Annotated in this window: 98 protein-coding genes, 2 tRNA genes, 1 riboswitch and 1 other annotated feature (2 of these 102 running past the window's edge); of the genes, 17 read left to right on the top strand and 83 right to left on the bottom strand. The window is 47.7% G+C overall.

Going from position 1 to position 115,343, the window contains the following annotated elements:
- Both E6W40_RS02765 and E6W40_RS02760 read left to right on the top strand, forming a co-directional pair.
- On the top strand, positions 1-9 hold the final stretch of the coding sequence (locus tag E6W40_RS02765) for a hypothetical protein (RefSeq protein ID WP_136604078.1). The gene continues 399 nt to the left of window position 1, outside the view; 9 of the gene's 408 nt are visible here — the last part of the coding sequence; its start codon lies beyond the left edge, outside the window; it ends in the stop codon at positions 7-9.
- The gene (locus tag E6W40_RS02760; RefSeq protein ID WP_136604077.1) at positions 6-1,073 is read left to right on the top strand and encodes a phosphodiester glycosidase family protein; all 1,068 of its coding nucleotides are present in this window, start codon (positions 6-8) and stop codon (positions 1,071-1,073) included. Before E6W40_RS02765 ends, E6W40_RS02760 begins: the two co-directional genes overlap by 4 nt.
- 298 nt (positions 1,074-1,371) lie before the next feature.
- Here the strand turns inward: E6W40_RS02760 and E6W40_RS02755 are convergent, their stop codons facing one another.
- From E6W40_RS02755 to metA, 21 genes are all read right to left on the bottom strand, one after another.
- The gene (locus E6W40_RS02755; RefSeq protein WP_136604076.1) at positions 1,372-1,626 is read right to left on the bottom strand and encodes an AbrB/MazE/SpoVT family DNA-binding domain-containing protein; all 255 of its coding nucleotides are present in this window, start codon (positions 1,624-1,626) and stop codon (positions 1,372-1,374) included.
- Positions 1,627-1,799: 173 nt separating this feature from the next.
- Positions 1,800-2,264 carry a tRNA (uridine(34)/cytosine(34)/5-carboxymethylaminomethyluridine(34)-2'-O)-methyltransferase TrmL gene (gene trmL / locus E6W40_RS02750; RefSeq protein WP_136606801.1) on the bottom strand — a complete coding sequence of 155 codons (465 nt, stop codon included), beginning with the start codon at positions 2,262-2,264 and terminating at the stop codon, positions 1,800-1,802.
- 124 nt (positions 2,265-2,388) lie between these two features.
- Positions 2,389-3,477 carry a 3-phosphoserine/phosphohydroxythreonine transaminase gene (serC, locus tag E6W40_RS02745; protein WP_136604075.1) on the bottom strand — a complete coding sequence of 363 codons (1,089 nt, stop codon included), beginning with the start codon at positions 3,475-3,477 and terminating at the stop codon, positions 2,389-2,391.
- A gap of 292 nt (positions 3,478-3,769) precedes the next feature.
- Positions 3,770-5,359 (bottom strand): catalase, encoded by a 1,590-nt coding sequence (locus tag E6W40_RS02740; RefSeq protein WP_136606800.1) that lies wholly within the window; start codon positions 5,357-5,359, stop codon positions 3,770-3,772.
- Positions 5,360-5,914: 555 nt separating this feature from the next.
- A complete protein-coding gene (glnA, locus tag E6W40_RS02735) occupies positions 5,915-7,339 on the bottom strand; it encodes a type I glutamate--ammonia ligase (RefSeq protein WP_136604074.1) in 1,425 nt (474 codons plus the stop codon).
- Positions 7,340-7,590: 251 nt separating this feature from the next.
- The gene (gene aroF, locus E6W40_RS02730) at positions 7,591-8,643 is read right to left on the bottom strand and encodes a 3-deoxy-7-phosphoheptulonate synthase (RefSeq protein ID WP_136604073.1); all 1,053 of its coding nucleotides are present in this window, start codon (positions 8,641-8,643) and stop codon (positions 7,591-7,593) included.
- Positions 8,644-8,919: 276 nt separating this feature from the next.
- Entirely contained in the window at positions 8,920-9,864 is a 945-nt protein-coding gene (locus tag E6W40_RS02725) for a 4-hydroxy-3-methylbut-2-enyl diphosphate reductase (protein ID WP_136604072.1), read from the bottom strand.
- A 54-nt stretch (positions 9,865-9,918) separates the two neighbouring features.
- Complete coding sequence (locus tag E6W40_RS02720; RefSeq protein ID WP_136604071.1) at positions 9,919-11,379, bottom strand: sensor histidine kinase; 1,461 nt, start codon at positions 11,377-11,379, stop codon at positions 9,919-9,921.
- Positions 11,380-11,381: 2 nt separating this feature from the next.
- Entirely contained in the window at positions 11,382-12,071 is a 690-nt protein-coding gene (locus E6W40_RS02715; protein WP_136604070.1) for a response regulator transcription factor, read from the bottom strand.
- Between the two features lie 151 nt (positions 12,072-12,222).
- Positions 12,223-13,860: a S1C family serine protease gene (locus E6W40_RS02710; RefSeq protein WP_136604069.1), complete on the bottom strand. Its 1,638-nt coding sequence runs from the start codon at positions 13,858-13,860 to the stop codon at positions 12,223-12,225.
- A 280-nt stretch (positions 13,861-14,140) separates the two neighbouring features.
- On the bottom strand, positions 14,141-14,800 hold the full coding sequence (locus tag E6W40_RS02705) for a response regulator (RefSeq protein ID WP_136604068.1): 660 nt from the start codon (positions 14,798-14,800) through the stop codon (positions 14,141-14,143).
- Complete coding sequence (locus tag E6W40_RS02700) at positions 14,800-15,858, bottom strand: HAMP domain-containing sensor histidine kinase (protein WP_136604067.1); 1,059 nt, start codon at positions 15,856-15,858, stop codon at positions 14,800-14,802. The genes E6W40_RS02705 and E6W40_RS02700 overlap by 1 nt, the downstream gene beginning before the upstream one ends.
- Positions 15,859-15,862: 4 nt before the next feature.
- Positions 15,863-16,939: a cell wall-active antibiotics response protein LiaF gene (gene liaF, locus E6W40_RS02695; RefSeq protein ID WP_136604066.1), complete on the bottom strand. Its 1,077-nt coding sequence runs from the start codon at positions 16,937-16,939 to the stop codon at positions 15,863-15,865.
- A gap of 218 nt (positions 16,940-17,157) precedes the next feature.
- Positions 17,158-17,319, bottom strand: coding sequence for a hypothetical protein (locus E6W40_RS29360; protein WP_168928806.1), 162 nt, complete (start codon positions 17,317-17,319; stop codon positions 17,158-17,160).
- A gap of 178 nt (positions 17,320-17,497) precedes the next feature.
- On the bottom strand, positions 17,498-18,301 hold the full coding sequence (locus tag E6W40_RS02690) for a 3D domain-containing protein (RefSeq protein ID WP_136604065.1): 804 nt from the start codon (positions 18,299-18,301) through the stop codon (positions 17,498-17,500).
- 137 nt (positions 18,302-18,438) lie between these two features.
- Complete coding sequence (thrS, locus tag E6W40_RS02685) at positions 18,439-20,379, bottom strand: threonine--tRNA ligase (protein ID WP_136604064.1); 1,941 nt, start codon at positions 20,377-20,379, stop codon at positions 18,439-18,441.
- A 399-nt stretch (positions 20,380-20,778) separates the two neighbouring features.
- Positions 20,779-21,681: a putative sporulation protein YtxC gene (locus E6W40_RS02680; RefSeq protein WP_168928805.1), complete on the bottom strand. Its 903-nt coding sequence runs from the start codon at positions 21,679-21,681 to the stop codon at positions 20,779-20,781.
- 204 nt (positions 21,682-21,885) lie between these two features.
- Positions 21,886-23,019, bottom strand: a complete 1,134-nt coding sequence (gene mqnC / locus E6W40_RS02675; RefSeq protein ID WP_136604062.1) for a cyclic dehypoxanthinyl futalosine synthase — start codon at positions 23,017-23,019, stop codon at positions 21,886-21,888.
- A gap of 227 nt (positions 23,020-23,246) precedes the next feature.
- Positions 23,247-24,425 (bottom strand): aminotransferase class I/II-fold pyridoxal phosphate-dependent enzyme, encoded by a 1,179-nt coding sequence (locus E6W40_RS02670; RefSeq protein WP_136604061.1) that lies wholly within the window; start codon positions 24,423-24,425, stop codon positions 23,247-23,249.
- Complete coding sequence (locus E6W40_RS02665) at positions 24,418-25,605, bottom strand: PLP-dependent transferase (RefSeq protein ID WP_136604060.1); 1,188 nt, start codon at positions 25,603-25,605, stop codon at positions 24,418-24,420. Before E6W40_RS02665 ends, E6W40_RS02670 begins: the two co-directional genes overlap by 8 nt.
- A gap of 42 nt (positions 25,606-25,647) precedes the next feature.
- The gene (metA, locus tag E6W40_RS02660) at positions 25,648-26,583 is read right to left on the bottom strand and encodes a homoserine O-acetyltransferase MetA (protein ID WP_136604059.1); all 936 of its coding nucleotides are present in this window, start codon (positions 26,581-26,583) and stop codon (positions 25,648-25,650) included.
- Between the two features lie 117 nt (positions 26,584-26,700).
- Positions 26,701-26,823, bottom strand: a riboswitch (SAM riboswitch).
- Positions 26,824-27,279: 456 nt separating this feature from the next.
- Between metA and corA the strand changes: the two genes are divergently transcribed.
- A complete protein-coding gene (gene corA / locus E6W40_RS02655; protein ID WP_136604058.1) occupies positions 27,280-28,215 on the top strand; it encodes a magnesium/cobalt transporter CorA in 936 nt (311 codons plus the stop codon).
- A gap of 113 nt (positions 28,216-28,328) precedes the next feature.
- Here the strand turns inward: corA and E6W40_RS02650 are convergent, their stop codons facing one another.
- Positions 28,329-29,333 carry an HRDC domain-containing protein gene (locus E6W40_RS02650; RefSeq protein WP_136604057.1) on the bottom strand — a complete coding sequence of 335 codons (1,005 nt, stop codon included), beginning with the start codon at positions 29,331-29,333 and terminating at the stop codon, positions 28,329-28,331.
- A 200-nt stretch (positions 29,334-29,533) separates the two neighbouring features.
- On the opposite strand from E6W40_RS02650, the gene E6W40_RS02645 reads away from it, so the two are divergent.
- A complete protein-coding gene (locus E6W40_RS02645) occupies positions 29,534-29,833 on the top strand; it encodes a DUF3055 domain-containing protein (RefSeq protein WP_136606799.1) in 300 nt (99 codons plus the stop codon).
- A gap of 69 nt (positions 29,834-29,902) precedes the next feature.
- On the opposite strand, the gene E6W40_RS02640 is transcribed toward E6W40_RS02645, so the two are convergent.
- From E6W40_RS02640 to E6W40_RS02585, 13 genes are all read right to left on the bottom strand, one after another.
- A complete protein-coding gene (locus tag E6W40_RS02640; RefSeq protein ID WP_136604056.1) occupies positions 29,903-30,790 on the bottom strand; it encodes an ROK family protein in 888 nt (295 codons plus the stop codon).
- 231 nt (positions 30,791-31,021) lie between these two features.
- Positions 31,022-31,906: a 5'-3' exonuclease gene (locus tag E6W40_RS02635; RefSeq protein WP_425464933.1), complete on the bottom strand. Its 885-nt coding sequence runs from the start codon at positions 31,904-31,906 to the stop codon at positions 31,022-31,024.
- 102 nt (positions 31,907-32,008) lie between these two features.
- Positions 32,009-32,368, bottom strand: coding sequence for an arsenate reductase family protein (locus E6W40_RS02630; RefSeq protein WP_136604054.1), 360 nt, complete (start codon positions 32,366-32,368; stop codon positions 32,009-32,011).
- 45 nt (positions 32,369-32,413) lie between these two features.
- Positions 32,414-33,418: an RluA family pseudouridine synthase gene (locus tag E6W40_RS02625; RefSeq protein ID WP_136604053.1), complete on the bottom strand. Its 1,005-nt coding sequence runs from the start codon at positions 33,416-33,418 to the stop codon at positions 32,414-32,416.
- Positions 33,415-33,984, bottom strand: coding sequence for a cob(I)yrinic acid a,c-diamide adenosyltransferase (locus E6W40_RS02620; protein WP_136604052.1), 570 nt, complete (start codon positions 33,982-33,984; stop codon positions 33,415-33,417). Before E6W40_RS02620 ends, E6W40_RS02625 begins: the two co-directional genes overlap by 4 nt.
- A gap of 34 nt (positions 33,985-34,018) precedes the next feature.
- Complete coding sequence (locus E6W40_RS02615; protein WP_246072817.1) at positions 34,019-34,558, bottom strand: hypothetical protein; 540 nt, start codon at positions 34,556-34,558, stop codon at positions 34,019-34,021.
- Positions 34,559-34,677: 119 nt separating this feature from the next.
- Complete coding sequence (locus E6W40_RS29885) at positions 34,678-34,863, bottom strand: hypothetical protein (protein ID WP_246073045.1); 186 nt, start codon at positions 34,861-34,863, stop codon at positions 34,678-34,680.
- 65 nt (positions 34,864-34,928) lie between these two features.
- A complete protein-coding gene (locus E6W40_RS29880) occupies positions 34,929-35,207 on the bottom strand; it encodes a hypothetical protein (protein WP_246072815.1) in 279 nt (92 codons plus the stop codon).
- 197 nt (positions 35,208-35,404) lie between these two features.
- Positions 35,405-35,671, bottom strand: a complete 267-nt coding sequence (locus E6W40_RS02605; protein WP_136604051.1) for an aspartyl-phosphate phosphatase Spo0E family protein — start codon at positions 35,669-35,671, stop codon at positions 35,405-35,407.
- Positions 35,672-35,837: 166 nt separating this feature from the next.
- Positions 35,838-37,049, bottom strand: a complete 1,212-nt coding sequence (locus E6W40_RS02600) for an aminotransferase class I/II-fold pyridoxal phosphate-dependent enzyme (protein WP_136604050.1) — start codon at positions 37,047-37,049, stop codon at positions 35,838-35,840.
- A gap of 14 nt (positions 37,050-37,063) precedes the next feature.
- The gene (locus E6W40_RS02595) at positions 37,064-37,564 is read right to left on the bottom strand and encodes an Lrp/AsnC family transcriptional regulator (protein WP_136604049.1); all 501 of its coding nucleotides are present in this window, start codon (positions 37,562-37,564) and stop codon (positions 37,064-37,066) included.
- Between the two features lie 227 nt (positions 37,565-37,791).
- The gene (locus E6W40_RS02590; protein WP_136604048.1) at positions 37,792-38,190 is read right to left on the bottom strand and encodes a spore coat protein; all 399 of its coding nucleotides are present in this window, start codon (positions 38,188-38,190) and stop codon (positions 37,792-37,794) included.
- Between the two features lie 26 nt (positions 38,191-38,216).
- Positions 38,217-38,453, bottom strand: a complete 237-nt coding sequence (locus E6W40_RS02585; protein ID WP_136604047.1) for a hypothetical protein — start codon at positions 38,451-38,453, stop codon at positions 38,217-38,219.
- A gap of 134 nt (positions 38,454-38,587) precedes the next feature.
- Here E6W40_RS02585 and E6W40_RS02580 point away from each other — a divergent pair, with 134 nt between their 5' ends.
- A complete protein-coding gene (locus E6W40_RS02580; RefSeq protein ID WP_136604046.1) occupies positions 38,588-39,829 on the top strand; it encodes an NAD(P)/FAD-dependent oxidoreductase in 1,242 nt (413 codons plus the stop codon).
- A gap of 19 nt (positions 39,830-39,848) precedes the next feature.
- Here the strand turns inward: E6W40_RS02580 and E6W40_RS02575 are convergent, their stop codons facing one another.
- The 10 genes from E6W40_RS02575 to E6W40_RS02530 all read right to left on the bottom strand — a co-directional run bounded on the left by E6W40_RS02575 (position 39,849) and on the right by E6W40_RS02530 (position 52,564).
- On the bottom strand, positions 39,849-41,291 hold the full coding sequence (locus E6W40_RS02575) for a sensor histidine kinase (protein ID WP_136604045.1): 1,443 nt from the start codon (positions 41,289-41,291) through the stop codon (positions 39,849-39,851).
- Positions 41,292-41,294: 3 nt separating this feature from the next.
- Positions 41,295-42,032 (bottom strand): response regulator transcription factor, encoded by a 738-nt coding sequence (locus E6W40_RS02570; protein WP_136604044.1) that lies wholly within the window; start codon positions 42,030-42,032, stop codon positions 41,295-41,297.
- A 101-nt stretch (positions 42,033-42,133) separates the two neighbouring features.
- Positions 42,134-44,332 carry a M1 family metallopeptidase gene (locus E6W40_RS02565; RefSeq protein ID WP_136604043.1) on the bottom strand — a complete coding sequence of 733 codons (2,199 nt, stop codon included), beginning with the start codon at positions 44,330-44,332 and terminating at the stop codon, positions 42,134-42,136.
- A 104-nt stretch (positions 44,333-44,436) separates the two neighbouring features.
- Entirely contained in the window at positions 44,437-44,802 is a 366-nt protein-coding gene (locus E6W40_RS02560; protein ID WP_136604042.1) for a YxeA family protein, read from the bottom strand.
- 22 nt (positions 44,803-44,824) lie between these two features.
- Positions 44,825-46,756: an ABC transporter permease gene (locus E6W40_RS02555; protein WP_136604041.1), complete on the bottom strand. Its 1,932-nt coding sequence runs from the start codon at positions 46,754-46,756 to the stop codon at positions 44,825-44,827.
- The gene (locus E6W40_RS02550; RefSeq protein ID WP_136604040.1) at positions 46,743-47,510 is read right to left on the bottom strand and encodes an ABC transporter ATP-binding protein; all 768 of its coding nucleotides are present in this window, start codon (positions 47,508-47,510) and stop codon (positions 46,743-46,745) included. The genes E6W40_RS02555 and E6W40_RS02550 overlap by 14 nt, the downstream gene beginning before the upstream one ends.
- Before the next feature lie 228 nt (positions 47,511-47,738).
- Positions 47,739-48,947 carry an MFS transporter gene (locus E6W40_RS02545; RefSeq protein ID WP_136604039.1) on the bottom strand — a complete coding sequence of 403 codons (1,209 nt, stop codon included), beginning with the start codon at positions 48,945-48,947 and terminating at the stop codon, positions 47,739-47,741.
- Between the two features lie 93 nt (positions 48,948-49,040).
- Complete coding sequence (locus E6W40_RS02540) at positions 49,041-49,604, bottom strand: hypothetical protein (RefSeq protein ID WP_136604038.1); 564 nt, start codon at positions 49,602-49,604, stop codon at positions 49,041-49,043.
- A gap of 131 nt (positions 49,605-49,735) precedes the next feature.
- Positions 49,736-50,155 carry a DUF350 domain-containing protein gene (locus E6W40_RS02535; RefSeq protein WP_136604037.1) on the bottom strand — a complete coding sequence of 140 codons (420 nt, stop codon included), beginning with the start codon at positions 50,153-50,155 and terminating at the stop codon, positions 49,736-49,738.
- A gap of 42 nt (positions 50,156-50,197) precedes the next feature.
- Positions 50,198-52,564: an endonuclease MutS2 gene (locus E6W40_RS02530; RefSeq protein ID WP_136604036.1), complete on the bottom strand. Its 2,367-nt coding sequence runs from the start codon at positions 52,562-52,564 to the stop codon at positions 50,198-50,200.
- Positions 52,565-52,844: 280 nt separating this feature from the next.
- Here E6W40_RS02530 and E6W40_RS02525 point away from each other — a divergent pair, with 280 nt between their 5' ends.
- Complete coding sequence (locus E6W40_RS02525; protein ID WP_136604035.1) at positions 52,845-53,198, top strand: phage holin family protein; 354 nt, start codon at positions 52,845-52,847, stop codon at positions 53,196-53,198.
- A gap of 109 nt (positions 53,199-53,307) precedes the next feature.
- On the opposite strand, the gene E6W40_RS02520 is transcribed toward E6W40_RS02525, so the two are convergent.
- Positions 53,308-54,450 carry a GGDEF domain-containing protein gene (locus E6W40_RS02520; RefSeq protein WP_136604034.1) on the bottom strand — a complete coding sequence of 381 codons (1,143 nt, stop codon included), beginning with the start codon at positions 54,448-54,450 and terminating at the stop codon, positions 53,308-53,310.
- Between the two features lie 269 nt (positions 54,451-54,719).
- Here E6W40_RS02520 and E6W40_RS02515 point away from each other — a divergent pair, with 269 nt between their 5' ends.
- Positions 54,720-55,109 carry a cupredoxin domain-containing protein gene (locus tag E6W40_RS02515; protein ID WP_136604033.1) on the top strand — a complete coding sequence of 130 codons (390 nt, stop codon included), beginning with the start codon at positions 54,720-54,722 and terminating at the stop codon, positions 55,107-55,109.
- A gap of 117 nt (positions 55,110-55,226) precedes the next feature.
- On the opposite strand, the gene zapA is transcribed toward E6W40_RS02515, so the two are convergent.
- From zapA to xylA, 14 genes are all read right to left on the bottom strand, one after another.
- Positions 55,227-58,091: a cell division protein ZapA gene (gene zapA, locus E6W40_RS30225; RefSeq protein WP_168928804.1), complete on the bottom strand. Its 2,865-nt coding sequence runs from the start codon at positions 58,089-58,091 to the stop codon at positions 55,227-55,229.
- Positions 58,092-58,204: 113 nt separating this feature from the next.
- Entirely contained in the window at positions 58,205-60,655 is a 2,451-nt protein-coding gene (gene pheT, locus E6W40_RS02505) for a phenylalanine--tRNA ligase subunit beta (protein ID WP_136604031.1), read from the bottom strand.
- A 49-nt stretch (positions 60,656-60,704) separates the two neighbouring features.
- Positions 60,705-61,739, bottom strand: a complete 1,035-nt coding sequence (gene pheS / locus E6W40_RS02500) for a phenylalanine--tRNA ligase subunit alpha (protein ID WP_136604030.1) — start codon at positions 61,737-61,739, stop codon at positions 60,705-60,707.
- A gap of 123 nt (positions 61,740-61,862) precedes the next feature.
- Positions 61,863-62,129 (bottom strand) — a binding site (T-box leader).
- A gap of 115 nt (positions 62,130-62,244) precedes the next feature.
- A complete protein-coding gene (gene abc-f / locus E6W40_RS02495) occupies positions 62,245-64,089 on the bottom strand; it encodes a ribosomal protection-like ABC-F family protein (protein ID WP_136604029.1) in 1,845 nt (614 codons plus the stop codon).
- A gap of 471 nt (positions 64,090-64,560) precedes the next feature.
- On the bottom strand, positions 64,561-66,594 hold the full coding sequence (locus E6W40_RS02490; RefSeq protein ID WP_136604028.1) for a beta-galactosidase: 2,034 nt from the start codon (positions 66,592-66,594) through the stop codon (positions 64,561-64,563).
- A gap of 103 nt (positions 66,595-66,697) precedes the next feature.
- Complete coding sequence (locus tag E6W40_RS02485; protein ID WP_136604027.1) at positions 66,698-69,085, bottom strand: glycoside hydrolase family 95 protein; 2,388 nt, start codon at positions 69,083-69,085, stop codon at positions 66,698-66,700.
- 127 nt (positions 69,086-69,212) lie between these two features.
- Positions 69,213-71,537 (bottom strand): alpha-xylosidase, encoded by a 2,325-nt coding sequence (gene yicI, locus E6W40_RS02480; protein ID WP_136604026.1) that lies wholly within the window; start codon positions 71,535-71,537, stop codon positions 69,213-69,215.
- 99 nt (positions 71,538-71,636) lie between these two features.
- Positions 71,637-73,364, bottom strand: coding sequence for an ABC transporter substrate-binding protein (locus E6W40_RS02475; protein ID WP_136604025.1), 1,728 nt, complete (start codon positions 73,362-73,364; stop codon positions 71,637-71,639).
- 97 nt (positions 73,365-73,461) lie between these two features.
- Complete coding sequence (locus tag E6W40_RS02470; protein WP_211146958.1) at positions 73,462-74,370, bottom strand: carbohydrate ABC transporter permease; 909 nt, start codon at positions 74,368-74,370, stop codon at positions 73,462-73,464.
- A 67-nt stretch (positions 74,371-74,437) separates the two neighbouring features.
- Positions 74,438-75,406 (bottom strand): ABC transporter permease, encoded by a 969-nt coding sequence (locus E6W40_RS02465; protein ID WP_425464932.1) that lies wholly within the window; start codon positions 75,404-75,406, stop codon positions 74,438-74,440.
- Between the two features lie 163 nt (positions 75,407-75,569).
- Positions 75,570-77,117 (bottom strand): response regulator transcription factor, encoded by a 1,548-nt coding sequence (locus tag E6W40_RS02460; RefSeq protein ID WP_136604024.1) that lies wholly within the window; start codon positions 77,115-77,117, stop codon positions 75,570-75,572.
- 6 nt (positions 77,118-77,123) lie between these two features.
- Positions 77,124-78,902, bottom strand: a complete 1,779-nt coding sequence (locus E6W40_RS02455) for a sensor histidine kinase (RefSeq protein WP_136604023.1) — start codon at positions 78,900-78,902, stop codon at positions 77,124-77,126.
- Between the two features lie 84 nt (positions 78,903-78,986).
- Positions 78,987-80,483, bottom strand: coding sequence for a xylulokinase (xylB, locus tag E6W40_RS02450; RefSeq protein WP_136604022.1), 1,497 nt, complete (start codon positions 80,481-80,483; stop codon positions 78,987-78,989).
- A gap of 130 nt (positions 80,484-80,613) precedes the next feature.
- Complete coding sequence (gene xylA, locus E6W40_RS02445) at positions 80,614-81,930, bottom strand: xylose isomerase (protein ID WP_136604021.1); 1,317 nt, start codon at positions 81,928-81,930, stop codon at positions 80,614-80,616.
- A 247-nt stretch (positions 81,931-82,177) separates the two neighbouring features.
- Here xylA and E6W40_RS02440 point away from each other — a divergent pair, with 247 nt between their 5' ends.
- The gene (locus E6W40_RS02440; protein ID WP_136604020.1) at positions 82,178-83,338 is read left to right on the top strand and encodes an ROK family transcriptional regulator; all 1,161 of its coding nucleotides are present in this window, start codon (positions 82,178-82,180) and stop codon (positions 83,336-83,338) included.
- A 512-nt stretch (positions 83,339-83,850) separates the two neighbouring features.
- Here E6W40_RS02440 and E6W40_RS02435 read toward each other — a convergent pair.
- The 3 genes from E6W40_RS02435 to E6W40_RS02425 all read right to left on the bottom strand — a co-directional run bounded on the left by E6W40_RS02435 (position 83,851) and on the right by E6W40_RS02425 (position 86,215).
- Positions 83,851-83,924: transfer RNA gene (locus tag E6W40_RS02435), tRNA-Gly, on the bottom strand.
- A 15-nt stretch (positions 83,925-83,939) separates the two neighbouring features.
- Positions 83,940-84,013 (bottom strand) — tRNA-Pro (locus E6W40_RS02430).
- Between the two features lie 99 nt (positions 84,014-84,112).
- Positions 84,113-86,215: a bifunctional diguanylate cyclase/phosphodiesterase gene (locus E6W40_RS02425; protein ID WP_136604019.1), complete on the bottom strand. Its 2,103-nt coding sequence runs from the start codon at positions 86,213-86,215 to the stop codon at positions 84,113-84,115.
- Positions 86,216-86,424: 209 nt separating this feature from the next.
- Between E6W40_RS02425 and E6W40_RS02420 the strand changes: the two genes are divergently transcribed.
- Together E6W40_RS02420 and E6W40_RS02415 are read left to right on the top strand one after the other, a co-directional pair.
- Positions 86,425-86,748 carry a YbjQ family protein gene (locus tag E6W40_RS02420; protein ID WP_136604018.1) on the top strand — a complete coding sequence of 108 codons (324 nt, stop codon included), beginning with the start codon at positions 86,425-86,427 and terminating at the stop codon, positions 86,746-86,748.
- A gap of 13 nt (positions 86,749-86,761) precedes the next feature.
- On the top strand, positions 86,762-87,013 hold the full coding sequence (locus E6W40_RS02415) for an HD family phosphohydrolase (RefSeq protein WP_136604017.1): 252 nt from the start codon (positions 86,762-86,764) through the stop codon (positions 87,011-87,013).
- A gap of 64 nt (positions 87,014-87,077) precedes the next feature.
- Here the strand turns inward: E6W40_RS02415 and E6W40_RS02410 are convergent, their stop codons facing one another.
- A complete protein-coding gene (locus E6W40_RS02410; protein WP_211146957.1) occupies positions 87,078-88,037 on the bottom strand; it encodes an aldolase catalytic domain-containing protein in 960 nt (319 codons plus the stop codon).
- Positions 88,038-88,253: 216 nt separating this feature from the next.
- Here E6W40_RS02410 and E6W40_RS02405 point away from each other — a divergent pair, with 216 nt between their 5' ends.
- The 3 genes from E6W40_RS02405 to E6W40_RS02395 are packed head-to-tail and all read left to right on the top strand — an operon-like array spanning position 88,254 to position 90,743.
- Positions 88,254-88,493, top strand: a complete 240-nt coding sequence (locus E6W40_RS02405) for a FeoA family protein (protein ID WP_136604015.1) — start codon at positions 88,254-88,256, stop codon at positions 88,491-88,493.
- Positions 88,490-90,499 (top strand): ferrous iron transport protein B, encoded by a 2,010-nt coding sequence (gene feoB / locus E6W40_RS02400; protein ID WP_136604014.1) that lies wholly within the window; start codon positions 88,490-88,492, stop codon positions 90,497-90,499. The genes E6W40_RS02405 and feoB overlap by 4 nt, the downstream gene beginning before the upstream one ends.
- Before the next feature lie 37 nt (positions 90,500-90,536).
- Positions 90,537-90,743, top strand: coding sequence for a FeoB-associated Cys-rich membrane protein (locus E6W40_RS02395; protein ID WP_425464906.1), 207 nt, complete (start codon positions 90,537-90,539; stop codon positions 90,741-90,743).
- A gap of 99 nt (positions 90,744-90,842) precedes the next feature.
- Here E6W40_RS02395 and E6W40_RS02390 read toward each other — a convergent pair whose 3' ends face one another.
- From E6W40_RS02390 to leuB, 5 genes are all read right to left on the bottom strand, one after another.
- A complete protein-coding gene (locus tag E6W40_RS02390; protein ID WP_246072813.1) occupies positions 90,843-92,390 on the bottom strand; it encodes a leucyl aminopeptidase in 1,548 nt (515 codons plus the stop codon).
- 107 nt (positions 92,391-92,497) lie between these two features.
- Positions 92,498-93,610 (bottom strand): ATP-binding protein, encoded by a 1,113-nt coding sequence (locus tag E6W40_RS02385; RefSeq protein ID WP_136604012.1) that lies wholly within the window; start codon positions 93,608-93,610, stop codon positions 92,498-92,500.
- 335 nt (positions 93,611-93,945) lie between these two features.
- The gene (locus E6W40_RS02380) at positions 93,946-94,353 is read right to left on the bottom strand and encodes a hypothetical protein (RefSeq protein WP_136604011.1); all 408 of its coding nucleotides are present in this window, start codon (positions 94,351-94,353) and stop codon (positions 93,946-93,948) included.
- Positions 94,354-94,582: 229 nt separating this feature from the next.
- Positions 94,583-95,128 carry a peroxiredoxin gene (locus E6W40_RS02375; RefSeq protein WP_136604010.1) on the bottom strand — a complete coding sequence of 182 codons (546 nt, stop codon included), beginning with the start codon at positions 95,126-95,128 and terminating at the stop codon, positions 94,583-94,585.
- Positions 95,129-95,494: 366 nt separating this feature from the next.
- Positions 95,495-96,574 carry a 3-isopropylmalate dehydrogenase gene (gene leuB, locus E6W40_RS02370; protein ID WP_136604009.1) on the bottom strand — a complete coding sequence of 360 codons (1,080 nt, stop codon included), beginning with the start codon at positions 96,572-96,574 and terminating at the stop codon, positions 95,495-95,497.
- Positions 96,575-96,860: 286 nt separating this feature from the next.
- Between leuB and E6W40_RS02365 the strand changes: the two genes are divergently transcribed.
- Positions 96,861-97,841, top strand: a complete 981-nt coding sequence (locus tag E6W40_RS02365; RefSeq protein ID WP_136604008.1) for an aldo/keto reductase — start codon at positions 96,861-96,863, stop codon at positions 97,839-97,841.
- Between the two features lie 117 nt (positions 97,842-97,958).
- On the opposite strand, the gene E6W40_RS02360 is transcribed toward E6W40_RS02365, so the two are convergent.
- The 4 genes from E6W40_RS02360 to ilvB all read right to left on the bottom strand — a co-directional run bounded on the left by E6W40_RS02360 (position 97,959) and on the right by ilvB (position 103,052).
- Positions 97,959-99,500, bottom strand: coding sequence for a 2-isopropylmalate synthase (locus E6W40_RS02360; protein WP_136604007.1), 1,542 nt, complete (start codon positions 99,498-99,500; stop codon positions 97,959-97,961).
- A 183-nt stretch (positions 99,501-99,683) separates the two neighbouring features.
- On the bottom strand, positions 99,684-100,676 hold the full coding sequence (gene ilvC, locus E6W40_RS02355; protein WP_136604006.1) for a ketol-acid reductoisomerase: 993 nt from the start codon (positions 100,674-100,676) through the stop codon (positions 99,684-99,686).
- A gap of 142 nt (positions 100,677-100,818) precedes the next feature.
- The gene (ilvN, locus tag E6W40_RS02350) at positions 100,819-101,304 is read right to left on the bottom strand and encodes an acetolactate synthase small subunit (RefSeq protein ID WP_136604005.1); all 486 of its coding nucleotides are present in this window, start codon (positions 101,302-101,304) and stop codon (positions 100,819-100,821) included.
- A gap of 2 nt (positions 101,305-101,306) precedes the next feature.
- Positions 101,307-103,052, bottom strand: a complete 1,746-nt coding sequence (gene ilvB / locus E6W40_RS02345) for a biosynthetic-type acetolactate synthase large subunit (protein ID WP_136604004.1) — start codon at positions 103,050-103,052, stop codon at positions 101,307-101,309.
- A 562-nt stretch (positions 103,053-103,614) separates the two neighbouring features.
- On the opposite strand from ilvB, the gene E6W40_RS02340 reads away from it, so the two are divergent.
- Positions 103,615-104,058, top strand: a complete 444-nt coding sequence (locus tag E6W40_RS02340) for a GNAT family N-acetyltransferase (RefSeq protein WP_136604003.1) — start codon at positions 103,615-103,617, stop codon at positions 104,056-104,058.
- A gap of 109 nt (positions 104,059-104,167) precedes the next feature.
- On the opposite strand, the gene E6W40_RS02335 is transcribed toward E6W40_RS02340, so the two are convergent.
- From E6W40_RS02335 to E6W40_RS02295, 9 genes are all read right to left on the bottom strand, one after another.
- The gene (locus E6W40_RS02335) at positions 104,168-104,533 is read right to left on the bottom strand and encodes a hypothetical protein (protein ID WP_136604002.1); all 366 of its coding nucleotides are present in this window, start codon (positions 104,531-104,533) and stop codon (positions 104,168-104,170) included.
- Between the two features lie 190 nt (positions 104,534-104,723).
- A complete protein-coding gene (locus E6W40_RS02330) occupies positions 104,724-105,686 on the bottom strand; it encodes an ABC transporter permease (protein WP_136604001.1) in 963 nt (320 codons plus the stop codon).
- Entirely contained in the window at positions 105,687-106,766 is a 1,080-nt protein-coding gene (locus E6W40_RS02325) for an ABC transporter permease (RefSeq protein ID WP_136604000.1), read from the bottom strand.
- Positions 106,766-108,301 (bottom strand): ABC transporter ATP-binding protein, encoded by a 1,536-nt coding sequence (locus E6W40_RS02320; protein ID WP_136603999.1) that lies wholly within the window; start codon positions 108,299-108,301, stop codon positions 106,766-106,768. Before E6W40_RS02320 ends, E6W40_RS02325 begins: the two co-directional genes overlap by 1 nt.
- A 116-nt stretch (positions 108,302-108,417) precedes the next feature.
- Positions 108,418-109,452, bottom strand: coding sequence for a BMP family ABC transporter substrate-binding protein (locus tag E6W40_RS02315; protein WP_136603998.1), 1,035 nt, complete (start codon positions 109,450-109,452; stop codon positions 108,418-108,420).
- 431 nt (positions 109,453-109,883) lie between these two features.
- Complete coding sequence (rplT, locus tag E6W40_RS02310) at positions 109,884-110,243, bottom strand: 50S ribosomal protein L20 (protein WP_136603997.1); 360 nt, start codon at positions 110,241-110,243, stop codon at positions 109,884-109,886.
- Positions 110,244-110,274: 31 nt separating this feature from the next.
- Complete coding sequence (gene rpmI, locus E6W40_RS02305; RefSeq protein ID WP_136603996.1) at positions 110,275-110,475, bottom strand: 50S ribosomal protein L35; 201 nt, start codon at positions 110,473-110,475, stop codon at positions 110,275-110,277.
- Between the two features lie 18 nt (positions 110,476-110,493).
- Positions 110,494-110,991, bottom strand: coding sequence for a translation initiation factor IF-3 (gene infC, locus E6W40_RS02300; protein ID WP_136603995.1), 498 nt, complete (start codon positions 110,989-110,991; stop codon positions 110,494-110,496).
- A gap of 267 nt (positions 110,992-111,258) precedes the next feature.
- Positions 111,259-112,497, bottom strand: a complete 1,239-nt coding sequence (locus tag E6W40_RS02295; RefSeq protein WP_136603994.1) for a glycosyltransferase family 2 protein — start codon at positions 112,495-112,497, stop codon at positions 111,259-111,261.
- 726 nt (positions 112,498-113,223) lie between these two features.
- Here E6W40_RS02295 and E6W40_RS02290 point away from each other — a divergent pair.
- Together E6W40_RS02290 and E6W40_RS02285 are read left to right on the top strand one after the other, a co-directional pair.
- The gene (locus tag E6W40_RS02290) at positions 113,224-113,751 is read left to right on the top strand and encodes a phosphatase PAP2 family protein (RefSeq protein ID WP_136603993.1); all 528 of its coding nucleotides are present in this window, start codon (positions 113,224-113,226) and stop codon (positions 113,749-113,751) included.
- 52 nt (positions 113,752-113,803) lie between these two features.
- Positions 113,804-114,937: an MGDG synthase family glycosyltransferase gene (locus E6W40_RS02285; protein ID WP_136603992.1), complete on the top strand. Its 1,134-nt coding sequence runs from the start codon at positions 113,804-113,806 to the stop codon at positions 114,935-114,937.
- A 53-nt stretch (positions 114,938-114,990) separates the two neighbouring features.
- On the opposite strand, the gene trmB is transcribed toward E6W40_RS02285, so the two are convergent.
- A protein-coding gene (gene trmB, locus E6W40_RS02280) for a tRNA (guanosine(46)-N7)-methyltransferase TrmB (protein WP_136603991.1) crosses the window boundary here: on the bottom strand, positions 114,991-115,343 show its 3' end. The gene runs 403 nt beyond the window's last position; 353 of the gene's 756 nt are visible here — the last part of the coding sequence; its start codon lies beyond the right edge, outside the window; its stop codon occupies positions 114,991-114,993.

Below are 115,343 nucleotides of genomic sequence, written 5' to 3'. Positions count from 1 at the left end.
CTCAAATGAACTTAGAAATGAAACAGATCAACCGTTTTTTCCTGCTCGCGACTGCACCCTTTTTAGGACTTTTTCTATTTCTATTATTCAGCTTTAAGCCCGTACATGTTGAGGTCGATACCGCAGCCTATGTTCCTGATGTTACATTAAAGGATCGGACTGCAATACTTAAGCAGGATTTGGACAAAGCTGACCAGTCTGTAAAGGTGACCATCTCTTCCATACGCAAGACATCGGCACTTTACAAGCAAACGACCACAACCATGAATTCGATCGTCACGAATGCAAAAACACAGGCGGTTCGCCCAGAGTACTTATACAACCGGCGGATTACTGCCAAGCTTGGCGTTCCTTTTGAACGGGTGGAAAGCGACCGCATCCGTATCGAGTTGTATAAGGTGAATCCGGGTGTTTACAAAGGTTACGCCATGAAGGTAAAACTCAAGGATCCTGCCGCTATGCAGATGAGTCTGGGGCGTGATAACATAGGCAGCTCTGAAACCACGATGCAGGCCGTGAGTAGACACGGAGCCGTAGCAGGCATCAATGCCGGGGGCTTTGCCGACAACGGTGGTAAACGCTATCCGCTCAGCACCACGGTCATGAACGGAGAATACTTGACCGGTTTTGAATCAAGCTTCAAGGATCTGTTCTTCGTGGGTATGGACAATTCCGGCAAGCTAATCGGAGGAAAGTTCAGCAACAAAACAGAGCTCGACAGCCTGAAGCCAAAATTCGGAGCCACATTCGTACCCGTGCTTCTTAAAAATGGACAACCTATGCCGATTCCGGAAAAGTGGCAGGTTTCGCCGAAGCGTGCCCCTCGTACCGTCATTGGTAATTATAAAGATGATCAACTGCTCATCATCGTGGTTGACGGGTATAGTGAAAGCGGAAGCTCAGGCGCTACGCTCCAAGAGCTGCAGAACAAGATGTATGGACTGGGCATAAAGGATGCTTATAATTTGGATGGCGGTGGTTCTTCATCCCTTATTGTAAACGGAAGAGTGGTTAATAATCCGTCAGATGGAAGTCTGCGGCCGGTTCCAACACATTTTTTATTCTACAAATAAAACAATACTCATTTATTTTTTGTGAAAGTCTGGGTATAATATTCTTAATGAGCATGGTAGTATAGCGGGAGGTGGCCTTCATGTCGTTCTCATTAACTTTTTGGATTATTGCATTGGTGCTTGTTATGTTCCTGGCTGGCATCTTAACCGCAGGTTTTAACGAGGATAAAACCAAAGGTCTGTAATTTTAGGCCAAGAAGGCTTCCTGAACAAGGAAGCCTTTTTTTCTTGTCTTTTGTACAGGTCATCCGATACAAAAAAGAAACACCACGAATCATCGTGATGCCTGAAATGATGGTTATGCGTGTTTTTGAAGCTGCGCCATATCGACTTGGCATTGACCGCAGATATAACGTTCTTTAAATTCGCTCACATCATCCATGGAGCCGCAGAATACACATTTGGGACGATAACGTTCCAGGATGATATGATCTCCCTGTACTAAAATCTCGACAGGGTCCCCCTCATTCATCTGATACCGTTTTCGCAACGATTTGGGCAAGACAATTCTTCCCAGCTGATCGACTTTGCGAACTACACCAGCAGGTTTCATAGACCAACTACACCTCTCCTATTAACTAGTCAACTTCTTTTATGATTAGAAAGTACTCCCTGGCATGTTAAAACGTCTTTCCAACCAAAAAAAATGGGTCTTTCTTAATAGTTCTATATGAGGATGTCGAATCCTGCTAACATTTTGAATTTTTATTTCTTTCTTTTAGAAGCTTACTTCATACCAGGAAAATCCAGCTGGCGCAGTGCCTCAAAAGCGATAATGGCTGCCGAGTTGGACAGGTTCAAGGAGCGGACCTTATCGGTCATCGGCATACGGATACAAGTCTCGGGATTCGCAGCCAGCAGCTCAGGAGGCAGTCCTTTTGTTTCTTTTCCGAACACAAGAAAATCCCCGTCCTGGAACTTTATATCATTGTATCTTTTGTCGGCTTTTGTCGTTGCGTAGAAGAAGCGTCCTTCCGGATATTTCTCCTGAACCTCCGCGAAGGAATCATGATATTCAAGATTAACCGCGTACCAGTAATCAAGTCCTGCTCTCTTCAGCTTCGAATCATCCGTACTGAAGCCCAGCGGCCGGACCAAATGCAAATGGATCCCTGTTGCCGCGCAGGTTCTTGAGATATTGCCGGTGTTTGCCGGAATTTCAGGTTCTACAAGCACAATATGCAGTGCCATATCATTCACTCCATCCTTAAGTTGTAATTCAAATAAGTTTTTGCTTCTTATCGTAACGAAAAAGCCTTTCACCCATAAGGCGAAAGGCTTTGCGTTCAACATGCTGATTTTTCGTCAGCTTGCATTATCCATGACTTTTTTGGAAATCGGCCATGAAATCCACCAGAGCTTTGCAGCTGTCATAAGGTACCGCATTGTAAATGGAAGCGCGTAACCCGCCCACACTGCGATGACCCTTCAGACCTACGAATCCTGCCTGCTCCGTTTCCTTGATGAACTGCTTCTCGAGTTCTTCAGATGCCAACTTAAATGTAACGTTCATTATAGAACGGCTGCCGGCATCGACAGGACCGCGATAGAAGCCTTCGCTGCTATCGATTATATCATAAATCAGGCCAGCTTTCTTGCGGTTAGCCTGCTCAACCCCCGCAAGTCCGCCCTGCTCTTCAATCCATTTCAATACCTCGTTCACCATATAAACAGAGAAGGAAGGAGGGGTGTTATACAGAGAGTCATTCTTTAAATGCGTACTGTAACGCAGCATCGTTGGAATATGCTTCGGAGAATCGGCCAGCATCTCTTCACGGGCAATGACAACCGTTACCCCGGAAGGACCAAGATTCTTCTGAGCCCCTGCATAGATGAAATCGAACTGATTTACATCCAATTGACGGCAGAGAATATCGCTCGACATATCAGCAATAAGCGGAACGTTGCCCGTTTGGGGATACTGCTGGTACTGGGTACCCTCGATGGTCTCGTTGGAAGTCACATGCAGGTACGCAGCGTTCTCTGGAATCTCAATGCTGCTGAGATCAGGGATGGACATAAACTTATCTGCCTCCGATGTGGCAGCAATATGCGTTTCACCGATCAGCTTCGCTTCTTTGACCGCTTTGTCAGCCCAACTGCCTGACAGAACATAACTTGCCGTTTTGCCTGCGGACAGAAAATTCATCGGGATCATGGCAAACTGCGTGCTTGCCCCACCCTGTAAAAACAGCACCTTGTACCCTTCAGGATTGCCTAGAAGAGATAAAAGACGGCTCTCTGCTTCATGATGAACTTCCTCATAGACTTTGCCCCGATGCGACATTTCCATAATGGACATGCCTGTTTCCCGAAAATCAACAAATTCTGCCTGTGCGCGCGTCAGAACTTCAAGCGGCAGTGCCGCCGGCCCCGCATTGAAATTATAAGCTCTCTTGCTCACGATAACTCCCCATCCTCTCTCTGTAACCGATTTTTATAAAATGATAGCAGGTATCTCGCGGAGCAGCAAGTACCAAAATGCACAAGCGCTTGTCCCGGAAATGTATTCCCTTTCCATCCACTTTAGCATATTTCTTTTACTCAAATAAAGCTTTACAGAAATAAAATATATAGTTTATCCGGCTCAAAAAAGAGCTCAATATGTATTTTCCAAATGAGATGATATTAATCCGCTGATACACGAAAAAATACCCGTCCGCCAGGGCGGACAGGCAATAGTCATCATATTGACATTAATAGGGATCCGCTTCATGGCCCATGCGCTCTGCGTCATGCACCGCTTCCTCCCGCTGATCACCGGAAGACTCTTTCCGTGCTTTTTCCAGCCCCTCCGCAACACGGCGTCCGTACTCTTCATCCGCTTGCTTGAAATTCCGAATCATCTGTTCCTGAATGGACGGATCGCATTGTTTGAGGGCATTCACGAGATTGTTAATGAGATCCTCCCTTTCCCAGTCTTCAAACGAGCGGTACGTATGTCCTGCCTGTTTAAAATCATTGGTACGCTCGATTCTCTGACGCTGGAGCTTGGTATGATACTCTGGCTCGTGAGGCGCCGCGTTCTGCTCAGCTTCGACCAGACCATCCGTCATCGATGGCTCATAATCCACATGCGGACTCTGCTCGGGCGCCATATCTACAAAATACTGCATCTGACCCCCACGCTGATTGGTCGCCACACGCTTCTTAGGGGCGTTTATCGGCAGTTGGAGATAGTTGGTCCCTACCCGGTAGCGTTTGGTGTCTGAGTAGGAGAATGTGCGTCCCTGGAGCAGCTTATCATCCGAGAAGTCGAGTCCGTCGACAAGCACTCCGGTACCGAAGGCTGACTGCTCTACCTCGTTATAGTAGTTTTCCGGGTTTCGATCTAGCACCATTTTGCCCACTTTCAGAAAAGGAAACTGATCTTCCGGCCATAGCTTGGTTGGATCCAGCGGATCAAAATCAAGCTCGGGATGATCATCATCGCTCATGATCTGCACGCAAAGCTCCCACTCCGGATAATCCCCGCGTTTGATCGCTTCATAAAGATCCTGAGTCGCATGGCTGTCATTCATCCCTTGAATGGTATTGGCTTCATTCTGCGTCAAATTTTTGATGCCCTGCCGAATCGGCTCCCAATGATACTTCACGAGTACCGCTTCGCCTTCCGAGTTAACCCACTTATACGTATTCACGCCCGAACCCTGCATCTGCCGGTAATTGGCTGGAATGCCCCATGGTGAGAAGATAAACGTAATCATATGGGTCGCTTCAGGTGATTTGGATACAAAATCGAACATCCCCACAGGTCCAGGCACGTTGGAAACCGGATCCGGCTTAAACGCATGTACCATATCAGGGAATTTCAACGGATCGCGGATAAAAAAGATTTTGAGGTTGTTGCCGACGAGATCCCAGTTTCCTTCCTCGGTGTAAAACTTCACGGCGAAGCCGCGCGGGTCACGAAGCGTCTCAGGAGATCCCGTTCCATGTATCACAGTGGAAAACCGCACAAACACGGGGGTACGCTTACCTTTGATCTGAAATAGCTTGGCGCGGGTATATTGGGATACTGACTCTTCCCCTACTGTTCCATAGCTTTCAAAATAACCGTGCGCTCCTGCTCCCCGAGCATGAACGACACGCTCTGGTGTACGCTCACGATCGAAGTGGGTGATCTTCTCCAGGAAGTGATAGTTCTCCAGCGTGATCGGCCCACGGCTGCCCACCGTCCGCACATTCTGATTATCCGATATCGGATGACCCTGGCGGTCGGTAAGAGTTTTATCCCGTTCCACTTCCCCCGCTGTGCTGCCGGCATTTGCACTCGCCTGATCCACCGCGCTGTGGTCGTGTTTATTGTCATTATGCTCTATCACTGTTCACATCTCCTAATTATGTATTATTCATTTGGCTAATGTGCCCATTGAGAAAGGGAGGTATGCAGGATAATAGGGATGATGTGAGCCTATCGGAATAATTCGTTAATAACACGGCGTTTAGGCGGACACTCCGAGAATGAACGTTGCTTGGGTGCAATTCCTTACATTAGGCTATCGTAGAGACCATAAAATATTCGAATACTCTTGAACATAACCTGCATTCTTTAATGGTGCACCTTAAATAAGATGGAGAGACATACAAAATCTCCTGCTGTAAGAGCGAAGTAGCAATCAATGCAAAACTAGCGGAGAGGACGAAGCAATTCCGAAAAAGCGGCAGTGGTCGCCTTTGTCCCCTAGTTTCTTCCACTAAGGAATATTCCGGAAACTCGGGGACAACAGCGATTGGAGGAATGCTTCGTAATCGTAGCGTCCACCAAAGCTCATGTGTCAGATGCCCCTCCGTACACAAAAAGACTGCCCCATATTTCGGGACAGTCTCTAGAAGTGGAATTAGCAGTCGAAGTACAAACCGTATTCATGCGGATGAATGCGGATCGCAACGGCTTTCGCTTCGCCACGTTTCAATTCGATGAAGTTATCGATAAAGTCTTTTGTGAATACGTCGCCTTCGAGCAGGAACTCGTAATCGGCTTTCAGTGCGTCAAGTGCTTCGTCCAGCGTACCAGGCACGCTGCGGATTTGCGATTTTTGATCATCGCTGAGCTCATAGATGTTTTTATCCATTGGACCATATCCGAGCTCGACCGGATTGATTTTGCGCTTGATGCCGTCCAGACCGGCCATCAGCATGGCAGAGAATGCCAGGTAAGGATTCGCTGTGGAGTCCGGTGTACGGAACTCGATGCGGCAGCCTTTTGGCGTTACAGCAGCTACCGGAATACGGATTGCCGCAGAACGGTTGCCTTTGGAGAATACCAGGTTCACTGGCGCTTCATAGCCTGGAACCAGACGTTTGAACGAGTTCGTCGACGGGTTAGTCAGTGCCAGAAGTGCCGGAGCATGGTACAGGATTCCGCCAATGTAATGAAGGGCCATCTCACTCAGGTTGGCATAAGCGCCTTTTTCATAGAACAGAGGCGTATCGCCGTCAAAGATGGATTGGTGAACGTGCATACCGCTTCCGTTGTCCCCAAAGAGAGGTTTCGGCATGAAGGTTGCCACTTTACCGTATTGGCGAGCTGTATTATGCACGATATATTTGTAGACAAGCAGGTTATCTGCTGTTTTCTTCAAGGTATCGAAACGGAAGTTGATCTCTGCTTGACCTGCAGTTGCCACTTCATGGTGATGGCGTTCCACACGCAGTCCAGCTTCTTCGAGCAAACGGCACATTTCACTGCGGATGTCTTGCTGGGTGTCGACAGGAGCTACTGGAACATATCCGCCTTTAACGCCCACTTTAAAGCCAAGGTTGCCGCCTTCTTCCTTGCGGTTCGTATTCCATGCGGCCTCTTCGGAATCCACATAGAAGGAAGAGCTGTTCATGGAGCTTTCGTAACGCACATCATCGAAAATAAAGAATTCGGACTCTGGTGCGAAAAATGCTGTTGTACCCACGCCGCTAGCTTGCAGGAACTCTTCTGCTTTCGCTGCTATGCCGCGCGGATCGCGCTCATAACGCTCGCCGTCCGGTGTATATATGTTGCACATAATGTTTAATGTGGGATGTGCAGTGAAAGGATCTACGTATGCCGCATTAGGATCAGGCATCATAACCATGTCGGATTCTTCGATGCCTCGGAAACCGGGGATCGAGGAGCCATCAAACGCTACTCCGTTCACAAACGTTTCTTCATCCACCTCTTTAGCAGGCAAAGAAATGTGATGGGCGCGCCCAGACAAATCTACAAAGCGAAAATCTACCCACTCAATTGCATTATCCTTGATTGTTTTCAACACGTTTTCAACCGACATGATCTCTTCCTCCCAATATCCGAACATTAACCCACATATTCAACGTGAACGTTCAGTATCTAATATTTATGTCGTCATTATAAAACGGAAAACCTGACATCGTCAATATCCATGTCAGGTATTTTTTTAATTTGTGTTAGGTATCCTCACACATCGGGTGTTTGCCTATGAAAACAAAAAAACAAATAGCCCGCTAACGGTTGTGGAACCGTCAGGCAGGCTAATATATGGTTTGGTTATGAATAAACGGTTTAGACTACAAATGCCCCTGCAGGCGCCTTTTCCGTATTGAATGAACGACCGACAATCGGAGCAAGTTTTTCCAGATCCTTCAGCAGAGCGGCAAATTGATCCGGGAAAAGGGATTGTACGCCGTCCCCCGTCATCGAGTTGTCAGGATCGGTATGCATTTCGATAATAAGACCATTGGCTCCGGCAGCGACAGATGCCTTGGACATCGGCTCCACCAGTTCGCGGCGTCCCGTACCGTGACTCGGATCGGAGATGACAGGCAAATGGCTCAACTGCTGCAGCACAGGAATAGCCGACAGATCGAGCGTATTGCGAGTGTAGCTCTCAAAGGTACGAATACCACGCTCACAAAGCATCACATTCGGGTTGCCTCCAGCTAAAATGTACTCTGCTGCATTGAGCAGCTCATCATATGTCGCGCTGAAGCCGCGCTTGAGTAGAACGGGTTTGCCGCAGGTACCCAGCTTGCGGAGCAAATCGAAGTTTTGCATATTACGTGTGCCCACCTGCAAAATATCCGCGTACTCCGCACAGATATCAACATATTCCGGCGTCATGACTTCGGTGATCGTCAGAAGCCCATGCTTTTGACCAGCTTCCGCCATCATAATCAGACCTTCCACGCCAACGCCTTGGAAGCTGTAGGGGCCTGTACGCGGTTTAAATGCACCGCCGCGAAGCACCTGTCCGCCTGCCGCTTTTACCAGCGCTGCGATCTCATCAATTTGGGCTGGAGATTCCACTGCACAAGGACCACCCATAACAACGAGCTCTTCACCGCCGATTTTCACACCTTTAATATCAATAACCGTATCTTCCGGATGGAAGTCCCGGCTTGCCAGTTTGTATGATTTTGTAATCTTCACTACATTTTCAACGCCTTTCATCTGCCGCAAATGCTCTGCTATTGTTGGATCCACCGCGCCGACGAGTCCGATAACCGTGCGATCCGAACCTCTGGAGATGGAAGCTTGCAAACCGTTTTTCTCAATGACGCGGACGATATCTTGAATTTGTTCCTCCGGTGTCGTGTTGGATGTAATAACGATCATGATTACCATTCCTTTCTGTATCCAAGCGCAGAGTCTGCTGCGCAGCTTTATATTTTCATTTTTAATGAAAGCTTGCGGAAAGAATATAATATTTGTCTCTTACCCATTTACTTAAACGCGTTTTAGCTTTTATGCTTTTAATCACTAAAGTAACTATATATCATTTGCCTCCATGCGTCAAGACCAAGTCCTTATTTTTCTTATGGCAGTCTCCGATTCGTCTCTTTCTTAAATAAAAAAACAGGCCTTCCATTAGCGGAAAGCCTGTTCTACGTTTTATCTTTTTGTTTTTACCGGAGGCAGCAGCTTATTCATGTTCACGGTCCGCTGGAGATCCCAGGTTTCCGGATTATTCGGATCATACTGCTCCAGATAGTTAATGACCTCTTTGGTAATCGGTGTAGGGGTGGACGCCCCCGAAGTAACGGCAACCTTCGATATGCCCTCCAGCCATTCGCGTTTGAGCTCGGTAATATCGGCAATCCGGTATGCTGTGACATGGGCAATCTCTTCGGATACCTGGGCGAGACGGTTAGAGTTATTGCTTCTGGGGTCTCCGACCACGATGACCAGATCAGCCTGCCCAGCCTGCTCCGCTACTGCCTCTTGGCGAACCTGCGTTGCAAGACAGATTTCATTATGCACCTCAGCCGAAGGAAACAGCTCCAAAAGTCGCTTCACGATATGCTTGATATCCCACTGGCTCATCGTTGTCTGATTCGTAATGATGATTCGGGAAGAAGATATTTTGAGTTCGGCGATTTCCTCTTCCTTCTCGATAAGATGTACATGATTCGGCGCGATACCAATGGCGCCTTCCGGCTCCGGATGGCCTTTCTTTCCGATATAAATGACTTCATACCCATCGGCCACTTTGTCACGGATCAGATCATGCGTCTTCGTCACATCAGGACAGGTCGCATCGACTGTAGTAAGCCCCTTATCTCGGGCAATCTTACGTACTTCAGGCGAAACACCGTGAGCCGTGAAAATAACGGTTCCCTTCTCCACTTGATCCAGTATATCCAGACGGTTCGCTCCATCCAGAGTAATAATACCTTCATCCTCAAAAGAGTTCGTGACATGGCTGTTATGAACAATCATGCCCAGTATATATATAGGCCGCGGGAGATCCAGATTCTGTGCAGCCTGGCGCGCAAGCACCATGGCATCCACAACACCGTAACAGTATCCGCGCGGTGATATTTTAATGACTTCCATGCTTTGACTCCACCTGCTTTCCTCATGCTTAAGCTATCAATTATTCATTATAACCTATTCGAGAGGTGTCGGAAAGACGATCGGCAGCCAGATGACGAAGGTGGTTCCCTCTCCTTGACGGGTTACAACCTCAACCGAGCCTTCCAGTTCATCGATGATCCATTTGGCGATGGATAAGCCAAGCCCGATACCTTCGGTAACACCGCGGGATTGATCCGCACGGTAAAAACGATCGAAGATATAGGGTACTTCCTCCTTATCCATACCAATTCCGGTGTCTGCAATCCTTATTCCCACCTGGTTTTTGAATATGAAGGCATCAAACACCACTTCACCTGCAGGCGTGTATTTGAACGCGTTCTCAATAAAAATGAACAGCATCTGCTGCATATAATCTTTGTTACCGTTAATATATATACCATTCAGTACGGAAAAATCTCCGGTGATCCACTCTGCTTGACGCGGCAGCATTTGGGCCCGGCGGGCCACTTCCTCAACAAGAATTTCTAGCGGGACCGGCTCTTTTTCAAAGGTTCGTCCGGTATCCGCTCGGGCCAAGGACAGCATGTCGCTCACCAGCCTGCTCATCCGCTTGGACTCATCCGCTATATCGCTGACTGCTTCCAGAGACATCGTATGAAGGGTAGCCTCATCAATATTAGGGCGGTCCGAATCATCCTTGGACCACATCTTTTGCAGCAAATCCACATTGCCGCGGATCGTGGTCAGCGGTGTGCGCAGTTCATGAGATGCGTCGGATACAAACCTGCGCTGCGCGGCATAGGAATCTTCCAGGTTTTTATAAAAGCCTTCCATCCGTCCCAGCATATTATTGACCGTATTGATCAGTTGGCCGACCTCATCCTGAGGACCGTCATAAGCAATCCGTACGCTTAGATCCGAACCGTTTTGGATTTGGTCTGCAGCTTCAATGACTTTGCCAATCGGAGCTATGGATTTGCGTGCCAGGAAGAGGCCGAAGGTTGTTGCCATGAGCAACATAATGGTGGCACTCATAATTAAAATACTTCGGAGCAGCCTCAGCAATTCTTCCTCATGTCCGGTCCAAACGGCTAGTTGCAGAAAACCAATCAGCTGATCTTTATAAATCAACGGCTCTTGATATACCAAGAATGGATTGCCGTTCAGCTTATATCTTTCAAACTGCTTCACCTTAGTTGCATTTGTTGTCGCAGGTACGGGAAAAAGCTTTTTCAAATCCGCCAGATTATTCGTGACAAGGTTTTGGTTGTTTTGATAGTTATGAAGCTGTCCGAAAATTTGCGAAGACTGAAAATCAGTTGTCGTCTCAAGTCCGAGATCAAATTTCAGCTGTCCTTGAGATATTCCTACGATAATATTTGTTTGCATTTGTTTGCGCTGATCCGTAATTTTCTTCTTGATTTCGGAGTACGTATTATAATGAACCACACCGTATACAGCAGACCCAAACAAAATAAGAGTTACAGCCAAAATGCATGTATACCATGCGGTTAGCCGCCAACGTATGGACATGTTTATGAGTCACCTCTCAAAATGTAGCCCGCTCCACGGATGGTTTGGATAAGCCGTTTACCTCCATGCTCTTCGATTTTTTGACGCAGCATGGCTATATATACTTCAAGGACGTTAGATTCGCCGCTATAATCATAACCCCAGATCTTGTCCATAATGAGATCCCGCGACAGTACTCGCTTCGGATTCTGCATAAATAGGTGCAGCAGCTCAAATTCTTTGGCTGTCAGCTCCAGACGTTTGCCTCCACGCAGCACCTCTCTGGAATCGACATCCAGAATAATATCCTCAAACGCTAAACGGTGATCCTCAGCATCCTCTTGTCCCGGTTTCCGGCGTAAGAGCGCCCGGACCCGTGCCAGCAGTTCTTCCAGCGCAAACGGCTTAACGAGATAGTCATCCGCTCCCAGGTCCAGTCCTTTGACCCGATGCTCGATTTCATCCTTGGCTGTCAGCATGAGCACCGGCACACGGATTCCACCTTCGCGCAAGCGGCGGCATACCTCAAAACCATCAACCTGAGGCATCATGACATCCAGAATCACCAGATCCGGTTCATTGTTCAGGACACTCTTCAGGCCTTCCGCCCCATTATTGGCTGTTATAATATCGTAGCCTTCAAAAGCCAGCCCTCTGCGCAGCATGGAAATAATTTTTTCGTCATCATCAATAATTAATACTTTCGATCGCATATACGGATGGCTCCTTCGTTCCTGTACTCTATACTTTCACAAAATAAGATGTTACTTCTATTGTAACAGTGAATATTTACCTTTGCATCTTTGTACAGCAACAGCGGAAGGGAGCTTCCCTTCCGCTGTCAAAGTGGGCGCAGCCTTCTGATTATTCTTGATCGGTACTTTCAGAAGGAATATTATATTTGTTCTTGTCGCCAACGGTAACTTGCAGGTCCATTTTTTTACCATTACGGACTACATTCAGCGTGACGTTGGAACCAACCTTTTGCTTCTGGATAAATGATACGAGATCCGAATTAGTCTTGTAGCTCGTGCCGTTCACACCGGTGATGATGTCATACGGACGAAGATCCGCTTCATATGCCGGGGATTTGAAGACAACCTCTGCCACAACACAACCTTCGGTAATCGTAGTTCCCATTTGCTTGGCAACCTCATCGGTCAAAGTCATCAACGTTGCACCAATGAATGGTACGGGATCCTTTGGAATCGATTGATTGGTTTCCAGCTTTTGAACAACATTCTTGATCGTGCTGGTAGGGATCGCAAAGCCGATGCCTTGGGAATCCGCACTCACGGCAACGTTCATGCCGATGACTTCGCCATTCATGTTCAATAATGGTCCACCAGAGTTACCAGGGTTAATGGATGCGTCGGTTTGCAGCAAATGCTGGTATTTACGTGTGCCGGAACCTGTTTCTTCCTTGATATCGATGGAGCGTTCGCGGGCACTCAGCACACCGCTGGTTACGGTATGGTCAAAGCCTTGAGGGTTACCGATAGCAACCACCGGTTGACCGACTTTCAGGCTATTGGAATCACCAAGTGGAACCACTGGGAAGTTATTTTTGCCTTCGATTTTCAGTACGGCCAAGTCTAGATCCTTGGATTTACCTAGAAGCTTAGCTTCGTATGTCTTGCTGTCATTCTCGATTGTGACCTGAATAACATCTGCATTCTCGACCACATGCTCATTCGTTAGGATGTAGCCATCTTTATTGTAGATAAATCCGGATCCAATTCCGTATGGCACCAGCTTCGATTGGTTTTGTGACTGGGATTGGGAATCACTGTTTGATTGCGAATCGCCAAAGTCACTTCCGCTTCCGGATTGGTCACCGAAGAAGTAAGAGAATGGATCGTTCGAAAATGGATTCGTTTGCGATTGGGAGCTGCGGCTGCTTTGCTTCACGAGTGTTTCAATCTTAACGACTGCTGGTCCTGCTTCCTGAACAACACCGGATACATCTGTCGGCTTGCTCAGAGGAAGTGAAGTCGTTGATGTATTTCCACCGTTGCCGCTGCTTTCCGGTGCGGCGGATACTGTTGTACTAGGCTGCTCTGCCGATGACATTGCCGCATTTGGAGTAAACAGGTTCATCCGGTCCGAAGTAAACATCAGAGCGGATATTACGACTACACCGGCAAGAAAGGAAATCAATACGGTTTTGACCGATGTCTTGGGCTTCTGGTTGAACTGCCAATTACTGTTGCCGCCATTTCCTCCTGTTCCGCCACCGTTTCTGCCGGCATTGCCGGGATCCGTGGAGGATAGATAAGGACTTACGGTCGGGAGCGGCCGGACCGGATTCGGAGGTGTGATTTCGACATCCTCCTGATTATGACTCTCCACTCCATGCTGCTCGGCATTATCTTTTCCAAGCGATTGGAACGGTCCGTAGGAATAGTAATATGAGGAACCCGATTCAGAAGAATCTTGACGCTTCATTGTGTCGTTTTCAAATTCATCTTCAGGCTGACCGGATCTGTTTCTTTCGTCCATGTTTTATGCCTCCTGTACCTTTATATCAATTTCCGTGTGGGAATTGTTTAACTGTTTATATCATGTACTATAAACCTTAATAGCAGATTAAAAACAATTAAAAAGGAGATAAGAAAACACAAAAGTCGATGTAAATCACAGAAGACAGACCGCTTTTAGTGGTATGTTTTCTTGCGAATACAGAATTGATCAGCTATGCTGATAACTTTTAAATTCTGTATTCTAATGAAAAACACCTATTGACGTAATTCGCAGGAGACAGACCGATCACCATCAAACCTTACTCGGTCTGCACCCATCCTTTGCGATGTGCATATATAGCAAGCTGCGTCCGATCCTCCAGATCACATTTCATCAGCAGGTTACTCACATGGGTTTTAACAGTCTTGATGCTGATGTGAAGCTCTTCTCCGATATCCTTATTGCTCTTGCCTTCAGCAATTAACAGCAGTACTTCCTTCTCACGCTCCGTCATTCCGGTGGAATCTCCTTGAACGGTACGCTGGCGAATCCCGCGCGTAAGTGCCTGCGACACATCACCGGTCATGACAGGCATACCACGGTTTGCCCCCTGTAGAGCATAAATCAGCTCATCTGCCGATACCGTTTTAAGCACATAACTGACAGCGCCTGCTTCCACGGCATCCACGACTAAGTCATCCTCTAAGAAGCTCGTCAGAATAACGATTTTCATGGATGGGAACTCGCCAAGCACAGCCCTGGTTGTTTCTACCCCATTCATGATCGGCATCATCAAATCCATCAGGATCAGATCAGGGAACTGCTCAGGAGCAGCATTTTTGAGCCAGTCTACAACCTTTGAACCGTTATCAGCTTCACCAACGACTTCAATGGACGACTCCAGCATTAGATATGTTTTAAGTCCCATCCGGACCATTTCATGATCATCCACAATCAACACTTTAATGATGTCTGTCATTATTCCTCTTCCTCTCCCATCTTATGAACCTTACCGGTTATTTCTTCTTCAAACTTAGGTATATGTACGCGAATCGTTGTTCCGGAACCCTGACGGCTGATGATTTCCGCTTTACCGCCTAGTTTTTCGGCACGCTCCTGCATCGTTGACAATCCATAAGATCCCGTTTTATGTGGCACTTCATTAAATCCCTGTCCGTCATCACTGATGCTCAGGACGACCTGTCTCTGCTCCTCCCGCAGCGACATACTGACAAGACGTGCATGGGCATGCTTCACAATATTGGCCATAGCCTCCTGGATAATCAAAAATAATTGATGCTCGATCGCTTCAGACAAATTCCCCTGCAGCTCCACTTCCTTCATACCCTTCAGCCCGTTCTGCCGGCAGTAGTCCGGGAACCACATTTCAAGTGCTTCCGCCAGATTCTTGCCTTCTAGCTCCACCGGCCGCAGTTGCGCGATCAAGGCCCGCATTTGCTTCTGAGCCATTTGCGACATCGAAATTAGCTGCGCCATGACGACTTGCCCCTGCTCAGCATTGCGCTCCAGCACTTTAGGCAGAGAGGAGGCGGACATATGAATGGCAAACAGCTGCTGGCTTACGGTATCATGCAAATCACGAGCCATGCGGCGGCGTTCTTCCAGAACTGCACGCTCCGCTGCCTTCTCCTTCTCTACAACCTCCTGCTCGCCCATCCGCTGCAGCAGCATCATTTTCTTTTCCATGGCTTCCATTAAATTATTGAACTCATGATACAGCCGTGTAAAGGTCGGGTCATCGGACTCCTCAATCCGAACGGACAGATTGCCCTTCGCCACCTGCAGCATATTGTATTCCAGGATATCTATTCTACGCTGAATCCGCTGGCCGGCCATGTAGCCAATGACGATAGATAACAGCAGGAAGCCCAGGCTTGTGTAGACCCAAACCCAGGTTCCTTTGACGACCAGATATCCACTGTCCGCCCCGATATATAGAACCGCGCTCATCAGGAGACCGGTCAGAAGAAAATACAATAACAGCACCCATTTGGTATTCTTCAAAATATTCCGCATGCCATCAACCTACTTTATTCACTTTGATGTCGCCAATAAATGCGCTGACATTAATGCGTATTTTCTTGCGGGCATCCTTATAATGTGGAGTCTTCATTTGACAGCTGCTCATAAACCCGCTCCGCGATTCATTCAGGACGAACATATCCCCGATAAATGAGCTTGAATTTACCGAAATACCGAGATCCGTATCCTCAGGAACATACACCTTGATGTCACCGATAAAAGCGGAGATGTTAATCTTGGTTTCACCGTAGGGAATGTGGGCATTCGTCAGATCCAGCACGGTATCCCCGATAAACTGCGACAGATTGGTTGGTTTGAGCTCGAAGTAATCACGGCCCAAGTGAATGTCTCCGATAAAAGCAGATCTGTTGATCTTACCACCATCATAATGTGTCTCCCCATGCTCTTCCCACTCTGGTCTGCCATGACGCCGATCATGTCGCATCTGATGCTTCATGTGCTGATGATGCTTTCTCTGCTGCTTGTATTTCTTTTTATATTGCTTGTAGCGATCCTTAACATCATCATCCATATCATCGAACTCCATATCCTCGTCATCTTCATCGACTTCAATATGGAAGCCTTTGCGCTCGGCTTCTTTCCGCTCGGTATAAGGGATTCCGAATTTCTCCTCAAACTGCTGGTCCAGGGTTGACTTTGCGGTCAGATCCTCCGGTTCAGGCGGTTCCGGGGTAAACGCGGGTGGTTCATGATCCCTATTCGGACGCGGGGGAGGCGTATGATCATGCGGCTTAAATATGACATACAGGCCAGCCATGATCAAAATTGCCGGAATAATGATTTTGAAGAAGCTACCTGGCGTCAGCCAATCCCAGCCTTCATTTCTTCCCAGAAAATATGTCCCGATGAGTAAAAGCACCATCGCACCAACAAAGGATTTTCTTCCCTTTAACAGCTCCTTGATTCCCAAAACGATGAGAATCACCGGCCAGTAATGTCCGATTACATAACCGAGACTGACATCGATTACCTCCAGCTGATTCAGAAGGAATATCATGCCGATGCCAATCAGCACAACGCCTCCGAAAAGCCTGTCTAACCATCGCTTTTTCATGATTTTATCTCCTTTAAAAATAAACTTTGCCTTTTAGAAATGTCCACGTATCTGTGGATTTGATATTAGTGTACAACAATATGGCATTTTACGGATAGCGGCGCGGGAATGATGTTGTACTCCGTCTCGAGACCGAGTCTTATGGATAACATTTACAAAACAAAAAACACCCGCTCTTTAGAGCGGATGCTTTTGTCAATCATATGATGTTTCAGAGATTAATTTTTTTCTTTGAATTCCTCGTTAAATTTCTCATTTGGTGTCTTGTAATTGCTGTTTTGAGCGTTTGTGCTCTTTTGCGAAGAATTCTCTTCAGCAAATTCAGCATTGAACTTCTCGTTTGGTGTTTTATAGTTGCCTTGATTTTTTTGCTTTTTCATCTGGTTTCACCTCCCTGGGTTCTTCTCAATACGCGAGCCTAACGCTTGCCTGGGGAGACGTTGTTCTTTGCCCCAGTCCGTAGTATGTGAAAAGACATAAAATTTATGCAGCTCAATCTTTCTGCTTAGCATACAAAAAAAGCCCATCCCCAAATAAAGGGAAAGGCTTATATAGGTGTTAAATGGCTTCTTCCAGTAACGAGGCAGGTACGGACTTGTACGTCTGGATCGCCTTGCCCAGTGTATTTATCAGCTTCTCATTGCATTTTCCGTTACCGCGCTTGATGACCTGGACCTCAACTTCTTTTTTGCCCCATTCCTTGTAAACCTGTTTGGTTGTGGCAAAATAAAGATCGATTTTCCGGCCCTTAATTGCGGAACCGACATCGGCTACAACAGCATATCCGTATTCTGGAATATACAGAATGGTGCCGAGTGGAAATACACGCGGATCAGCGGCAATGGTTGAGATCGTGTTCTTATCCCTGCGTACTTTTACACCTGAATACGTAATCCCATATTGCGGATGTGTAGGCCGCTTCCCCGTCGATTCATAGCCGGCAGTATATCCGGTCGCCATCACTTTTACGGTATGGATAATCTGGTCCTGCTTGGGAGCCGTAACTGCAACCACTCCCTGCTTTTTAACCGTTGGACTGACCTTGGTTTCCGGTTTGACCAGTGTCGGTAATGCCTTGGAAGTGAATTTGGGCATAAATTCATTTTGAGTTGCAGCAGCAAACTGATCCGCTTTCTTTTTGTTGATATCAACGATTTGGAACATTTCCGGTTTCGACGCATATTTTAATGGTTTGAGATAGTAATCGTTCGTTGAAGTGATCATCGAGTTCGTACTTTTATTTCCCGCCGTATTATCCGGTGTCATTGAAAATGCAGCTGCATACAGGTTTGGTGAATCCGCAAGCAGCCCAAACAAAAGCATACATAATAAAATCCTCTGCCATGTTTTTACCTTTACCATTTGAAATCCTCCCCCTTACTAGCGAGGATGTCCAGATGATTTAGGAATTATACATGTTTTATGAACACAGGTTCATAGCAGAGGATTGAATAGGGGTTCAAAATAATCAAATTATCATGTTGAGCCCACTTTATTTTTTAGAAAATTACGCGATTTACGATTTGCTCTTTCAGCATAGAAACCGCTTCGCCCAAAGGCATTGCCCCTAGATCTCCCTCACCGCGTTTACGGATGGAAACGGAGCCAGCATTCATTTCATTTTCGCCGATGATGAACATATACGGGATTTTCTCGAGCTGTCCCTCACGGATCTTGTAACCCAGTTTTTCGTTGCGAAGATCGGCTTCCACGGCAACACCACTAAGCTGAAGCTGTTCAGCGACTTGCTTCGCATAGCTTTCAAAAGCAGTAGATACCGGAATCACTTTAACTTGCACCGGAGACAGCCAAACCGGAAGTGCACCCGCAAAATTCTCGAGCAGGAAGGCAGTGAAGCGTTCCATAGTACCAAGAATGCCACGGTGAATGACGACCGGACGGTGCTTCTGACCATCATCGCCTACATATTCAAGCTCAAAGCGCTCAGGCAGCAGGAAGTCCAGCTGTACAGTCGATAAGGTTTCTTCCTTACCAAGAGCCGTACGGATCTGCACGTCAAGCTTCGGTCCGTAGAAGGCTGCTTCTCCTTCCGCTTCGAAGAACGGAATTCCCGTTTCCTCAACAACCTCACGCAGCATGCGTTGGGACATTTCCCACATTTCATCATTCGGGAAGTACTTCTCAGTATCCTCCGGATCACGGTAAGACAGGCGGAAACGGAAATCGTGAATGCCGAAATCCTCATATACCTTCGTAATCAGCTGGATCACGCGCAGGAACTCTTCCTTGATCTGGTCCGGACGGCAGAAGATATGGGAATCGTTCAGCGTCATTGCGCGCACGCGGTGCAGACCGGTTAATGCGCCCGACATTTCGTAACGATGCTGCATGCCAAGCTCGGCGATACGGATCGGCAGATCGCGGTAGCTATGCATGGAGCTCTTATATACCATCATGTGATGCGGACAGTTCATCGGACGAAGTACGAGTTCTTCATTGTCGAGCTCCATCTTAGGGAACATGTCTTCTTGATAGTGCTCCCAGTGACCAGAGGTTTTATACAGCTCCACGTTACCGAGTACAGGAGTATATACATGCTGATAACCGAGGCTTTCTTCCAGATCCACAATATAACGCTCCAGCGTGCGGCGAAGCTTGGCGCCTTTTGGCAGCCACATCGGCAGGCCTTGTCCCACAAGCTGGGAGAAGGTGAAGATTTCGAGTTCCTTGCCTAGCTTACGGTGGTCGCGTTTCTTGGCTTCTTCAAGCATATGGAGATGCTCATCGAGCTGAGCCCTTTTAGCAAAAGCTGTTCCGTAAATGCGCTGCAGCATTTTATTCTTGCTGTCTCCGCGCCAGTATGCGCCGGCTACGTTCATCAGTTTGAATACTTTGATTTTACCGGTGGAAGGCAGATGCGGTCCGCGGCAAAGGTCAAAGAACTCACCCTGCTCATAAATAGTAATGATACTGTCTTCCGGCAGTGCATTGATCAGTTCCAGCTTGTAAGGATCCCCTAGCTCGCCGAATACGTTCAGCGCTTCCTGGCGGCTTACTTCCTTACGCACGATTGGCAGGTTCTCGCCTACGATGCGTTCCATTTCCTTCTCGATCTTTTGCAGATCTTCCGGATTGAGTGGATGCTCAAGGTCCATATCATAATAAAATCCGCCTTCAATGACCGGGCCTACACCAAGCTTCACTTCTTTGGCTCCAAACAGGCGTTTTACCGCTTGAGCCATCAAGTGCGCTGTGCTGTGACGCATCACTTCCAGACCATCCTCCGAATCCAGCGTTACAATCTCAATCAGGGCTCCGTCTTTGAGCGTAGTGGACAAATCTACCACAATGCCGTTCAATTTGCCGGCAGCCGCATTCTTCTTCAGACCACTGCTTATGGAAGCAGCCACATCCTCAATTGTACTTCCTTCTGCGTATTCCCGGACCGATCCGTCCGGAAGCTTGATACTTACTGACACGTGAATTCCTCCTTCAATTTTCCAAACCACACTCATACAGCATTTTCCAAAAGAAGCATACAAAAAAACACTCATCCCTCATACTATAGGGACGAGTGTTTGCACCCGTGGTTCCACCCAAATTTGATACATGCCTCACCTAAAATCCAGGAAAAAAGAAGCAGCTATCCTTCATCAGCATCTCATAACGGAATGACCCGGCGGTTCATTGGTTATCCACGAATGGAGAACGTTCCTAACCACAGCTACAAAGGGGTAGACCAAAGGCGGAATAACGTGAGGAAATTTCAGCCAGCGTTCCCTCTCTCTGCACCGTCCATCTCTTGGGTCCATATCTTTGTCGAAGCTTTTATCGAATTATGAGTTATTATATAGTCCCTGTTCATCCGCCGTCAAGTTTTATATCTTCCCTGTTTCCCGGAAATAGGCGTGACAATCAGGGCAGTACCTGCATATCTCGATCCTTTGCTCAAAAATCTGTGTAAGCGTCCGGATCACCGTCATATGAGGCTCCCTGGTATGGATCACGATTTTAGCCGGAGAAACGGAAATCAAGGTTGTGACAACGGCATCCTCCATCTGCAAATCCTGCTGGTCCAGCCGCTCCACGACGACGCCTTCATCATAACGGTATTCAAGTGGATTCAGATCTTCATCCAGCAGCAGCAAATCCTGCCCGCCCTTATGAATCACATGTACAAGCGGAACCTGTGGCTGTTGAAAATAGACGAAATATTTCAGCATCCCCACAAATTCCTCATACTGTCGGTCCATTAAAAATTCATCCACCGCATATTCCACAATTTCCTTCAGCTCTTTGACGTACTGACCGGAACGGAAGGTGAGAAACCCATCGATATGCAGCAGCGGTCTTTCGGTCAAGCACTGCTTGACGCCCTGCATCAGCATGTCGAAGCGGCGGTTCCAGGATTCGCTCAATTCAGGATCTCTCTCCAGAATCATCCTGCAGTGCTTCAGTATCTGCTCATGCTCCTCCGGCTCCGGGAAGTCAAAATCCTCCTGCAGTATATGTTCAACCAGCTTCTGCTCTTTCTCCTGCAAAATGTATTCTGCCACCGTGTTGGCGGCAGTTTCGTATACCTGTTGTAGTTGGTTCCCTTTGAAAAAACGCGGGTCATCCTCACGGCAGCTCCAAAGCATGATGCCTTCATGGACCGTACAGCTGATGGCTAAAGATTTGTATTTTTTATGTAAAACCTGATTCGCCTTCGAAACCATGCGGCTATATTGCTCCGCTTCCTGCGGAGTGGAGGTTTGGGCTGCAATGCTGAACAGTTCCATGGAGTTCACTCCTTTCAAAATCCTTCTTACAAAGTATATGTCTATGCAGAGGGGATATACGGGAGTGATCAATGGAAAACAGACTAACATTTCTCAGGTTAAATCGACATGTTGTACATGGCAGATTCAGAAATAAGATGGGTTTAAAAAAATCCCGCTTCATCATAGAAGCGGGATTGTAAAAACGAATTATTAGTAAATAGATTAGTTCTGCATGACAAAATCGCGTTCAATCTCAGTTCCCTCTTCGAACACCTTCAAAATATCGTAGCGGGTATTACGCTGTGCCGGAATTTTGCCTGCTTCGCGGATTAATTGCAGAATCGAAGCGATATTGACTTTATGCACCGCGCCTGCGGAAGAAACAACATTCTCCTCCATCATCGTGCTGCCAAAGTCGTTACAGCCGTAGCTAAGCGACAACTTTCCGACTTCAGGTCCCATAGTTACCCAAGAGGATTGAAGATTCGGTACATTATCAAGCACAAGGCGGCCGATCGCGACCGTTTTCAGATAAGCTTCCGGTGTTTCACGCTCACGCTTCAGGCTCGTATTGTCCGGCTGGAACGTAAACGGAATGAAGGCAAGGAAACCTTTAGAGTCATAGCCGTTAGCCACGCACTCATCCTGCGCCTCACGAACACGAAGCATATGCAGGGCACGCTCTTCCATCGATTCACCAAAGCCGATAACCATCGTTGCGGTTGTATTCATGCCGACTTTATGAGCCATCTGCATGACATCCATCCAATCGCGCCAGGTGCCTTTATGACGGCTGATTTTTTTGCGAATGCGGTCATCCAGAATCTCGGCTCCTCCGCCAGGCAGCGAATCAAGACCCGCCGCTTTAAGCTCTCTCATAACCTCTTCCAAAGGCAGCCCGGATACTTCCTGCATTTTGCGAATTTCCGCCGGAGAGAAGGAGTGCATGGTAATATTCGGGAACCGCTGCTTGATACCACGAAGCAGATCCGTATAATAACTGAATGGCAAGTCCGGATTCGTACCTCCCTGCATCAGGATTTCGGTTCCGTCCACATCCTCGGTTTCTTTGATTTTCTGAAAGATAACCTCGTCGTTCAGCAGGTACCCTTCGTTATGCCCCGGTCTGCGGTAAAATGCACAAAAGGTACAAAAGGTATCGCATACGTTCGTATAGTTGACATTCCGTCCAATCACAAATGTCGTAATCGGATCCGGATGTGTTCTTTTCATCATGATATCGGCGGCATGGCCCATTTTTTCAATTTCGTCACTCTCAAACAGGGTCACGCTGTCTTCCAAATTCAGACGTTCACCCCGCAGCGCTTTGTCCAAGATCTGATTTACTGTGCTCATCTCCGGCAGCCTCCTTATCATATGGCAATTCCAAAAATTATATAGAACTTATTTCCTTAAACCATCCATACCATCTTATCATAATTTCCCTATGAGAAAAACTTCACTTTCTTTTTTCTCTTTCCTATTTTAGCCTAAATCCCGTCAGTTCAAGGATGTTCTATCCTCTTTTTCACAAAATAGACACAAAAAGAGAGCCCGTAAGAAAACGGTGCTCTCAACATACATTACCCTTGCAAAGCCTGGTCCAGATCTGCGATCAAATCATCGATATCTTCAAGTCCAACGGAGAAGCGAAGCAAACCGTCCGTAATGCCGCGTTCGAGTCGAACCTCGGCAGGCATCGCTGCATGGGACATCATGGCCGGATAAGAAAGAATGCTCTCCACCGCACCCAAGCTCACAGCCACGAGCGGAATGCTTACCTTGTTCAGCACCTGTTTGGCGCGTTCGCCGGAGCCTACGTCGAAGGACACGACAGCTCCATAACCGGTAGACTGCTTCTCATGAACCTCACGGCCAGGATGATCCAGCAGGCCAGGATAGTACACTTGATCAATGTCCGGGCGTCCCTTCAACCACGCGGCCAGTACAGCCGCACTTTGCTCACTATGGTTCATTCGTGCCTGCAAAGTTTTCATCCCCCGTATGAGCAGCCAGGAATCCTGCACCCCCAGCACAGTGCCCAGTCCATTCTGAAGCTGCTTGAGCTGTGTGCCAATGGAGTGAGTTCGCGCTACGGCCAGTCCTGCCAGCACATCACTGTGTCCCCCTAAAAACTTGGTGGCACTATGCAGCACAATATCAACCCCAAGCTCAATCGGCCGTTGGTAATATGGCGTCATAAACGTGTTATCCAGCATCGTCAGGAGATCATGTTCCTGTGCCCAGGAGGTAACCGCCGCAATGTCGGTAATTTTCAGGGTAGGATTCGATGGTGTTTCCATATAAACAGCTTTGGTGTTCGGCTTCAAAGCTGCTTTAACCTGATCCAGATCCGTCATATCCACAAAGGTGCTTTCAATGCCAAGACGGCTCAGAATGCTGGTGAGCAAACGATATGTACCGCCGTATACATCTTCCGTCACAATCATATGGTCGCCTGCGGACAGCATCATGAAAGTGCTGGAGATGGCGGCCATGCCGGAGGAATAGGCAAACCCGCGGACTCCGCCTTCGAGCAGAGCGATGTAATCCTCAAGCGCCTGCCGCGTCGGGTTGCCGGAACGGCTGTAGTCATGAACCGGAGGATTGAACACATCCTCATGGTGAAAGGTTGAAGCCTGGTAGATCGGTACGCTTGATGCTCCGGTGGTACTGTCAATTTCGGAACCAAAATGCAAAAGCTTGGTTGCAAACTTTAATTTATTTTCATGGTTGTTTTGCTCTTTACCGTTATCACTCATGATGCTTTCCCCCTTCAATTTCCTCTATAGCAGCGTCCAGCGCCCCTCCGAGATCTGCAATCAAATCATCGATATGTTCAATACCGACCGAGAATCGCAGCAATCTGTCGTCCACGCCAACCGCTTTACGAATTTCTTCTGGAATATCCGCATGGGTTTGAACGGCCGGATAGGTCATCAGAGATTCCACTCCACCCAGACTTTCGGCAAATGCGATCAGCTGAATGTGGCGAAGAACGGGCTCCACATAGCGGGCATCCTTCACTTTAAAGGAGAAAATCCCTGTATTCCCGCTGGACTGCTTGTTTTGAATATCATGTCCCGGGTGATCCGGGAAGGCCGGATGAAACACTTCGTCAACTGCAGGATGTGTCTTCAGGAATTCAGCAATCACCTTGGCGTTACTCTCATGCCGCTCCATCCGCAGCGCAAGGGTCTTCATCCCTCTCATCAGCTGATAAGAATCACTGGCTCCCAGTACAGCGCCGATGGAGTTATGCAGAAAGAACATTTCTTCCGACAGCTCTTTCCCTTTGGTCACAATCAGACCTGCCAGCACATCATTATGTCCGCCCAAATACTTGGTTGCGCTATGGATGACAATGTCGGCTCCAAGCTCGATCGGACGCTGGAAGAACGGCGTAAGCAGCGTATTGTCCACAATGGTCAGCAGCTGGTGTCGCTTGGCCCAGGCTGCAACCTTTTCAATATCCGTGATCATCATCAATGGATTCGTTGGCGTCTCAATAAATACGGCCTTCGTTTCCGGACGTCTGCATTTCTCAAGTTCATCCAGGCTATTCGTGTCGATGTATGTCGCAGCAACACCGAATTTTGAAAAGATTCTTTCGAGCATGCGATATGTACCACCATACAAATCCAGGGATACGATCAGATGGTCACCTTGCCCGAACAATGAAAAGATGGTTTGCAGCGCAGCCATACCGGAGCTGCACGCAAAACCGGCGTCTCCAGATTCCAGCTGCGCGGAGGCATCTTCCAGAACCTTACGGGTCGGGCTCTTCGTTCTTGCATAATCAAACCCCGTGCTTTGACCAAGCTTGGGATGACGGAACGCTGTCGCCTGATAAATCGGAAAATTCACTGCTCCAGTCGCCGGATCTTCGAGCGAGCCAATCTGTGCAAGTCTACTTTCAATATTTAATGGTTTCTTCTCCATAACGGTTTCTCCCCCATATTCTCTTTTAGATGGATGCTTTGATCAGATCTGCGGCCAAACTTCTGCAGCCTCTTCAATGTCATAAGGTGTTTCCTGATATACATAGTAATTCAACCAATTAGAGAATAATAAGTTTGCATGGGCCCGCCATACCGTAGGAGGAATCCGGCTCGGATCATCATTCGGGTAATAATGCTTTGGAATTTCCATCTCCATGCCCTTGGCAATATCGCGTTCATACTCCCATTTCAGGGAATACGGATCATATTCTGAATGGCCCGTCACGAAAATCTGTTTGCCATCGTTGGTAGCCACCAGATAAATTCCGGCTTCCTCGGATTCGGACAAAATTTCCAGCTCATCAATGATCTCGATGTCCTCGCGCCGTACCTCTGTATGACGGGACTGAGGTACATAAAAGACTTCATCAAATCCGCGCAGAAGCTTGACGTTTTGCTGATTAATTGTGTGTGGAAATACGCCGAAGCATTTTTTCGCCAGATCCCATTTCGGCACACCAAAATGATGATACAATCCTGCCTGCGAGGCCCAACAGATATGCAGCGTCGAGGTGACATTGGATTTGGACCAGTCCATAATTTCCTGAAGCTCATCCCAGTAGTTCACATCTTCAAAATCCATCTGCTCCACAGGGGCTCCGGTAATAATCATGCCGTCAAAACGGCGGTGGCGTACCTCGTCAAACGTCTTATAAAAAGCTTCAAGATGCTCCTGAGAAGTATTTTTGGATGTATGCGAGCTTGGATGCAGCAGTGTGATCTCGACTTGGAGCGGTGAGTTGCCCAGAAGGCGCAGCAGCTGCGTTTCAGTCGTTTCCTTGGTCGGCATAATGTTCAGGATCGCGATCCGCAGGGGACGGATATCCTGATGATAAGCCTTGCTGTCATCCATCACGAAAATATTTTCTCCGCTTAGAATCTCTTTGGCCGGCAGGGTATCCGGAATTTTAATCGGCATGATTCAACACTCCTTTTTTGTTAAGGTGGCGAAAATCATTCGGGGAGCAAGGTGTATATAACAAAAAATGACCTTCTCATTGCATAGAGAAAGGTCATCACGTTAATTCATACGCCTCTCTCATCTGTCAGGAATCAGCTGCTAGCTGCATCATGTTCCTGCAAGAATTAGCACCGTGCGTAACATACGCCGGTTGCCGGGTTTCATCGGGCTAGTCCCTCCACCTGCTCTTGATAAGATTTCGCAATATTAAATTTTGATTTAAATATTGATCTTGTTCCTTACTTTAATTCATATTCCTATCCTTCGTCAAGATGCTCACGGTCTGACCTTAAACTTATTTTTTCTTCACCGATTTCCAGCCTTTGTCATACGCTGTAAGCGGGATCGCCGGGCGAGCCATTTTCTTCTTGAAAGGTCCATGGCCCGGCGTTATACTAGACAAGTGTTTAAACCTATATGACAGAGGTGACATGTAAGATGGAAGGCGACCCGAGCCCGAAGCTGAATGCAAATGAACACAACTGCATAGAACTGATATCAGCTTGCCGGCATAGGGAAGTTTTCGTTGCTTTTGTCAATGTACCCCTTCTCTAACCCTCTATTTCTGACCGGTAATGCTGATTTCTTTCCTATGCTCTAAACAAGCGTTCCCCTGATCATGCATCGCGTGAGGGGATGGAGGAGTGAAATCATATGAAAATCCGGTTGGTGAACGACGGCGTTTTCAGCCCGATCGACGACATTCAAACCGCACTAACAGCCCCACCCGCAGGATTCTACTGGATCGATGCGGATGTTGACGACCTTACCCTTTTGCAGCCTTTGTTTTCCCTCCATGATTTAGCGGTGGAAGACTGTCTGAGTGAGGAAGAACAGCGTCCCAAGATCGAAATTTATGAAAGCCACTATTTTATCGTTGTAAGCTCTATACGTTTTGATGACGAGGAAATTTTCATGCGTGCACTCAACGTCTTTTTGGGCCGCCATTTTATCATTACGGTGACCAAGCAAAAGATCAATGAGCTGCGTTCCCTGAAGCCGATTTTGTGGGAACAGGAAGTCAGCACTCCGGACCGCTTTTTATATCTGCTGATCGACTTGGTTGTAGACAATTACTTTACAGTCGGCGACCGGATCGAAGCCAAGATTGAGAAGCTGGAAGAAGACATTCTGATGCATACGAAAAAATCCCATCTGAATGAAATTATCGGTCTGCGCAGCGAGATTTTATGGCTGAAAAAGGTACTGGTCCCTCAGAAGGAAGTCATCAATACGCTGAATAAAAGAGATCTCCGGCTGATTGATGATCAGCTGCAAAAATATTTCAGCGACATTTACGAAAATGCCGTGAAGATTTCCGAAAACTTTGATACATTCCGCGATCTGATGGGCAACCTTCGTGAAGCCTACCAATCCAGTATCGCCAATCGCGCCAACGAAATCATGCGTGTTTTTACTGCCATTACGACGATATTCATGCCGTTGACCGTCATTACCGGGATTTACGGGATGAACTTTGATTATATACCTGAAATACATTGGAAGTACGGCTATTACTCCATCATCGGCGTCATGGTTTTACTTGGTATCAGCATGGTGCTCATATTCCGGAAAAAGGACTGGATCTGAAAGAATTCGGATTCCCACATACAAAGGACGAAGTTATGCTTTTAACAATAAAAGCTACTTCGTCCTTTTTGCGTTCCAAGATGCTTGGACTTCAATGACCCTCTGCTGATTGATTATCCCGCGTTTCTTCTGCTCTCGCCTTCTCTGCGGAAACGCATCCGGATCAGACGCAAACGTTCATAACGCAGCTCCATCACAGAACCTGCCGCTGTTTCCTGACCGTATACCCGCTGCAGGATTGGCTTCAGAAGCGCATCACCCAGTTCTTCGAAGGCGTTCCAGATCTCTGACTGTTCTGACTGCGGCATCTCCTGCAGTTCTCCTGCGATCAAAGTGTCCACATCATAGCCTTCCTTCTCCAACTGTTCCAGCGACTCCACCAGCTCACGTCTTGTCAGACTGCTTTCCTGCTCCATCTGCTCCAGACGTTTGCCTTCACTAATGCCTCTTAGCAGCATTTGCTTGGTCCGGTATTTATCCAGGTCCTGTTTGTATTTCAGCTCCTTCTGCTTGTAAACCCAGGATTCATAGGTATGCTCATCCAGCATGTCCTGAACCCAGTCCAGCGGGAAGTTATGGCTGCGTTCCTGGCCTAAAGTCAAGTTCAGAATATCCGCACCATATTCCACAGCCTTGTTCTCTCCCACACCCGGAAGCTGCAGCAATTCCTCCACAGTCACCGGTACAAAAGAACTGATGAGCCTTAAAAGCCTGTTGGTAGCAATAAAATAGGGTGCCTTTCGTTCTGCCGCTGCTTTTTTGCGTCTCCAGGCACATAGCTCATTGTATAGCGCCTCTTGGTAGTTCAGTTCACTATAGCAGTAGAGCTTCTGGATGGACTGGCTTCTCCCCTTCTGACCCTCCTCATCAAGCAGCATGCCATCGATTAATGGCCTGAATCCTTGGCCGAGCTTAACGGCGAGCTCATGCCGGTAAATGTATAGCATTTCATTCCACGAGCTGCCTTCATACCAAATGCTTTCCTGAACCCCACCGCTGTCATGCATATCCCTCCATCCCAGTTTCCAGGCACCTTCTGCCTCTTCAATCCATACTTCTGCCCTGCTTTCGTCGCTCCCGCTTTCTTTAACCAAACGATTCATAAAAACAATCTGCATTCTTATGACCTCCACGATTAAAAATCAGCACAACAAAAAACACCTCTCTTAAAATGCAAGAGAGGTGCTTCCCCGAAATGAGATTATGCTGTTATTCAAGATCATACCACATCATCATAAATGGTCAATGAAAAACTGTGCTTTTTGCTTTATAATAACAGGAAGATGAAACCCTAGATTCAAGGAGTGATATGAACAACATGCCTCAGCATGGAGAACTGGATTTTTTAGCGGACAACACGGAGCAGACCTCTACAAGGTTTGTCACTTTTTTGGGCCCATCCCTCAAACGTTTCGATCTCGCCGTAACCAATACAGCGTTATTCTATGGTAAAAGCCTTGTGGCTGATTTACAGCAGGGAATCAGTGCCGTTATTGGTGCGGATGATGTGGAGGAGCCTGGATATCTCGAATCCGTCTTCAAGCTTTCTGAAGCGGAGGCAGCGGAGCTCCGGGAGTTTCTGAGCATGGTCGTCGGCATACCGTATTTTACGGATTAGGACAGATATAAAAAGGACAAGGCCCCCTTTGAAGGGATCTTGTCCTTTTTTTGTTTGCTTTTTATCAGCTTATACAGAAACGGCTGCCAAGGCCTTTTTGGCCAGTGCGAGCGCTCCGCATAATCCCGCATTGTCTCCAAGCTGCGGAGAAACAATGTAATCAGCAATTTGATCATGAATCGCAGGAAGCTGGACATAACCGTTCAGCAGCTCCTGAAGTTTGGAATGAATCAGCGGGAACAGCTGCTGCTGCTTCATCACGCCGCCGCCCATAACAATTTTTTGCGGGGACAGGATCAGGATATAATTCATCAGAGCCTGCGCGAGATAGTAGGCTTCCATTTCCCATGCAGGATGATCTGGGGTTAGTTCCACGCCTTGAACTCCCCATCTTTTCGACAAAGAAGGACCCGCAGCCACACCTTCAAGGCAGTCGCCATGATACGGGCAAAAGCCTTCGAACTTATCGTCCGGATGACGGCGCACCAGAATATGTCCCATTTCAGGATGAGAAAGCCCGTGAACCAGCTCGCCGCCGACCACAGCTCCAGCTCCAATGCCGGTTCCTACTGTAATATAGAGACAACTGTCATATCCTTGCGCTGCGCCCCATGTATATTCACCAAGCGCTGCTCCATTCACATCGGTATCAAATTCGATAGGCACCTCAAAATAGGATCCCAAATGCCCTACAATATCAAAATTGCTCCAATGTGGTTTGGGTGTTGTTGTAATCCGTCCGTATGTAGGACTTCCTTTGACGGGATCGATCGGTCCGAACGAGCCGACACCAATGGCTTCCACGCCTTTATTTTGAAAGAACGCGACCACCTGTGCCATCGTTTCTTCCGGTATTGTCGTTGGAAAACTTACCCGTTCAAGCACAGTTCCGTCTTCCTTGCCGATTCCGCATACAAATTTAGTTCCTCCAGCTTCAATTGCTCCCAGAATACTCATCGTTTGTAAACCCTCCTGCACCATTCTCATTGTCTGTTTTTTATGAGGTATCAAGTATGAATCCTATCCATAACCACGGGCATTATAGCCCAGTTTATCAAAAAAAGTCAATTCAACCGCGCACATCTTAGGTACTTAACCATTCGAATGATACCACAGAAAAATACAAATGGAGATGCCGGCGTTGATGCCAGCATCCCCAGCGCATGGTTTTGTACCGCAATATTCTGCTTAGACAACAACTCCGAGAAGATGGCAAAGGCTCTTCATCTCGAGTTCCTCGAATTTATCCGCTACCATTTGCTCGTCAAGTGATAGCTCGCAGATATCCAGCTCGCATGCCACAGGCACACAGCAATGAATTTCCGCCAGTTTACGTGACAGATGCAGCATTTCGAGATCCGTTTCAATTTTGACGCGGACACTCTTCGTTACCTGATCCAGATTGTCCAGAATACCTTCAACAGATCCATATTCCTGAACCAGCTTATGGGCTATCTTCTCGCCGATGCCGCGGACGCCCGGATAATTGTCGCTGGCATCCCCCATCAGGGCTTTTACATCTATAATTTGGCGCGGCTGAAGCTGTTTCTCTTCATACAAGGATTCCGGTGTGTATACCTTATAATTGCCATGGCCTTTTTTCATGATAATAACCGTCGTACGGTCACTAACAAGCTGCAGCAGATCGTGGTCGCCTGTTAAAATCATGACATCCATTTCTTCACTGAACTTCGTAGCCAGCGTACCGATGCAATCATCGGCTTCGTATCCTTCGGCGCTGATATTCGGTACCCCCATGCTATCCATGACATCACGGATGATGGAAAACTGCGGCACCAGATCATTCGGCGCTTCCGGACGGTTTCCCTTATATGCGGAAAACTGCTGACCGCGGAAGGTCGAGCCTCCAAGATCCCAACAGCAGATGACATGACTTGGGTCAAAATTCTGAACAGCATCCCAAAAATACCGTATAAATCCGTAAATCGCATTCGTCGGGATTCCTGATTTGGTACGGCGGATATATCCGCTTGTGGCGGTCGCATAATAAGCTCTGAATAATAAGGCCATCCCATCAACGAGCAAGACGGATTGGCGTTTAGCATTAGGTATCAATCTTCGTTTCTCCCCTTGTCTGCCCTATTCCCTTTACAGGGTCCGGCAATTCTGCCTCTAGTATAACACAACTACGGGGAGCATTTGGGCTCTTTCCTGTTATCTCCAAGTGGATTCGTATTGGTCTTCTTTATACCCAACCGTCACTTTGCTGCCATCCGTTACGATCGGACGTTTGATCAATCTGCCGTTCGATGACAGAAGCTCAATCTGTTCCTTTTCGTCCATTCCGGCAAGCTTGTCTTTCAGACCCAGCTCCTTGTAAACCTCGCCGCTCGTATTAAAGAACTTCTTGAGCGGAAGTCCGCTCAGCTTAATCAGCTCAGCCAGCACTTCCGGTTTGGGCGGCTCATCGAATATATGATGAAGTTCCAGCTCATGTCCGTGAGCCTGAAGCCATTTCACAGCGCTGCGGCATGTACCGCATTTCGGGTATTGATAAACTTCTAGTTTGCTCATCGTAGTCAACTCTCTCTGTCATATTTATACGGGTGGACAGCTCTTTTACCTGGAATCCAGCCTGCGCTGCAGCTCTTTCATGTCCTCAGGTAACGGTGCCTGAAAAGTCATCATCTCATGCGTTACCGGATGCTCAAAAGAAAGCTCGAAAGCATGCAGAGCCTGCCGCGGCATGGATTGATCAAGCCGGACAATTTCCTGGGCGGATTCAGTCAATGAGTCCAGGAAAGCTTCATCCGGGAGAATCGGATCAACGGTTCCTTCAATCTCCTCATAAACGGAGTGACGATACAGTTTATCACCGATTAAAGGGCAGCCGATGCTAGTCATATGTACACGGATTTGATGCGTTCTTCCCGTCTCCAGCTTGAGCTGAACAAGCGATCCCTTGCTCCAGCTTTCCAGCACCATATATTTCGTTAGCGAAGGATATCCGTCAGATGTGACAATCCGGCGGTGAGGCTGTTCCGGATCCCGGTCAATCGGGCCGTCAATCTCTCCCTGCTCCGGATTCGGCGTACCATGCACCAGTGCCAGGTACTTCTTGTCCACGCGATTATCAATCATCTGCTCGGAAATATGCTGATGCACATAAGGATTTTTGGCAATCGCAAGCACGCCGGTTGTCTCTTGATCCAGGCGGTGAACTGCGCGAAAACGGAATGCTTCCTCTTTTTTAAGCCAATAGTCCACGACTCCATTCGCGAGCGTGCCTGTATAGTGGCCATGTGTAGGATGGACAATGATTCCCGCTTCTTTATTTACAATTAAGATATGCTCGTCTTCATATATAATCTCAAAAGGGATTGGCTGCGGCAGAATATCCTCGGAGGTTTCCTTCTCCATCCTGATTTCCACCACATCTCCGGCCTGAACATGCACACTGATGTATACCCTCTGGCCATTCAATGTAATGCCTTGTTCTGTCAGCTTCAGCCGGGACTGCAGCTTGCGTGACACATGCATGCGCCGAAACAGGATGGTCTTGAGGAGCCAGCCATCCTCAGCCTCGGGAATGATATAAGTAATGGGCGGATAGTAGGATGTCATTTCTTGTTGCCAAACACCTTTTTACTACGGATATATTCGATATCCGGGACGTTGCTGCGGACATTGGCCGTACGGGCAATCACAAAGAAGTAGTCCGACAGACGGTTCAGATAACGGAGAACCTCCGGATTAATGTCCTTCACTTGACCCAAGGTTACAACTCCGCGCTCAGCGCGGCGGCACACGGTTCTGCACACATGCAGAGTAGACGATAACAGAGTTCCTCCCGGTAAAATAAAACGTTCCAGCTCCGGATTCTCTTCCTCATAAGCATCCAACCATTGTTCCAGTCGCTCCACCATTTCAGCGCTTACCTTATATTTGCTTTCACTTAATTTAACAAAGGCAAGATCCGATCCGCAATCAAATAATTCATGCTGTATCTCCAGCAGATTCTGGCGCAAATCTTCGAACGTTTCCCCCTCCATAAGACTGACAGCCTGTCCGACATAGCTGTTCAGCTCATCGATCGTGCCATAGGTCTCTACCTGCTGATCATCCTTGGATACACATCCGCCAATTACGGATGTCTGGCCTTCATCGCCTGTTCTTGTATACACTTTCATTTTTCAGAACCCCCTATGCAAAAGATACCGTTATTTATTCCGTCATAGCCTGAATTGCCTTCAATGCGTCGTCCACATGTTTTGAAGAGACAGGAATGGTGACATACAGTTTTTCAGGCGTATATTTCAAATCCTGAAAAACTTTCAATTGTTTTACGGGGATGCCATACAGATGCTTTGTATTATCGATGGTCTTATCGTCCTTTTCTTCCTGGCTAGCAAAAACGCCTTCCGGATACTTTTTGGCATCGAAATGGTCATCCAGTGCGACATGGCCGCCAAGTTTACCATAATTTTTCATGTCATCTTCAGGCAAAATCATAATATCATGTCCGCCCGCAGCATATTCAACCATCAGCTTCTGCGGATTATACAAAGGACTTGCAACCACTTCAACCTTGATGTCAGGACCGAGTTTATCCTGAAGAGTCTTCTGCAGCTGCTCAGACACCTCCGTTGGGTCGGAATTCTGATCAATCATGAATACCGAAACACCTGGTTTGTCATCTTTCCCACAACCTGCAAGCATAAAAACAGCAAGTATAACCAGCATCAATTTACCGTATGCCTTCAATCTCTGCTCCCCCTCTTTTCTCCAATAGGTTCAATATATCACACCTGGCAGAGACAAAAAAGAAGAGCCCGGATCGATTGCATCCGGACTCTGTTATTATATATCGTATTGCTGCAAAATTACTGGTTTGCCTCACGTATGCGCTGGAGCTGACGGATATGAGTTGTCTCATGAATCGCGATAAAATGCGCCCACTGCGATGCGTTCAATTCAAAACCGAACGGGTGGGGATAAAGAAGCTCATCTGTATTCCGCTCGGCCAGTTTAGGAATCAGTGCTTTTGTTGCTGAGCGTACCTCATTCAGCTTTTCAATAGCATCCTCATAACTGAGTGTTCCGCTCGGGCGGGTTGGAGTAGGGGCTTCGATCTTTACACCAATAATGCCGCTGCTTTCACGATATCCATGACATCCGTCTTCTTCTCATCCAGCGGCTCAGAAGGAAGAACCGGTTCCTTAGCCAACAATTGCTTGATTTGATATTGAATGACACCTTCAAGCTTTCCGAGATGCTCAACCACTTCTGTTACACTCCAGCCCTCCGGCTTCTCGCGTAATTGCTTTTCTTCCGGTCCGAAGGCGTTCAATACTTGCATGAATTGTGCTCGAACTTGATCCATATAGGGGATAATATCTTGATACTTTACCATGGCCAATCCCTCCGGGTTGTATTTGTATATATATTTGCTCTTTCTTATTTTTGAGACAGATTAATATTGTATCATGAAACTTATCCCCAAACCAAATGTGGATGAACACAAAAATCCCCACCGGCCAGCAGTGCCGAATTCATCACATGAACTCTTTGCTTACTGCCAAACCGGGGGGATTGTAACCCTATATGTATTTAAGCTTTACTCTTCTTAGGACATAATTTCATATATTCATTAATCTTCAAATCCAGCAAGCTGCTAATTTCAATGACGATTTCCGAAGTGAAGGATTGTTCCTGCAAAAATATCTGTTCCATCTTTTTGCGAAGCATCAGAATTTCATCTTCCAAGGATATATTCTTGATAGAATCCGTCGTTTTGGTTGACCAATCACCGCGTTGATCGCCTTCGGCAGTGTAGTCACCGCGATATGAGGGCATATCATATTCAGCACAAAACAAAGGTAATCCCTCCCTGGTAAGTCTTTTCTTGCTCCTAAAGCAAAATTATAACATACAAATCCATAAAATAAAGTGAATTTTTTGTTAAATTATACAAAAAACAGATTAAAACGTTATAAAGAATGAATAAACTGGAGCTCTTAATAGGCTCCAGTTCATTCTTAAATCATGATTCCTGTTTAAGCTTGTGAAGAAATGTTCCGATCCGATCCAGAGCTTCAGTTAATTGGGCAACGGAAGTCGCATAGGAACAACGTAAAAATCCTTCGCCCCCTGCTCCGAAAGCCGTACCCGGTACAGCGGCCACCTTGGCTTCAAGCAGCAGCCTCTGGGCAAATTCATCCGAGCTGAGTCCTGTTGAAACAATACTTGGGAAAGCATAAAATGCTCCCTGAGGCTCGTGGCATTGAAGTCCGATATCCTGGAACCCTTGAACGATCAGCCGTCTGCGCTGGTTATAGGATTCAACCATACGGTCCTTCTCCCCCATACCGTTCTTCAGTGCCTCCAGTGCGGCAACCTGCCCCATCACCGGCGCACACATTACAGTATACTGGTGAATTTTGAGCATCGCGGCAATGATATCTGGATGGGCACATACATATCCCATCCGCCAGCCGGTCATAGCGAATGCTTTGGAGAATCCGCTGACCAGAACGGTACGATCCATCATGCCAGGAATCGCCGCAAAGCTGACATGCTTTTGGTTATAGGTCAGTTCTGCGTAGATTTCATCGGAGATGACGATCAGATCATGCTTTTCCACTACCTTGGCAATGGGGAGCCAATCTTCATAGGTCATAGTCGCGCCAGTCGGATTACTTGGATAACAGAGAATTAGCACTTTGGATTTCGGTGTAATTTGAGCTTCAAGCGCTTCCGCTGTCAGCTTAAAATTATCCTCTGCATAGGTTTCAATGCCTACAGGCACCCCGCCGCCAATCGAAGTGATCGGAGAATAGGATACGTAGCAAGGCTCAGGAATCAAGATTTCGTCGCCTGGCTCTATGAGTGCGCGCAGCGCAAGATCAATAGCCTCACTGCCGCCGACCGTTACGATAATCTGATTCTGCGGATCATATCCAACCTCAAAGCTTTCATGCAAATATTGCGAGATAGCTTCACGAAGTTCAATCATTCCGGCATTCGAGGTATAGGCGGTTACTCCCCGTTCCAGGGAATATACACAGGCCTCCCTCACATGCCAAGGAGTCGTGAAATCGGGCTCACCTACCCCGAGTGTAATGATATCCTTGCTGCCATTGGCCAGATCAAAAAATTTGCGGATCCCGGATGGAGGGATATCCCTGACGAGTGGGGCAAGATAAGAATTCATCGATTTGACTTGCTGCTGTTTGGTATCTTCATTCACGATCATGACAACATCTTCCTTTACGGTGAGACCATGAGACGGTTATCTTCTTCACGGTCTTCAAAAATAATTCCGTCTTGTTTATATTTTTTCAAAATAAAGTTTGTTTTCGTGGACAGCACAGAATCAATCGGGGAAAGCTTCTCGGAAACAAAGTTCGCTACTTCCCGCAAATTACGGCCTTCTACTTCGACCAGCAGATCATATGCTCCGGACATCAAATATACGGATTTGACCTGTGGATACAAATAAATGCGTTCGGCAATTCCTTCAAAACCGCGGCCGCGTTCTGGGGTAATCTGCACCTCAATGAGCGCTGTAACCGTTTCTTCTTCGATCTTGCTCCAGTTGACCACGGCCGCGTATTTTACAATGACATGGTCCGCCTCAAGCTCGGCAATCGCCTCTTTTACCGCTTCCTCCTCAACACCAATCAGCGTTGAGAGAAGTTGGGGAGACCGTCTCGCGTCTTCATTCAACAGGTCGAGAACCTTTAATTTCAATTCAGTCAGTGCTTTCATACAGTATCCTCCAGCATTCATTTCACGGGTTGCTTACAGATCATGTCACACCCGGGAAAGAGATTAATACTAATATTACAATACTTTATGAAGCATGCAAAGAAAAACCGTCTCTACGGCGTGGGCCGAAATAGAGACGGTTAAAAAGTGCCATGCTTCACCGCAGGTACCTGAGGGTTACATATATTATAGCTATTTTGCTTTTTGGGCTGCCCGCAGAACGGCGGTTACATATAGTACGGATTGTGAATATTTGGCTGATGAAGCGGGACATTTGGAGTTTGGGCGTATTGACCCATGCCCCCCGTTTTTTGTTGGACAAACTGCCTTGCCTTTTGCTGCGTATTACGCGCATCCTGGATCTGCTTGTCCACGTCCTGGCGCAGCGCCTTGGAAGAAGTAGAGTACATGTTCATCTGCTTCATTAAATTATAGAGCTCCCCTTGCATCCGTAGCGTATCGTTGGTCAATTGTGTAAATAATTGGCGTACTGTCGGACAGGATGATTCCGTGGTAGCTGTCGTATATTCTCTGACGGTTCGTTTCAAATCCGCGAGGATGGTATATAGCAGGTCTTCATCCTGCATGAATGCAGAGTTATTTTGATTTTGATTTTGATAATACATGATTTACGCGTACCTCCCGTAATGGATTATTGTTGAGGCTGGTTCGGAGCCAGCGACTGATGCTGCTGCAGAGCCTGAACCAGCATCTCCAGATGATGGTCCATAGAACGGATATATTGCTGGCATGCCTGCTGGATGGCTGGATTTTGACTGGTTGCAGCCGTTGCCGCACACTGCTTAATCAGCAAATCTTCATTGGAAATCGAATCGACAATATACTCGAGCTCTTTGCCCGTAATTGCCTGCATTTGACCGGATTGCATATATGTTTGCCTCCTTCTTGGGGATATTTAACTCATCCATATTATGTCCCGGGCTTTTTTTTCTATGTGCCTACCAATAAACAGCTTTTAAATAGCAAATACTGAAGATGAATGAAGAAAAGGAGCGAAGTACGATGATCTTGAATAGTGGAAAACTGGCTTGGCCCCATACGCTGAACCCCGTTCCTGAATACCCTTCACTGAACCAAGATCTGGACTGCGATGTTCTCGTCGTTGGCGGCGGCATGAGCGGAGCAATTTTGAGCTATGAACTAACCCATCGGAAACTGAACACGGTAATGATCGACAAAAGAAGCATTGGAGGCGGCAGCTCTTCAGCGAATACAGGCCTACTGCAGTTTTCCAATGACAAAACGCTCACCTCCATTATGAACACATTCGGCGAAGAGATCGGTGTTGCTTTTTACAAGCTGTGTGAACGCGCAATGCAAAAGCTGATTGATACAGGCAGCCGTTTATATACGGATCCTCATCTCATCCCCCGCAGCAGCTTCTACTATGCCAGTCATGAAGATGATGTGGCTATGCTGCAGGAGGAGTATGAGAATTTCAGAAAATACGGGTTTCATGTTGATTACTGGGATCAGGCCAAGATTGAACAATATATGCCTTTTTCGAAGCCTGCAGCGCTTTATACCCACGGAGATGCAGAGGTTAATCCGTTTCGAATGGTACATGCGTTGGTTGAAGCGGCTGCCCGGCATGGAGCACATGTATTCGAGCATACAGAAGCCGTTCACTTTGATTATGATGAGAACGGCGTTACATGCCATACCCAAACCCATAAGATCTGTGCCAAAAAGGTCATTTATACGACGGGGTATGAAACCCAGGAAATCAAAAAGGACAGAAATGCTGTGCTTAAGGTATCCTATGCCGTACTTACCAACCCTGTAGAGGATCTTTCCGACTGGCATGAGCGCTGCATGATCTGGGAAACAGCCAGGCCTTATTTGTATATGCGAACTACACCGGATAATCGTATCGTTGTGGGTGGACTGGACGAGCATCCTCCAGCTCCCGAGGAGCGTGATGGCCGCGCTCTGCATAAAAGCGAGGCTCTGCTGGACGAGGTAAGAACGCTGTTTCCCCGTTATAAGGAACTTAAGGCTGACTACGCCTGGGCCTCTATCTTCGGCTCAACACATGATGGACTGCCGATGATCGGCACACATCCAGGTTACCCAAACAGCTATTTTATCGAGGCGTACGGCGGAAACGGGACGGTATACTGTATGATTGCTGCGGATATTTTGAGTGATGTGCTGACCGGAAAAGATCGGCCTGAGCTGGAGATGTTCTCTTTGCAGCGGACCAGCAAACCATCGCCTCACAAGCCGCTGACTTTGATATAACCCAAGCAAAAAGGCAATGTCATCCGCTGACATTGCCCTTTTGTGATATTGAAAGCCGTATTTCAATTTCTGTTCCTTGACTCAGCTCGCTGTGGACTGTAATCTCTCCACCATGGGCCTCGATAATATCATGCGTAATGGCCATGCCGAGTCCTGATCCCTTATGCACCTCACCAGTGTTGGTGCCTCTGTAATAACGGTCAAAGATTCGTGCAAGCTCTTCCTGTCTGATTCCCTTCCCGCTATCCACGACACGCACATAGACGATGTGCCCGCTCTTCACCACACTGACTTTAATAACAACAGCTTCGTCATTATGAACGATCGCATTATAGATCAAATTACTGACCGCTCTACGGATCAGGAGTTCATCCACATCCATTCTAATGATCTCATCGCTGCATTGAAAGTCAATGTTCCGGTTGGCATAACGGGAGTCATTCAGCGTGTCGATGACAGCATTCCGGACCAGACTCACAAGGTTTACATTCTTTTTATTGAGCATCATTTCTTTGTTTTTCAAACGGGTGGACAGGTTCAAGTCTTCGATCAAATCCGTCAAATACAGTGACTTGCGTTCAATAATCTCAGCATAGTCCCTCATTTCATCGATAGAGAAATGATAATCCTTATCCTTCATCATTTCTGCATAACCCTGAATCGAAGCTAATGGTGTTTTAATATCATGCGATATATTGCCGATCCATTCTTCCTTCATCCGGTCCAGCTTCTTTCTTTCCATTTCGCCGGCCCTAAGCTCCTCCGACAATAAATTAACATTATGAAAAACATCTTTATAAACACCCGCAGGCTTGTAATGTTTATTGTATTTTTTGTTGGCCAGCTGTTTGATCCCGTCAATTAATGTATGAATCGGCTTCGTCAGTATTTTACTGAAGATGTAGCCGATGCAAAGCGCGATGAGTCCATCAATAATGATCAGGATTATACTCCCCATCTTAAGTGCCTGTCCGACTTTCCGATAGTCGAAGGTTAGCACCTGCCTCTGTATATATCGACTTTTGAACCCTACCAAATAACTGTATTGGTGATTCTGCGCTATTTTCCCTCCAACAAACACAGTCGAAAGTAACTCTTTTTCGAAATACTTATACGTCTGAATCATGTCCAGGGGGGTGTATTTTACTTTCGCTCCTTTAGGGACAAGATAGCCGTACGCCTGCTTGCCGTCCTCATCCAAAACTTGAATCCATGCTTGGTTCTCCTCAAGCACCTTCTTACCTTTTTCCGTAATGCTTATCCCATCCGGATTGATGACGATGTCGTTTTGAAAAGAGCGTGTTATCGTATCAGCAGAGGTTTCTTGGCTGGGAATCTGGAGATCTTTGTTTACCATTTGCAAGATATACAATCCCAGTATAACCATGATATTGATGACAATGACGATCACGACAATAACTACAACGGATACCAGATACCTCCCGGTTAGCCTCCATTTCATCCATTACTCATCCTCTACAGCAAGCTTATAACCAAGTCCCTTCACCGTAACCAGATACCGCGGATTTGAAGGGTCTCTCTCGATCTTTTCCCTAAGCCTCCGGATATGTACCATCACCGTATTGTCAAATCCAAAAAACTCTTCGCCCCAAACATGGTCATATAAGCTTTCCTTGCTGATGATTTGGTTGGGATGCTTCAATAAATGGGTGAGTAAGCCAAGCTCCTTTGGTTTTAATTCAATGATACTTCCGTTCTTTTTCAGCTCGATTTTTTGTTCATCCAATTCGAAAGGTCCAGCCTTGATGATATGATCCATTTTCTCCCCACCTTGGGGAATATCATTTCTTCTGAAACGGGCTTTGATCCGGTAAGCCACCTCTTTTGGGCTAAAAGGCTTCGTGATATAGTCATCCCCGCCAATGGCAAAGCCTAGAATTTTATCAATCTCTTCTGTCTTTGCGGATAAAAAGAAAATAGGAACATTGGAAACACTGCGAATTTTTTTACATACATCATAGCCTTCTCCATCCGGAAGCATGATATCCAGTACGACAATGTCGGGCTGCCTCTTCTGAAACTCGATCCATCCTTCTTCCGCCGTAGCGGCTGCGTACACCTGCTCGATGCCTTCCTTGATGAGTACGGTTTGCAGCAGTCTCACAATATCCGCCTCATCATCCACAATGAGTACCTTTTGATTGAACGTCAAAACTATAACCCCCTTACTGTGGGTGATCATCCGCGATTAACTGCCTTAACCGGAGCAGCATAAACAATACTCAGATTCCCCACCACCAAAATTACTATACAAACTCTTATCGTAACACGAGCCCTGCTTGTTTACTCCTCAGCGAAAAATTTGGACATCGGGTTAGCCGTCTTCTGATCTGAAGTTACTTTCCCTGTCTTATTCATCTCATAATATTGATAGAAATCAGTGGTAAAACTGAGTGCATTCAGCACTTGCTTCCCAAACGGCTCAACCGTTCCGTCCGCAAGGGTATCCCCGTTCCAATAGAAATGGAGCAATAAACGGTTATGGTTAAACGGATGCTTGATGATATAAGCGCCCGCTGCGCCTTTTTTATTCATCCTACTCTTCCAGTCAAAACCTATATCCTTGGATTTTTGAATGATGCCGGGCTTCAGCGCCTGGATCAGCCCATTCGTTTGAGCGCTGCCGATCACGATCAGATTACTGCTTCCAATTTCCTTTTCCAATTTCTTTTTCAATACCTGACGCTCCGTAATAATGACAGGCTTAATGCCCGCAACCTCAAATGTTCCTTTCAGCTGATTGAGAATGATCTCCTGCTGCTTTTTCGCCTTGCTACTCACCTGGTCGCTCAGTACAATGGTCAGCGGTTCGCCCTGAAGCGCTTTATCCTCAATCCGGCTCATCGTCTCGAACGGAAGTTCCGGGATCTGTGCGAGAGAAGAACGGTATATCTCTTTGAACTGCTCATGAAAATAGGCGGCTGTTTCTTGCTTGCTCAGGCGGTATTCAGGCTTCAGGACAAAATTCGGCTGATGCAGCGACTTGTCCATCTCATTTCGGGCTTCTTTCCCCAGTGTATCCCCGATGGTTTGGAGGAGTCCATCAATCGTTGCATTTTTAAATGCATACCGCTTGAAATATTCTCTCATGAAAGCATCAAATTTCTCTTCGCCAACCATCCGATACAGCTGGTAAATAGCCTGGCGGCCCTTATCATAAAAGACAGGACTGGCATTGTCGCCAACCTCCTGATTGGTCGAAGCGATGGGCGCATCGAAGGAAGTGTCGTCAAACTGGAGCGCTTTGAACCCGTTCAGCATGTCGCCTTGTTTCTCGGAGAAATAGATTTTTGAGAAGTCGGCAAAGCCTTCATCCAGAAACGATTCCTTCTCCGAGTTGTTGCCGATCAGGGCATGGAACCATTGATGAGCGATTTCATGCACGAATACCGAATCATGCACCGGATCCGCGTTATTACCGATCATGCCCATCTGAATCACGCGGGCAAATTCCACCGCCAATCCCTCCACATACGATTCAGCGAGGCGAAATTCAGGATACGGATATTTTCCGTATTTGTCATTGAAGAATTCGATCGCCTTGAAGGCCTGATCCACGTATTCGTCAACGATCTTTTTCTTGTTCGGCATGCTGTCAAAATAATAGTATTCGACGGTCAGGCCATTTCGGGTCACGCTATCTACTTTATAGTTCGGGCTTGCGAAAAAGACAAATTCCCGCGTGTTGTTGGCTACCGTGGAGACGATTTTGCGACCGGCTTCCTTATCTTCCTGTGTGGTGATCGTCCCTGGCATCAATACTTGATACGCTGCGGGGACATTAAAGTGAACCTCAAAGTCCGAGGAGGTGTAATAGTCGGTTTCAAAAGAAGTGCTATAAGGCGTTTTATCCCACATATGCTTGGTTTCGTCATACACGGACATGACCGGAAACCAGTGAGCGCCGTTGATGATGTCTTTATAATAGGATAATCGTTCGGAGCCATATGGAATTTTTACATCAAATTCTACTTGGAGCGTTACCGCTTCACCGGGCTTTAGTCCCTGCAGAAGCTGAACGGTCAGCGCCTGGTTGGTATTAGTGAATGCTAAGGATTGCCCACCTGCCTTCACAGCCTGGATATCAATGCCGCCAAGAAAGGCCTCCGGCTTGAGGCCGGGATTGTTCTTCAGGATTTCTGCATTGGTTCTCTGGAACATGCTGGCCTGGGTAGATTTAGAGCGGTTAGCATCGGCAAAGGTATGGAACACCAACTCCCTAAGCGTGTCGCTCGAGGTGTTGCGGTACGTGACCGTTTCGCTTCCCTGAATATGCATATTTTTCTCGTCCAGGCGAGCATTGATCCGATATTGAATTGGCGTATGCGTCTCGGCGCTGTCTGCAGACTGCTGGGAAGCAGAGAATGGATCTGCCGCCAGTGCATGTCCTGTGCCAGCTACCATAGGACAAGCTGCCAGCGTGAATGCCAGCGAGTATGTCATTGCTTTTTTGGATATGGATGTCCATTTCAGATTGTTCATTTGGTTCTCTCCCTTTGCCATGTAATTCAACTCAACAAACTTCCTCTTACTTCCGCTGCGATGCCGGTTTCCGATCGCTGGTTACACCGTGATGACAGGCCGCACTACTTCCCTAGCTCTTCCAGCTTCTGCTTCGCTTGGTCCGGCAGTTCGCTTGTTTGCACCTCTTGGTAGGAACCCGCTTTATCGCCCTTCATGTAAACACTCAGGTACGCTTCCTTGCGCAGCTCCTTGTTTGCTGTAAAGGTTACGGTCTTTTCCTTCCCGTTTTTGTCGAACCCTTCCAGAGTGTATTCGTAGTAGATATACTTTTTGCCGTCATTCGTTTTGTCTTCCATTTTCTTGCCGTCCTGAATTTGTACATAATATTGATCCGCGCCTAAACGGTTGAGATTCACATTTTGTATGAATACAACACCTCCGATAAGAATAACTAAGATTACGACACCAACAATAAGTCCTTGTTTCATCGTTCTACTCCTTATGTTTAAGTTATTTTGTATTCGTTACGATTTTGTAGTAAGCATTCACGGTTATGAAGTAATAGATCAGATAAATGCAAGTGTAGATTCCCATGCAAACAACCACCGGGATGACCAGGTTCGTTTGCATCAGTCTGGATAGTGCAGATAAGGCTACCGCGCAGTGGGCGATCCCGGCTATCAGAGGCAGTGCAAAGATAAATAGAACCTGCTTAGCAACCGTTTTACGGATTTCTCTTTTCTTCACGCCGATCTTATATAAAATCTGATATCTCTCTTTATCGGAATTGGCTTCGGTTAACTGTTTAAAGTATATGATGCTGCCTGTCGCAGCCAGAAAGACAAGTCCAAGGAATCCGCCCATAAAAATCATCAATCCGGATGATTCCATCCCCCGGGCGTAATCACCGTAAAAGCTTGAGAATTCAGCTTTCTCGGGTAAAATGCCTTTCAGCTCCTTCGTTAATTGCTTGGCTTTGTCCTGATGTGTGATTCCGTAAGCCTCAATGGCCATCATTTGGGACTTGGGCTTCAGTTTGGCAAACAGTTCATCACTAACAACAATGGTGGAATATACGGTGCCTTGGTTCAGAACACTGTATTTTTTCAGTTCCTTAAACTTGATCTTTTCATGGACCGGGTTTCCGCTTAGCGTAATCGCCGAACCTACATACTGTGGTGAAATCCCTTCGATATACACGGGATCCAGTGCAGCGGCTTCGTCCGCCTGTAGGCTCAATGAATCATCCTTTCCCTGGAGCTTAGCCAGTTCGTTGAAGTCATGATTGGACAGGACGGTGAAGGTTTGTTCATCCGAGCTGCTGTTTTGATCCAGTCCGGAAGTGTTGGCATCTACCCCAAGCAGATGAAGCGAAGCATGGTAAAGAACCTTGTGATCCGGAGAATCCTGGATGACTTTATCGGCTTGGCTCGCTGCCTTACGATCTGTATTAATAAACATCATGCTGTTCGGGTTGACCTGTGAGACAGCGTTTCGGTTGCTGTAATACAAGCTGTAGGCTGTTCCAACAGCGGTTAGTGTCGTTGCACTTAGTACGGCGATGATCGTTAACGTACGTGCATTGCCTTTAATCCGGTACAAAAGCTGGGAGGTCCCGATGATATTGAGACCTTTCCAATAACTTTTCTTGTTTTTTCTGGACAGCTTCAGTAGAGTCACTGTTAACGTATTGAACAGCAAATACGTACCAAGAATCACGGTGATCAGAATAACGAGCGGTGTGATCATCAAACCAAGTGCCGCCCATGCTTTCGAATTCATAAGATTTTGCAGAGCCAGCCAGTAACCTAGGCCTACGAAAACCAGAGATAATAAGGCGGTCAGCAAGGAAGCCTTCGGCTCCTTCTCATGCTGCTGGTCTGCATGGAAGAGTTCAATTAATTTGAAACGGTAGATCAGCCGGTAGCCCTGAAGCGAAGTTATGAGTGTAATGACCATGAATACAAGGAAAGTGTTCACGATCGCTGCCGCAGAAATAGAGAAATGGCTTATGGCATCGTACCCCATTACCTTCATCAGGATCGATACGAAAAACCGGCTTAGCAGGGAGCCAAGAGCAATCCCCACAATAAGCGCAAGTACGCCCATCAGGAAATTTTCATAAAATAACATGCGTCCGATCTGCTTTTTCCGAACCCCCAGCAGGGAATACAGTCCGACCTCTTTCTTGCGCTTTCGTGTAAAAAAGGAATTCGAGTACCAGATGAAAATCGCAACGAAAATAATAAGCACAACGGCAGCGCCGCTAAAGGCTGAGCTGATTTTAGGCGATCCGTCCGATGCTGATTGGATGGTGCTGTCATACTTCAGTGAAACAAAGGTGAAGTAGATCACAATACTAAAGATCATGGATGCAAAATAAAGGAAATAGTTAGTAAAATTCTTCCGGATATTCTTCCCGGCAATACTAAACAGCGTCATGCTGCCCACCTCCGAGTGACGCCAGAACCTCTAGGATCTGCTGAAAGAACTCTTTCCGCGTCAAATGCTGCTTATGCAGCTCCTTGAAGAGCTGACCATCGTTGATAAAGATGACACGTTTGCAGTAACTGGCGGCATACGCATCATGAGTAACCATCATAATAGTCGATTGGTTAGAGTCATTGAGCTTGCTCAGACTCTCCAGCAGGCTAGTTGCCGATTTCGAATCAAGTGCACCGGTCGGCTCGTCTGCCAGGATCAGACTGGGATTGGCGACAATCGCCCTTGAAGCCGCTGCCCGTTGCTTTTGGCCACCCGAGATATGGTACGGGTATTTATCAAGGATTTGACGAATACCAAACGTGTCGGCGATTTCGTTTACCCGAGCCTCGATTTCTGCAGGTGGCACTTTGGACAAGGCAAGCGGGAGCAGAATATTCTCTTTGACCGTCAATGTATCAAGCAGGTTATAATCCTGAAATATAAAACCCAGCTTATTCCTGCGGAAATCCGACAGCTTCTCTTCACTCATAGTTACAATATTTTGACCGTCGATTGTGATCTCACCGGATGTTGGTGTATCAATGGTTGAAAATATGTTTAGTAGCGTGGATTTCCCCGCCCCGGATGGGCCCATGATGCCTACAAACTCGCCTTCCTGAATTTGCAGGTTAATATGCTGCAGAGCCGTATATATATTTCCTCTTGTACCAAATGTTTTGTTAACGTTGATTGCTTGCAAAATGTTTTTCATATGAGAATCTCCTTAAATGGCATGTATTAACGAACACAGATGTAATCATAACGTCTGTACCTTACAGCATTTTAATGCAAACCTTACATAAACCTTAAATATGAAAAATATGAACAACATGATATCAATGCCCCTTATTCGGCAGCACAAAAAAACCCTCAGGGCCACTTTAAAGTGCCACCCTGAGGGTTCATATTTCCCGTTATTTAAAATGGTTGCCGGCCAAGCTTATGCTGATCGTCCGCTCTGCAGTAGTTTTCTTATGAAAACCCAGCTTAAAATCGGCGATGCTCCAAGGATCAGCATGAGTATCGTAATCGTCAGAGGTGTTTTGCTTACCATTAATACGATAATAAAAATGAAGGTGCCTGCCAAACGCCCAACCATCAAGCTAAGCTCCCTCAGCACGACAAGCTCGACGCGCTTATCCACAGTTTCATCGCTGGTTCCCATCAGATCAAAGCCGGATGAGATCATTGGCAAAATATATAGCGGCATAAACAACGAAGAACCGATCCCGAGAATAAGCAGTGTTCCATAGGTTGTTTTCCAGAGCAACGGAATGATCACAATCCACAAAAGCAATGCACCGACAAGCATTCCCGGGCTTCTGAATTTAGGTTTGTACCATTTTCCTGCTAACCAGTAAGTCAGCAGTGATATGGCGGATGTGATCAGCGTAAATTGCCCTAGTCTAGCCTCTTGCTTGGTAGCGACAAACACCAACAGACCGATCAGAAAAGCAAATACCCCTTCACGAATCCCTTGCGCCACAAGCCCTAGAGACATAAGACGCCATGGGCTCCCCTTGCTCCGCAGCTGCGTGATTGGTTCCATCCAGTGATAGCTGCTGCCTTTCTCCCTTTTTTTAAGAAAAAAGCTGAATACCACACATATCGCATAAATGACCAATGAGATCGTAAATATGAGCCTGTACCCCTTGTCACCCTTCAACCATGTGATCAAGGTTCCTGAGAACCATGGACCCACAATTCCGGTGAATGAGCCCAGCAGGCCTACCCAGCCATTAAATAAATCACGGTTCTCACGGTCTGTCACTTCAAAATAAACGACATTGAACGCGACCCAAAACAGACCGATCGATATGCCGAGTAATATCCCCAGCGGCCAAATAAAGCGAACCACATCCGAACCGACCCATAATACAAGTAAATAAAACAATCCCGAGAGAACAATCCCTGCACGCAAGGTGTTCATTTTGTTGTATTCCTTTACCCACTTGCCACCCAGCCAAAAAGTAAGTCCTACGGCAACCTGTTGGGCTACCGTAAACCAGCCGATCATGGTATAGTCCTGTTTGCTTTTCCATAAGTACACATTCAAAAAGGTACCGGAAAGGGCCCCCGCCAGAACAATCAACCCATTAACAGCCAGCAGCAGCTGCGATTGGCGGTCCAAATGTGCCGTCGTTTTCATAAGTCCCCCCTTGCTTACCGAACATGTTCTGTCTTAACATGCCCCAAAGTAAGGGATATCATTTTTAGGCAGCTTAATTCCCGTTACATCTGCTCAGGATTTTTGACGGCTCAGATGATCGACCATACGCAAACGGTCTTCTTCCATCAAATTGGTTTCCACATGAAAACAACCTGTGCAGATATACACATTGACACGGAAAGGAGGCTGAATAACCGGCGCTTTAAGGGCGCTGAACTGAGTTGGGACAAAGCCTTGACCCGAGATTTCCTGCGCTCCTGCAAGAACCATGAAGTCGCGGCATTTTGGACATTCGGGAACCTCTTCCTGTTCATCCAAAATCTTTTCCACGCTCTCTTCATAATTCATCAGGTCATGGCTTTCTTCAAATTTATCCAGTGTTCGGATGGATGGCGGAAGCTGGTGCTGCATATCCTCTTGTGCCCAGAATGATGAAGACTCATCTCCTTCTTCGGCATCTTCTTCCCAATCCATGCTTTCTTCCATGCCCTCTTCATCTTCCTCGTCACCGATTTGAACACTCAAGGTGCGGTATCCCTTCAGCTCATTGTGACAGTAAGGGCAATTCTCTTCAGGTCCAATTTCTTCATCCCAGACAATCTCTGTCTGGCACCATGGGCAAACGGTCGTTTCCATTGCCATTCATCTCCTCAATGTTTCATTAAATAAACGATGCCGACTGCAAAAAAGATTACAGCTACGACAAACAGAATTCTCGTCAGATTTTTCATGCCTTCCTCCCAGAAAAAACGAGCTCAATGATATTCCTAAAAAATACAAGCTCCTATGACATAGGACAGCGATACGGAAATCAGCAGGGAGATGATCCCTACCGCCCGGTTATCCTTCCGAATTTCCTCATCAACCGAAAAGACTGGAGTTAAAAACTCAAACAGTACATACGCCGCAAAAAGAAGAATAAAGCCGAAAAATGCCCATTTCATCGTGTCGTAAATGGAGGTTTTCGCCTCTATACTATACCTGAGCACATTGCAAATGGCGAAAATTTTGCCGCCGGTAGCCAGAGAAGCCGCGACGTTTCCGCGGCCGATCTCATTCCAGCAATTATACCTGGCCACGAGCTCAAACAGGTACAAAAATACAATCAAGCCCAATATGGCCACCGAGAAATAACCGATCAGCGTTCCCAGGGGATGAGCCAGCAGCTGATCAACCCAATTCTTCATGTTCCTGCCCCCTTCATATCTGCCCTGAGCATATTCGCAGCTTTACTTCAGTTCTGCTACGGTTACACCTGTGCCGCCTTCGCCATAATTGCCTAGACGGAAGCTTTTTATATGCTTATGCTTACGAAGGTAATCTGTAATACCGTTTCGGAGTATGCCTGTTCCTTTTCCGTGGATCAAATATACCTGGCCTAAATTGCCAAGGAAGGCTTCGTCTATAAAGCGATCCACCTCAATTAATGCTTCCTCCAAATTCGCTCCGCGCAAATCCAGTTCACTCCGGATGTTCTCGTCTCGTGTACGTTTCACGATCGTAGCCTGCTTCTGTTCTTGCTTGGCTATAGCTTCATGAGATTGGACGAGTTCCAGATCATCCAGTCTGACCTTCATTTTCATAATGCCTAGCTGCACGACTGCTTCCTTCGAGCCTGCGAGCTCTACAACATTACCTTTCTGGTTCAGGCTGTAGACCATGACTTCATCCCCTGCTTCAATCTTGCGAGGCGTCTTGGCCTTGTTCCGTGCAGGTGTTTTCTTTCGCTGCTGCGGCTCGGCTTCATCCAGCATTCTGCGCGCAGCAATCAGCTTATGCTCCTTGACGGAAGCTCCTTCTTCTTTTGCCAGCTGCCGTAGGTCACTGATGATCTCCTCAGCTTCACGCTTCGCTTTGGCAATGACCTCTTTCGCCTCTGCCGATGCCTTTTCAATCATACGCTCTCGCTGCTGCTCGAGTTTCTCCAGCTCCTGCTGGTGCCGGGTGCGCAGTTGTTCCATTTCTTGACGCAGTTTTTCCGCCTGCCCGCGCTCCACTTCAGCACCCAGGCGGTTTTCTTCGAGGGAAGCAATCATATGCTCAACGCGCTGATCCTCTTCATTGACTTCTCCGCGCGCATAATCCAGGATTTGGTTCGGCAATCCGAGCCGCTCGGCAATCGCGAACGCATTGCTTCGGCCTGGTACCCCTACAAGCAGCCGGTAAGTGGGGCTTAAGGTATTGACGTCAAACTCCATGCTTGCATTAATGACCGCTTTCCGCTCATAAGCATAGGCCTTCAGCTCACTGTAATGGGTCGTAGCGATCATGCGGCAGCCTGTCTGATGAATATGCTCCAGAATAGAGATGGCAAGCGCGGAACCTTCAGCAGGATCCGTACCTGCACCAACCTCATCCAGAAGAACAAGGCTTTTAGGCGTCATATTTTTCAGAATACGGATGATGTTGGTCATATGGCTGGAGAATGTACTCAAGCTCTGCTCGATACTTTGCTCATCCCCAATATCGGCATAAATGGCATCAAATACACAGAGCTGGCTGCCTTCTTCGGCCGGTACAAACAATCCTGACATCGCCATTAAGCTCAGCAGACCGATTGTCTTCAGCGTTACCGTTTTACCACCTGTATTTGGACCTGTTACGATAATAGAAGTATACGAATTTCCAAGCTCCACATCGATCGGAACAACCTTGTCCATCTCAATGAGGGGATGCCGCCCCTTACGCAGCTTTAAATATCCGCGGTCATTCATTCTTGGCATTGTTGCTTTCATCACATGAGCCAAACGGGCTTTGGCAAATATAAAGTCAAGCTGTCCCACAAGATCCAGATCAAATACAATCAGATCAGCCTCGTCGCCAACTAATGCCGTCAGCTTCTGCAAAATAATTTCAATTTCGCGTTCTTCCTTCATCCGGGTCTCGCGCAGCTTGTTATTCATGGCCACAATGGATTCAGGCTCGATAAACAAGGTTGCGCCGGAGCCGGACTGGTCATGCACAATTCCGCCAAAATAAGAACGGTACTCTGCCTTTACAGGAATAACGAACCGGTCGCCACGAATGGTTACAAGCTGATCCTGCAGCATTTTGGCCACAGAGGATGAGCGAATCATGTTGTCAAGCTTTTCACGAATACGCACTTCACCGGAGTGCAGCTCACGCCGGACTTGAGCAAGACCAGGGCTCGCCGAATCGAGCACCTCAGCTTCATCCGATATACATGCTTTAATGGCATCCTCAAGCGCTTTTTGTTCCGATATATTTTCGCTGATGTCTATAAGCAGCTTTAGTGGCTCATCTTCATTCATTTGGGTAATAAAACGTTTAATACGTCTTGACCCATTCGTCGTGTTACCAACTGCCAGCAATTCATGAGGGTTTAATGTGCCGCCAATCTTTGCCCGTTTCAAGGCAGCTGATATATCACTGATCCCACCGAAGGAAGGCGTTCCCTTCAGCCGATCCACAGTATAAGCTTCATCGGTTGCCTGCAGCAGCAATTTTACCGATTCTAGATCCGTATCAGGTTTCAGACTTTCCGTTATTTGTTTACCCATGGAAGTTTGGGCATAACTGACACATTTATTTAAAATCTTGCGGTATTCCAGCGTATGCAAAATCTTATCGTCCAAGAATTTCACTACTCCTCTCATACATTGCCTTTATTATATACGAAACTTCTGTGGCTTCGCTATTTACGAAAGCCAGTCTTATCAAATTCCAGCAAAATCCATCATTCTGATACATAAGATTTCACGATTTGAATACAATAAACCTTGCATATAGAATCATTTCATAATGATAAAAGCGGGCGCATTATGACATGATATTAGAATCATTCCATAATGAATGTAGCGACGCATTGTGAAATGATTTATCAACGTATCTTTTACACAAAAGGAGGCCAATTGCATGCATTTTCTAGGGCATGTTGTACGATTTATCGTTTCCGCGATCGTGCTTATGATTGTCGGCTGGATCGTTCCGCAATTCTCCGTGGGCGGATTCTGGAGCGCTTTACTGTTGGCTCTGGTCATTGCTTTGCTCGGTTGGGTTGTGGAAGGAATCTTCGGAAAAAGGGTATCACCATTCGGTCGAGGCATTGTCGGCTTTATCGTAAGTGCAGTGGTCATATACATCGCCCAGTTTATCGTTGGAGGCGTTAGCGTCACCATCCTAGGTGCCGTTCTCGCTGCCCTCGTTATCGGGATCATCGACCTGTTCATTCCGGTAACTCCTTTCAATGCAGCCAAAGACCATAAATAACCAGCCCGGCTGTATGGAATGGGTATCACCATCTAACGAAGCTGATATCCGCTCCAAAAACCCCCTGTTCCCACGGAACAGGGGGTTTTCATGGTTAGCCTGTCATGGATCAGATAGAAGCAACCTTGCCCTCAAGCGAGTCCGAAAGTATCGAATCAGAAGCTGTCACCACTTTATTTTTTCCTGTTCGCTTTGCTTGATAAAGAGCGCTGTCCGCCTTGCGGAAAAGGGATTCCTTATCATCTCCAGGCTGGTAATCACATAAACCGATGCTTACCGTAACCGGCCTGCCTTTCATATTCGAATGTTCTACAATGGAAATCCCCTTACGCAGCTCTTCTGTTATCGACTGTGCTTCCGCCAAAGTTTTATCTGCAAAAATAACCGCGAATTCTTCTCCGCCATAACGTGAGGCAAAATCATTCGGCATCATAATCAAAGTAATGGTAGAGGCCACTTGCTTGAGCACCAGATCTCCCACCCAATGTCCATATGTATCGTTTACCTTTTTAAAGCCATCGATATCAATTATCGCCAGCTGCAGAGGCAGATGATATTTTTCTGAGTGCTCCAGCAGAGCATCAAGGTATTCATGAAATGTTTTATGGTTATAGAGTCCGGTCAAAGCATCCATCTTCAGGAGCTTGTCCGATATGGTTTTCTCCACAAGCAGCTGCTGCTCGGATTTCATTACAGACTTCAGATAACTAATAAATTCCTTTACCCTGACCAAAATAGTACGTCCGATAATCAGACTAACTATAAATACACTTTCTATTTGAATAAATTCCTGAATAGGCTTGTGATACCATGGACGCTCCATCAGAAAATATAAAAATCCATAGCTCAGAATCGTAAACGCACCGAATCCGTACAGCATCTTCCGATCAAAATAAACAATAGAAATCAACACAGGAAGCAGCAGGGCCATTTGTGCACCGTCTGCTGACGGTTCTATAATAAAATAGAACATGTAAGACAACAAAAAACCGCAACCCACAATAGCTTTTTTATGATGCTTCGGCCAATATCTCAACCACACTTCAGTTGCAACCAGAATCAGCATGGTACAACCATTGGATCCTGCCAGTCGGGTCCATGAGCTTGCATCCTTTCCTACTGTATCAGGAAAGACTCCGCCCGACAGCAAAAAAACGGCTTGTGCCGTAAGGAACATTAGCATGACGATCCAGTAGGCATTTAGAATTTTACGGTGCCACCGGTCCTCCAAAATAACATTTTTCCTGTCCATTGAAAAGTCAATCCCCTACTCTAGGAAAGAATAAATTTAAATGACAACAATCAATATAAACTGTGATTATAATTATATCTTAATGGAAAAACAAATACATCATTAGATCTGTAAGGAATTTGAAATATCCCCCTGTTATGACTGGTTTGGTTGAACGTTACCCGGCAAGTTCACCAATTATTCAAAACAGTTATGTTCCGGAATTCCATTTTTGGGGTATGATGACTACTAGAATTGTCACAAAAAATTAAGGTTTGAGGAGGATCACATTGAAGAAGACCCTAGCTTTTGTTCTCTCCTGCATGCTTCTTCTGGTACTTTCCGCTTGTGGGGCAGCAAAGGAAGACGCTTCGACTGCAAGCAGCGGTGTCAGCGACACGGGCGTTGCCCCTAGCGAAGAATTAGTCATCAAAGCGAAGAACTTTGCGTTTGATAAACAAGAATATCATCTTAAAAAGGGAGTTCCCGTAAAAATTTCGCTCGACAACGAGCAAGGTACCCACGGCGTATTGATTCCCGCCCTTGAATTACAGCTCGACAACAAACATAAATCCATGGTCGTTACGCCCGAAAAAGCCGGCACTTTCGAAATGACCTGCTCCGTCATGTGCGGCGCGGGACATACGGCCATGCTCGCCAAAGTCATTGTGGACGAATAGTCTCCTTGCCTAGCAACACAGCAAATCCCCTCCAGCTCCGTCAAAAGGAACGATTGCCTTCATGTTCCTGCCTTTCGGTCTGTGAGGGGATTTTTTTAGTCTGTTCTGCAACAGCAATCAGCTTTGATCCTGCTCAATAAGCTCGATCCATTCGTTATACTCCGTTTGTAGCTTGCCGTATTCATCCTGTAGCAGGCTGTGTTCTTCCTGCAGCTTATCTGTCTTTTCCTGCTGAAGCTCGAGCTCCGCCTGAAGCAGTCGGTACTGATTGGCCATCAATTCAAAGTTCTCGCCAACCTCTCGAAGCTGGGCAGATGTCTGTTCCTTCTCATTTTGCAGATTATCCAGCTGATCTTCGCCGGCTGCAATTTGACGTCTCCATTCCTCCAGCTCATCCTGCAGCTCCTGTTCCCTGCTGTTCCAGTTTTGCTGACGGTTCATCATATCCTCCAGCTTTTCCTGGTAGGACTGCATCGAATGCTCCGCATTTCGCATCAGCTCACGCTGTTCATTTTCCCTGCTCGCAGCATCATCCAGCATCCGGGCAAGCTCATTCACCTTCTGCTGTGCCTGATCCTTCTCCTCCAGTACCATCAGGTACTCGAGTTCGGCATCCTCCTGCTGGCGTTTCATATCGCTGCCCTTCTGTTGAAGCTCGTCATACTGCTTTTGCAAGCCATGATACTGCTGCTTCAAATGTTCGTACTGTTTCAGATGCTCCTGATAGAGCCGGTCCATATTCACATGGTTTTGTTCAGCTTCCTTAAGTTGGCGTTTGGCCTCCTGATAAGCCGATTCCCGCTCTGCGAGCTCTTCGCCGAGCTGTTCGTATTTCCGTTTGTTCTCTGCAATGCCCTCCTGCAGTTCTTCATGTTCGAGCATATGCAGCTCATATTGATCTGTCAGTACCTCATGCTGCTGCAAAATTTCGCCATGCTGCCGCTGCAGTTTCCGGTACTGTTCTTCCTTTTCTTCCATGGACCTCTGCAGCTTCAGAAGCTGGACTTCTTTCTGTTCTGCTGTCTCCTGCGCCTCTAGATACTGTTCCTCTGCAGCCTCTAGCGCCTGCTGCAGCTCCAGAGTTTGTAATTCGCTTGCTTCCAGCGTCTGCTGCAGCTCCAAAGATTGCGTTTCGCCTGCTTCCAGCGTCTGCTGCAGCTCCAGGGTTTGCGCTCTGTTTGCCTCCAGCGCCTGCTGCAGCTCCAGCGTTTGCAATTCGCTTGCCTCCAGCGTCTGCTGCAACTCCAAAGATTGCAATTCGCTTGCTTCCAGCGTCTGCTGCATTTCCAGGATTTGCGCTCTGCTTGCCTTCAGCGCCTGCTGCAGCTCCAGCGTTTTCAATTCGCTTGCTTCCAGCGTCTGCTGCAGCTCCAAAGATTGCGTTTCGCTTGCTTCCAGCGTCTGCTGCAGTTTGAGATACTGCTCTTCTCTATCCTCGAGCGCCTGCTCTAGCTGCTGTAAATGGTTTTCTTTCTCCTTCAAGGACTGCTGCAACTGTTGTACCATTGCCTCATTCGACTCGAGTTTGGCCTGATTCTCCTGAAGCTGCTTCTCCTTCTCAACCAGAAGTTCCTTCTGTTCTTCAATCGAAAGCTCCTGCAGTTGCAGCGTTTCATCCAGATCTTCAAGCTTCTTGTTCTGCGAATGGATCAGCTGCTGCTGTTCATCAAGTCTGCCTTGATATTCCGAGGCTTGCTGGTCTGCGGATGCGAGCTTCTGCGAATCTTCATCCGCCTTTTCCTTCAATACGCTGAGCTCGTCATGAAGCGACTTCATACCGGCTTCAAGTGCATCGTTCTGTTCTCCCGCTTCCAGAACGCGAAGCTCCAGCTCACCGATCTCTTCCTTCTGCTTGTCGACTTGAGTCCGCCAGGAAGCCGCTTCGGTGTGTAGCTTCTCAAGCTCAGACTTTTGTTTATTGGAAGAAGTACTGTATTCTTCAAGCAGCTTCTGCATCCGGCGCTGCTCTTCTTCCGAATGTACAGCTTCCTCCTTCAAACGGCCAACCTGCCCATTCAGACGGATCTGCTGCTCTCTGAGCGTCTTCAGTTCGGTCTGGGAGACCTCCTCTTTCTTCAGTGCAGCCTGATGCTGCTCCTGAAGCTTGGCATATGCATTTTTCGCCTGCTGCAGCTCCTCTTGCAAACTCCGAAGCTTGCCTTGCAGTTGGGAGCTTCCTCCCCTTAGTTCATCAAGCTGCTTGTTCAGTCCGTCAACAGCTGCCTTATGTCTATTCTCCGATTCCTGCAGAGAAGACTCGTACTTCTGCTGGGATTCTCTCAATACGGTTTGATGCTTCTCCTCCGTACTCTTCAGAAGCTCTTGATGCTTCTGCTGTGCTGACTGAAGTGTCGCGGCATGCCCGCGTTCAAGCTCTTGCACGGCCGATTTATGCTTGGCTTCCAGGGACTGCCTGTCCCGCTGCTGCTGTTCTGCGGCTTGCTTCTCCTTGCGCTGCAGGGACTCCTTTAATTCCGTTTCCTTTTTCAATAAAACGCGGGTATCCTCGAGTTCTTTACTCAGCGTTGTCCGGGTTTTCTGAAGCTCTCCCGTCAACGATGCCTTCGTGTCCTCGAGCTGCTTCTCAAGTCCCGCTTTCTCGAATTCCCACCGTTTGCGGAGCTCTTCCTTCTCCTTCATGCCCGTCGAATGCTCTTCCTCAAGCTTCGCATACAACTCCTGCTGTTCTGTCCGCGCAGCCTGAAGCTGAGCCAGCTCACTCCGGAGCTCACTTCTTTCTCCGGTCAGCATTTTGACTTCGTTGCGAATATCCTGTATCTGGATCGCTTCCTCAGCCATATGTACTGCAGCCAATACGGCCAATTTCGGCGTATCCAACCGGGAATGACTCTTGGATATAAGGTTCATTCGCTCATCGACATAAGTGGCAACCTTTTTCATATAGTCGGCACTGCTGCCTACCAGTTTATAAGAAGTCCCGTAGATTTCTACGGAGACGCGTGTACGATCAGGTGTAGTCACAGTTGTGCCCTCCTTCATATGTGTGTGTTGACTCTGAGATGTCTGTTATTCTGCAAAAAAGCCACATCGAATCTTTATGTACATGGATTCGATGTGACTTCATTCAATTCCTGCTATTTTCTCAATTCTGCATGAAAAGTTTGCTCAAGCTGGCTGACTACGGCTGCATGCGCGGATGAAACCTCTTCATCCGTAAGCGTGCGCTCGTTATGGCGGTACACAAGAGCGATGGCTACACTCTTTTTGCCTTCACCCAGCTTGCTGCCTGTGAATACATCGAATACCTGTACAGATTGCAGTAATTCCCCGGCAGCTTCACGAATGACGGATAACATCGCACCCGCTTCAACGCTGTCCTCAACGACCACGGCGATATCACGCTCGGAGGCCGGGAAGCGAGGTAGTTCACGGTACCGGATATCTTTGCTCGCATAGTCGTAGAGCGGCTGAAGTAGAATTTCCGCCGTATACATATCGCTCAGTCCACGGTCCTGCTGAAGCTGAGGATGGACTTGACCGAGTGTACCAATCAACAGCTGCTCACCGCCATCATTGGTCAGATATACAGATGCTGACCGGCCTGGATGATAGCCCTGCGGCTTGTTGGCCACATAGCTGACCGAATTCTGGAGTCCCAAATATTCAAACAATGTTTCCAGCGCACCCTTCAGATCGAAGAAGTCCACTTTTTCCGGTGTTTGATTCCACTGCTTTTGCCCACGGCTGCCGCAAAGAAGAAGGGTCAGCACTGAGATCTCCTTCGGCTGTGCAGTCAGCTGCTCCTCTTGACTGTAGAATACATTTCCCATCTCGAACATCGCAAGATCATGCTGCTTGCGGTTTGCGTTATAAGCAGCTACATCCAGAAGCTGAGGGATAACGCTGGTTCGAAGCACACTCCGCTCCTCGCTCATTGGCATCGCAAGCTTGACCGCATGGCTTCCTTCTGTCAAAGCAGGGAAAAGAGCTGTCAAATCCGGATGCGTAAAGGAATAGCTGATCACTTCCTGCCATCCCCCATGCGTGAACAATTTACGGACATCACGGCGCAGAGCCTGCGGTTTCGTGTAAGCGCCTGGCGTCGTCGGTCCTTCGATCGCTGTTGTCGGGATATTGTCATATCCGTACAAACGGGCAATCTCTTCAATGAGATCCACATCACTGGTGATATCCCCGCGGCGTGTTGGCACCCTAACCTCCAGAATACCTTGCGCTGTATCCGCACAGCTGAAGTGCAGACGGCTGAAGATGGTTTTCACTTCAAGCATCGAAAGCTCCGTGCCGAGGAAGCGGTTCAGCTTGTCAAAGGAAAGTACAATCACCTTTTCTTCCACAGAAACCGGCTCGGATTCCACGATGCCTTTATGAACGGTTCCCGCTGCATAACGTGATATTAATGCAGCTGCACGGTTCAAAGCAGGTATAACAGCCCCCGGATCTACTTCTTTCTCAAAACGAAGGCTCGCTTCGGAACGGAGACCCAGCTGTCTTGAGGTCTTGCGTACGGTACCGCCATCAAATTTGGCTGATTCCAGTAAAATATTCACCGTATTATCCGTCACTTCGGAATTCAAACCGCCCATGACACCGGCAAGAGCAACGGGCTTCACGCCGTCGGTAATCAGCAGCATATGCGGCTCGAGCTTACGTTCCTGGTTGTCTAGTGTAACCATCGTTTCGCCTTCCTTGGCAAGACGGACATCGATGGCTCCGTTCGTCAGCTGGTCCGCGTCAAATGCATGCAGCGGCTGACCGTATTCCAGCATTACATAGTTGGTAATATCAACGATGTTATTAATCGGACGTACTCCTGCGGCCATTAAACGGTTCTGCATCCAGAGCGGCGATGAACCGATCTTTACGCCGGTGATATATCTGGCCGCATAATGGCTGCAATGTTCCGGGGAGCTGATTTTCACAGAAATATGGTCTCCAGCTGCATCGCTGACTTCCACGAGCTCCTTCTCAATATCCGGCAGCTTGACATCGCGGCCCAGGATCGCTCCGACCTCGTAAGCCGCACCAATCATGCTCAAGCAGTCCGAACGGTTCGGTGTCAGATCGAATTCCAGCACCTCATCATCCAGTCCCAGCACCTGGCTGATTGGCGTTCCGATTTGAACCGATTCAGGCAGCACCAAAATGCCCTCCTGCTGTTCCTTTGGCAGCAGCTTATCATTCATTCCAAGCTCTTTGGCCGAGCAAATCATGCCTTGGGAAAGAGCACCGCGAAGTTTGGCTTTTTTAATTTCCAATCCACCCGGAAGCTTCGCTCCCACAAGTGCTACAGGCACCTTTTGGCCGGCATCCACGTTTTTGGCACCGCATACGATCTGGAGCTCTTCTTCCTGACCGGCATCAACGATGCAAATATTAAGCTTATCTGCATCCGGATGCTTTTCTTTGCTTTTCACATAGCCGACAACGACCTTGGTTACCCCTTTATTGCGGTTTTCAATCTCGTCGATTTCGATCCCCGCACGCGTAATTTTCTCAGCCAGATCCTCGGCTGCCACATTTTCAAGCGAAACATAATCCGCTAACCACTCTGTTGATACTTTCATGCCGATCCCTTCCTTCTTTCCTTATTCGCTTGCCTTTTCGAGGTCCGCTTTACATGCGGGCAAACTGCTTCAAAAATGCCAAATCACTGCTATAGAAATGACGGATATCGTCAATGCCGTATTTCAAGATTGCGATCCGCTCCACACCCATACCGAATGCAAATCCGCTGTATTTCTCCGGATCATAGCCGCCCATTTCGAGCACTTTCGGATGCACCATGCCGCAGCCCAAAATCTCCAGCCATCCGGTTTGCTTGCACATCCGGCAGCCATTGCCGCCACATTTTACGCAAGTGACATCCACTTCCGCGCTTGGTTCGGTGAATGGGAAGAAGCTGGGACGAAGGCGAATTTGCGTATTAGGTCCAAACATTTCCTGTACGAACTGAAGCAGCGTGCCTTTCAGATCGCTCATGCGGATGTTTTCGCCGATAACCAGACCTTCAATTTGATTGAACTGGAAGGAATGCGTGGCATCATCATCATCGCGGCGGTAAACCTTGCCCGGACAGATGATTTTCACAGGCACTTCGCCCTCCATTTTTTCCATGGTACGGATTTGCACAGGGGAAGTCTGCGTGCGCATCAGGAGCTCTTCCGTAATATAGAACGTGTCCTGCATATCGCGCGCAGGATGGTTTTTCGGAAGATTCAGTGCTTCAAAGTTATAATAGTCTGTTTCCACCTCGGGACCCTCGGCAATGTGATAGCCCATCCCAATGAAGATTTCTTCGATCTCTTCGATAACCTTATTCAGCGGATGAACGCCGCCTTGAGCCATTTTGCGTCCTGGCAATGTAACGTCGACCTTTTCCGCCTGCAGGCGCTGCTCGGTCTCAGCCTTCTGAAATGCATCCTGTTTGGATTCAATCAATGCTTCAATTGCTCCGCGCACCTCGTTGCCTACTTGGCCGATCACAGGACGTTCTTCTGCGCTCAGCGCGCCCATGCCACGCAAAATTTCAGTCAATGCGCCCTTTTTACCCAAATATTTAACGCGCAGATCATTCAGCTTCTGTACATCCTCTACTCCTTGCAGCTGATCGAGGGCCTCCTGCCGCAGCGCTTCGAGTTTTTCCTTCATCTCTTCCTGCCTCCTTCTCAAAGTAAAACGTACCGCATATTCAGAGCTTCAAGAAAGCGAATCAACAAGTGAACACTTTAGCTCCAAAGCTTTGCAGAAAACAAAAAAGGCCTTTTCTCCCGAAAAAGGGACGAAAAGACCGTGGTACCACCCTTGTTAGACCAGCATGATTCCCTTAGTCGGTAAATATGCATGTTCTCACTTTAATCGTTGTAACGGTTCGAGGACCGGTATCCCCTACTGCATTTAAACCGATTATGTCGGTCAAAGGGTTCAAGGAACTGCTCCGGAGGGAATTTCAGCAGCCTGTTACTGTAGAAACGCTCTCAATCTGCGGCGTCTCCTCCCTGTAAAGTGGTACTGCTTACTTGTCTCCATCATGGCATTTATATTGTTGTTAAAACTCTTCCTACTTGCGTTATATTCATGCGACACACTATAGTCAACTATTATAAGTAAAAAAGGCGGCTCTGGCAAGTCATCCTGTGTACCTGCTGCTGGATACTTACAAGCCCTCCAATTCCTTTCTTAGCTCACGGATTTCCAGTATGCGCTCTTGGCTGCCTTCCGGTTCCTCTACGCCAAGCAGCCTCGTAATTTCCCACTCCAGCGCAAGTCTCCGGTTCTCCTTCTCCGTATCTTCCTTTAAACCGCCGCGATGCCGTATCAACCGTTCCTCCTCTTCCTCCACCGTGCCTTCAAACAGCTCCGGCTCTTTTTTTCGGGGCGCTAGCGTCAAAAGACGGTTGGCCAGCTTGCGGACGAGCATACGGTCATGCGACACAACGAGAAGTGCCCCTGGATATGCAGCCAGCGCTTCCTCCACTACCTCACGTGTCGAAATGTCCAAGTAGTTCGTCGGCTCATCCAGTACGAGCAGGTTGGCGCCGCTGAAATATAACTGTACGAAAGCAGCCCGGCATTTCTCACCCATGCTGAGGTCACCAATCTTTTTAAACACATCTTCCCTGGAAAAGAGAAAGCAGCCCAGAATTGTACGTGCATGTGTCTCCGTCATATCAGGCAGGCGAAGCAAACTGTCCAGCAGCGTCTCGTCTTCCCTCAAGCCTTCAAGCTCCTGCGAAAAATACCCCGTGCTTACGCCAGGATGCATCCACACCCTGCCTTCGGCTGGCTCCAATTCGCCAAGCACCAGCTTCAACAGCGTTGACTTCCCGCTACCGTTCGGTCCTCGCACCGCAAGCCGGTCCCCGCGGGACAGCTGCAGATTCAAGTCCTTGAACAGCTCCCTTTCCTCATAACGAAAAGAGATATGTTCAAGTCGCAGCAGTACGCGGGCGGCGAATCCTCCTTCGCCCAGCTGCATGTTCATGGCGAGGGCAATTTTCGGCTTCTGCACGCTGCTTTGCTCGAGACGTTCCAGTTCTTTTTGCTTGGCGTGATACCTGGAAATGTTTTTCTTGGCCTTCGCTTTATAATAAGGAATGGCGGCTTTGGTTTCGGTATTTTTATCTGCCGATTTTTCGGCATGGTGGAACCATTCCTGGTATCGGCGAATCGACTCCTCCAGTGCTTCCCTCGCCTGCTTTTGCTTCTTGTAAAGCGCCTCCTGTTCCTTCAGCTCACGTTCCCTTTCCCGTTTGTAATCCGAATAACCGCCTTTATATTTCTTTACCCCGCTATCCGTCAGCTCGCAAATTCCCGTCGCGACATGATCCAGAAACGTCCGGTCATGCGATACAAACAGCACGGTGCCTTCATAGCGGTTCAGCCACTCTTCAAGCCAGGTCATACTGTCTCCATCCAGATGGTTGGTCGGCTCATCAAGCAGCAGGAACGCTGGACGTTTGACGAGCAGGGCTGCGAGCCGGACTCTTGTCTTCTGGCCGCCACTCAGTTCAGAAAAGGGCACATGCCATAATTCCGTCCCGATGTTCAGCATGTTGAGCACCTTCTCCACTTCTATTTCCCACTGGAAGCCATCCAGCTGTTCATAACGCTCGAGCGCTTGACCATAAACTTCCAGCAGCTTACTGTCCTCCGAAGCTTCGGGATCCGCCAGTTCTTTTTCCAGCCGGTTAAGCTTTTGCTTCACCTCATACAGCTCGCCGCTATCAAAGCCAGCCGCCGCAAGCGTCGTCAAGGAAAGTAAGGACTCGGAGCTTTGCTCCATCATCCCCCACTGCGCCAGCGGCAAAACACGTTCCACGGTTCCTCGATCCGGCTCCAGCTGCCCGGTCAATACCTTTAACAGCGTAGTTTTCCCTGCTCCATTAACACCGAACAGAGCCAGTCTTTCACCTTCATATATTTCAAAATCCACCTGTTCAAAGATGGTTTTACCTTTAAATTCTTTGGCCAAATTTTTCGTTTTTAAAATATTCATCATAAACGCATCACCCTTTTGAGTAGAAATGGAAAAACCGCAGGCAGGCTGCCTACGGTAGGGATTTGGAATTTAGATGTCTATGATTGAACAAGCAGACCAGCGGCATTCATCGCCTTGGCATGTTAAAGCCTAAGACAATCCGCTGAAGAACACAGAAAAAAAAAGCATTCCCGCATCCATGAACAAGGTCCACGAGTTTCCTAAAATAGACATAACAATCCTCTTCCCTACGCAAGCGCAGAGCTGCCTGTTTGCAACATTTTGATGTTGGCATGCAGATTAGAGAGAACAGTCATGTGTATCCATCGGATGTGTGGTTACCTCTTTTCATTAGGATGAGATGCTTGATGACATTCTAACAAATTTCCCCGTAGATGGAAAGCCCACATTTTTTTTGAAACTTTTGAAAAGAAAAGACCATCCCCGATCAATCAGGTATGGTCTTGATATATTAAGCTTTATCCGTCTTGTTTATTCAATGCCTTCCAGAATCATTACTCCCCGGCCAGGAAGATTGGCTGTCCCCTGCAGTATTTCTCCGGACAGGAGATCCCGGAGCTTGCCTTCTCCAATATTGACGTTTGTATGCTCGGCGTTATGGTTCAGCAGGAACAGGAATGATCGTCCCTCTTTTACCCGTTTAGCGGCTTCGACCCCTGCAGGGACATCCTCTACCAGGGGCTGAATCCCTTGGTCAGAGCACAGCTTCGCCAGGAATGGCTGCAGGAAGTCTGCACATGCACTAGTCGCCACGTAGTAGGCTTTGCCTTTGCCAAATGAATTGACCGTTACAGCAGGCATGCCCTTATAAAAATCGGAGCCATATTCAGCCAGCACCTCGGCGCTTTCCGTATGGATAAGGTCGAAGAGAAGCTCGCAGTTATAGGAGCCCTCCAGTTGGCCTACAGGCTCTATCATCACGATTTGGTTGAATTGACCCGCTGGCAGTGCATCGATCTCCTCTGCCCAGATGCCAAGCAGATTGCGGAGTTCTCCTGGATATCCTCCCAACGTAACAAGGTCGTTTTCATTGACAATACCGCTGAAGAAGGTCGTTACGAACGTCCCGCCCGCGGCAGTAAATTCTTCTGCTTTTTTGGCAAAGCCTGATTTAACCATATACATGACCGGCGCAATCACGATATCGTACTTGCTGTAATCGGCTTCCACACTAACCATGTCTACCTGGATACCCAGCTTGAAGAGTGCATCATAGTATTTATGCACTTCGTTCGCATACTGCAGCTCGACGGTTGGTCCACTCGAAAGCTCGATGGCCCAGCGGTTTTCCCAATCATACACGATGGCTACCTTAGCATCGGAACGTGCATCCAGAAGCGTATCGCCAAGCTGCATTAACTCCTCGCCAAGCTCAGCCACTTCGCGGAATACCCTTGTGTTCTCATGCCCCGCATGCTCGATTACAGCGCCATGATACTTCTCGCATGCACCGACAGAGCGGCGCATCTGGAAGAACATCACCGTATCCGCTCCACGCGCGACTGCCTGATAACTCCAGAGGCGCATAACCCCGGGACGCTTCAAGGAATTGTAAGCCTGCCAGTTCTGCTGGCTCGGCGTCTGCTCCATCAGCATGAATGGCGCACCGTCCTTAAGTCCGCGCATCAAATCATGCACCATCGCGGTTTCACTGACAGGTGTCGTAAGCGAAGGATAGTTATCCCATGAAATGATGTCCATTTCTTTGGCCCAGTCAAAATAGTTCAACTGCGGGAATGTTCCCATCAGATTGGTTGTAATCGGTACATCCTTGCTGTACTCGCGGATCGCATTCGCTTCGATTTTATAGCAATCCAGCAAACTATCTGACATAAAGCGCCGGAAATCAAGTGAAATCCCTTGAAATGCGCTGACATTGCCTTCGCCTTCCTCGCTCAGCCCGTTTGGAAGAACGATCTCATCCCAATCGTAAAATGTATGTCCCCAGAAGCGCGTATTCCACGCCTTGTTAACGGCCTCCAGTGTGACATAGCGCTCCTGAAGCCATACGCGGAAGGCGGCCGCGCAATGATCGCAGTAGCAATATCCGCCGTATTCGTTCGAAACATGCCACAGCAGCAGAGCCGGATGGTCTTGATACCGTTCTGCCAGCTTGCTGGCCATCCGGCCGGAATATTTGCGGTAAGTAAGGCTGTTCGGACAGGAATTATGACGCCCGCCAAAGGACCGTTTACGCCCGTAAAAATCAACCCGGGCCACATCCGGATGGCGCTTGGCCATCCAGGCCGGATGAGCTGCTGTACCGGTGGCCAGAACCACTCCAAGTCCCTCTGCATGCAGCCGGTCCATCGTTTCGTCCAGCCAGGCAAAATCATATGTATTCTCGCCGGGCTGATTAAGCGCCCAGGAAAATACGTTGATCGTCACGACATCGATGCCGGCCAGCTTAAACATGCGGTGGTCCTCTTTCCACTCCTCAGGTCCCCATTGCTCCGGATTATAGTCTCCCCCGTACCACATTTTCGGCAGTTTTTTATTGATCAAGCTCAGCACTTCCTTCCCCTTTATCCTTCAGACCAATCAGCTAGACATCTGTTGGATGCTTCTTTGATGTATCCGGCAGTTATTCCGCAGCATTGAAAAAAGCTTATCTGGTTTCTTCGGCATGTATTGGTGTAACCGTAAATATGTCACCGGCCATTGTCGCAAATTCTGCTTCAGCTGATATGGCGATGCCGTCAGGCCTATGCACGATCAGACCCGTCCCGTTTAGCATACGGAATGTCTGGCCATGTACAGACGTAATTCGGGCACATGTCAGCCTGCCGTCATCCCATGAGATATCAACGGTAAACCCGCCGCGCGCAGCCAGTCCGTTGGCTTCGCCGGCCATCCAGGCGTCAGGCAGTGCTGGCAGCAAATGTATTCCGCCTGCATGGCTTTGAAGCAGCATCTCGGCAATGCCTGCCGCTGAGCCAAAATTACCGTCTATTTGAAAAGGCGGATGATTGCCGAACATATTCGGCAGGCTCGAATCGGTCAGGATCCGGCGGACACAGCGGTAGGCACTGTCTCCGTCACCAAGCCGGGCATACAGGTTGATCAGCCAGGCTGCGCTCCATCCGGTATGGCCGCTTCCCGCTGTCAGTCTGGCTGACAGTGAGCGTATAGCGGCCTTCGCAAGCTCTGGTGTTTCGTGCATACTCACGGAACTGCCGGGGAACAAACCGTATAAATGAGAGACATGACGGTGGCCTGGCTCATGCTCAGCGAAGTCCTCGCTCCACTCCCGCAGTCGTCCATCAGGACCGATTCCCGGATGAGCAAGGTGGCCTGCACGAGCGATCAACTCGTCTCGTAACTCCTTGTCGGTATCCAAAAGCTCCGATGCCTGCACACAATTTGCAAACAGTTCCCCAATCAGCGCCATATCCATAGCAGAGCCTGCGGCTGTACTGCAGGGAGTTCCGTCAGCTGTTTGGAAAACATTTTCCGGTGACGTGGATAGCGGCGTAGTCCATTTCCCGTCCGGACGCATCTCAAGCCAGTCCAGACAAAAGAGCGCGGCCCCTTTCAGAATCGGGTATGCGGTATCTCTTAAAAAATCTTTGTCCGGACGGAATGCGTAGCGTTCCCACAGATGCCTAGAAAGCCAAACGCCTCCCATCGGCCAGAACGCCCACATCGCATGTCCGTCAGACGGCGTAGACATGCGCCATAAATCCGTGTTATGATGCGCAGCCCAGCCCCGGCATCCATAATGGATCGCTGCCGTGCGGCTGCCGCTGATACTCAGCTCACGGATGAGATCCAGCAGCGGCTCATGGCATTCTCCAAGACTGCAGACTTCAGCAGGCCAATAATTCATCTCGGTATTGATATTGGTCGTATAGTTGCTGTTCCATGGCGGCTGAAGATGCGGATTCCAGATTCCCTGCAGGTTCAGGGCTTGCGTTCCCGGACGCGAGCCGGCAATCATCAGGTATCGCCCATAATGGAAAAGCAGGCTTTCCAGTTCCGCATCGGCTGCTCCGTCCCGATAGGCATTCAGCCTCTCATCCGTCGGCAGCTCCTCAGCATTTCCCTGCCCCATTGCGGAAAAGAGATTCAAATCGCATCGGTCGAACAAGGACCGATAGTCCATAACATGGCGTTCCCGTACTTCCTTATATCCAGCTGGCACGCTCCGCATAATATTCGAACACACGGACAAAGGCTGAATGCCATCCTCCCCAGGCATGACATCATAGCCCGCAAAATCGGTAGCGGCCGTGATAAGCAAAGTTACCGACTCCGAATGACGAATGCTTAGGCGTCCTTCCCTCAATTCCGTTTCTCCGCCTTCATTTCGGACCATCAGGAGGGCCGAGAAACTGAGTCCCAGCTCATCCTCATAAAGAACGGAACGTGGATGATCTCCCTGGTAGTTATTAGCCACATGTGATGGCGAGCGTCCTGTCATAACAAGCCTGCCGGCATCTTCGCCTTCCACATGGCAAGGATGCGGTGACGACAGCCATACCTCCATGTCAGGTATCACTGCAGCTCCGTTTCCGTCAATTCTCTCGGCACGGACATGAACGGCCAGCACATCATCCGCATGGCTGGCCAGCATTTCACGGATGACTCTGACATTTCCTATTTCATAGCTGACTGATACGATGGCTTCTTCCAGATCCAGCATACGGCGATAGTTTCGGTAGGTCCCGTCTGTATTCCAGACGATATGAAGATCAGCGAGTGGCTGATAGGATTCGCTCCGACGCCCAATCATTTTCGCTTCAATCAGCGCTTCAGCCTCTGCATACTTGCCCTGCACCACGAGTTCCTTAGCCGGAGCCAGATAACGGAGAGCTTCGTAGTTCATCGTATCTCTTGGATAACCGGACCATAGCGTATCCTCATTCAGCTGGATCAGCTCTTTACCGGCACCCCCGAAGACCATACCTCCTATTCTGCCGCTTCCAATGGGCAACGCCTCTTCCCATACTTCAGCAGGCTTGGCATACCAAAGCCTTTTTCTGCTAATGTTCATGCTGCATCTCCTTCCCATGTGAATTGAGAACTCAGGATACTACCATGAGTTTTCCATAGGAGTGTGAGGGTTTCCTGCCTTGATTCATGGATTCTCACTCGACAATTCTTATGGGTTTGGATGAAAATCAATACTGTATCAACAACTCGGCGACCCCGGAATTTGGCGTTACCAGCAGTCCCTGATCTGTGCTTTCCGCAATGCCTCCTTCTATGCTTGAAGCTTGCTTACTGCTGCGAAGCAGCACTTTCCAAGCCCTCGCCCCGGCACCCTCTACTTTGACAGAAAGCTTACCCGTGGTTTGTACTGCAGCCACTGTTAATGCTGGCTGCCCCTTCATATCAGGTACAATCACTCGCATTTCCTTTCCTTCCTCCGGAGCGAAAATGTGAAGCACTACACCATCTGCATAGTCATAGTCCGGTTTGTCTTCCACTGCGCCAACCGGGATAATGCTTCCCGGACGCACATAAAGCGGCAGGCTCATAAAGCTATGCTGCTCAGATAGCCAGCTTCCTCCCTGCACGGTCTCACCAGTCAGGAACGAAGTCCACGTACCCGATGGCAGATAGAAGTCCACCTGTCCGTCTCCGCTGAAGACCGGTGTAACCAGCAAGGAATCCCCGAGCATATACTGGCGGTCGAGCGTATGACATCCATGGTCTTCAGGGAACTCGAGCACCATCGCCCGCATCGCCGGCAATCCGAGCATAGATGCGTCTACAGCAGTTCCGAACAAATAAGGCATCAAGCGGCATTTGAGCTTCGTGAAAAGGCGCATCACATCCACCGCCTCCTCACCGAACAGCCATGGTACACGGTACGATTGATTGCCGTGGAGCCGGCTATGGCTGGATAGCAATCCAAAGGCTGCCCAACGCATGTACACATCCGCGGGAGCCGTGCTCTCGAAGCCGCCAATGTCATGGCTCCAGAAGCCGAAGCCGGATAAGCCTAAGGACAGGCCGCCGCGGAGGCTTTCCGCCATCGAATCATAGTTGGCCGAGCAATCGCCGCCCCAGTGTACGGGGAACTGCTGTCCGCCGGCTGTAGCAGATCTGGCGAACAGTGCAGCTTCACCTTTGCCAAGCTTTTCTTCCAGCACCTCAAATACAACCTTGTTGTACAGCTGTGTATAATAATTGTGCATCCGGTGCGGATCGGAACCGTCGAAGTATGCCGCATCGGTCGGAATCCGCTCACCGAAATCCGTCTTGAAGGAATCCACGCCCATATCCACGAGCTCACGCAGGTAATCCCCGTACCAGCGGCAGGCCTCGGGATTGGTAAAATCAACGATTGCCATGCCTGGCTGCCAGCGGTCCCACTGCCATACCCCGCCATCTTTGTTTTTCAGGAAATAGCCATGCAACTCCCCTTCATCAAACAATCTTGACTGTTCACTGATGTACGGATTGATCCAGACGCAAATTTTCAGTCCCTTTTCCTTCAAACGCTCAAGCATGCCGCGCGGATCCGGGAATACGGCTTCGTCCCATTCAAAATCTGTCCAGTGAAGCGGCTTCATCCAAAAACAGTCGAAATGGAATACATGCAGCGGGAGATCACGTTCCTTCATGCCATCCACAAAACTCATAACCGTCTCTTCATCGTAATTCGTCGTAAAGGATGTCGTCAGCCACAGACCAAAAGTCCAGGCCGGAGGCAATGCTGGCTTTCCAGTCAAAGCCGTATAATTTTGCAGCACATGACGCAGCGTCTCACCACTGATGATAAAATACTCAAGCTTCTCGCCTTCGACGCTGAACTGAACCTTTGAGACTTTTTCAGAACCAACTTCAAAGGAAACGAGCCCAGGGTTGTTCACGAACACACCGTAGCCCTTGCTTGACAGGTAAAATGGAATATTTCTATAGGCCTGTTCCGTTCCTGTTCCGCCATCACGGTTCCAAATATCCAGCGATTGCCCATTTTTAACGAAAGGCGTAAACCATTCTCCAAGCCCGTATATATTTTCTCCTACACCAAGATCCAGCTGGTCGCGCATAAAAGTCTGGCCATCTTCACGTGTAATATAGCCCAGTGATTTTAAACCACTACCTGTTATCCGCTTGCCGTCTTTATAAAATGAAATACCCCAGTCGCCTCCGCGACGGATATTTGCTTTCAGACTTCCACTTTGAATCCACAGTTCTTCCTCATTCAACCCCGTTTCTACCGGAACGCCCTCTTCTTCATGAATCTGAAATTCTGGCTTCAGCGGTGCTCCGCCTTTGTGATGATGAACGGAAACGCGAATAACGTCCTCCATTGGGGACGATAAGCGGATCGTTAATAAAGGAACATCGAGCATAGCCCATCGGGGCTCCAGATCACGCGGCGAAGCATATACACTTACCGCTTTTTCCTGCGCTCTCGGATCATAGGCCTGAACAGGACTCATAATCTCAAAACCGGGCAGAGTTAACCAGTTGCCATCACTAAATTTCATTTCAATGTCACCTCAATAATCGGCGGGAAGCTTCGGCGCAAGCCCCAAAACTTCCCGCCATATGGTTTTTTGCGAATTTCAGAGTATCAATGAATGGTATTATTCATTCCACAGTTTAACGCGTTGTTTTACTAGTTCTTCGCGCAGTGTTTCCGCTTTGGCTACGCCTGCTTTATCCAGATCATTCATATAAGAATCCCAGACCTTATCGAAATCGGCCGGTTTCGCCAGAATGGCCTCAGGGATTTTCTTCCATGTGATGTCTTTCAGCTTGTTATCCAGCACAACAATTTCGCTGTCTCCAGGAATGTTGATGTTCCATGCAGCACCCCATGGTCTAACTTTAAACTCGTCTTCTTTAGGGAACAGCTCTCTCCATGAGGTTACTTTATAAGCAGCCAGCGTTTTCTTCTCCACATCGTTGAATTCGGTAACGATTTGCTCAGGGAAGTTCGTCGTGTAGTAGTTTCCAGTCGCATCCTTCACACCATCGCCGTAGTGAACGCCAAGTGTTTGATATAGACCGATGCCTGTTTCTTTCATGAAGTTCGTTGCATCATTCACTTTACGGTCACTAACTTCTTTAGGAATAACACGCTTGCCGTTCTCAACGTTGTAGTCTTTGCCTTCCACGCCCCAGTTCATCAGCACTTGGCCTTCTTCGGAAGCAAGGTAGTCGAGGAACTTAATTGCACGGACCGGATCCTTGCAATCTGTACTGATGCCGATACCGTATCCGGCCATGAAGCCAGTAGGCCAGAAGGAAGTTTCTTTGTATTCCTTGGACAGGGTCACAGGATAATGGCCATAACCTTGATCGAATTTCTTAGCTGTTTTCAGTGCCTTCTCACCATCGCCATAAGCCCAATCCTGATCGATCAGACCAATGACACGGCCGGTTGCGATTTTGGCTTTATACTGGTCGTACTTTTGCACGAAGCTTTCCGGATCCAAAAGCCCGATATCATTCATGTGATTGAGCCAGCGGAAGTATTCTTTTTCCACAGGGCGTTTGAAGTGATAGGTTACTTTTTGGGTGTCCACATCAATAGCGTATTCGCCGTCATCCGGAGATCCGGTGGTGTAGAAGGCCGGGTTGGTTACCGTAATATACATGTACCAGTCATCCGCATTCAGGGTCAGACCGATGTTTTTATTGCCATTTTCATCCGATGGATGCTTCTCAATATACGATTTGATAACGTTCTCATAATCCTGCACGGTTTTGATTTCAGGATATCCCGCTTCAGCAACGGCGCGGTGCTGAAGTTCGAATCCGCCGCTTACTTTAAAGTTCTGTTGATCCACACCGGCATAAGTCGGGATAGCATAAATGGCATGGTCATCATCGCTATAGCGGGCACGCTTCATGGAATCGCCCAATACTTTTTTAATATTCGGTGCATACTTGTCGATCAGATCTGTCAAATCCAGCATGGCGCCTGCATCCACAAGCTTGCTGATATCATTTTTGGCGCTGATAAGATCCGGATATTGACCGCTCGAAGCAATCAGGGCCACCTTTTGCTGCGGATCGCCGACAGCGAATTCAGCATCCAGTGTTACGCCCGTTTTTTCCGTAATAATCTTTCCGACTTCATCTTTCATTCCGGTCCAGTTTGGACTCGGGTCGGCACTGAATAAGGAGAACTTAATAGGTGAATTATCATCTTTTGTTGTGGTTTGGTTACTGCTTGATCCGTTATCCTTTTCCGCCGAATCACTATTGCCGCTGTTTCCGCCGCAGCCGGCAAGCATGCCGACGAACAAGGCAGAAACGAGCAGTAAGGCGGAAGCTTTTGTTTTTATTTTTCTTTTGCTTTCCATACTTACACCCCTCCTGATGGAATTGAATGATTGCGAAATCGATCAAATCTATTCGTATAACAGGGATATCCCGGAAACACCCCTGGTGATACCACATTTAGCTTTTTACCGCACCAAGCGTCATGCCTTTAACAAAATACTTTTGCAAGAAAGGATACACGAGCAGGATCGGCACCGTAACGATGATCGTGATTGCCATTTTAATCGATTCCGGAGATACCTGATTCACAGCTGAAGATATGACATTCGTACGATAGTCTCCACCGCTGCCGGCTGTCGTGCTCTGCAATACTTTCATCAGTTCATATTGAAGTGTGGTCAGTGATTCACTTGAACCATTATACAGATAAGTATCTAACCAAGCATTCCACTGTCCTACAGCCAGGAACAGCGATATCGTCGCCAGAGCCGGCTTGGTAAGCGGCAGAATCACACGCCAGTAAATCGTAAAGTCGTTAGCCCCGTCGAGCTTGGCCGATTCCTGAAGCGCGTATGGAATACCATCGATAAAGGAACGGATAACGAACACATTAAACGCACTGACAATGCCTGGCAAAATGTAAACAGCGAACGTGTTCATCAGCCCCAGGTCTTTCATCAGCATATAGGTCGGGATGAGCCCCCCGGAAACGTACATGGTCAGTGCAAGAAGTGTAGAAACAAATTTGCGGCCCTGAAAGTCTTCACGGCTGATCGTAAAAGCCAGCATCGATGCGCTGAGCAGTCCGAGCAGCGTACCAAAGATCGTACGGAGCGCAGAAATTTTAAATCCAGTAATCAAACCGCTGAATGTAAAAATTTTAATATAATTGTCCCAGGTAAACTTCCGGGGAAAGATGGTAATTCCGCCGCGCACGCTGTCTATGGAATCGTTTAATGATATGGCGAGCACGTTCAGGAACGGATAGACAGTGATCACGACAACGAGAAGGATGACAATGTACACCAGCGCATCAAATATCCGGTCAGACCAGGATTTGCCGCGTACCAACGCTGTTTTGCCCACAGTCACGTTCCCCCCTTTCCATAAATGTTAGATCAATGATGTGATCTGTTTTTTTGCAAAATCCTCGTTATAATAGGCTCTCCTTGGTTGTGCGCTTGAATATGCCGTTAATGGTGAACAAGAGCACAACGCTGATCACCGAGTTGAATATGTTAATGGCCGTACCAAAGGAATACCGTGCCATACCGAGTCCGTATTTCAAAGAGTACATATCGAGCACCTGCGAATAATCTGTCACCAGATTGTTGCCGAGCAGGAACTGCTTCTCAAAACCGATGTTCAGCAGGTTGCCGACAGACATAATCAGCAAAACGATAATGGTCGGCCTGATTCCCGGGATTGTAATATGCCAGATCTGACGCAAACGGCTTGCTCCATCCACACGGGCTGCTTCGTACAGCTCAGGGCCGATTCCCGCGATAGCGGCGAGATAAATAATTGCATTCCAGCCTGTTTCTTTCCAGACATCCGACAAGGTTACAATTCCCCAGAACAGATGTCCTTGTGCCATAAATTGTATCGGCTGATGAGTAAAGCCCAGTCCCATCAGCAGATCATTGATCAGACCGTTATCGGTAGACAGCATCTTGGTGACGATGCCTGCGGCCACGACCCATGATACAAAGTGGGGAAGATACGAAATCGTTTGTGCAAAACGTTTAAAGAAGCTGATGCGCACCTCATTCAGCAGAATGGCGAACAGAATCGGGAAAACAAATCCCGCAATCAGCCCCATGGTGCTCATCGCCAGCGTATTGCGCAATGACAATAAAAATTGATCATCGTGGAAGAGTGTTTTGAAATGCTCGAAACCCACCCATTCCTGCTCAAAGAAGCTGCGCGCAGGTTTATATTTTTGAAATGCCATCGTCCATCCCCAAAGAGGAAGGTAACTGAATACAAACACCCAAATGACGAATGGTAGTGACATCAAATACAAATACTTCTGATTCTTAAAAGTCCTCCAAAAACGTTTTCGTGATTTAGGCGATTTTCCGGGCTTTTCTCTGTTGACCGGAGTGCTGTCTGGTATGATTGTTGCCGCTTTCAATGTGAATGCCCTCCTCTCTATGCCCTTATTCTAAACTCTTGTAAGCGATTGCAGTACCCTCAAAATTAGTTATAAAATCATATTAAAATTAGACATTTCACAGGGTAAATCACATCCGTCCCCCTAAAATCAGAAAAACCCCTTACCGTCATTTTCCCTTACGGTAAGAGGTTGGGGATTCCCCGACATATTTACGAAATTTCATATTAAAATAATCCGGATTCATATAGCCGATTTTTTCAGCCACCTCGTAGACTTTCATCCCCTGCTCCAGGTATTCCTTCGCTTTCTCTATCCGGACCTTGTCCAGATACGTATTGAAGTACTCACCTGTTGTATTTTTGAACATTTTCCCCAAATAAGCGCTGTTATAATTAAACAAATCGGACAATATTTCAAGCTTTAGATTCTCATGAAAACGCCTGTGGATCAGCTCAATCATTTTCTGAATATCATTTCCCTTGCTTCCACGGTTGATCTGTTCCGAGACTTGCTGCAAAAAGGAAACCGTCTCTTCCATCAGATCACGGATATGCCCGCTTTGATAAAAGGCTCCGACCGGAGCCGCATGCTCGGTCAGAAAAGGACGCAAATCCGAATGTGACGACTCCAGCCTGGCAAGAATGCTCCCGACCATCCGGATAAGATTCTCCTTCAGCTTCAGCTCATCCATCCCGTCTAGCGCCATCCTGCGGCAAATGTTTGCAACAAGCGGTTCCAACTTGGACGAATTTCCAGTTTCAAGAACAAGCAGCAGCCTATTTTCCGCTTCGGCATAATCCAATATCTCCTGAAAATCTTCTCCGGTATCGACGCATGCTTCCACAGAAATGTCGCGAATGAATGTATCCTTCGAGCAGAAAAAACTCATTTTGAGCGCCTCGCTGGCTGCAGACAAAGATCGGTATGCTTCCTGAGCTCCTGAAACAGCACCTCCTGCCGCCGCACTGAATTCCAGATGCTCCCGGTGGATAATCTGCGTAAGTTCCTGATACAACTCCAGCTCCGCCTCCTGCAGCGGCCGGATGAGAAGAATACCAATATAGGAGGAGTAATTAAAGACAATACCGAGATTCTTACGCTCGATCATTTGCTCTAAAGTCTGGCGGATATCTGACAATCTGTCCTCGCTGATGGTATTCATCCGCTTCAGCTTGAGCAGCACCACTTCGCACGGACCCTCTGGAATACCCAGGGATTCGGCATAGCTGTGCATTAACGCCGCATCGCCTTTGCCGGCTTCCGGCTGGAGTAACTCCTTGAGGATTGCTTCCCTGTTGCGGGTAGGCTCCGCCTCCTGCCACTGGCTGAACTGATGCTCCTTCGCAAGGGTATCTCTCAACTGATCAAGATAGGAGATCAATTCCTCCTCATCCACAGGCTTCAGCAGATAACCATCGATACGATACGTGATGGCACGCTTCGCATATTCAAAGTCGGCATAACCGCTCAGGATGATCACATGGCTGTCTGCCCCTTGTCTGCGAAGTTCCTGGATCAGCTCCAATCCGTCCATTCCCGGCATGCGGATATCGGCAATAATCAGTTCCGGCTTATACAAATGGTATTTTTCCAAGGCCTCATGTCCGTTGGCAGCCGTATCCACCACCTGATACCCCTTCTCATTCCAGGGGATTAGCGTTCTTAATCCTTCACGAAGCTTGGGTTCATCGTCTACAATTAACACTTTAATCATCGGGTATTATCCCTCCATTGGAATGCTGAAGGAGATCGCCGTCCCATCGCCAGGGAGACTGTGAATGGACAAGCCATAGGGTTCTCCATACGTGAGCTTTAATCTGACATGCACATTTCGCAGCCCGATCCGTTCACCTTCACGTTCCTCTGAATCTTCCAGCGTACTCATGACCTTGTTCAGTCTCTCCGTTGTAATGCCTATACCATTGTCCGTAATCGTAAATCTGGCTTCATTGCCATTCCTCACAATTTCAACCTTGACGAGTGCCCCTTCAGCATTGTTATCCAGACCGTGTACAACCGCATTTTCCACAAGCGGCTGGATGATCAGAGGCGGGACATGCAGGGATTCAAGCTCCGGATCGACAATGAACTCGTAACGCAGCCGCTCTTCATAACGGAACTGCTGGATATCCAGATAACAGCGGACCATCTCGAGCTCCTGCTTGAGCGGAATTTTGCTGTTGCCAACCTCCAGATTATTCCGCATCATTTTACCAAGCAGACGGACGACCCTCGCGATCTCTGTCTGACCCTTCATATGCGCCTCCATACGAATCGATTCCAGCGCATTAAACAGGAAATGGGGATTAATCTGACTTGCCAGCATTTTGAAACGGATCTCGCTTTGTTTTTGCTCAAGCAGTCTGTTCTTTTCATTGGAGTGCGTAACTTCTTCCATCAGGTCATGAATGCTTCGTACCATGGAATTAAACTGCCGTGACAGCAGACCAATTTCATCCTTGCCATCAATTTGCAGGGTCGTATCAAAATCCCCGAGCCCTACTCGATTGATATGTCTGCTGAGTCTGAGCATCCGCCGCGAGAAGAGGGAAGAAACTCCGTAGATGAGCAGGAAGGCAAGAATAATGCTGATCACAATCACCGTGAGCGCAAGTCTGATAATTTGATTCGGCTCTTTGACAATGCTTCCAATCGAAAACACGGAAATGATACGCACTCCGTTTTCGCTGGAAACTGGCTTAAGCTCGTCTATTAATACTTTAGAAGGGATCCCGTTTAATGTAGCTTCGAAAGTTCCGCTTTTTTGGGTCATAATGTTTTTGTCCAGCGAGATATCTGTCAGCTTCTTATCATTCCAGTCACTCCGGTTCGCCGCAATAATATAATCCTGGTCGTCCACGATCATCGTATCGAAGGTTTCCTGGTTAAGAATGGAGTTCAGCATACCGGTATTGACATTCAGCACCAGGACGCCGTACTTTTTCAAGCTTTCCAGCTCGATGTTCCGGACCAGGCTCAAATATTTATGATGGTCCCGTTCATCCTCAATGTACCTCCAGCTGACCAGGCTTTCATGCCGCATCGCGTTCTGGTACCATTCACTGGTCTTGATATCATCCGAAGCATTGATCAGCTCCCAGTTATTCAGCAGTGTCGCATTGTCCGTATACAGCCGGATATTCGATATTTCCTTATAAAGGCGAAGGTACTCCCGCATGTCGGGATAATCCCTGTAGGCCTCGACCACATCATAAACGCTTTCATATTGCTTGTTGGCAAGCTTTTTGAGTCTGGCATCATTGGATAACCGGTACGAAATATCGAGAGAAACGCGAATGACTTCTTCCGTTCTTTTCTTGATCCGATCCACGTTGGTTGAAGCCTGCTCCATCGCATTGCTAAACGCCATTTGCTTCATTTCAATGGTCAGATAACCGCCGACCAGAAGCACTGGCAGCAGTGCTGCCAGCAGGAAAGACAAAAGCAGCTTGTTTCGTATTTTGATATCATTCAGCAGCATGACGATACGGTGCCACATGTCTATCTTCCCCCATGGCCTCTATTCAGCCGGAAGCTTGCAACCTCACAGGTATTGTCACTTCAGCTCTCTCAACTGTATATCCTACTTGCGGTAAGCTGCAAGTCTATCATTCAAATCTTTCGTCTGCCCGTACACATCCTGGTAAATTCCAAACAGGCCGGAGTACACTTCTACCTGTTCGGGATCGGGGGAATAGGTCTTGGCAGGACGGATAAACACTTCGGCGCATTCCGCCAGGGACGAAAACCATTCGCAGCCGTATGCCGCCAGCATAGCAGCGCCCATAGCAGGTCCCTGCTCGCTTTCCAGCTTGATGATATTTGCGTTGAAAATATCCGCCTGCATTTGCAGCCAAACTTCATTCAGCGCTCCGCCACCGATGGCCGTCACTTCGGTGATATCCTTGCCGGATTGCCGGATGATATCAATGGATTCACGCAGCGAGAAAGTAATGCCCTCCATGACCGAACGCGCAAAATGCTTAAGTGTATGGCCCGAATCCATTCCGATGAAGCTGCCGCGGATATCCGCATCCGGATGAGGCGTGCGCTCACCTGAGATGTATGGCGTGAACAGCAATCCCCCGCTTCCGGCAGGAACAGCTTCAATGCCTTCAAGCAAACGATCAAAGGAAGCTTCCTTGGCAAAGGTATCCTTGAACCAGGAAAGACTATGCCCCGCGGCCAGTGTGACCCCCATAACGTAAAAGGCATTCTCTTCGCCATGGTTAAAGAAATGCATTTTACCTTGTGGATTGATATCCTTGCGGCTCTCATAGGAGAGGACAACCCCTGACGTACCGATACTGCACATCGTTTTTCCTTCTCCAAGAATTCCCGCTCCGATCGCGCCGCAGGCATTATCCGCGCCACCTGCAAACACCCTGGTCGATGGGAGCAAGCCGGCCGCTTCAGCCACTTCCGGCAGCAGCGTTCCTGTCAGTTCAGAAGATTCTACCAACTGTGGGCATAAAGACAGCGGCAGATCAAAGGCCTGTGCAATTTCAGAGCTCCATACCTTATTCGCTACATCCAGCAGAAGCGTACCTGCCGCATCCGAATAATCCATGCCCAAGCTGCCCGTTAAGCGGTATCTCACGTAATCCTTCGGTAGCAGGAACAAATCCGCCTGTGACAAGATCTCAGGTTCATGCTCCTGTACCCATAGGATTTTCGGAAGCGTGAACCCTTCAAGGGCACGGTTTCTTGCAATATCCAGCAGCTTGCTTCCAAGCGTCTTTTCAATCTTGCGGCACTGCTGCGTCGTCCGTGTGTCATTCCAGAGGATGGCCGGACGCAGAACTTTGCCTTTCGAGTCTACCAATACAAGCCCATGCATCTGTCCCGAGAAGCTCAGGCCCTCCACATCAGCTGGATCAGCTTCGGATTTCTCCATCAACCTGCGAAGACTTGCGATGGTTCGATCCGCCCAATCTTCCGGATTTTGCTCACTCCAGCCCGGTTCAGGCCTGTGAAGCGGATAGCTCTCCGAATGCTCGCATACCACCTTGCCCTCCGCGGAGACAAGCACCGATTTAACCGCACTCGTTCCGATATCGATTCCAATTACATATTTCATATTCCGCCTCCTAAGGCTCAAGGTGTTGTATTTCAGTAACCCAAACCGGTTCCATTAAACAAGCAAAAGGTTGCCGAAGAATGCTGTCTTCAGGCAACCTCCGCTGCTTGTTACTTGTACGATGTGCTGATTATTCAGCCAAAATATATTGATTCAGCATCCCCTTCAGCATTTCCTGGCGGCCGGACTCATTTTTACGCGGTTGATTATTATTCAGAGCGTATTCAGCCAGAGAAGCCAGGGTTGCTTTTCCGGATACGATATCGGCGCCAATGCCTTCCTTAAAGCTGCTGTAACGTTTTTCAACAAAATTATCGAACGCGCCGTCCTCCAGCATTTTGGCAGCTACCTTAAGCCCTTTGGCATAGGTATCCATGCCTGCGATATGAGCGTGGAACAGATCCTCGGGTTCGAAGGATTGACGGCGTACTTTGGCATCGAAGTTGATGCCGCCTTTGCCAAGTCCATCATTCTTCAGCACTTCGTATAACGTCAGGGTAGCATCATAAATGTTAACCGGGAATTCATCCGTATCCCAGCCCAAAAGCATATCGCCCTGATTGGCATCCAGTGAACCGAGCATGCCGTTAATACGTGCCACACGCAGTTCATGGTCAAAAGTATGCCCCGCCAAGGTTGCATGGTTAGCTTCCAGGTTCAGCTTGAAATGCTGGTCCAGATCGTATTTTTGCAGGAATGAAATCGTCGTAGCTGCATCAAAATCATATTGGTGTTTAGTCGGCTCTTTCGGTTTCGGTTCGATCAGGAACTGAGCATCAAAGCCGATTTCCTTCGCATAATCGACTGCCATGGAGAACAAACGGGCCATATTGTCCATTTCCAGCTTCATGTCGGTGTTCAAAAGGGTTTCATAGCCTTCACGGCCGCCCCAGAATACATAGTTTTCCGCTCCAAGCCGTTTACCAACTTCAAGGCCTTTCTTGATCTGGGCAGCTGCATGTGCATATACATCAGCATTGCATGTCGAACCGGCACCATGCATATAACGCGGATTCGTGAACATGTTCGCTGTGTTCCACAGCAGCTTTTTGCCCGAGGTCTTCATTCCCTGCTCGATCAGATCCACAACGGTATCAATATTGCCGTAGAATTCGTTCAGACTGCTTCCTTCCGGTGCAATATCAACATCATGGAAACAGAAGTACTGAAGATTCATTTTATCCATAAATTCAAAAGCCGCTTCCACACGTGCCTTCGCTTTGTCCATACCGCTAAGATGATCCCAGCCGCGGACTGCCGTATCCGTACCGAACGGATCTGATCCGCCTGCGGTCAATGTATGCCAGTAAGCCATGGCGAAACGCAGATGCTCTTCCATCGTTTTTCCGGCTACCTTTTCCTCCGGATTATAGTATTTGAATGCAAAGGGGTTGGTAGAACGACTGCCCTCGTAATTGATTTTTCCGACGTTTTCAAAATATGCCATGTGTATGCTCCTCCTTAAATTTCCTTGAACGCAAACGTTTACAACAACATCCTAACACAATGCAATCACTTTGTATATTGGTTAAACAAAGTTTTTTATCTGACTTTTATTTCCATTGTTCAAAGTATTGGATCACTTGATACCTTCGCGTTAGCCTCCGTATTCTATATTGCAATTTGCGGAAGAAAACTCTAGACTAGGGGTCATATGAAAAATCGTAACGTTCCTGAAGGATGTGTTATACGTCGTGAAAGTCACTGGTGACCAGGCGCTCGTCAAGAAAATAAACAAATCGTTAATCCTGCATACCATTCGCAAACATGCCGAGCTGTCCCGCGCCAGGATATCGGAAATGACCGGCTTGAACAAAGCAACCGTGTCCAATCTAGTTGCCGAGCTGCAGGAAGACCAGCTTGTGCTGGAAGCCGGACCCGGTGAATCCAGCGGCGGACGAAAGCCGCTCATCTTGCATTTTAATGCCATGGCCGGTTGCGTGATCGGTATGGAGCTCCGCGTCAAACAGCTTACCGCTGTGCTCTGCGATCTGAACGGATCCGTGCTTCGCGAAGCCGAATCCCCTCTTCTCCAGCATGATCTTCCATATGTCTTTGAGGCCATGCAGACAATGATCGCCACGCTTATTGACGCGGCTCCATTAACTCACTACGGGATTTTAGGCATCGGTGTCGGTGTTCCAGGCATGGTAGATGAGCATGGGCTTGTACTCTTTGCCCCCAATCTCGGTTGGGAGAAGACTCCGCTGCGTGAGCTGCTTGAGGAAAAGTTCTCGATCCCCGTTATTATTGACAATGAAGCCAACAGCGGTGCTCTGGGAGAGCTCAATTTTGGCAGAGGTGAAGATGTAAGGCATCTGCTCTATGTCAGCGCAGGTTCAGGAATTGGCTCCGGGATCATTATCGGCGGAGAGCTCTACAAGGGCTCCAGAGGATATGCTGGTGAGACCGGACATATGTGCATCGAAGCGGAAGGAACACCGTGCAGCTGCGGCAGCCGAGGCTGCTGGGAATTGTACGCATCCGAAAAAGCCTATGATCTTGCAGCTTTGGAGCTGCCTGCTTATCATACACGCGAGCTTATCCGTTACGCCGATCAAGGTAATGCCGCCGCATGTCAGCAGTTCGCCGTAATGGGCACCTATTTTGGCATTGGACTGACCAATCTTATCAACAGTTTCAATCCTGAGCTGATTGTCATCGGAGGCGCGCTCTCCGAAGCCCGGGAATGGTTAGAGGGTCCGATGCAGCAAGTTGTAGCAAGACGAACGCTTCCCTATCATAAACAGCAGCTTGAAATCGCATTTTCTACGCTCGGCAGCCGTGCAGCAATGATTGGTGCTGGCTTTTCAGCAGCCATGCATTTTCTGGGACACACACGCGTTATGATGTAGCTTTACACGGACGACACAAAAGGGCCTTTGGAATGATAACTCCACTGGCCCTTTTTATGATCTAATATAAGCAATACAAATAAAAAAAACGCCTTTCGGCGATATGTTTTATGTATGGAGCGGGTGATGGGAATACTCAACATTTTGATTTAAATGCGAGCTTCCAGCTCGCGGTATAGAGGAAATGTTGACGCGCGTCCTCGGTGGGACTACCCGGTGAAGCAGGCTCGGACGGTCGCCCCCACGCTGCGTGGGTTCTCTCCCACACAACCGCTCAAATAAAAAAAACGCCTCTCGGCGTTATGTTTTATGTATGGAGCGGGTGATGGGAATACTCAACATCCTGATTCAAATACGAGCTTCCAGCTCGCGATATAGAGGAAATGTTGACGCGCGTCCTCGGTGGGACTACCCGGTGAAGCAGGCTCGGACGGTCGCCCCCACGCTGCGTGGGTTCTCTCCTACACAACCGCTCAAATAAAAAAACGCCTTTCGGCGTTATGTTTTATGTATGGAGCGGGTGATGGGAATCGAACCCACGCTATCAGCTTGGAAGGCTGAAGTTCTACCATTGAACTACACCCGCATCGAAAATAAAGTATCGGGATGACACGATTTGAACATGCGACCCCCTGGTCCCAAACCAGGTGCTCTACCAAGCTGAGCTACATCCCGCTGATACTCACGACTTCATGGTAGTGAAGACAAGAAATAATATATCATGAGTAAGCGAGATATGCAACTCCTTTTTTTGCTTGGACATCGCTATCAGGGCTAATGCAGTAGAAATGTCTTCTCAAAATCCTTAGGAAGGATTGGCTTACTGAAATAATAGCCCTGTCCCTCATGACAGCGTTGTTCCCTCAGAAAACGAAGCTGCTCCTCGTTTTCCACCCCTTCGGCAGTCACTTTAAGCTGCAAGTGGTGAGCCATGGACGTGATGGTGGACACAATGGCAGCATCGTTATGATCACTCATCACCTCATGGACGAAGGAACGGTCAATCTTGAGCCTGTCGATCGGCATGTTCTTCAGGTAATGCAGTGAGCTGTAGCCTGTGCCAAAGTCATCGATGCTGATAAAGACGCCAAGCTCTTTCAACCGACGCAACTGCTCGAAGGCCGTTTCCTTATCAAACGTCATGCTTTCTGTAATCTCAAGCTCCACATACTTCGGTTCCAGCCCGATTTCATTCAATATTTGACCAATTTGGTCTGCCAGCTGCGGCTGCAGAAACTGGCGCATGGACAGATTGATGGACACGCAAATCGGCTTGTAACCTGCATCCTGCCACTCTTTATTCTGCTGACAGGCCGTCCGAAGCACCCACTCACCGATCGGGACGATTAAGCCGCTTTCCTCTGCCAATGGAATGAATTCCACCGGTGAGACGTTGCCTCGTTTGGGATGCTTCCACCGCAAGAGCGCCTCCATGCCGACGATCTCCGTTGTTTCCAAGTGTACCAGCGGCTGATACTCCAGATAAAACTCTTTCCGTTCGAGAGCCTTGCGAAGATCATTTTCCAGCTTGAGTCTTTCCTTGGCTTTACGCTGCATCGAAGGTACGAAATGGCGCACATCTATACCGTAGTCCTTCGCATGATGTACTGCAGTGTCTGCATGCTGAATAACCTCTTCTGCCGTGTCTCCGTCTTCCGGATAGATGGCCATGCCAGCGCATAATGAAATATGATAATCATAATCGTCAATCGTTATAGGCTTTTCAAACAACTCTAGCAGTTCTCTGACCCGGCTCATAGCTGATTCCACATCGACAAGTGAAGGAATGATCAGAGCAAACTCGTCACCGCCCATGCTGAAAACCTCCTCCCTAGGAAGAGAGTTACGCTTCAGTCGGTCTCCCACCATCTGCAGTAGCTGGTCCCCGGCCTGATGTCCAAGCGAATCATTGATATTCTTAAACCTGTTAACATTGAATACCACAATTCCTGACTTGCCGTTGTCCCTTCCCTGCATCAGCTTGCCCAGACGTTGGTTCAGCCGGCGCTTGTTGGGCAGTCCTGTAAGATCATCATGAAAAGCAAGATAATTCATCTTGGCCTCGATGCGCTGCTGCTCACGGAATGGATCCTCAATAGTCAGCCGGTAAACACCCTTCAGCATCAGATAATAAGACACGCTACCGCAGAGAACGCCTAGTAAATAATTGATATCGTATGTATTTTCGGCGCTAATAATCAAACCTTGACCGATGGTAATGTAAATCAAAGCACGGATAATAATCAGAAGCGAAGGAGCCCGTTCCTTTCGGCCTCGATATACGATGGCAGCCATGCCGCTCAGACAGACAGCCATAATCACAAGACCCATGAGCTTCATGAGATTGTTCATGCTTCCACTGCTTGTCAGTGGCGGTAAAGCATGGTTCCATATCGCAAAAGCAGCAATGCACATCACTGTCAGCAAACTTGTCGCCGTGAATACAATGCTTTTATGTGCGAGCGAGACCATGGAATCCTTCAAGCTGTAAATACATAAAATCCCGGTTGCAAATAGGAGCTTCGATAGAATGAGCAGCCACAAGCCGTCATTCGCTGTAAGGGTATAACCAAAAAGCGAAACTCCCATCAGACTTAAGGTCTGTAAAAGATCACAAACCGCCACGCATAAAAATAACGCAGCCGTGTATAGTCTGTAGCGTGATAGCTTGTGTGAAAACAAAAGCCAACCCTGTGAGAAAATAGAAAATCCCATTGCTACACAGCAGCTGCTAAGAAGAATAAAAACTGTTATAAATGCATCTTTATCCAATACTTGAAATGCAAACGCTGATTCTGCCAATTGTAATGCTGCAAATAACGCTATCCCCCATAGGGCTGCTTTGATCGTTCGTTTCTCCTCGACTCTTGTACGCATAAAGCCATCTGACCCCCGGGTTATCCTAAAATAATGAAGATGGTTTCACGCTAAATAATTCCACATATTTCCCCCTTTTCCTGCTAGGATCAGACAATAATTTTACAGCCTCTGCCACTCTTCGACAGAAGACATGGATGAATAAATATTTGAATCCTTTTTCGCCTTCAATCGTAAAATAAGATATCACACTGAAGGAGTGAATATGGATGATCGTAGTTACGACAGAGCACATACATAATCATGAGGTTGTTGAAGTGCTGGGCACGACATTTGGTGTCGTTGTCCGGGCTCGGGGAATCGGTGGCGATATTATGGCATCATTAAAGGGACTGGTTGGCGGAGAAGTGAAGCAGTACACACAGATGATTGAGGATGCCAGACGGCAGGCCATGGACCGGATGGTGCAAAATGCGCATGCCATGGGCGGAGATGCTATTGTGATGATGCGCTTCGACAACGGGGATATCGGTAACAATATGAGCGAGATCGTCGCATATGGTACCGTGGTCAGAACGAGACCTATCGGTTAATGTGGACATTCATATGGGTGCAATTGTGGGTATCATCTTGATTTACGGTCTGCAGCTTGTCGTATTTTTACTTCTGCTCTGGCTCAGTTGGCGCTTCTTCGATCGCAGGTACCGCCGCAAAGATGAAGACGCTGTACAAAGGGATCTCTTGAGCGGTAAGTTCACGCCTACTTCTGAGATATTTGTAGACCCGCGGGACGGTTGCAAGTATCAGGTATATTACAATAAGGAAACAGGAGAACGGGAATATGTCCGCATCAAATAGCTTCCGTTATAAAAAAAGGCTTGGCCGCAATTTATGCGGTCAAGCTTTTTCACTCTTCTGCTGATTAATTCGTGTCGAAATTAACTTCCGGCGTGGTCAGCTTGTCATAGAATTCCACATATTTATCCTTATCCTTCGATGCACGCTGTGCCATGGCCGAGCGCGGATGCTCGTCCAGCGTACCTGTAATCATGTAAGGAATGAGATAACCCCATTCTTCCTTCTCACGAAGCGGAATCATGAAGCGTTCGATGATATCCAGCACCGGGCGCAACGTGTAGTGTGTATTCTTCAGATGCGTTACAAGAAGCTCAGTCGGACAGTTGCCCGCAGCGCGTCCCATACCGAACACAGACGCATCCAGCAATTCCACCCCGTGCTCAGCAGCAGTCAGCGTGTTGGAGAACGCAAGCTGCATATTGTTATGCGTATGTACCCCTAAGCGTTTATTCGGCAGATAGTTTTTAAACTTTTCTACCAGATATTCAACATCCTTGTGATCCAGACTTCCGTAGGAATCAACGATATACACGACATCGACCACGCTGTCCTTAATCATTTCAAAAGCTTCAAGGAGCTCATTCTCCATGACATTGGACAAAGCCATGATGTTCAGTGTGGTCTCGTATCCGCGGTCGTGGAATGTTTGAATTAATTCCAACGCCTTGTCCACGTCTTTAATGTAACAGGCAACACGGATCAGATCGAGCATGCTTTCCGTTCGCGGCAAAATATCATCCACATCTACCCGGCCAATATCGACGAGAGCGGATAATTTAGTTTTACCCTTTTGAGGAATTACCTGGCGCAGGAAGTCATCATTCAAAAACCGCCATGGTCCCGCTTGATCGGCGCCCTTAAGCAGCTTAGGGGAATTTTTATAGCCAATTTCCATATAGTCAACGCCAGCCTCATTCAGTCCGGCATACAAGCTCTGTACAAATTCAACGCTGAAATCCCAATTGTTCACCAGTCCACCGTCACGAATTGTACAATCCACAATCTTACAGGGATTTGTCTTCAACAAAAACTTCCCCTTCCATGATGAAATTTATTATTTTATCATACTTGAATTACAGTGCTAAAGTAAAGATGATTATACATTTATTCGCATTCCAGGCATAATTCAAAATATATACATATTGGAAGAAGGATATATATTGTAGCCTCCCCCTCCTTCATGCTATATTACAGAATGAAATGAGATTGATTATCACTCTCTTCTGGGGGAATACAGCGAATGAATCAGCCAACTCAACTGTTGAATTTAAAGCCTGGTACAGCAGGCTCCATATATGCAATCAAAGAAATGAATCCAATTCTGCGCCAGCGCTTGTATGATCTTGGCGTTCATGAAGGCTCCACTGTTTTCATGAAGCAGCGTGGTCCCTTCGGAGGTCCAATCACGTTGGAATGCAACGGGCAGCTTTTCGGCATCCGCCTGAAAGAGGCGAAAGAAATTGAGGTGTCGATCTGTTGAGCTCCTTTGCGCTGGTCGGTAATCCGAATACTGGTAAAACTTCACTTTTCAACACACTGACGACCTCCTATGAATATGTAGGCAACTGGGCTGGAGTCACCGTAGAAAAAAAGATCGGAGACTTAAAAAATGGCGGCGGCCAGCTGGTCGATCTGCCGGGCATATACTCCCTGCATCCCCTATCCAGAGATGAGAGTGTCGCTGCACAGTATTTAATGGAAGAAACCCCCTCTGCTCTCATCAATATTGTGGATGCCTCCCAGTTGGAGAGAAATCTCACACTTAGCATTCAGCTGCTGGAATATGGGCGGCCGATCATCCTTGGGCTAAACATGATGGATGTGGCCGCAAACCGCGGTATACATGTGGATATTCATAGGCTTCAGGAACAGCTCGGAGTTCCCATTATTCCGCTCGTCGCCCGTACAGGCAAGGGCAGCTCGAAGGTTTTGAGTACGCTGAAGGAAATCCCGGCTGCAGCGTCGCCGGAATTAAAACTGGACTATGGAGCGGCAGAAGCAGCCATAACAGACATTGAAAGCCTGCTCGCAACCACATCCTGCCTGCCGAATCACCGCTGGGTTGCACTACAACTGCTCGCACAAAATCCAGTTATTCTTCAAGCATTATCCTCCAAAATAGATATGAATTTAGTGAACGACATTAGCAAAAACTGTGAAGAACAGCTCCAGCAGATGGGACTTCCCTCCTCCTTGCCGGATTGGATACGTTCAGTACGCACCGAATTTATCGAAAAACTATGCTCTTCAGCCATGGATCGTTCTTCGCAAAAGCCGCATAATTTGACAGAACGCCTGGACAACATTTTGACCCATCGTTATTTCGGCATACCGATTTTTCTTATATTCATGTTTTTGCTCTTTAAAGTTACGTTTGACTGGATCGGCAATCCGCTGTCGGATGTGCTGGACGGATTTATATCAGGACCGGTAAGTGACGGAATCAATAAAGCGCTGGATCTGGTAGGAGCTTCATCCTTCACCCACGCTTTGATCGTAGACGGCATCGTGGCCGGTGTGGGCGGAGTACTTGTCTTTATTCCGCAAATTTTCATCTTGTTTCTCATCATATCCTTTATCGAGGATTCGGGTTACATGGCTCGTGTCAGTCTATTGATGGACAGCCTCATGGAGGCCGTCGGCCTGAACGGCAAGGCATTCATTCCTTTTATCATCGGGTTTGGCTGTAATGTACCCGCCGTCATGTCGGCACGCAGCATTGAACAGCCCAAGGATCGGCTGCTGACCACTCTGCTCATTCCATTGATGTCCTGCTCAGCAAGACTGCCGGTATACGCGTTGTTCGCAGGCGTCTTCTTCCAGAGCCACCAGGCACTTGTCGTTCTATCCATGTATGTACTCGGCATTGCGATGGCGCTGCTGTTGTGCAAGGTATTCTCATCTTACTTGCTGAAGAATGAATCCTCCGTGTTTATCGTAGAACTGCCACCATATCGGTTACCTCAGGGACGCACCCTGATGCGGGGTACCTGGGAAAAGGGCAAAGGATTCCTGAGAAAAGCCGGCACACTCATTCTTGGCGGCTCAGTGCTGATCTGGCTTCTCTCATACAGCGGACCGGGAGGCTTCGGTGTGGAGATGAACAACAGCTTCCTAGCCAAAATTGGCGGGCTGATGGCCCCGCTGCTGGCACCACTCGGTTTCGGGACCTGGCAGTCAGGTTCTTCACTGTTGACCGGATTTTTAGCAAAGGAAATCGTCGTTTCAACCATGAATATCATTTATCACGTCCCTAATATGGAAGGCTTACAAGGACAGATCGCGCATAGCTTTACATCCCTTCAGGCATTCAGCTTCATGGCATTTGTGCTGCTGTACACGCCATGTCTGGCTACCGTGGGTGTGATCCGCAAAGAGACCTCCTCCTGGCGCTGGACGATATTTTCCATCGGTTATGCAGTCGTTCTTGCTTATCTTATATCTCTGATTATTTATCAGGGCGGCCATTTGCTGGGCTTGTCTTAAGTTGCAGCCCGACCTTACAGAAACGAGGTGCATATCCTTGATTGATATTTTGATTATCGGCGTTATTTTCGCCTATGCTGCATGGACACTTTTCCGTTATGTAAAAAAGAGTAAGAAGGGTGCCTGCGCTTCCTGCTCCCTGAACAAGTCCTGTCAGTCAGCCTGTTCTATTCCGGAAGCAACCATGCCCCACATCAATAACGCAAGTGGCATCCGTTCCAAAATCCAGCCAAAAGAAAAATAATCATCGTTGCACTTTCACAGCTGACAGAACGCTTCTTGAAGAAAAATAATGGGCAGTCCCAAGTTCACAACGGAACTAGGGGCTGCCCATTTTTCATAGTTATTTTTTCATTGCTTCCTGTGATAGAATCCATTCGGTAATGGTGCGGACCATGACCCCTGTCGCCCCTTTCGGATTGACACCCCGCTCCTTATTCACAAAAGCCGTACCTGCGATATCCAGGTGGATCCAGGGCAGCCCCTCAGCAAAGGTACCGATAAATAGGCCTGCGGTGATCGCAGCCCCCCTAGCCCCCGTACTGTTGCTAAGATCAGCCACATCGCTTTTCAGCATATCCCAGAATTCCTTGTAAGCGGGCAGGGGCCATACCTTCTCACCGGTTCGTTTGGAGGCAAGAATGAACTCTTCGAGCATGGTATCGTCATTCGTAACCACCCCTGTGGCTATGTCTCCCAGAGCCGACAGTACAGCTCCCGTGAGCGTAGCGACATCAATGAACTTAACGGCTCCCTGCTGCCTCGCATAGGTCATGCCGTCCGCAAGCACGACCCTGCCTTCCGCATCGGTGTTTAGAACCTCTATCGTCCGCCCGCTGAGACTTTGAATAATATCACCCGGCTTGAAGGCATTGCCTCCCGGCATATTTTCAGCCGTTGGGATAACCATCACGACGTTAACCGCAGGCCTAAGGATGCCCAAGGCATTCATGACCCCGAGTACAGCGGCGGCACCGCCCATATCGCTGATCATTTCCTCCATCCCAACCCGCTTTTTCAGTGAGATGCCTCCTGTATCGAATGTAATGCCTTTACCAACCAGGCCTGTAACATCGTCCCATTCAGCTCTGCCTTGATATTTGATCATTATCAGCCTTGGCGGATGCACACTGCCCTTTCCGACAGCAACCAGTCCGCCCATACCCAGCGTCTCTAGCTGCTTTTCATCCAGAACAGCTGATTCGAATCCATGCTTTTCCGCGATCTCCATGGCGGCCTTGGTCAAATCGTCAGGTACCAGGAAGTTTCCTGGCAAATTGGTTAAATCTCTAGCCAGACAAGTGGACTCAGCATATGCCTTTCCGCGCTGAATGCCAACCTCCCAATCCAATAATTCAGCAGCCGAAACCTTACCTTTTCGCAATAATATCAGCTGCTCAATTCCCTTGTAGGAGGAAGTATTCTTTTTATACTGCTTATGGCGGTAGGAGCCTAAGATCATTCCCTCCGTTATTGCCTGGGCGGCTACAAGAGCATTTTGCTCCACAGAAAAAGTAAGCAGCGGTGAGCTGAGCTCCCATGCCAGCTTTTTTGCCCTCATTTTTAACGCCTGCCTTGCTGCCTGAGCAGATGCAACCCTTAATTCCTCTGATGTTAGAGGGCGCTCGCCAGCACCTACGAAAATCACCGTCCGGTATTCTCCGCGTCCCGGAAGCGGGACGGCATACGTTTGAAAAGGCGCAGCCTGAAACAGATGACTCTCCATCAAAGGCATAAGCATTGAATTCCACACCTGCTGCATGCTTCCATCCTGAATACCCTGGGGTGATACCAATACAATAAACGCATCAACATCATACTGCCCTGCGTCGAGATCTTTTTTCCAATCCATTGATACCTGTATATGTTCAGAGCCGTAATATCCATTCATGGGCAATCTTCCTTTGTCTTGAAGTTTTCGGACGTATAATCATATATATTATTCCACGTTTGTCCAAAGCAACTCCAAAGACCGTTTCTTTTGCCCAAAAAACAAAACTAGATCATCTCCACAATCGGCAGAGAAATCACAAATTCAGTTCCTTTGCCAGCAGTGCTGTTGACTGCGATATACCCTTTATGATTTTTGATGATCCGATAGCTCACCGACAGTCCGAGGCCTGTCCCGCTTTCCTTGGTCGTAAAAAAAGGATCAAACAGATGGGAGAGCGTATTATGGTCCATCCCTTTACCATTGTCCGAAATGCAGATATGCACGTTCTTGTTGTCGCGATACGTCTGGATTTCAATCAGCCCGCCATTTTCACCGCTTAGGTGATCAATCGCATCCATCGCATTTTTAACCATGTTCAAAATCACCTGCTTGATTTGCTTCACATCAACTGAAATATGTAGAGGCGGGATGTCGTCATGCAGCATCACTTGGCAGCCTTTCATCAGTGCCTCGCTCTCGGTCAGCAGCACGACTTCCTTAAGCAAGGAAAGTACCGGAATAACCGTGGTCTGAGGGGCGGAAGGCTTTGAAGAATTCAAAAATTCATATATGATATCATTGGCTCTATCAATTTCCATAAGGATAATCCGGGCATATTCGTCTTTTCCTAATTTAATCAGATGGGGTCGCAGCAGTTGAATAAAGCCCCTGATTGCAGTTAGCGGATTTCGGATTTCATGTGCAATGGAGGCGGATATTTTCCCAAGCATGGCAAGCTTGTCGTTCCTATAGGCGGTTTGTTCAATTTGCTTAAAATCCGACACATCCTTGACGCTAAACAAATAATCTCCATCCATTTGATCGCCGTATGTTACGGTAAGCAGCCACTGCCGACCGGATTCATCCGTCAGCTCATGGTATTTTTTGCAGTGGAAAATCGTTTCACGATAAATCCGCAGGATTTTCTTTTTCTTGAACCGGCTTAGCTGTGGATGCCGCAAAATTTGCAGCAATGTACAGCCCGTAAGGGATTTACGGGACACTTCCAGCAGCCTGGCCATCTGCACATTAATAAACGTCAGCACACCTTCGCTGTCAAACAGCATTACACCGCTATCCAAGTGCTCCAAAATATTTTCATACTTGTTCTTCACCAGCTGCGTAGATTGAAAAGCCTCAAGGGACTGTAGCAACGTCTCCTGGATATCGCTCAACACGATACTCCCCCTTTTCAAGAAAATGAAAGATTCATTCTCTCCCCCATCTCTTATTCTTACATCTATAGACAAACAATAAGAAAGATAGTTTTATCATAGACAAGGTAGCCGGAAAACTCAATCGGAGAAACTGTCGAAAAAACAAAATTATGGTTAAATTTTCTAATTAAATGGCCGCTGCCTTCATATTAGAGGAATTCCTTTTAGCTTAACATATGAAACCCCTCCATTGAATGAAAACAAAAGCACCAAATACATGAATCCACATGTACCGATGCTTTTAACACCTATCATTTTAGGGATTGCTCCCTATTACAATAGATACGCTATGATGATCATGCCTTATGCTGCAATCGCAGCCTCCGCTGGCTCATAACGGCCAATCTTTTCTTTAATTCGCCCTCCCATTTCTCGTCCTGCATTTGTTTGGCTATGGTCAACAAGTCCAGCGCCATATCAATTTGGCTTTGTACGATGTCCTTGGGATCCTCCTTTTCGCAATTGACGACATTTTCGAAAATAGTCTCGTCATCTTCCACGACATAGTCCTGGAAATCAATTTCCCCAGCTCCGTCACCATGCGCATATTCAGCTAAAATTTCATATTCATTCTCAACCCTGTAATGAACTTCAACCCGGTGGCACACGGGACAGAACAGCAGGGGAACATTGTGGACCTGAGTGCGATAATGTTTTAATGTTCCCTTTGTTCCAACCATACTCGCTCCGCAGCAATAACTCATGCTAGTTCACCCTCCTCTTGATTCCACCGTATTCTTCATAATGTATTCGCTTTATTCTATGTCAATTCCTTTTTCAGTTCAACGAACAGCATAAAATTCCTGAATTTATATTAACGTATTTCCCTGGGTTTAAACGAATTATTCAAACCGCAAGGTATAAAAAGCCCCCGTTGCCGGATATGAGCTACTAACCTCACACCCGGCAAAGGGGGCTTGTCCATATTTAATGTTAAGCGAACAGGTTCTTGTCGCCTGGTTTCCAGTTCATTGCACACAATCCGCCGGATTGCAGAGCTTGCAGAACACGGAGAGTTTCTTCAACGCTGCGGCCGATATCATTGTGGTTAACCACTTGATATTTCAGTTCGCCTTCAGGGTTGATGATGAACAAGCCGCGCAGTGCTACGCCTTCTTCTTCGATGTATACGCCGTAGTCTTTAGCAACGGATCTAGTGATGTCCGAAGCCAGCGGGAAGTTGATTTGTCCCAGACCGTTGGAATCTCTTGGAGTCGTGATCCAAGCTTTGTGACTGTGGATAGAGTCTGTGCTTACGCCCAAGATTTCAGCGTCAAGTGCTTTGAATTGGTCAGCAGCATCGCTAAGTGCTGTAATTTCAGTTGGGCACACGAATGTGAAGTCCAAAGGATAGAAGAAGAATACGAGCCATTTACCGCGGTAGTCGGTCAGACTTGCTTTACTGAAGTCGGATCCGTCACCTGTTACGGTTTCCATTGTAAAATCAGGAGCTGCTTTACCTACTAAACGTTCTGCCATGTTTAAAAATCCTCCTTTGAGATATATATAGAATGATTGAAAAGCTAACCTTTCATTCCATTCTATATGAAAGAAAAACAATAGTTTTTCTTATTTCATAGTATATGTGATCCATGTGGAATCTACATTTAAAATGGTATCATTCGTCCTTTTCAAAGTCAAGACTATAAACATTATTTATTTATAATAATTATAAATAAGATGTTTCCGTGAACAAAAGCTTCCTATTAATATGTAGTTTCTTTGAAGCTCCTCTACATTCCGATTTTAAGTATGTACTATATCCCATCAATACATACAACAAGCGGGTATCACTTTAATAAAGTGACACCCGCCTGCTATGTTCATTTCAGTCATCTGTACGTATTACTTCTTGATGGCTGCTACAATCAGATCTCCCATCTCACGCGTACCAATCGCCTTGCTCTTATCCACAGCGATATCGCTCGTACGATGTCCTTCGTTCAGTACCTGGGATACCGCTGCTTCAATGGCATCCGCCGCATCTGCATAATTGAATGTCAGACGGAACATCAGGGCAAGCGACAGGATCGTTGCAATCGGGTTAGCCAGGTTCTGGCCAGCGATATCCGGTGCAGAGCCGTGTACCGGCTCAAACAATCCGAATGCCCCCTCGCCCATCGAAGCTGATGCCAGCATACCGATGGAACCGGTCAGCATTGCCGCTTCATCACTGAGGATATCTCCGAACATATTTTCCGTTACGATCACATCAAAGCTTGCCGGACGGCGGAGCAGCTGCATAGCGCAGTTATCGACGAGCACATGCTCCAGCTCAACATCCGGATAATCTGCAGATACACGGATGACGACTTCACGCCATAGGCGCGAGGTTTCAAGCACGTTAGCTTTGTCGACGGAAGCAAGCTTCTTGCGGCGCTTCTGGGCAATTTCGAAGCCTTGGCGCACAATGCGCTCCACTTCTGCTACGTTGTATACACAAGTATCAACCGCTTCTTCGCCATGCTCACCCTGGCGTCTGAACTTGTCTCCAAAATAGATTCCTCCGGTCAGTTCACGAACGACCATCAAATCCGTTCCTTCAAGCACTTCCGGTTTCAGTGTCGAAGCATCCTTCAGGCAGTCGAACACAACCGCCGGACGAAGATTGGAGAACAATCCGAGTGCTTTGCGAATGCCCAGGAGGCCGGTTTCCGGACGCAGCTCCTTGGAATTGCTGTCCCATTTGGGACCGCCTACAGCGCCAAGCAGTACAGCATCGGCATTTTTACAAACGGACAATGTCTCTTCCGGAAGAGGTGTGCCTTTCTCGTCTATGGCAATACCGCCAAACAGAGCATGCTCTGTTTCAAAAGAATATCCAAACAGTTCTTCTGTACGTTTAAGCACTTTCTCGGCTTCCGCTACGACCTCTGGTCCTATTCCGTCTCCGCTGATTACGGCAATTTTCTTCACTTCTGGCATGTTTTCCGTCACTCCTTATGGTTACTTCTCACTGATCTAATTATCTATCTATTGTTGTATCACATTCTCAAGGCTGTTGACCAAGATATAGAATCTATCACCTTTATAGTATTTTCCTATAAGCAGGTGTTATGCCGTGATCATTGGGCTAACAATCGAATCTCAAGTTGCCCTATCCTGATTATTCCAGTTAAAATAGTATTGTGAATCAATTTCATAACTCACTAAAACGATAAAATTGATTCTTGTATAGTCCAAAAAAATTCGCCGAAGGAGTTGAACGATTTTGCAATACACCTATCTCGGTAAATCAGGTCTGAAGGTCAGCCGTTTATGTCTGGGTACGATGAATTTCGGCCCGGCGACGGATGAAAAGGAAGCGTTCCGCATCATGGATGCTGCCTTGGATGCCGGAATCCAGTTTTTTGACACCGCTAACATTTACGGCTGGGGTCAAAACTCCGGTCTTACTGAAACGATCATCGGCCGCTGGTTCGCTCAAGGCGGAGGCCGCCGCGAAAAAGTTGTACTCGCTACCAAGATCCATGGTAACATGCATGATCCGGCTGACGGTCCGAACAGCACGGAAGGTCTGTCTTCGTACAAAATCCGCCGTCATCTGGAAGGCTCTCTGAAACGTCTGCAAACCGATCATATTGAGCTGTATCAGATGCACCATGTGGACCGCAATGTATCCTGGGATGAGCTGTGGGGCGCATTCGAGCTCGCAGTGTCGCAGGGCAAAATCGGCTATGTCGGTTCCAGCAACTTTGCGGGCTGGCAGATTGCACAAGCCCAGGGTGAAGCGCAAAAACGACATTTCCTCGGCCTCGTGGCTGAGCAGCATAAATACAACCTGAACTGCCGTCTGCCTGAGCTCGAAGTCCTTCCTGCCGCAAAAGCGATGGGACTCGGCGTGATTCCTTGGAGCCCGCTGGACGGGGGCATGCTTGGGCGTAATGCGCTGAAAAAGCTGGAAGGCACCCGCAGCGGCAACAACCCGAAAAAGATTGAGAAACACCGTGCACAGCTGGAAGCCTTCGCAGAATTATGTAACGAGCTTGGCGAACCACAGGATAATGTCGCTCTTGCATGGCTGCTGACCCATCCTGCAGTCACAGCGCCAATCATTGGTCCACGCACATTGGAGCAGTTTGAAAGCTCGCTGCGCGTAGTTGAGATTAAGCTGGATGAATCCTTATTAAAGCGGTTAGATGAAATTTTCCCAGGACCCGGCGGTGAAGCTCCGGAAGCCTACGCTTGGTAATTGTATTTGAAATTCATTGCTTAACAAGTAGGAAAATGCCCTGATATATAAATAAAGGCAGGCCGCCATCTGCGGTCTGCCTTTTAATATGTCTGCCGGCAAGAAAATTCAATCTTCTTACAAGCTTGCCCGTTCTCTCTTGCTGAATGTTTTGCGTTTCTCGATAAGCTGGTTCAGTGCATCCACGTATGCACGCGCACTGGCTTCCAGAATATCCGTGCTGAGCCCGCGTCCTTGCGCGGATACATCATTTTGGGTCAGGACTACATGCACCTCACCCTGCGCATCCTTACCACGAGAGACCGACTTGATGGAGTAATCGGACAAGGTAACCTCTTCACGGGTCGCTTTATCGATCGCGTTATAAATCGCATCTACCGAACCATTACCTTCCGCTTCCTCTTCAAGCTCCTGATCCTGATCCTTGATAATACGTACCTGGGCTGTAGGCACCGAACGGTTACCATAGGTAACGTAGATCGTTTCCAGTTGGAAGACTTCCGGTGTATCCACCAGCTTCTCTTCTACCAGAGCCATAATATCGTCATCGGAAACTTCCTTCTTCTTGTCTGCAAGCACTTTGAATCTGGCAAAAGCCTGGTTCAACTGCTGTTCATCCAACTCATATCCCATGTCGAGCAGTTTTTCACGGAATGCATGGCGTCCGGAGTGCTTGCCTAGTACCAGCTTGCTTTCCTTCAGACCGATGGTTTCAGGAGTCATGATTTCATACGTCGTTTTCTCTTTCAGCATGCCATCCTGGTGAATTCCGGATTCATGGGCGAAGGCGTTCGCACCGACAATCGCTTTATTGCCCGGAACCACCATACCTGTAAGCTTGCTGACCAAGCGGCTTGTGCGAGAAATTTCCGACAAATTCAGAGAAGTCTTGGCACCGAAAAATTCCTGACGGGTCTCCAGTGCCATCGCAATCTCTTCAATCGCCGTATTGCCTGCACGTTCACCGATTCCGTTAACGGTTCCTTCAATCTGGTCGGCACCGTTTTGGATAGCGGCGAGTGTATTGGCTGTGGCCATTCCGAGATCATTATGACAATGAGCGCTAAGCTGCACCTTATCGATATCCGGAACATTTTCCTTCAGGTATTTGAAGATCGCACCATATTCCGAAGGGTTCAGGTATCCGACCGTATCCGGAATATTAACGACTTTCACACCTTCATTCACTGCCATTGAGACCATTTCCACCATGAAATCCAGCTCAGTACGTCCCGCATCCTCCAGAGAAAATTCAATCTTGGAAAAATACTTCTTCGCATACTGCAGAGCGGATTGCGCGGTTTGGAGCACCTGCTCCTTCTCCATACGCAGCTTATGCTTCCGGTGAATCGGCGACGTGGCCAGAAAGATGTGGATGCAAGGATCCTGTGCACCGATCAGTGCTTCACGGACAGCATCGATGTCCTGTTCTCTGGAACGGGATAAGCCGATGACGGTTACATCCTTCACCGCTTTAGCAACCGCGTTCACCGCTGCCAAATCTCCAGGAGATGCAGCAGGGAAGCCTGCCTCCATACGGTCAATTCCTAATTTTTCCAACTGGTATGCAATCTCAAGCTTCTCACGGGTATTCAGGTTTACGCCAGGAGACTGCTCCCCGTCGCGTAATGTTGTGTCAAACACATAAATTTTCCGCAAGTCCAAGGCACCTCCTTCATCATACAAAACCTCTTAAAAAAACCCCCACAACGTGGCGCTTCTGCTTCGAAGCCTTCCAAAAACCTTGTGGGGACCCCGAATAAATAATCTCTTAAAACTTCTGATGCGGCTCACGCATATGCACGGCCGCATCAAAAGGGAATAATATCGTATAAATATGAATTATTTCTTAATCCAATGCATCATTTCACGCAGCTGGGCACCAACAACTTCGATCGGATGGTTAGCTTCGTTGCGGCGAGTCGCATTCAGGAATGCGCGATTCGATTGGTTTTCAAGAATAAAGTCGCGTGCGAATTTACCTTGTTGGATATCGTTAAGTACTTCTTTCATTGCTTTCTTCGTTTCATCAGTTACAACGCGAGGTCCAGTTACATAGTCACCATACTCGGCAGTGTTGGAGATGGAATCACGCATGTTAGCCATGCCGCCTTCATAGATCATGTCGACGATCAGCTTCATTTCGTGCAAGCATTCGAAGTATGCCATTTCAGGAGCATATCCTGCTTCAACTAAAGTTTCGAAGCCGGCTTTGATCAGGGCAGTTACACCGCCGCAAAGTACAGCCTGTTCACCAAACAGGTCGGTTTCGGTTTCTTCACGGAAGGAAGTTTCGATAACCCCTGCACGTGTACAGCCGATACCTTTTGCATAAGCAAGGCCAATTTGCTTGGCTTGTCCGGTTGCATCCTGCTCGATTGCGATCAGACCCGGTACGCCGAAGCCTTCAACGTAAGTACGGCGAACCATGTGACCAGGGGATTTTGGAGCTACCAGAAGCACGTCCGCATCCTTAGGAGCCACGATTTGTCCGAAGTGGATGTTAAAGCCATGGGAGAACATCAAAGCTGCGCCTTTTTTCAGGTTTGGTTCGATGTCATTTTTATAAACCGAAGCTTGAGTTTCGTCCGGCATCAGGATTTGCACGATGTCCGCTTTGCTTGTTGCTTCAGCAACGGAGAGAACTTCAAAACCATCATTTTTTGCTTTATCAAAAGATTTTCCTTCGCGAAGGCCGATAATTACTTTCACACCACTGTCACGCAGGTTTTGTGCTTGGGCATGACCCTGGCTACCATAACCGATAACCGCTACTGTTTTGCCTTTCAATACGCTAAGTTCTGCATCCTGTTCATAATAAGTAGTAACTGCCATGTTAATAAATCCTCCTTTATTTTTAAAAAGAACCCTTATGAAGAGCGGGTGTTTCAAGAGACCCTGACCTGCTTCTATGCCGATCTCTTCAAACCCCCGCTCTTTAAGCGGGTATTTTATTTAATCTGCTTTCATTGCATGATTATACATTTCCGCGAATCATCGCAGTAACGCCGGTTCGGGATAGCTCGCGAACACCGTATGGCTTCAAGAGCTCAATCATTGCGTCAATTTTAGTGGTATCCCCTACCACTTGCACCATCAGGTTGTGGCTGCCGATGTCAACCACCGATGCCCGGAACGTTTCAACAACCCCCATAATTTCAGGACGGTTGACCGGTTCGGCGTTAACCTTGATAAGCGCCAGCTCCCTTGCCACCATAGGATTAGAGCTAAGATTGATGACTTTAATGACGTCGATCAGCTTATACAGCTGCTTTTCAATCTGTTCCAGTGTCTGCTCATCACCAATGGTCACAATGACCATCCGCGAGAGTCCTGCTTCTTCCGATTGTCCTACTGTGATGCTTTCAATATTAAATCCGCGTCGGCCAAACAGTCCGGAGACCCTTTGCAAAACGCCCGGCTGGTCATTAACTAGAACGGCGATGGTATGTCTCGTACTCATATTTATGCATCTCCCAACAACATTTGATCAATGGTCGAGCCTTGAGTTACCATCGGGTACACGTTTTCACCCTTGCTGACCACGAATTCGACAACGACAGGTCCAGGTGTTTCAAGCGCTTCCGCCCAAGCTTTGTGGGCTTCTTCCTTGTTGGTTGCCCGGAGTCCTTTAACACCGTAAGCCTCAGCCAATTTCACGAAATCAGGACTGCCTTCCAGATCAATGTGGCTGTAACGGTTGTCGTAAATCAACTCCTGCCACTGGCGGACCATGCCCAGCACCTGATTGTTGATGATAACAATTTTGACCGGGATGTTGTTTATGGCACAAATAGCCAGCTCTTGCGAGCACATTTGCATACCGCCATCACCGTTGATCGAGATGACCAGGCGTTCCGGATGAGCCATCTGGGCACCGATTGCAGAAGGCAATCCGAATCCCATCGTCCCCAGTCCGCCGGATGTAATCCATGAACGCGGTTGGTTGAATTTGTAATACTGAGCCGACCACATTTGATGCTGTCCAACGTCCGTCGTAACAATGGCTTCGCCTTTGGTCGTATCGTTCAGCATCTCGATAACCCATTGTGGTTTGAGAACTGTATCGGAGTCCTGATAACGGTAAGGCTGTTCCATTTTCAGCTGCTGAATCCGGGTTCTCCATGCATCCGCCTTAGCCGCACGCTTCACTTCCGGATTAAGCATCTCCAGAACCGTCTTCACATCACCAACAATCGGGATATCCGTCGGAACGTTTTTACCGATTTCCGCCGGATCAATGTCGATATGCACGATCTTGGCATGAGGGGCGAATCCGTCCAGTTTGCCTGTTACCCGGTCATCAAAGCGGGCGCCGATGTTGATCAGAAGATCCGACTCCTGAATGGCAATATTCGACGTGTAGGTTCCGTGCATTCCCGGCATTCCGGTCCAAAGCTCATGACCGCTTGGGAAAGCTCCCAGTCCCAAAAGCGTTGTCGTGATCGGAATCTCTGTCCGCTTCACGAATTCGAAAAGCTCATCATGACCTCCGGAGTAGATAACCCCGCCTCCTGCCAGAATCATCGGACGCTCGGCATCCTCAATCGCCTGTACCAATTTATCCAACTGCAGTTTGTTTGGCACCATCCGTGGATTGTATCCGCGAAGGTTTACCGCGTTGCTGCTTGGCTCAAACAAAGTCAATGCTGCTGAAACATCCTTCGGAATGTCGATCAGTACCGGACCTTTGCGGCCAGTTGAAGCGATGTGGAAAGCTTCATGAATGACCCGCGGCAGATCTTTCACGTCTCTAACCAGGTAGCTGTGCTTCGTAATCGGCATTGTAATGCCGGTGATATCGGCTTCCTGGAAAGCATCCGTTCCGATCAGTGTAGTGGCCACGTTGCCTGTAATGACTACCAGAGGAACGGAATCCATGTAAGCTGTGGCAATTCCTGTGACCAGGTTTGTCGCCCCCGGTCCCGACGTTGCAATACATACGCCGACTTTGCCGCTTGCTCTTGCGTAGCCGTCTGCCGCATGAATTGCTCCCTGCTCATGACGAGTTAGCACATGCTTGAAATCCTCAAATCCATACATTGCATCGTAAATATACAGCACTGCCCCACCTGGATATCCGAAAACACACTCGACGCCTTCAAGTAAAAGGCTGCGAAGCAATATTTCCGAACCGGTAATGACTTCCGGCTTCATCCATTTCTCACGTAGTTGTTCTGTAGACCGCACTTCAGGAATTTGCGCGCTCATCAGTCATCCTCCTCCTCATAATTTACATACATATAACATTCAAAAAAACAAAAAACCTTCCGTCCTCCACGCAGAATGATTCTGCGTGAGGGACGAAAGGTTGTGCTTCCGTGGTACCACCCATATTTGCCATGCATCTCGCAATGCTAGGCCTCACCAGGTATAGAAAATAAGGATCGACACTCTAGAGAGTCAGCCGTTTCCATACCCAAAGTCCGTAACGTGGACTTGACGATTCTCCCTAATAAGCTTTAGTGCTTTTCAGGAGAACAGCTCCGAGGTGAGCTCGTATAAAAGGGATTTTGGTGGAGGTTACAGCAATTCCTCACACTCTCTGAGCAAAAGGGCCCTTTAAACTTCGTCCTCTTCATTGCCGATCACGATATATTCGTTAAAATGTTTAGACACATTATATGATTCATCGAACTTAAAAGTCAATACCCTTATTTTTAAAAGTAGAAAATCACCATCACAATAGACTACACACCTACTTCTGCCTTCCCTCATATGATGACATGTATTCATCTTTGATGAAGCCCATCTTGAAGGGAGGACAGACGTGATGATCAGGTATCGGAGACCCAAACAAGACGACGCGTTCATTATGCGATTAATCGATTCCCAACTTGTCCCACTCTCACATTTAAACACGGTTCAGCTTGAAGCTGTTCGCAAGGATATTCCCAAGAGATTGGGCCGCGGGATTACCTTGATAGCATGCCAAAATTACGAGGATAACCCTTTTGGCTTTGTCCATTACATCCTGCATGGCGACCTTTTGTACATCGATATGTTGGCCGTTGCACCCGAATCACAGCGCAAAAGATGGGGCAATACGCTGATGGTTCATGCTGAAAAATTTGCAGTGTCACGCGGGTGCAAACGGTCCAAAGTGATGGTTGATGCCGGTAATGCCAGCGGTCTATCTTTTTATAAAAAGCTGGGATATGTTACAGTGCGGTACCACACACAAAATCATTGTCATGAGCTGGAAAAAACGTTGTGATCGTTCAAACAAACGGCGGCATTTTACAGCGAACAGGCACAGTTTTATGGGGAATATTCTAACGAGAACAGCGCATACTGCCTGTCGGATTAATCCTTACCGCTCTCTCTTAGTAAAATCCTCCCGGGTAACCTGGTTGGCCTCCATAGCCGATTCCCGGAGCACCGAATGGAACGGGGCCGAGGCCATGACCGGGGCCAAATCCTGGTCCAAATCCGGGTCCGAATCCTGGTCCGAATCCGGGGCCATAGAAGCCGCCGGCAAATGGAGCCGTACCGATGGCCAATAGATCGAACAAGACGAGAGGAATTATCGCCTTGGTTTGTACTTTTTTCCCTTTGCTGCGCTGTAGAATCAGGCGGTTGCCAGATATGCGAACAAGTTTACCGGTAACGAAGTTACCGTCTTTTTTGACAGCCACTATATGTTGACCTATCAGCTTTTGCGCTTGTTTACGGGTAACAGACTGTTGCATGAGACCCCTCCTCCAAATGTGTTCACTGGCAGTCTATTCCGCAAGTTACCAATGCGCTTGTTCCATAGCCCGGTGTACCTCAAGTTTGATGCCCAGTCTTAACCGATTAGCTACCGCCCCACAAGAAAGAGGCCGCAATCCCAATTAATGGAATGCAGCCTCTTTGACATGATTGTATAGCGTTTGATGATTATCGTTTGCCCGGATCGTACGGTTCCCCCAGTGCGGCAGGTGCGGAAGATTTCCCGACTGCAGCCACGAGTACAATAACCGTGAGCACATAAGGCAGCATGTAGATAAATTCTTGAGGTATATCCTTGGACCACGCGAATAACTGGAAGTAGTTCCCGATCGCCTGTGAAAAGCCGAAGAAAACAGCCGCGCCAAAGGCTCCAAGCGGATTCCATTTACCGAAAATCATCGCGGCGATCGCGATAAAGCCTTGACCGGAAATCGTATTATGCGAGAAGGTGTTTGTCGTCGTTAAAGTGATGGTTGCACCACCGAGAGCAGCAAGTGCGCCGCTCAAAATAACGCCGATATAACGCATCCGTAGTACTCTTACACCTACCGTGTCCGCAGCGCTTGGGTGTTCACCGACAGCACGGAGACGAAGGCCAAACGAAGTTTTGTACAACACATAGAAAGCTACCAGCACCAAAATAATGGCCAGATAGGTTGTCGGGTAGTTGTTAAAAATACCTTCCCCGATAATCGGAATTTTCGACAGGAACGGGACAGGCCATTTCTCCAGCCCTTCCTTCAGCAGCGTGGTTTCGCCTGCACCGTCAAACAACAGTTTAACCATGTAGAGCGTGCTTCCTGCTGCCAAAAAGTTAATGACGACACCACTGATGACCTGATCCGCCTTAAACGTAATTGAGGCGACAGCATGAATCAGGGAAGCGATAATGCCCATGACCAGAGCAGCTAGAATACCAATATATGGAGATGCTGATCCCATACCTGCGTCTTCCGCATAAAATGATGCTACACCTGCGGCAAATGCACCGAAGGTCATCAAGCCCTCAATACCAATATTGGTTACACCGGAACGTTCAGAGAAGATGCCGCCGATGGCAGCAAAGATGAGCGCCGTAGAAAATACGAGCGTCGTATTAATCAGCTGGCCGATTGTTGTCATCCAATCCATTTACAACACCTTCTCTTTCTTGCGCTTAAGATACAAGGGCTTGAGAACCCAGCGCACAATGCCTTGCGCAGCAATGAAGAATATAATCGAACCGATAACGATACGAATAATTTCCGGAGGAACGCCAGCACCAAAACTCATGCCTGCGGATCCGTAAGTCAACACGCCGAACAGCGATGCGGACAGCAGAATACCGAACGGATGATTCATACCGATCAGCGCAACTGCGATTCCGTCGAAGCCAATGCCAGGAGAGCCTGTAAAGATCGCTTGATAATGGAATACACCCAGTACCTGAAAAGCGCCTCCCAAACCGGCAAAGACACCACTGATGAACATCGCCTTCACGATATTCTTCTTCACGTTCATACCGGCATATTTGGCTGCATCCCCATTGTGTCCTACCGCTCTAAGTTCATAACCCTGCTTACTCTTCCACATGTAAATAAAGAAGAAAACGGCAGCCAAAATAGCAATGATCGTCCCCCAGTGCATCCGCGCATTGTCGAATGCAGTAGACAGCCAGCCGATGGAAATCGAGGCGGTATCCTTAATTTCCTCAGATCTTTGCTGGCCCTTCTGGAGAAGGAAAGATCTCACGATATAGTTACTGAAATACAAAGCCGTCCAGTTCAGCATAATCGAGATAATAACCTCGTTTACGCCCCGTTTGGCCTTCAGGTAACCGGTAATACCAGCCCAAATCCCGCCAGCAAGTCCGCCGGCAATAATAGCTACCAGCGCATGCACAACGATGGGAAGGCCCGTCAATTTAATACCTACTGCAGAGGCTGCAGTCATGCCCATAATGTACTGGCCTTCGGCACCGATGTTAAATAGTCCGGCACGGAATGCGAACGCAACTGCAAGGCCAGTCATAATCAGCGGCGTAATTTCGCGGACGGCTTCGCCGAAATCATACACATTACCGAAAACAGTCGAAAATAAGGAACTGTATGCGAGCAACGGGTTATAGCCGCCAATCAGCATAATGATTGCACCTACAATGAGACCAAGAACAATGGCTACCAAAGGTACCAGGAGGCTGTTTAGGGAAAAGATTTTAAATACTTTACTCATTATGCTGTACCTCCCGCAATCTTGCTGCCCGCCATCATGAGACCAAGCTCCTGGTCATTGGTTTGCTCAGGCAGAACCTCGCCAACGATTTGTCCTTCATAGATAACAGCAATCCGGTCGGATACGTTAATGATTTCATCCAGCTCGAAAGAGATCAGGAGTACGGCTTTGCCTTGATCACGTTGTGCAACAAGCTGCTTTTGCACGAACTCAATGGCGCCAACATCCAGACCACGAGTCGGCTGTGCTGCAATGAGCAGATCAGGATTCTTATCTATTTCCCGGGCTATAATCGCCTTCTGCTGGTTACCACCGGAAAGGGAACGGGCTTTCGTCTCGATGCTAGGGGTTCTGACGTCAAAATGCTCAATCAGGCGCGATGCCTGTTTGTCTATCGCACTCTTATTCAAAAAGCCGCCTTTATTATACGGTGACTGATAATAGGTTTCGAGCACCATATTTTCACTCATGGAGAAATCAAGAACGAGTCCATGCTTATGTCTGTCTTCTGGAATATGGGATACGCCACTTTCTGTGATATGGCGCGGATTTTTATTCGTGATATCCTTGCCTTTCAACTCGATAATACCGTTATCCACATGACTGAGACCGGTTAAAGCCTCAATCAGTTCACTTTGTCCATTCCCGTCGACACCGGCGATTCCCAGAATTTCTCCCGCCCGGACATTCAAATTCAGACCGTTCAGCACAGCGATTCCGTCCTTGTTTTTCAAAGTTAAGTTTCTAACTTCAAGCACAGTCTCTTTCGGCGTCGCAGGTTTCTTGTCCACTTTGAAGGATACGCTACGTCCGACCATTTTCTCCGCAAGTTCATTCGGATTGGTCTCTGCTGTTTTCAAAGTATCGATGACCTTACCGCGTCGAATGATCGTAACCGTATCTGAAATCTGCATAATTTCCTTAAGCTTGTGTGTGATGAGGATGATTGATTTACCTTCCTCAACGAGACGTTTCATAATTCCCATCAATTCACTGATTTCTTGAGGTGTCAGGACAGCTGTTGGCTCATCGAAAATGAGAATGTCAGCGCCGCGATAAAGCGTCTTCAAAATTTCGACACGCTGCTGCATGCCGACAGAAATATCCTGAATCTTGGCATTCGGATTTACTTTGAGACCGTACTGATCGGAAAGCTTCTTAATTTTGGCAACCGAAGTTTTATAATCAAGATGGACTCCCATTTTTTTAGGCTCCATGCCCAGTACAATATTTTCGGTTACGGTAAATGGCTGTACGAGCTTGAAATGCTGATGCACCATTCCGATGCCGAGCTCAATCGCCTTATTAGGACTGTCGATCATGACCGGTTCGCCATTAACTTCGATACCGCCCTCATCCGGCTGGTACAATCCGAAAACAATGTTCATCAAGGTTGATTTTCCTGCACCATTCTCACCGAGCAGTGCATGGATCTCGCCCTTGTGCAGCTTTAAGCTGATGGAGTCGTTGGCAACGATGCCGGGAAAGCGTTTGGTTATTTGCTTCAACTCAACGACAGGGGTTGCTGCATCCATGAGATCACCCTTATATCATAATTTTGGCCAAAGAACGTAAGACAAGGCTAGTTATATCAACCAGCCTTGCCGTTTAATAAACACATTAAATTCTCAGATGATCAGAGCGGATAATATTATTCCTCTGGAACTTTAATTTCGCCGCTGATGATTTTTTCCTTGTAGCTGTCAACTTCCTTCAACACATCTGCAGGAACGTTTTTAGTCGAAGTATCAGCCAGGCCAACACCGTTTTCTTTCAGACCCAGAGTTTCAGATCCGCCTTTGAACGTACCGTCGATTACTTCTTTAGTAACCTTGTCAACTGCAGTGGATACGCCTTTTACCATTGAAGTCAGAGTTACATCATCGCCAAATTCCAGGGATTGGTCTTTGTCAACACCGATAACCCAAACTTTGCTGCCGCCAGCTTTATTACGGGAAATAGCTTCGTTAAATACGCCAGTACCGGTTGCGCCGGAAGCGTGGAAAATGATATCTACGCCGTCATTGTACATCGTAGCTGCAGCTGCTTTACCTTGGTCAGGCTTATCAAATGCGCCAGTGTAGTTGATTTTGAGTTCAGCGCTTGGATTGGCAGCTTTCACGCCAGCCTTGAAGCCTGCTTCAAAACGTTTGATAACCGGAATTTCGGAACCGCCGACAAAGCCGACTTTACCTGTTTTCGTCATTTTACCTGCAACGACACCAACCAGGAAAGCACCTTCATTTTCAGCAAAAGTTACGGAACGCACGTTAGGAGCATCTACAACAGCGTCGATGATCGCCAGTTTTGCATCCGGATTTTGGGTTGCAACGGTTTTCATATCTTCGCCAAGGTCAAAACCGATACCCCAAGTGAGGTCATATTTGCCTTTAACGTATTTGTTCAGGTTTGTAACATAATCTTCCTTGGACTTACTTTGCAGATATTGAACTTCGATACCTTTCTCCTTCTGCAATCCTTCAAGAGCTTCCCAAGCGGATTGGTTAAAGGATTTATCATTAACCCCGCCCACGTCAGTTACTAGACCTACTTTAACACTGGACTTTGCAGTCCCTGCAGAATCTCCGCCGGATGCATTTGTCTCTTCTTTCTTTTTACCGCAACCAGCGAGTACGACTGAAAACGCGAGCAGCATGATCAGCGACAACTTGAACATCTTTTTCATTGAAATTTGTCCCCCCAGAATGAATTCTTTCCTATCATTCGTACAGCTTAGCCAGCAATTGATCTATGGTCAATTAATTGCGGGAATGAGCTTGTACAAATGTTGGACTTTTCACATTTCAGATTATACCTTCTCGAAACGTCAAAATCCAGCACATTTATATCAGAATCAAAAACTTTTTTTGGATAAAAACGAAAGAAAGCGCTTTATTTAGACGAATAATGACAACCTGCGTAAGCAAGATGTCACGTTATATGACAATACACGTTGATGCGTTAAAGAATCACCACATCATCCGGGTATAAAATGCCATCTTTTCAGATGATTGCCTCTGATTCATGTCAGATTATTTACTACAAGTGCAACCATCGTTTTTACTCCATAAAAAAACCGCCGGTTAAGGCGGTTTTTTCTATAAAATAACGCTGTAATTAAGCGTTGATTTTTTCTTTAGCAACAGTAGCGATAGAGTTGAATGCAGTGATATCATTCACAGCAAGATCAGCCAGCATTTTGCGGTTGATGTCCACTCCAGCCAGTTTCAAACCATGCATCAGTTTGTTGTAAGACAGACCGTTAATGCGGGCAGCCGCATTGATACGAACGATCCAAAGTCTGCGCATGTTACGTTTTGTTGTACGACGGTCACGGTATGCATATACCAAAGACTTCATCACTTGTTCGTTAGCTGTTTTAAAAATGCGGTGTTTGGAACCGAAATAACCTTTTGCAAGTTTCAATACTTTCTTATGTCTACGACGAACAACGAATCCGCCTTTTACTCTTGCCATAATAATAAACCTCCCAAAAATGTGTTGTTAACTATTTCAAGTTAGCCAAGCCTTGTTTCAAGCGTTTTACATCCCCCGGAGCCATTTCTGGGTTACCTGCCAATACACGTTTAGCACGTTTGGACTTGTGGGAAAGCAAATGGTTTCTGTAAGCTTTGTAACGAGTTACTTTACCGGAACCAGTTACTTTGAAGCGGCCTTTCAGGCTGCTGTGTGTTTTCATTTTAGGCATTGAACTTCCTCCTCAGGACTATTGGGCTTTAGGAGCCAGAATCATAATCATACTGCGGCCTTCCAGTTTCGGTTGGCGTTCAACCGCAGAAATTTCAGCAACCTCTGCTTTGACGCGTTCCAAAATTTTCTGGCCAATGTTAGCGTGAGTGATTTCACGTCCGCGGAAACGGACAGAACATTTCACTTTGTCGCCTTCATTCAAAAACTTGACGACATTGCGAAGCTTGGTTTGGTAATCATGCTCCTCAATGTTAGCTCGGAACCACACTTCTTTGATATCAACGATCTTCTGGTTCTTACGGGCTTCCTTCTCTTTCTTTTGCTGCTCATAACGGAACTTACCGTAATCCATAATGCGGCACACCGGAGGCTTAGCCTGTGGTGCCACATTCACCAGATCAAGATTCAAATCCACTGCCATCTGCAGAGCTTCACGAGTTGGCTTGATACCAATTTGTTCTCCTTCCGCTCCAACAAGACGAACCTCTTTTGTCCGAATTTCGTCATTAATCATATGTTCCTTACTGATAACCGTCCACCTCCAGATCAAATGGTTATTCTTTGCAAAGCAAAATAAAAAGGGATACCGGTGTCATCTACCAGCATCCCTATGATCAATTCTTCATGAAATTTCGCATTCATAAATCATCGGACCATAACCCGCAGACTTTCGTCAGTCAGGTGAGAAGCTGGTGCTTCTGCTTGAAAATCCATTTTGTTATTAACGTACTTGAGTACTTTAACACATGAGTAAAGCAGTTGTCAACCTCAAACCACAAGTTTATCCCTGCTTGCTCTGTACTTCCTCCAGACGAACCACACGCGTATGCTCGGTATGGCTCCACTGCTTGTTGTTCTGCGTGAAGAACGCATAGAACGTAATCGGATACCAGGAAATCAGGTAGATCGGGAAGAGTATCAGATATAGATACACCTTCTTGTAAGTAACCTTTTCCAGGAACATGGCTGCCAGGAATGTAAATACGTTCGCGGCAATAGCTGTAAAGCTGAGCCATACCGGCAGGTAGCCGTACAGGTTCGCGATATGCGGACCGTGGAAGAACGTGCTGTCAAGCCACATCACTGCTGTCATCAGGAAAGTCAGTAGTACGATGTATACGTTAGCTCCATACAAAGCAAGATCCAGCTTAACGATACTGCGTTCCTTGATGCTCTGCCACAGCAGAGGGAAGAAATAACGGCGCGCTACCGTAAAGTGTCCCTGCATCCAGCGCAGACGCTGTCTTGCCGAGGCTTTGAATGTCAGCGGCTTCTCGTCAAATACTTTGGCATCGTAATTAAACTTCGGATACACACCGCGTTTGACGCTGCGCATCGTAAACTCCAAATCTTCGACCAGACTTGTTGCTCCCCAGCCGATTTCCTTTAGCAGGTTGGTTTCAAAGCACATTCCCGTACCGCCAAGGAAGTTAGCCATATTCATATTGTGGCGTGAAAGCTGCCACAAACGGTTAATGTACCAATACGAAATACCGTAAGCGGCTGTGATCCATGAATCCTCCGGATTCTTGGTATCAATGTATCCTTGAATGACGCGTGCGCCGGAGCACAGATCGTCGTTCATTTCCTTCAGGAAGTTCACATCCGCCAGGTTGTCGGCGTCGAACATCACGACAGCGTCATACTGGCGAGGCAGAGCCCACAATTCTTTAAGCATCCATTCGATGGCATAGCCTTTACCGCGAAGATTATTGTTCGTGCGTACGCAGGCATTCATGCCATGCTCCCGAACGATCTTCGCCGTATTGTCCGTACAGTTATCGCAAATCACGAAAACATCATACAATTCCTTCGGATAGTCGAGCTGCTTCAAGTTCTCCATCAGCGCTCCGACGACCTGCTCCTCATTATGGGCGGCCACGAGCACCGCGAAGGACTTTGTTGCCGGGTAATGCTGTTTTTTCTTTTTCCTGCGCAGACCCAAAATCGAGAACACAAACTGGTATACACCGATCGCAGCCAGAATAATTTGCAGCGCGATAAATATGGCGTCTATCATGTTTCTCAGAACCCCCCTTTTTTACCCCTCATAATCGATTTTTCTCTCTGTGGATTACGGATTCTTTTTACGGTTCTTTTTCTATGACCCTTAAGACCCTTTGCATTCGAAATTAATTATACGGTATGTCTTCGAACGACATATCGATTTTCCACGGTTTTCAGCTTTTTGTCAAAAGCGCAATAACTCCTCATCTTCCTGAAAAGCGGAATAGAAGCGTTATTCTGGCCGCCTGAGGTACTCCAAGCTTATATTCATGACCGTTAGTTCTTATTTTCAGCTATTTAGCGAGTTTTTATTTCTTTAGTCCCCCCTTTTTTAATCATCATTTCACTAATCAATTGACATCATAACCGTATTGCATATTTATAAACGAGATAAGTCCACAAAAAGTTGATCCTGAATATCAATTCTTTTATTTAAGAAAACATCAATCTGAGTACCCTAACAGAAGACTAACCGCGCTTACGCGATAGTTGTTCTTGAGGAATTAGGACGCCGCCTTTGAAGAATTACTTTCTGATCTCTTAAACAGTTTTCCGCTGTTTGAATCATTGTAAAGGTTCTGTAAAGTGAAGTCAAAATTACCTCCCCCTCACTCGAAATACAGGACTTCCGCCTTGAAAAAGACACGAATAGAAAATATGATTAATAAAAAGTGGAAGCTATCCGGGTCCGCCGCGAGTTCAAATACAGCCTGATCAAGGCATTAAACGGGGGAATGGAATGAGACGTTTGCTCATGAGATTCATACTGATCGACAGGAAGCTTTTTCAATATATCAATGGACGTCTCCATAACCGTTTTCTCAATTTCTGGCTTTATTATCTTACAAATCTGGGAGGAGCCACCTTTACCATTGCCTCCAGTGTACTTATTTGGTACTTCGGCTCTTCTTCCTGGAGCAAGTCCGGTGCACAGGCCGCCATTTCCCTGGCTGTCAGCCATGTTCCTGTCGCGGCTGCTAAGAAGCTATATCCAAGGCTGCGCCCCCATCTAGCCCTGCCGGGTACGCGTACTTTCCGCAATCCGCTTAAGGATCATTCTTTCCCGTCAGGACACACCACGGCCGCCTTTTCTCTGGCCATTCCTTTGATCCTGGGACATCCGGAATGGGTATATTTGTTTCTGCCCCTGGGCCTTTTGGTAGGGGTGTCCCGAATCTATTTAGGTCTACATTACCCTTCAGATGTGCTTGCAGGCGCTATAATCGGTACATCTGTAGCCGCAGTAACAGTTGCATTGTGGCCCTAAAGCCGATAATCTGGGGTATATGGAAAAACATGCAGGAACAGGTGAACTGAGAGTGATAAAAAAGAGAGTATTGTTATTATCTGAAGGCTTTGGCGCTGGACATACTCGAGCTGCGTACGCACTCTCAAGCAGTCTACGCAAACTATCACCGAATGTTCAGACGAAAGTCCTTGAACTTGGAAGTTTCTTGAACCCAAAAGTCGCACCTTTAATCATTACAGCATATAAAAAAACCGTGCTTTCCCAGCCAAGGCTGGTCGGGATGATGTACCGCCATCAATATAACAAATCGCTGAATCGGTTAACCACTCTGGCGCTGCACCGCCTTTTTTATACCCATACGAAAAATGTCGTCAACCAGCTCAGACCGGATATTGTCGTATGCACGCATCCGATCCCGAGTGCCGTCATATCACGTCTGAAGCGTCTCGGTGAAAAGATTCTGCTGTGCACGGTCATTACTGACTATGACGCCCATGGAACCTGGATCAGTCCCGAGGTCGACCGGTATCTTGTCTCCACCCAAGAGGTGCGCAATAAGATGATCAACCAAGGGGTGCCAGCAGCTAGGATTAAAGTGACCGGCATCCCGGTACATCCCAGCTTTTGGGAGCATCCGGAAAAAGAAGATATCCGTAAAAAATTCCAATTAAAGGATATGCCGACTGTGATGGTGATGGGCGGCGGCTGGGGTATCATGAGCGATGAGGTGATCAATGACTTTCTGACCCGCTGGAGGGATGATGTTCAGATTCTTTTCTGTCTTGGTAATAATGAAAAGGTATTAAAGAAGCTTGAACAGGACCCGCGTTATAATCATCCCAACATCCGTCTGATCGGCTTCACGCTCGAAGTGGACAAGCTGATGGAGGTATCCGATCTTCTCGTAACCAAGCCAGGCGGAATGACTTGCACCGAGGGACTAGCGAAGGGAATCCCAATGCTCTTTCATCATCCCCTGCCGGGCCAAGAGGAAGAAAATTGTCAGTATTTCACCGCCCAGGGTTTGGGTGAGCTTATTTCTTCCCTGGAAGTCATCGTTAAATGGATGAAAATGCTCACGAACGAGCTGGACGCCTTACGTCAGCGCAGGGAGGAACAGCTGAAGAGCATCGCTCTTTACCGCCCCATGGAAAGCGCTCAAAGCATCATCGATATGCTGGAATCAAAGAAGGTGCCTTCATAGGAAGGCACCTTCTTTTTTATAGACGGATAAATAGCTTCTCTTAAATACAGACATTATTCTTGGTCTGGCTGCTGCTCCCCCGCCCGCGGGTTGTCCTGCATGCGGTATTTGTCGAGACGGTGCTCCTGATAACGCTCAAGCGCCTCATCCCCCACAATCGCCTCACAGCGGTGGATATGAACGCCTTGTCCGAAAAATTTCGTTTCGTATTCGGTCATGACATGTGCTTCATTAGGGCCTTCCCGGTGAAGATTAAGCGAAATATTCGTCATTTGCAGACCATAGTCGGCAAAAGCATTCAATGAAAATTCAAATAAAGTCTGCGAGTCCGTCTTCAGATGAATTTCACCGTTTGCATTCAATAAACTCCGATATTTCTCCAAAAACCGCGGATGAGTCAAACGGC

This window comes from Paenibacillus dokdonensis (genome assembly GCF_004916975.1).
GTDB lineage: Bacteria > Bacillota > Bacilli > Paenibacillales > Paenibacillaceae > Paenibacillus_AQ > Paenibacillus_AQ dokdonensis.
The sequence above is the reverse complement of the archived record's forward strand: the minus strand, read 5'-3'. Positions and strand labels throughout refer to the sequence as shown.

What these genes read in the sequence shown, in the direction of transcription:
- E6W40_RS02760 (WP_136604077.1), top strand. Translation starts at nt 6, where the DNA reads ATGAACTTAGAAATGAAACAGATCAACCGTTTTTTCCTGCTCGCGACT.
- E6W40_RS02755 (WP_136604076.1), bottom strand. Translation starts at nt 1,626, where the DNA reads ATGAAACCTGCTGGTGTAGTTCGCAAAGTCGATCAGCTGGGAAGAATT.
- trmL (WP_136606801.1), bottom strand. Translation starts at nt 2,264, where the DNA reads ATGGCACTGCATATTGTGCTTGTAGAACCTGAAATTCCGGCAAACACC.
- glnA (WP_136604074.1), bottom strand. Translation starts at nt 7,339, where the DNA reads ATGTCGGTTGAAAACGTGTTGAAAACAATCAAGGATAATGCAATTGAG.
- aroF (WP_136604073.1), bottom strand. Translation starts at nt 8,643, where the DNA reads ATGATCGTTATTACATCCAACACGACACCGGAGGAACAAATTCAAGAT.
- E6W40_RS02725 (WP_136604072.1), bottom strand. Translation starts at nt 9,864, where the DNA reads ATGGAAGTCATTAAAATATCACCGCGCGGATACTGTTACGGTGTTGTG.
- E6W40_RS02720 (WP_136604071.1), bottom strand. Translation starts at nt 11,379, where the DNA reads ATGTCCATACGTTGGCGGCTAACCGCATGGTATACATGCATTTTGGCT.
- E6W40_RS02715 (WP_136604070.1), bottom strand. Translation starts at nt 12,071, where the DNA reads ATGCGATCGAAAGTATTAATTATTGATGATGACGAAAAAATTATTTCC.
- E6W40_RS02710 (WP_136604069.1), bottom strand. Translation starts at nt 13,860, where the DNA reads ATGGACGAAAGAAACAGATCCGGTCAGCCTGAAGATGAATTTGAAAAC.
- E6W40_RS02705 (WP_136604068.1), bottom strand. Translation starts at nt 14,800, where the DNA reads ATGACAGACATCATTAAAGTGTTGATTGTGGATGATCATGAAATGGTC.
- E6W40_RS02700 (WP_136604067.1), bottom strand. Translation starts at nt 15,858, where the DNA reads ATGCGGAATATTTTGAAGAATACCAAATGGGTGCTGTTATTGTATTTT.
- liaF (WP_136604066.1), bottom strand. Translation starts at nt 16,939, where the DNA reads ATGAAAAAGCGATGGTTAGACAGGCTTTTCGGAGGCGTTGTGCTGATT.
- E6W40_RS29360 (WP_168928806.1), bottom strand. Translation starts at nt 17,319, where the DNA reads ATGAAAAAGCAAAAAAATCAAGGCAACTATAAAACACCAAACGAGAAG.
- E6W40_RS02690 (WP_136604065.1), bottom strand. Translation starts at nt 18,301, where the DNA reads ATGGTAAAGGTAAAAACATGGCAGAGGATTTTATTATGTATGCTTTTG.
- E6W40_RS02680 (WP_168928805.1), bottom strand. Translation starts at nt 21,681, where the DNA reads ATGGAACTGTTCAGCATTGCAGCCCAAACCTCCACTCCGCAGGAAGCG.
- mqnC (WP_136604062.1), bottom strand. Translation starts at nt 23,019, where the DNA reads ATGAGCACAGTAAATCAGATCTTGGACAAAGCGCTGCGGGGTGAACGT.
- E6W40_RS02670 (WP_136604061.1), bottom strand. Translation starts at nt 24,425, where the DNA reads ATGAGTGATAACGGTAAAGAGCAAAACAACCATGAAAATAAATTAAAG.
- E6W40_RS02665 (WP_136604060.1), bottom strand. Translation starts at nt 25,605, where the DNA reads ATGGAGAAGAAACCATTAAATATTGAAAGTAGACTTGCACAGATTGGC.
- metA (WP_136604059.1), bottom strand. Translation starts at nt 26,583, where the DNA reads ATGCCGATTAAAATTCCGGATACCCTGCCGGCCAAAGAGATTCTAAGC.
- corA (WP_136604058.1), top strand. Translation starts at nt 27,280, where the DNA reads ATGAAAATCCGGTTGGTGAACGACGGCGTTTTCAGCCCGATCGACGAC.
- E6W40_RS02650 (WP_136604057.1), bottom strand. Translation starts at nt 29,333, where the DNA reads ATGCAGATTGTTTTTATGAATCGTTTGGTTAAAGAAAGCGGGAGCGAC.
- E6W40_RS02645 (WP_136606799.1), top strand. Translation starts at nt 29,534, where the DNA reads ATGCCTCAGCATGGAGAACTGGATTTTTTAGCGGACAACACGGAGCAG.
- E6W40_RS02640 (WP_136604056.1), bottom strand. Translation starts at nt 30,790, where the DNA reads ATGAGTATTCTGGGAGCAATTGAAGCTGGAGGAACTAAATTTGTATGC.
- E6W40_RS02630 (WP_136604054.1), bottom strand. Translation starts at nt 32,368, where the DNA reads ATGAGCAAACTAGAAGTTTATCAATACCCGAAATGCGGTACATGCCGC.
- E6W40_RS02625 (WP_136604053.1), bottom strand. Translation starts at nt 33,418, where the DNA reads ATGACATCCTACTATCCGCCCATTACTTATATCATTCCCGAGGCTGAG.
- E6W40_RS02620 (WP_136604052.1), bottom strand. Translation starts at nt 33,984, where the DNA reads ATGAAAGTGTATACAAGAACAGGCGATGAAGGCCAGACATCCGTAATT.
- E6W40_RS29880 (WP_246072815.1), bottom strand. Translation starts at nt 35,207, where the DNA reads ATGGTAAAGTATCAAGATATTATCCCCTATATGGATCAAGTTCGAGCA.
- E6W40_RS02600 (WP_136604050.1), bottom strand. Translation starts at nt 37,049, where the DNA reads ATGATCGTGAATGAAGATACCAAACAGCAGCAAGTCAAATCGATGAAT.
- E6W40_RS02595 (WP_136604049.1), bottom strand. Translation starts at nt 37,564, where the DNA reads ATGAAAGCACTGACTGAATTGAAATTAAAGGTTCTCGACCTGTTGAAT.
- E6W40_RS02590 (WP_136604048.1), bottom strand. Translation starts at nt 38,190, where the DNA reads ATGTATTATCAAAATCAAAATCAAAATAACTCTGCATTCATGCAGGAT.
- E6W40_RS02585 (WP_136604047.1), bottom strand. Translation starts at nt 38,453, where the DNA reads ATGCAATCCGGTCAAATGCAGGCAATTACGGGCAAAGAGCTCGAGTAT.
- E6W40_RS02580 (WP_136604046.1), top strand. Translation starts at nt 38,588, where the DNA reads ATGATCTTGAATAGTGGAAAACTGGCTTGGCCCCATACGCTGAACCCC.
- E6W40_RS02575 (WP_136604045.1), bottom strand. Translation starts at nt 41,291, where the DNA reads ATGAAATGGAGGCTAACCGGGAGGTATCTGGTATCCGTTGTAGTTATT.
- E6W40_RS02570 (WP_136604044.1), bottom strand. Translation starts at nt 42,032, where the DNA reads ATGATCACCCACAGTAAGGGGGTTATAGTTTTGACGTTCAATCAAAAG.
- E6W40_RS02565 (WP_136604043.1), bottom strand. Translation starts at nt 44,332, where the DNA reads ATGAACAATCTGAAATGGACATCCATATCCAAAAAAGCAATGACATAC.
- E6W40_RS02560 (WP_136604042.1), bottom strand. Translation starts at nt 44,802, where the DNA reads ATGAAACAAGGACTTATTGTTGGTGTCGTAATCTTAGTTATTCTTATC.
- E6W40_RS02555 (WP_136604041.1), bottom strand. Translation starts at nt 46,756, where the DNA reads ATGACGCTGTTTAGTATTGCCGGGAAGAATATCCGGAAGAATTTTACT.
- E6W40_RS02550 (WP_136604040.1), bottom strand. Translation starts at nt 47,510, where the DNA reads ATGAAAAACATTTTGCAAGCAATCAACGTTAACAAAACATTTGGTACA.
- E6W40_RS02545 (WP_136604039.1), bottom strand. Translation starts at nt 48,947, where the DNA reads ATGAAAACGACGGCACATTTGGACCGCCAATCGCAGCTGCTGCTGGCT.
- E6W40_RS02540 (WP_136604038.1), bottom strand. Translation starts at nt 49,604, where the DNA reads ATGGAAACGACCGTTTGCCCATGGTGCCAGACAGAGATTGTCTGGGAT.
- E6W40_RS02535 (WP_136604037.1), bottom strand. Translation starts at nt 50,155, where the DNA reads ATGAAGAATTGGGTTGATCAGCTGCTGGCTCATCCCCTGGGAACGCTG.
- E6W40_RS02525 (WP_136604035.1), top strand. Translation starts at nt 52,845, where the DNA reads ATGCATTTTCTAGGGCATGTTGTACGATTTATCGTTTCCGCGATCGTG.
- E6W40_RS02520 (WP_136604034.1), bottom strand. Translation starts at nt 54,450, where the DNA reads ATGGACAGGAAAAATGTTATTTTGGAGGACCGGTGGCACCGTAAAATT.
- pheT (WP_136604031.1), bottom strand. Translation starts at nt 60,655, where the DNA reads ATGAAAGTATCAACAGAGTGGTTAGCGGATTATGTTTCGCTTGAAAAT.
- pheS (WP_136604030.1), bottom strand. Translation starts at nt 61,739, where the DNA reads ATGAAGGAAAAACTCGAAGCGCTGCGGCAGGAGGCCCTCGATCAGCTG.
- abc-f (WP_136604029.1), bottom strand. Translation starts at nt 64,089, where the DNA reads ATGATGAATATTTTAAAAACGAAAAATTTGGCCAAAGAATTTAAAGGT.
- E6W40_RS02485 (WP_136604027.1), bottom strand. Translation starts at nt 69,085, where the DNA reads ATGAACATTAGCAGAAAAAGGCTTTGGTATGCCAAGCCTGCTGAAGTA.
- yicI (WP_136604026.1), bottom strand. Translation starts at nt 71,537, where the DNA reads ATGAAATTTAGTGATGGCAACTGGTTAACTCTGCCCGGTTTTGAGATT.
- E6W40_RS02475 (WP_136604025.1), bottom strand. Translation starts at nt 73,364, where the DNA reads ATGGAAAGCAAAAGAAAAATAAAAACAAAAGCTTCCGCCTTACTGCTC.
- E6W40_RS02460 (WP_136604024.1), bottom strand. Translation starts at nt 77,117, where the DNA reads ATGATTAAAGTGTTAATTGTAGACGATGAACCCAAGCTTCGTGAAGGA.
- E6W40_RS02455 (WP_136604023.1), bottom strand. Translation starts at nt 78,902, where the DNA reads ATGTGGCACCGTATCGTCATGCTGCTGAATGATATCAAAATACGAAAC.
- xylB (WP_136604022.1), bottom strand. Translation starts at nt 80,483, where the DNA reads ATGAAATATGTAATTGGAATCGATATCGGAACGAGTGCGGTTAAATCG.
- xylA (WP_136604021.1), bottom strand. Translation starts at nt 81,930, where the DNA reads ATGGCATATTTTGAAAACGTCGGAAAAATCAATTACGAGGGCAGTCGT.
- E6W40_RS02425 (WP_136604019.1), bottom strand. Translation starts at nt 86,215, where the DNA reads ATGCGTACAAGAGTCGAGGAGAAACGAACGATCAAAGCAGCCCTATGG.
- E6W40_RS02420 (WP_136604018.1), top strand. Translation starts at nt 86,425, where the DNA reads ATGATCGTAGTTACGACAGAGCACATACATAATCATGAGGTTGTTGAA.
- E6W40_RS02415 (WP_136604017.1), top strand. Translation starts at nt 86,762, where the DNA reads ATGGGTGCAATTGTGGGTATCATCTTGATTTACGGTCTGCAGCTTGTC.
- E6W40_RS02405 (WP_136604015.1), top strand. Translation starts at nt 88,254, where the DNA reads ATGAATCAGCCAACTCAACTGTTGAATTTAAAGCCTGGTACAGCAGGC.
- E6W40_RS02390 (WP_246072813.1), bottom strand. Translation starts at nt 92,390, where the DNA reads ATGAATGGATATTACGGCTCTGAACATATACAGGTATCAATGGATTGG.
- E6W40_RS02380 (WP_136604011.1), bottom strand. Translation starts at nt 94,353, where the DNA reads ATGAGTTATTGCTGCGGAGCGAGTATGGTTGGAACAAAGGGAACATTA.
- E6W40_RS02375 (WP_136604010.1), bottom strand. Translation starts at nt 95,128, where the DNA reads ATGGCAGAACGTTTAGTAGGTAAAGCAGCTCCTGATTTTACAATGGAA.
- leuB (WP_136604009.1), bottom strand. Translation starts at nt 96,574, where the DNA reads ATGCCAGAAGTGAAGAAAATTGCCGTAATCAGCGGAGACGGAATAGGA.
- ilvC (WP_136604006.1), bottom strand. Translation starts at nt 100,676, where the DNA reads ATGGCAGTTACTACTTATTATGAACAGGATGCAGAACTTAGCGTATTG.
- ilvN (WP_136604005.1), bottom strand. Translation starts at nt 101,304, where the DNA reads ATGAGTACGAGACATACCATCGCCGTTCTAGTTAATGACCAGCCGGGC.
- ilvB (WP_136604004.1), bottom strand. Translation starts at nt 103,052, where the DNA reads ATGAGCGCGCAAATTCCTGAAGTGCGGTCTACAGAACAACTACGTGAG.
- E6W40_RS02340 (WP_136604003.1), top strand. Translation starts at nt 103,615, where the DNA reads ATGATCAGGTATCGGAGACCCAAACAAGACGACGCGTTCATTATGCGA.
- E6W40_RS02335 (WP_136604002.1), bottom strand. Translation starts at nt 104,533, where the DNA reads ATGCAACAGTCTGTTACCCGTAAACAAGCGCAAAAGCTGATAGGTCAA.
- E6W40_RS02330 (WP_136604001.1), bottom strand. Translation starts at nt 105,686, where the DNA reads ATGGATTGGATGACAACAATCGGCCAGCTGATTAATACGACGCTCGTA.
- E6W40_RS02325 (WP_136604000.1), bottom strand. Translation starts at nt 106,766, where the DNA reads ATGAGTAAAGTATTTAAAATCTTTTCCCTAAACAGCCTCCTGGTACCT.
- E6W40_RS02320 (WP_136603999.1), bottom strand. Translation starts at nt 108,301, where the DNA reads ATGGATGCAGCAACCCCTGTCGTTGAGTTGAAGCAAATAACCAAACGC.
- E6W40_RS02315 (WP_136603998.1), bottom strand. Translation starts at nt 109,452, where the DNA reads ATGAAAAAGATGTTCAAGTTGTCGCTGATCATGCTGCTCGCGTTTTCA.
- rplT (WP_136603997.1), bottom strand. Translation starts at nt 110,243, where the DNA reads ATGGCAAGAGTAAAAGGCGGATTCGTTGTTCGTCGTAGACATAAGAAA.
- rpmI (WP_136603996.1), bottom strand. Translation starts at nt 110,475, where the DNA reads ATGCCTAAAATGAAAACACACAGCAGCCTGAAAGGCCGCTTCAAAGTA.
- infC (WP_136603995.1), bottom strand. Translation starts at nt 110,991, where the DNA reads ATGATTAATGACGAAATTCGGACAAAAGAGGTTCGTCTTGTTGGAGCG.
- E6W40_RS02295 (WP_136603994.1), bottom strand. Translation starts at nt 112,497, where the DNA reads ATGATAGACGCCATATTTATCGCGCTGCAAATTATTCTGGCTGCGATC.
- E6W40_RS02290 (WP_136603993.1), top strand. Translation starts at nt 113,224, where the DNA reads ATGAGACGTTTGCTCATGAGATTCATACTGATCGACAGGAAGCTTTTT.